General features: G+C 70.7%; 106 protein-coding genes (1 of these 106 only partly in view). 57 read left to right on the forward strand and 49 right to left on the reverse strand.

Going from position 1 to position 112,914, the window contains the following annotated elements:
- Positions 1 to 91: 91 nt before the first annotated feature.
- Both ACGFJ7_RS39755 and ACGFJ7_RS39760 read right to left on the reverse strand, forming a co-directional pair.
- Positions 92 to 307: a hypothetical protein gene (locus ACGFJ7_RS39755; protein ID WP_392647108.1), complete on the reverse strand. Its 216-nt coding sequence runs from the start codon at positions 305 to 307 to the stop codon at positions 92 to 94.
- A gap of 51 nt (positions 308 to 358) precedes the next feature.
- Positions 359 to 871: an O-acetyl-ADP-ribose deacetylase gene (locus tag ACGFJ7_RS39760; RefSeq protein ID WP_360254252.1), complete on the reverse strand. Its 513-nt coding sequence runs from the start codon at positions 869 to 871 to the stop codon at positions 359 to 361.
- A gap of 125 nt (positions 872 to 996) precedes the next feature.
- Here ACGFJ7_RS39760 and ACGFJ7_RS39765 point away from each other — a divergent pair, with 125 nt between their 5' ends.
- Positions 997 to 1,743 (forward strand): ATP-binding protein, encoded by a 747-nt coding sequence (locus tag ACGFJ7_RS39765; protein WP_360254254.1) that lies wholly within the window; start codon positions 997 to 999, stop codon positions 1,741 to 1,743.
- Here the strand turns inward: ACGFJ7_RS39765 and ACGFJ7_RS39770 are convergent.
- The gene (locus ACGFJ7_RS39770) at positions 1,740 to 2,096 is read right to left on the reverse strand and encodes a hypothetical protein (RefSeq protein ID WP_360254256.1); all 357 of its coding nucleotides are present in this window, start codon (positions 2,094 to 2,096) and stop codon (positions 1,740 to 1,742) included. The genes ACGFJ7_RS39765 and ACGFJ7_RS39770 overlap by 4 nt on opposite strands.
- 55 nt (positions 2,097 to 2,151) lie before the next feature.
- Between ACGFJ7_RS39770 and ACGFJ7_RS39775 the strand changes: the two genes are divergently transcribed.
- Positions 2,152 to 2,442: a hypothetical protein gene (locus tag ACGFJ7_RS39775; RefSeq protein WP_392647112.1), complete on the forward strand. Its 291-nt coding sequence runs from the start codon at positions 2,152 to 2,154 to the stop codon at positions 2,440 to 2,442.
- Here ACGFJ7_RS39775 and ACGFJ7_RS39780 read toward each other — a convergent pair.
- Genes ACGFJ7_RS39780 through ACGFJ7_RS39800 form a run of 5 tightly spaced genes read right to left on the reverse strand, consistent with a single transcriptional unit; the run spans position 2,432 to position 6,637 of the window.
- Positions 2,432 to 3,394, reverse strand: a complete 963-nt coding sequence (locus tag ACGFJ7_RS39780; protein ID WP_392647115.1) for an acetylxylan esterase — start codon at positions 3,392 to 3,394, stop codon at positions 2,432 to 2,434. The genes ACGFJ7_RS39775 and ACGFJ7_RS39780 overlap by 11 nt on opposite strands.
- A gap of 22 nt (positions 3,395 to 3,416) precedes the next feature.
- Complete coding sequence (locus ACGFJ7_RS39785; protein WP_392647118.1) at positions 3,417 to 4,208, reverse strand: helix-turn-helix domain-containing protein; 792 nt, start codon at positions 4,206 to 4,208, stop codon at positions 3,417 to 3,419.
- A 9-nt stretch (positions 4,209 to 4,217) separates the two neighbouring features.
- Positions 4,218 to 4,988: an alpha/beta fold hydrolase gene (locus ACGFJ7_RS39790; protein ID WP_392647119.1), complete on the reverse strand. Its 771-nt coding sequence runs from the start codon at positions 4,986 to 4,988 to the stop codon at positions 4,218 to 4,220.
- A gap of 51 nt (positions 4,989 to 5,039) precedes the next feature.
- Positions 5,040 to 5,504, reverse strand: coding sequence for an HAD domain-containing protein (locus ACGFJ7_RS39795; RefSeq protein WP_392647122.1), 465 nt, complete (start codon positions 5,502 to 5,504; stop codon positions 5,040 to 5,042).
- Positions 5,501 to 6,637 (reverse strand): FAD-dependent oxidoreductase, encoded by a 1,137-nt coding sequence (locus ACGFJ7_RS39800; RefSeq protein ID WP_392647124.1) that lies wholly within the window; start codon positions 6,635 to 6,637, stop codon positions 5,501 to 5,503. Before ACGFJ7_RS39800 ends, ACGFJ7_RS39795 begins: the two co-directional genes overlap by 4 nt.
- Positions 6,638 to 6,715: 78 nt before the next feature.
- Between ACGFJ7_RS39800 and ACGFJ7_RS39805 the strand changes: the two genes are divergently transcribed.
- Complete coding sequence (locus tag ACGFJ7_RS39805; protein ID WP_360254268.1) at positions 6,716 to 7,381, forward strand: TetR/AcrR family transcriptional regulator; 666 nt, start codon at positions 6,716 to 6,718, stop codon at positions 7,379 to 7,381.
- Positions 7,382 to 7,390: 9 nt separating this feature from the next.
- Here ACGFJ7_RS39805 and ACGFJ7_RS39810 read toward each other — a convergent pair whose 3' ends face one another.
- Both ACGFJ7_RS39810 and ACGFJ7_RS39815 read right to left on the reverse strand, forming a co-directional pair.
- On the reverse strand, positions 7,391 to 7,972 hold the full coding sequence (locus tag ACGFJ7_RS39810; protein ID WP_360254270.1) for a hypothetical protein: 582 nt from the start codon (positions 7,970 to 7,972) through the stop codon (positions 7,391 to 7,393).
- Between the two features lie 3 nt (positions 7,973 to 7,975).
- Positions 7,976 to 8,899: an AraC family transcriptional regulator gene (locus ACGFJ7_RS39815; RefSeq protein WP_360254272.1), complete on the reverse strand. Its 924-nt coding sequence runs from the start codon at positions 8,897 to 8,899 to the stop codon at positions 7,976 to 7,978.
- A 59-nt stretch (positions 8,900 to 8,958) separates the two neighbouring features.
- On the opposite strand from ACGFJ7_RS39815, the gene ACGFJ7_RS39820 reads away from it, so the two are divergent.
- The gene (locus ACGFJ7_RS39820; protein WP_360254274.1) at positions 8,959 to 9,876 is read left to right on the forward strand and encodes an SDR family NAD(P)-dependent oxidoreductase; all 918 of its coding nucleotides are present in this window, start codon (positions 8,959 to 8,961) and stop codon (positions 9,874 to 9,876) included.
- Here ACGFJ7_RS39820 and ACGFJ7_RS39825 read toward each other — a convergent pair.
- Complete coding sequence (locus ACGFJ7_RS39825) at positions 9,804 to 11,420, reverse strand: family 10 glycosylhydrolase (protein WP_360254276.1); 1,617 nt, start codon at positions 11,418 to 11,420, stop codon at positions 9,804 to 9,806. The two genes, ACGFJ7_RS39820 and ACGFJ7_RS39825, sit on opposite strands and share 73 nt — an antisense overlap.
- A 34-nt stretch (positions 11,421 to 11,454) precedes the next feature.
- Here ACGFJ7_RS39825 and ACGFJ7_RS39830 point away from each other — a divergent pair, with 34 nt between their 5' ends.
- Complete coding sequence (locus ACGFJ7_RS39830; RefSeq protein ID WP_360254278.1) at positions 11,455 to 12,327, forward strand: FAD-dependent oxidoreductase; 873 nt, start codon at positions 11,455 to 11,457, stop codon at positions 12,325 to 12,327.
- Here the strand turns inward: ACGFJ7_RS39830 and glgA are convergent.
- The gene (gene glgA / locus ACGFJ7_RS39835) at positions 12,302 to 13,492 is read right to left on the reverse strand and encodes a glycogen synthase (protein WP_392647129.1); all 1,191 of its coding nucleotides are present in this window, start codon (positions 13,490 to 13,492) and stop codon (positions 12,302 to 12,304) included. The two genes, ACGFJ7_RS39830 and glgA, sit on opposite strands and share 26 nt — an antisense overlap.
- Before the next feature lie 127 nt (positions 13,493 to 13,619).
- Here glgA and glgC point away from each other — a divergent pair, with 127 nt between their 5' ends.
- Positions 13,620 to 14,852 carry a glucose-1-phosphate adenylyltransferase gene (gene glgC, locus ACGFJ7_RS39840; protein ID WP_360254282.1) on the forward strand — a complete coding sequence of 411 codons (1,233 nt, stop codon included), beginning with the start codon at positions 13,620 to 13,622 and terminating at the stop codon, positions 14,850 to 14,852.
- Here glgC and ACGFJ7_RS39845 read toward each other — a convergent pair.
- The 4 genes from ACGFJ7_RS39845 to ACGFJ7_RS39860 all read right to left on the reverse strand — a co-directional run bounded on the left by ACGFJ7_RS39845 (position 14,849) and on the right by ACGFJ7_RS39860 (position 18,414).
- Entirely contained in the window at positions 14,849 to 15,832 is a 984-nt protein-coding gene (locus ACGFJ7_RS39845) for an AraC family transcriptional regulator (protein WP_360254284.1), read from the reverse strand. The genes glgC and ACGFJ7_RS39845 overlap by 4 nt on opposite strands.
- Before the next feature lie 35 nt (positions 15,833 to 15,867).
- The gene (locus ACGFJ7_RS39850; protein WP_360254286.1) at positions 15,868 to 16,155 is read right to left on the reverse strand and encodes a phospholipase; all 288 of its coding nucleotides are present in this window, start codon (positions 16,153 to 16,155) and stop codon (positions 15,868 to 15,870) included.
- A 23-nt stretch (positions 16,156 to 16,178) separates the two neighbouring features.
- Positions 16,179 to 17,408, reverse strand: a complete 1,230-nt coding sequence (locus ACGFJ7_RS39855; protein ID WP_392647134.1) for a DUF4331 domain-containing protein — start codon at positions 17,406 to 17,408, stop codon at positions 16,179 to 16,181.
- Positions 17,409 to 17,487: 79 nt separating this feature from the next.
- Positions 17,488 to 18,414, reverse strand: a complete 927-nt coding sequence (locus tag ACGFJ7_RS39860) for a lytic polysaccharide monooxygenase (protein WP_392647137.1) — start codon at positions 18,412 to 18,414, stop codon at positions 17,488 to 17,490.
- 105 nt (positions 18,415 to 18,519) lie between these two features.
- On the opposite strand from ACGFJ7_RS39860, the gene ACGFJ7_RS39865 reads away from it, so the two are divergent.
- Positions 18,520 to 18,888 (forward strand): FKBP-type peptidyl-prolyl cis-trans isomerase, encoded by a 369-nt coding sequence (locus tag ACGFJ7_RS39865; protein WP_360254292.1) that lies wholly within the window; start codon positions 18,520 to 18,522, stop codon positions 18,886 to 18,888.
- 105 nt (positions 18,889 to 18,993) lie between these two features.
- On the opposite strand, the gene ACGFJ7_RS39870 is transcribed toward ACGFJ7_RS39865, so the two are convergent.
- Positions 18,994 to 19,884: a hypothetical protein gene (locus tag ACGFJ7_RS39870; RefSeq protein WP_360254294.1), complete on the reverse strand. Its 891-nt coding sequence runs from the start codon at positions 19,882 to 19,884 to the stop codon at positions 18,994 to 18,996.
- A gap of 465 nt (positions 19,885 to 20,349) precedes the next feature.
- Positions 20,350 to 20,886: a hypothetical protein gene (locus tag ACGFJ7_RS39875; RefSeq protein WP_392647285.1), complete on the reverse strand. Its 537-nt coding sequence runs from the start codon at positions 20,884 to 20,886 to the stop codon at positions 20,350 to 20,352.
- On the opposite strand from ACGFJ7_RS39875, the gene ACGFJ7_RS39880 reads away from it, so the two are divergent.
- Genes ACGFJ7_RS39880 through ACGFJ7_RS39890 form a run of 3 tightly spaced genes read left to right on the forward strand, consistent with a single transcriptional unit; the run spans position 20,833 to position 24,192 of the window.
- The gene (locus ACGFJ7_RS39880; RefSeq protein WP_392647276.1) at positions 20,833 to 23,064 is read left to right on the forward strand and encodes a PEP/pyruvate-binding domain-containing protein; all 2,232 of its coding nucleotides are present in this window, start codon (positions 20,833 to 20,835) and stop codon (positions 23,062 to 23,064) included. The two genes, ACGFJ7_RS39875 and ACGFJ7_RS39880, sit on opposite strands and share 54 nt — an antisense overlap.
- Positions 23,061 to 23,621 carry a hypothetical protein gene (locus tag ACGFJ7_RS39885; RefSeq protein ID WP_392647140.1) on the forward strand — a complete coding sequence of 187 codons (561 nt, stop codon included), beginning with the start codon at positions 23,061 to 23,063 and terminating at the stop codon, positions 23,619 to 23,621. The genes ACGFJ7_RS39880 and ACGFJ7_RS39885 overlap by 4 nt, the downstream gene beginning before the upstream one ends.
- 13 nt (positions 23,622 to 23,634) lie before the next feature.
- Entirely contained in the window at positions 23,635 to 24,192 is a 558-nt protein-coding gene (locus ACGFJ7_RS39890; protein WP_392647141.1) for a TetR/AcrR family transcriptional regulator, read from the forward strand.
- On the opposite strand, the gene ACGFJ7_RS39895 is transcribed toward ACGFJ7_RS39890, so the two are convergent.
- A complete protein-coding gene (locus tag ACGFJ7_RS39895) occupies positions 24,182 to 25,078 on the reverse strand; it encodes an AraC family transcriptional regulator (protein WP_360254302.1) in 897 nt (298 codons plus the stop codon). The genes ACGFJ7_RS39890 and ACGFJ7_RS39895 overlap by 11 nt on opposite strands.
- A 182-nt stretch (positions 25,079 to 25,260) precedes the next feature.
- Here ACGFJ7_RS39895 and ACGFJ7_RS39900 point away from each other — a divergent pair, with 182 nt between their 5' ends.
- From ACGFJ7_RS39900 to ACGFJ7_RS39925, 6 genes are all read left to right on the forward strand, one after another.
- Positions 25,261 to 28,044, forward strand: a complete 2,784-nt coding sequence (locus tag ACGFJ7_RS39900; protein WP_392647142.1) for a family 78 glycoside hydrolase catalytic domain — start codon at positions 25,261 to 25,263, stop codon at positions 28,042 to 28,044.
- Positions 28,045 to 28,053: 9 nt separating this feature from the next.
- Entirely contained in the window at positions 28,054 to 29,367 is a 1,314-nt protein-coding gene (locus ACGFJ7_RS39905) for an ABC transporter substrate-binding protein (RefSeq protein WP_392647143.1), read from the forward strand.
- Positions 29,368 to 29,373: 6 nt separating this feature from the next.
- Positions 29,374 to 30,300: a sugar ABC transporter permease gene (locus ACGFJ7_RS39910; protein WP_360254308.1), complete on the forward strand. Its 927-nt coding sequence runs from the start codon at positions 29,374 to 29,376 to the stop codon at positions 30,298 to 30,300.
- The gene (locus ACGFJ7_RS39915) at positions 30,297 to 31,139 is read left to right on the forward strand and encodes a carbohydrate ABC transporter permease (RefSeq protein WP_360254310.1); all 843 of its coding nucleotides are present in this window, start codon (positions 30,297 to 30,299) and stop codon (positions 31,137 to 31,139) included. Before ACGFJ7_RS39910 ends, ACGFJ7_RS39915 begins: the two co-directional genes overlap by 4 nt.
- 49 nt (positions 31,140 to 31,188) lie before the next feature.
- The gene (locus ACGFJ7_RS39920; RefSeq protein WP_360254312.1) at positions 31,189 to 31,626 is read left to right on the forward strand and encodes an HNH endonuclease; all 438 of its coding nucleotides are present in this window, start codon (positions 31,189 to 31,191) and stop codon (positions 31,624 to 31,626) included.
- Between the two features lie 268 nt (positions 31,627 to 31,894).
- The gene (locus ACGFJ7_RS39925) at positions 31,895 to 32,266 is read left to right on the forward strand and encodes a hypothetical protein (RefSeq protein ID WP_360254314.1); all 372 of its coding nucleotides are present in this window, start codon (positions 31,895 to 31,897) and stop codon (positions 32,264 to 32,266) included.
- 51 nt (positions 32,267 to 32,317) lie between these two features.
- On the opposite strand, the gene ACGFJ7_RS39930 is transcribed toward ACGFJ7_RS39925, so the two are convergent.
- Both ACGFJ7_RS39930 and ACGFJ7_RS39935 read right to left on the reverse strand, forming a co-directional pair.
- Positions 32,318 to 32,620, reverse strand: a complete 303-nt coding sequence (locus tag ACGFJ7_RS39930; protein ID WP_360254316.1) for a DUF1905 domain-containing protein — start codon at positions 32,618 to 32,620, stop codon at positions 32,318 to 32,320.
- A gap of 32 nt (positions 32,621 to 32,652) precedes the next feature.
- Positions 32,653 to 32,997, reverse strand: a complete 345-nt coding sequence (locus ACGFJ7_RS39935) for a MerR family transcriptional regulator (protein WP_360254318.1) — start codon at positions 32,995 to 32,997, stop codon at positions 32,653 to 32,655.
- 52 nt (positions 32,998 to 33,049) lie between these two features.
- On the opposite strand from ACGFJ7_RS39935, the gene ACGFJ7_RS39940 reads away from it, so the two are divergent.
- The 3 genes from ACGFJ7_RS39940 to ACGFJ7_RS39950 are packed head-to-tail and all read left to right on the forward strand — an operon-like array spanning position 33,050 to position 40,258.
- Complete coding sequence (locus ACGFJ7_RS39940) at positions 33,050 to 34,093, forward strand: 12-oxophytodienoate reductase (protein ID WP_392647149.1); 1,044 nt, start codon at positions 33,050 to 33,052, stop codon at positions 34,091 to 34,093.
- 57 nt (positions 34,094 to 34,150) lie between these two features.
- Entirely contained in the window at positions 34,151 to 38,827 is a 4,677-nt protein-coding gene (locus ACGFJ7_RS39945) for a DUF4011 domain-containing protein (protein ID WP_392647151.1), read from the forward strand.
- Positions 38,828 to 38,875: 48 nt separating this feature from the next.
- Complete coding sequence (locus ACGFJ7_RS39950; protein WP_360254324.1) at positions 38,876 to 40,258, forward strand: WD40 repeat domain-containing protein; 1,383 nt, start codon at positions 38,876 to 38,878, stop codon at positions 40,256 to 40,258.
- Positions 40,259 to 40,480: 222 nt separating this feature from the next.
- On the opposite strand, the gene ACGFJ7_RS39955 is transcribed toward ACGFJ7_RS39950, so the two are convergent.
- The 9 genes from ACGFJ7_RS39955 to ACGFJ7_RS39995 form a co-directional block, all read right to left on the reverse strand.
- Positions 40,481 to 41,134 (reverse strand): TetR/AcrR family transcriptional regulator C-terminal domain-containing protein, encoded by a 654-nt coding sequence (locus ACGFJ7_RS39955; protein WP_392647153.1) that lies wholly within the window; start codon positions 41,132 to 41,134, stop codon positions 40,481 to 40,483.
- A gap of 28 nt (positions 41,135 to 41,162) precedes the next feature.
- Positions 41,163 to 41,936 carry an ABC transporter ATP-binding protein gene (locus ACGFJ7_RS39960; protein ID WP_360254328.1) on the reverse strand — a complete coding sequence of 258 codons (774 nt, stop codon included), beginning with the start codon at positions 41,934 to 41,936 and terminating at the stop codon, positions 41,163 to 41,165.
- A gap of 8 nt (positions 41,937 to 41,944) precedes the next feature.
- Positions 41,945 to 42,706, reverse strand: coding sequence for a cobalt ECF transporter T component CbiQ (gene cbiQ, locus ACGFJ7_RS39965; RefSeq protein WP_360254330.1), 762 nt, complete (start codon positions 42,704 to 42,706; stop codon positions 41,945 to 41,947).
- On the reverse strand, positions 42,706 to 43,074 hold the full coding sequence (locus tag ACGFJ7_RS39970; RefSeq protein WP_360254332.1) for a PDGLE domain-containing protein: 369 nt from the start codon (positions 43,072 to 43,074) through the stop codon (positions 42,706 to 42,708). Before ACGFJ7_RS39970 ends, cbiQ begins: the two co-directional genes overlap by 1 nt.
- Positions 43,071 to 43,769 (reverse strand): energy-coupling factor ABC transporter permease, encoded by a 699-nt coding sequence (locus tag ACGFJ7_RS39975; protein ID WP_360254334.1) that lies wholly within the window; start codon positions 43,767 to 43,769, stop codon positions 43,071 to 43,073. The genes ACGFJ7_RS39970 and ACGFJ7_RS39975 overlap by 4 nt, the downstream gene beginning before the upstream one ends.
- A 121-nt stretch (positions 43,770 to 43,890) precedes the next feature.
- On the reverse strand, positions 43,891 to 44,895 hold the full coding sequence (locus tag ACGFJ7_RS39980) for a 5'-3' exonuclease H3TH domain-containing protein (protein WP_392647158.1): 1,005 nt from the start codon (positions 44,893 to 44,895) through the stop codon (positions 43,891 to 43,893).
- Positions 44,896 to 44,963: 68 nt separating this feature from the next.
- Complete coding sequence (locus ACGFJ7_RS39985) at positions 44,964 to 45,953, reverse strand: LacI family DNA-binding transcriptional regulator (protein WP_392647278.1); 990 nt, start codon at positions 45,951 to 45,953, stop codon at positions 44,964 to 44,966.
- Positions 45,954 to 46,004: 51 nt separating this feature from the next.
- On the reverse strand, positions 46,005 to 46,451 hold the full coding sequence (locus ACGFJ7_RS39990) for a hypothetical protein (RefSeq protein WP_392647161.1): 447 nt from the start codon (positions 46,449 to 46,451) through the stop codon (positions 46,005 to 46,007).
- A complete protein-coding gene (locus ACGFJ7_RS39995; RefSeq protein ID WP_392647281.1) occupies positions 46,448 to 47,449 on the reverse strand; it encodes a LacI family DNA-binding transcriptional regulator in 1,002 nt (333 codons plus the stop codon). Before ACGFJ7_RS39995 ends, ACGFJ7_RS39990 begins: the two co-directional genes overlap by 4 nt.
- 277 nt (positions 47,450 to 47,726) lie before the next feature.
- Here ACGFJ7_RS39995 and ACGFJ7_RS40000 point away from each other — a divergent pair, with 277 nt between their 5' ends.
- The gene (locus tag ACGFJ7_RS40000) at positions 47,727 to 48,182 is read left to right on the forward strand and encodes a hypothetical protein (protein WP_392647163.1); all 456 of its coding nucleotides are present in this window, start codon (positions 47,727 to 47,729) and stop codon (positions 48,180 to 48,182) included.
- 18 nt (positions 48,183 to 48,200) lie between these two features.
- On the opposite strand, the gene ACGFJ7_RS40005 is transcribed toward ACGFJ7_RS40000, so the two are convergent.
- Both ACGFJ7_RS40005 and ACGFJ7_RS40010 read right to left on the reverse strand, forming a co-directional pair.
- Positions 48,201 to 48,776 (reverse strand): hypothetical protein, encoded by a 576-nt coding sequence (locus ACGFJ7_RS40005; protein WP_392647165.1) that lies wholly within the window; start codon positions 48,774 to 48,776, stop codon positions 48,201 to 48,203.
- A 119-nt stretch (positions 48,777 to 48,895) separates the two neighbouring features.
- Positions 48,896 to 49,759, reverse strand: a complete 864-nt coding sequence (locus ACGFJ7_RS40010) for an alpha/beta hydrolase (protein WP_360254346.1) — start codon at positions 49,757 to 49,759, stop codon at positions 48,896 to 48,898.
- 169 nt (positions 49,760 to 49,928) lie between these two features.
- On the opposite strand from ACGFJ7_RS40010, the gene ACGFJ7_RS40015 reads away from it, so the two are divergent.
- The gene (locus tag ACGFJ7_RS40015) at positions 49,929 to 52,886 is read left to right on the forward strand and encodes a LuxR C-terminal-related transcriptional regulator (protein ID WP_392647168.1); all 2,958 of its coding nucleotides are present in this window, start codon (positions 49,929 to 49,931) and stop codon (positions 52,884 to 52,886) included.
- A gap of 197 nt (positions 52,887 to 53,083) precedes the next feature.
- Here ACGFJ7_RS40015 and ACGFJ7_RS40020 read toward each other — a convergent pair whose 3' ends face one another.
- Entirely contained in the window at positions 53,084 to 55,414 is a 2,331-nt protein-coding gene (locus ACGFJ7_RS40020; protein ID WP_392647171.1) for a glycoside hydrolase family 3 N-terminal domain-containing protein, read from the reverse strand.
- A gap of 274 nt (positions 55,415 to 55,688) precedes the next feature.
- Here ACGFJ7_RS40020 and ACGFJ7_RS40025 point away from each other — a divergent pair, with 274 nt between their 5' ends.
- Genes ACGFJ7_RS40025 through ACGFJ7_RS40035 form a run of 3 tightly spaced genes read left to right on the forward strand, consistent with a single transcriptional unit; the run spans position 55,689 to position 58,841 of the window.
- On the forward strand, positions 55,689 to 57,020 hold the full coding sequence (locus tag ACGFJ7_RS40025) for an extracellular solute-binding protein (protein WP_360254352.1): 1,332 nt from the start codon (positions 55,689 to 55,691) through the stop codon (positions 57,018 to 57,020).
- Positions 57,017 to 57,946: a sugar ABC transporter permease gene (locus tag ACGFJ7_RS40030; RefSeq protein WP_360254354.1), complete on the forward strand. Its 930-nt coding sequence runs from the start codon at positions 57,017 to 57,019 to the stop codon at positions 57,944 to 57,946. The genes ACGFJ7_RS40025 and ACGFJ7_RS40030 overlap by 4 nt, the downstream gene beginning before the upstream one ends.
- A 1-nt stretch (position 57,947) precedes the next feature.
- Positions 57,948 to 58,841: a carbohydrate ABC transporter permease gene (locus tag ACGFJ7_RS40035; protein WP_360254356.1), complete on the forward strand. Its 894-nt coding sequence runs from the start codon at positions 57,948 to 57,950 to the stop codon at positions 58,839 to 58,841.
- Here the strand turns inward: ACGFJ7_RS40035 and ACGFJ7_RS40040 are convergent.
- A complete protein-coding gene (locus ACGFJ7_RS40040) occupies positions 58,818 to 59,846 on the reverse strand; it encodes a LacI family DNA-binding transcriptional regulator (protein ID WP_360254358.1) in 1,029 nt (342 codons plus the stop codon). The genes ACGFJ7_RS40035 and ACGFJ7_RS40040 overlap by 24 nt on opposite strands.
- Before the next feature lie 133 nt (positions 59,847 to 59,979).
- Here ACGFJ7_RS40040 and ACGFJ7_RS40045 point away from each other — a divergent pair, with 133 nt between their 5' ends.
- On the forward strand, positions 59,980 to 61,797 hold the full coding sequence (locus tag ACGFJ7_RS40045) for a protein kinase (protein WP_392647175.1): 1,818 nt from the start codon (positions 59,980 to 59,982) through the stop codon (positions 61,795 to 61,797).
- Positions 61,798 to 61,801: 4 nt separating this feature from the next.
- Here the strand turns inward: ACGFJ7_RS40045 and ACGFJ7_RS40050 are convergent, their stop codons facing one another.
- Both ACGFJ7_RS40050 and ACGFJ7_RS40055 read right to left on the reverse strand, forming a co-directional pair.
- Complete coding sequence (locus ACGFJ7_RS40050) at positions 61,802 to 62,338, reverse strand: Uma2 family endonuclease (protein WP_360254362.1); 537 nt, start codon at positions 62,336 to 62,338, stop codon at positions 61,802 to 61,804.
- Positions 62,339 to 62,344: 6 nt separating this feature from the next.
- Positions 62,345 to 62,821: a Uma2 family endonuclease gene (locus ACGFJ7_RS40055; protein ID WP_392647177.1), complete on the reverse strand. Its 477-nt coding sequence runs from the start codon at positions 62,819 to 62,821 to the stop codon at positions 62,345 to 62,347.
- A 142-nt stretch (positions 62,822 to 62,963) separates the two neighbouring features.
- Here ACGFJ7_RS40055 and ACGFJ7_RS40060 point away from each other — a divergent pair, with 142 nt between their 5' ends.
- The gene (locus ACGFJ7_RS40060) at positions 62,964 to 63,860 is read left to right on the forward strand and encodes an SDR family NAD(P)-dependent oxidoreductase (RefSeq protein WP_360254366.1); all 897 of its coding nucleotides are present in this window, start codon (positions 62,964 to 62,966) and stop codon (positions 63,858 to 63,860) included.
- On the opposite strand, the gene ACGFJ7_RS40065 is transcribed toward ACGFJ7_RS40060, so the two are convergent.
- The gene (locus ACGFJ7_RS40065) at positions 63,857 to 65,158 is read right to left on the reverse strand and encodes an aminotransferase class I/II-fold pyridoxal phosphate-dependent enzyme (protein ID WP_360254368.1); all 1,302 of its coding nucleotides are present in this window, start codon (positions 65,156 to 65,158) and stop codon (positions 63,857 to 63,859) included. The two genes, ACGFJ7_RS40060 and ACGFJ7_RS40065, sit on opposite strands and share 4 nt — an antisense overlap.
- 115 nt (positions 65,159 to 65,273) lie before the next feature.
- Here ACGFJ7_RS40065 and ACGFJ7_RS40070 point away from each other — a divergent pair, with 115 nt between their 5' ends.
- From ACGFJ7_RS40070 to ACGFJ7_RS40110, 9 genes are all read left to right on the forward strand, one after another.
- Complete coding sequence (locus ACGFJ7_RS40070; protein WP_360254370.1) at positions 65,274 to 66,761, forward strand: CoA-acylating methylmalonate-semialdehyde dehydrogenase; 1,488 nt, start codon at positions 65,274 to 65,276, stop codon at positions 66,759 to 66,761.
- On the forward strand, positions 66,758 to 68,095 hold the full coding sequence (locus tag ACGFJ7_RS40075) for an aspartate aminotransferase family protein (RefSeq protein WP_360254372.1): 1,338 nt from the start codon (positions 66,758 to 66,760) through the stop codon (positions 68,093 to 68,095). Before ACGFJ7_RS40070 ends, ACGFJ7_RS40075 begins: the two co-directional genes overlap by 4 nt.
- Before the next feature lie 161 nt (positions 68,096 to 68,256).
- A complete protein-coding gene (locus tag ACGFJ7_RS40080; protein ID WP_392647182.1) occupies positions 68,257 to 69,693 on the forward strand; it encodes an aminobutyraldehyde dehydrogenase in 1,437 nt (478 codons plus the stop codon).
- A gap of 46 nt (positions 69,694 to 69,739) precedes the next feature.
- Positions 69,740 to 70,897, forward strand: a complete 1,158-nt coding sequence (locus tag ACGFJ7_RS40085; protein WP_360254374.1) for an ABC transporter ATP-binding protein — start codon at positions 69,740 to 69,742, stop codon at positions 70,895 to 70,897.
- Position 70,898: 1 nt separating this feature from the next.
- A complete protein-coding gene (locus ACGFJ7_RS40090; RefSeq protein ID WP_360254376.1) occupies positions 70,899 to 72,146 on the forward strand; it encodes a spermidine/putrescine ABC transporter substrate-binding protein in 1,248 nt (415 codons plus the stop codon).
- Between the two features lies 1 nt (position 72,147).
- Positions 72,148 to 73,014 (forward strand): ABC transporter permease, encoded by an 867-nt coding sequence (locus ACGFJ7_RS40095; RefSeq protein ID WP_360254378.1) that lies wholly within the window; start codon positions 72,148 to 72,150, stop codon positions 73,012 to 73,014.
- Positions 73,011 to 73,859, forward strand: a complete 849-nt coding sequence (locus tag ACGFJ7_RS40100; RefSeq protein WP_360254380.1) for an ABC transporter permease — start codon at positions 73,011 to 73,013, stop codon at positions 73,857 to 73,859. Before ACGFJ7_RS40095 ends, ACGFJ7_RS40100 begins: the two co-directional genes overlap by 4 nt.
- Before the next feature lie 865 nt (positions 73,860 to 74,724).
- On the forward strand, positions 74,725 to 75,285 hold the full coding sequence (locus ACGFJ7_RS40105; RefSeq protein ID WP_360254382.1) for a helix-turn-helix domain-containing protein: 561 nt from the start codon (positions 74,725 to 74,727) through the stop codon (positions 75,283 to 75,285).
- Between the two features lie 390 nt (positions 75,286 to 75,675).
- Positions 75,676 to 75,882 carry a hypothetical protein gene (locus ACGFJ7_RS40110; protein WP_392647187.1) on the forward strand — a complete coding sequence of 69 codons (207 nt, stop codon included), beginning with the start codon at positions 75,676 to 75,678 and terminating at the stop codon, positions 75,880 to 75,882.
- Between the two features lie 796 nt (positions 75,883 to 76,678).
- Here ACGFJ7_RS40110 and ACGFJ7_RS40115 read toward each other — a convergent pair.
- Positions 76,679 to 78,076: an aldehyde dehydrogenase family protein gene (locus ACGFJ7_RS40115; protein WP_392647190.1), complete on the reverse strand. Its 1,398-nt coding sequence runs from the start codon at positions 78,074 to 78,076 to the stop codon at positions 76,679 to 76,681.
- Positions 78,077 to 78,182: 106 nt separating this feature from the next.
- On the opposite strand from ACGFJ7_RS40115, the gene gabT reads away from it, so the two are divergent.
- Both gabT and ACGFJ7_RS40125 read left to right on the forward strand, forming a co-directional pair.
- Positions 78,183 to 79,445: a 4-aminobutyrate--2-oxoglutarate transaminase gene (gene gabT, locus ACGFJ7_RS40120; protein WP_392647192.1), complete on the forward strand. Its 1,263-nt coding sequence runs from the start codon at positions 78,183 to 78,185 to the stop codon at positions 79,443 to 79,445.
- Between the two features lie 10 nt (positions 79,446 to 79,455).
- Positions 79,456 to 80,838 carry an aspartate aminotransferase family protein gene (locus tag ACGFJ7_RS40125; RefSeq protein ID WP_360254388.1) on the forward strand — a complete coding sequence of 461 codons (1,383 nt, stop codon included), beginning with the start codon at positions 79,456 to 79,458 and terminating at the stop codon, positions 80,836 to 80,838.
- A gap of 22 nt (positions 80,839 to 80,860) precedes the next feature.
- Here the strand turns inward: ACGFJ7_RS40125 and ACGFJ7_RS40130 are convergent, their stop codons facing one another.
- The 4 genes from ACGFJ7_RS40130 to ACGFJ7_RS40145 all read right to left on the reverse strand — a co-directional run bounded on the left by ACGFJ7_RS40130 (position 80,861) and on the right by ACGFJ7_RS40145 (position 85,679).
- Positions 80,861 to 81,217, reverse strand: coding sequence for a hypothetical protein (locus ACGFJ7_RS40130; RefSeq protein WP_392647194.1), 357 nt, complete (start codon positions 81,215 to 81,217; stop codon positions 80,861 to 80,863).
- A 63-nt stretch (positions 81,218 to 81,280) separates the two neighbouring features.
- Positions 81,281 to 82,465: a low temperature requirement protein A gene (locus tag ACGFJ7_RS40135; protein ID WP_360254392.1), complete on the reverse strand. Its 1,185-nt coding sequence runs from the start codon at positions 82,463 to 82,465 to the stop codon at positions 81,281 to 81,283.
- A gap of 51 nt (positions 82,466 to 82,516) precedes the next feature.
- Positions 82,517 to 83,950, reverse strand: coding sequence for a flippase-like domain-containing protein (locus ACGFJ7_RS40140; protein ID WP_392647196.1), 1,434 nt, complete (start codon positions 83,948 to 83,950; stop codon positions 82,517 to 82,519).
- A 250-nt stretch (positions 83,951 to 84,200) separates the two neighbouring features.
- Positions 84,201 to 85,679, reverse strand: coding sequence for a glutamate--cysteine ligase (locus ACGFJ7_RS40145; protein WP_360254396.1), 1,479 nt, complete (start codon positions 85,677 to 85,679; stop codon positions 84,201 to 84,203).
- 206 nt (positions 85,680 to 85,885) lie between these two features.
- Here ACGFJ7_RS40145 and ACGFJ7_RS40150 point away from each other — a divergent pair, with 206 nt between their 5' ends.
- Positions 85,886 to 87,187: a GDSL-type esterase/lipase family protein gene (locus ACGFJ7_RS40150; protein WP_360254782.1), complete on the forward strand. Its 1,302-nt coding sequence runs from the start codon at positions 85,886 to 85,888 to the stop codon at positions 87,185 to 87,187.
- A 7-nt stretch (positions 87,188 to 87,194) separates the two neighbouring features.
- Here ACGFJ7_RS40150 and ACGFJ7_RS40155 read toward each other — a convergent pair whose 3' ends face one another.
- On the reverse strand, positions 87,195 to 87,716 hold the full coding sequence (locus tag ACGFJ7_RS40155; RefSeq protein ID WP_360254398.1) for a hypothetical protein: 522 nt from the start codon (positions 87,714 to 87,716) through the stop codon (positions 87,195 to 87,197).
- Between the two features lie 2,570 nt (positions 87,717 to 90,286).
- Here ACGFJ7_RS40155 and ACGFJ7_RS40160 point away from each other — a divergent pair.
- Together ACGFJ7_RS40160 and ACGFJ7_RS40165 are read left to right on the forward strand one after the other, a co-directional pair.
- The gene (locus ACGFJ7_RS40160) at positions 90,287 to 90,646 is read left to right on the forward strand and encodes a hypothetical protein (protein WP_360254400.1); all 360 of its coding nucleotides are present in this window, start codon (positions 90,287 to 90,289) and stop codon (positions 90,644 to 90,646) included.
- A gap of 178 nt (positions 90,647 to 90,824) precedes the next feature.
- Positions 90,825 to 91,964, forward strand: a complete 1,140-nt coding sequence (locus ACGFJ7_RS40165) for a SigB/SigF/SigG family RNA polymerase sigma factor (protein ID WP_360254402.1) — start codon at positions 90,825 to 90,827, stop codon at positions 91,962 to 91,964.
- Between the two features lie 15 nt (positions 91,965 to 91,979).
- Here ACGFJ7_RS40165 and ACGFJ7_RS40170 read toward each other — a convergent pair whose 3' ends face one another.
- From ACGFJ7_RS40170 to ACGFJ7_RS40185, 4 genes are read right to left on the reverse strand one after another with little or no spacing between them, the layout of a single operon-like run.
- Entirely contained in the window at positions 91,980 to 92,705 is a 726-nt protein-coding gene (locus tag ACGFJ7_RS40170; protein WP_392647200.1) for an ATPase, read from the reverse strand.
- Positions 92,706 to 92,763: 58 nt separating this feature from the next.
- Positions 92,764 to 94,617 (reverse strand): CheR family methyltransferase, encoded by a 1,854-nt coding sequence (locus ACGFJ7_RS40175; protein ID WP_392647202.1) that lies wholly within the window; start codon positions 94,615 to 94,617, stop codon positions 92,764 to 92,766.
- 20 nt (positions 94,618 to 94,637) lie between these two features.
- A complete protein-coding gene (locus tag ACGFJ7_RS40180) occupies positions 94,638 to 95,630 on the reverse strand; it encodes a chemotaxis protein CheB (protein ID WP_392647205.1) in 993 nt (330 codons plus the stop codon).
- The gene (locus ACGFJ7_RS40185; protein WP_392647206.1) at positions 95,627 to 96,361 is read right to left on the reverse strand and encodes an ATP-binding protein; all 735 of its coding nucleotides are present in this window, start codon (positions 96,359 to 96,361) and stop codon (positions 95,627 to 95,629) included. Before ACGFJ7_RS40185 ends, ACGFJ7_RS40180 begins: the two co-directional genes overlap by 4 nt.
- 125 nt (positions 96,362 to 96,486) lie before the next feature.
- On the opposite strand from ACGFJ7_RS40185, the gene secA2 reads away from it, so the two are divergent.
- The 6 genes from secA2 (at position 96,487) to ACGFJ7_RS40215 (ending at position 102,285) form a co-directional block, all read left to right on the forward strand.
- A complete protein-coding gene (secA2, locus tag ACGFJ7_RS40190) occupies positions 96,487 to 98,781 on the forward strand; it encodes an accessory Sec system translocase SecA2 (RefSeq protein WP_360254412.1) in 2,295 nt (764 codons plus the stop codon).
- Positions 98,782 to 98,895: 114 nt separating this feature from the next.
- Positions 98,896 to 99,531, forward strand: coding sequence for a winged helix-turn-helix domain-containing protein (locus tag ACGFJ7_RS40195; RefSeq protein ID WP_360254414.1), 636 nt, complete (start codon positions 98,896 to 98,898; stop codon positions 99,529 to 99,531).
- Positions 99,532 to 99,542: 11 nt separating this feature from the next.
- On the forward strand, positions 99,543 to 100,175 hold the full coding sequence (locus tag ACGFJ7_RS40200; protein ID WP_360254416.1) for a uridine kinase: 633 nt from the start codon (positions 99,543 to 99,545) through the stop codon (positions 100,173 to 100,175).
- Between the two features lie 166 nt (positions 100,176 to 100,341).
- A complete protein-coding gene (locus tag ACGFJ7_RS40205; RefSeq protein WP_360254418.1) occupies positions 100,342 to 100,761 on the forward strand; it encodes a TraR/DksA C4-type zinc finger protein in 420 nt (139 codons plus the stop codon).
- 71 nt (positions 100,762 to 100,832) lie between these two features.
- Positions 100,833 to 101,705 carry a DUF72 domain-containing protein gene (locus ACGFJ7_RS40210; protein ID WP_392647210.1) on the forward strand — a complete coding sequence of 291 codons (873 nt, stop codon included), beginning with the start codon at positions 100,833 to 100,835 and terminating at the stop codon, positions 101,703 to 101,705.
- Positions 101,695 to 102,285, forward strand: a complete 591-nt coding sequence (locus ACGFJ7_RS40215; protein ID WP_360254422.1) for a sugar O-acetyltransferase — start codon at positions 101,695 to 101,697, stop codon at positions 102,283 to 102,285. Before ACGFJ7_RS40210 ends, ACGFJ7_RS40215 begins: the two co-directional genes overlap by 11 nt.
- Here ACGFJ7_RS40215 and ACGFJ7_RS40220 read toward each other — a convergent pair.
- Together ACGFJ7_RS40220 and ACGFJ7_RS40225 are read right to left on the reverse strand one after the other, a co-directional pair.
- Complete coding sequence (locus ACGFJ7_RS40220) at positions 102,282 to 103,070, reverse strand: aminotransferase class IV (protein WP_360254424.1); 789 nt, start codon at positions 103,068 to 103,070, stop codon at positions 102,282 to 102,284. The genes ACGFJ7_RS40215 and ACGFJ7_RS40220 overlap by 4 nt on opposite strands.
- 10 nt (positions 103,071 to 103,080) lie before the next feature.
- On the reverse strand, positions 103,081 to 103,833 hold the full coding sequence (locus tag ACGFJ7_RS40225; protein ID WP_360254784.1) for a DUF72 domain-containing protein: 753 nt from the start codon (positions 103,831 to 103,833) through the stop codon (positions 103,081 to 103,083).
- A gap of 96 nt (positions 103,834 to 103,929) precedes the next feature.
- Between ACGFJ7_RS40225 and ACGFJ7_RS40230 the strand changes: the two genes are divergently transcribed.
- The 11 genes from ACGFJ7_RS40230 to ACGFJ7_RS40280 all read left to right on the forward strand — a co-directional run.
- On the forward strand, positions 103,930 to 104,175 hold the full coding sequence (locus tag ACGFJ7_RS40230; RefSeq protein WP_360254426.1) for a hypothetical protein: 246 nt from the start codon (positions 103,930 to 103,932) through the stop codon (positions 104,173 to 104,175).
- Between the two features lie 14 nt (positions 104,176 to 104,189).
- The gene (locus ACGFJ7_RS40235; RefSeq protein ID WP_392647214.1) at positions 104,190 to 105,425 is read left to right on the forward strand and encodes a cupin domain-containing protein; all 1,236 of its coding nucleotides are present in this window, start codon (positions 104,190 to 104,192) and stop codon (positions 105,423 to 105,425) included.
- Positions 105,426 to 105,495: 70 nt separating this feature from the next.
- Entirely contained in the window at positions 105,496 to 105,906 is a 411-nt protein-coding gene (locus ACGFJ7_RS40240) for a response regulator (RefSeq protein WP_360254430.1), read from the forward strand.
- A 123-nt stretch (positions 105,907 to 106,029) separates the two neighbouring features.
- Entirely contained in the window at positions 106,030 to 106,209 is a 180-nt protein-coding gene (locus ACGFJ7_RS40245) for a Flp family type IVb pilin (RefSeq protein ID WP_360254432.1), read from the forward strand.
- Between the two features lie 68 nt (positions 106,210 to 106,277).
- Positions 106,278 to 106,649 carry a TadE/TadG family type IV pilus assembly protein gene (locus tag ACGFJ7_RS40250; protein ID WP_360254786.1) on the forward strand — a complete coding sequence of 124 codons (372 nt, stop codon included), beginning with the start codon at positions 106,278 to 106,280 and terminating at the stop codon, positions 106,647 to 106,649.
- On the forward strand, positions 106,637 to 107,857 hold the full coding sequence (locus tag ACGFJ7_RS40255) for a pilus assembly protein TadG-related protein (RefSeq protein WP_392647218.1): 1,221 nt from the start codon (positions 106,637 to 106,639) through the stop codon (positions 107,855 to 107,857). Before ACGFJ7_RS40250 ends, ACGFJ7_RS40255 begins: the two co-directional genes overlap by 13 nt.
- A gap of 23 nt (positions 107,858 to 107,880) precedes the next feature.
- Positions 107,881 to 108,660 carry an RcpC/CpaB family pilus assembly protein gene (locus tag ACGFJ7_RS40260; protein WP_360254436.1) on the forward strand — a complete coding sequence of 260 codons (780 nt, stop codon included), beginning with the start codon at positions 107,881 to 107,883 and terminating at the stop codon, positions 108,658 to 108,660.
- Positions 108,657 to 109,829, forward strand: a complete 1,173-nt coding sequence (locus tag ACGFJ7_RS40265) for a P-loop NTPase (RefSeq protein ID WP_360254438.1) — start codon at positions 108,657 to 108,659, stop codon at positions 109,827 to 109,829. Before ACGFJ7_RS40260 ends, ACGFJ7_RS40265 begins: the two co-directional genes overlap by 4 nt.
- Positions 109,826 to 111,196, forward strand: coding sequence for a CpaF family protein (locus tag ACGFJ7_RS40270; RefSeq protein ID WP_360254440.1), 1,371 nt, complete (start codon positions 109,826 to 109,828; stop codon positions 111,194 to 111,196). The genes ACGFJ7_RS40265 and ACGFJ7_RS40270 overlap by 4 nt, the downstream gene beginning before the upstream one ends.
- Entirely contained in the window at positions 111,193 to 112,158 is a 966-nt protein-coding gene (locus ACGFJ7_RS40275; protein WP_360254442.1) for a type II secretion system F family protein, read from the forward strand. The genes ACGFJ7_RS40270 and ACGFJ7_RS40275 overlap by 4 nt, the downstream gene beginning before the upstream one ends.
- Positions 112,159 to 112,161: 3 nt before the next feature.
- Positions 112,162 to 112,914, forward strand: the 5' portion of a protein-coding gene (locus ACGFJ7_RS40280; RefSeq protein ID WP_392647222.1) for a type II secretion system F family protein. It continues 165 nt past the right edge of the window; 753 of the gene's 918 nt are visible here — the first part of the coding sequence; its start codon is at positions 112,162 to 112,164; its stop codon lies off the right edge, out of view.

Raw genomic sequence — 112,914 nt, forward strand, 5'->3', positions numbered from 1 at the left:
GTTCGGGGTAGGACGTCGCAATCCACACCGAACCCGAAGGCCCTCACCTATTTCAAGATCTCCCCGTCACCAACGTCCGTGGTCAGAACAACTAGGTGTCCCCGACCATGACGAGTTCGCGGGCCTCCCGGGTCACCGGCTCTTTCTGCCAGCCGCCGAAGCGGTGGGTGACGGTGAACCCGGCCGCGTCGAGGGAGGTCTCCAGCGCAGTCTGGGCGCGGAAGGCGAGCACGTCGCGGGTCACCTCGCGTTCGCCGGTTCGCCGGTCGTGGGTGAACGTGTCGTAGGTGACCAGAGGCAACGCCACCTCGACGGTCTCCGGTAGTCGTGGTCGTCCGCGTTCAGCTCGTCGTAGGCCTCAGCGAAGTCCATGGACCTTCTCCGCGAGGCGCCGGGTCTCGTCGTCGAACAGGACGAGGCGGACCGAGTCGACGTCGGCGGTCGACGATTCGATGGCGGTCAGGGCCTGGGCGATCGCGTCCGGTCGGGGCCAGCGGTACACGCCCGACGAGATCAGCGGGAAAGCCACCGTACGCGCGCCCAGCCCGGCCGCGACGTCGAGCGAGTTGGTGTAGCAGGCGCGCAACAGCGGCGAGCGGTCCTCGTCCGTGCTGTGGACCGGTCCCACGGTGTGGATGACCCAGCGCGCCGGCAGGCGGCCGGCGGTGGTGGCCACGGCCTGGCCGGTCGCGAGGCCCCGGCCGTAGTGGGAAGCCCGCAGGGCCCGGCACTCCTCGAGGATGGCCGGGCCGCCCTTGCGGTGGATGGCGCCGTCGACACCGCCCCCGCCGAGCAGGGAGGAGTTGGCCGCGTTGACTATCGCGTCGGTGGCCGACGTGGTGATGTCGCCGGTGACCAGTTCGATGAACATGGTCGATTTATAGCGATCGGCGGCGAAGTGCGCACCTGCAATTTGCACTCTCAGTGTCACGACTGGTGACGGAATGGTCGCGGAGGGGATTGGCTCCGGTTGCGCCGGCGTGATATGCCCGGTCCGTGGGTCGACAAGGGGACGACAAGGCCGTCACGGCGGTCGTGGACCACGACACCGGCATCATCGAGCTGAGCGTGCGCGGGCGCTGGAACCGGCAGGTGTGGCTCGAGTCGTATCGGATGCTGAACAAGTGCCTGGCCGGCCATCCGGCCGGGCTGGTACTCGACCTGTCCGCGTTCGAGGATCCGCGGGCCGGCAGCACCTCGCTCTGGCTGACCGCGGCCGCCCAGGGCGAGCGGATGGAGCCGCCCGTGCCGGTGGTGACCTGCATGGCCGCCGCCAACCTGACTCCGGAGCTCGCCCGGATGCCGCATTTCGCGTCCATCCGATCGGCCCGCACCGCGATCACCAGTCATCGGACCACGACTTCCCAGGTACGGCTCCAGCTTCAGCCCCGCCCGTCCTCGTCGGCCAGTGCCCGCCAGCTGGTCACCGCCGCCTGCGAGGAGTGGGGCATGCCCCTGCTGCTGCCCCGGGCCCGGCTCGTCGCCACCGAACTGGTGAACAACGCCGTCCGGCACGCCCGTACCGACATCGACGTCGTCATCTCGCATCGCGGCCAGCTGCGCCGCCCGGTCTCGCGGCGCACCACCTACCTGCACCTGGCCGTCTACGACCGGGACCGCCGCCTGCCCGAGCCGGCCGGTGGCCGCGGTCTGCACATCGTCCGCATAGCCTCGCAGGGCTGGGGCGCCCTGCCCACCCGCGAGGGCAAGGTGGTCTGGGCGCTGCTGCGCGAGCAGGACTAGTCGGCGGCCTGCTTGGTCAGGGAGAACTGGAGGCGCCAGCCGGCCTCTTCCAGGGCCGACGTGTGGTGGGCCAGGACATCCTCGACGCTGCGGCTGTCGCGGCCCTCGACGGCCCGGCTCACCTCGACGTCCAGCTCGGCCAGGCCCTGATCCAGCGAGGCCATGTACGTGGACCACTCGCGCTCGGTGGCCAGCTCGCTCTTGTCGTGGGCGCGCTCCAGGCCGTCCCGCAGCTTGCCCAGCGAGGCCCGGATGGGCGCGGTGAAGGCCGGATGCCGTGCCGCGAAGGTGCGCTCGGCGCCGCTGACCCGTCGGACGACCTTGTCGACCCGCTCCTGCTTCACAGATGTCACCGCGCCACGTTACGACCCGCCGGCGCCGTCCCGGAAGATTCCGGGTGAACAGAGAGTGCTTTCCCACACACGTAAACGGGATCGCGCCGCGTCGGCCGTCCTGCCGGCGGCGGCCCGGATCGCCCGTGCCAACCAGGCCGCCGGCCTGCCCGCGCTGCGCCTGCTCTCCCGCCGGGCCGGGGCGTCGTTGTCCGCCTCGCACCCGCCGGCCGGTCTGCGGGCCGAGATGCTTGAGCGGCGGCCTCAGCGGCCGGCCGCGGTCACGCTCACCGCGGCCGAGTCGGCCCGGATCGGCGCCGAGCTGGCCCCGTACGCCGAGCGGGTGCGGCTCGCCCTCACCGAGTGACCGCCCCACCGGTCAGGAACCGCAGGGCGTTCTCCTCGTCGAGGATGGCGCCGCCCTCGTGACCGTTGTACTCCCAGATCTTCATCTCCTTGGCCCCGGCGTAGTTGTGGTAGGCGCCGTAGACGGTGGAGGACGGGCAGACGGCGTCGCGCAGCGCGACCGAGAAGAGCGCCGGCGCCGTCGCCCGGGCCGCGAAGTTGACGCCGTCGAAGTAGGCGAGCGTTCGGAACACCTGCTCCTCCTCGCCGCGGTGCACGGCCAGATAATTGATGATTTCCCGGTACGGAAAGGCATCAGTGACCCGTACCGCCCGCGGAAAATCGCACAGGAACGGGACGAAGGCCACCACCCCGGCCAGGTCCCGGCGCAGGCCGGCCACCGCGAGGGACATGCCACCGCCCTGACTGCCGCCGACCACGTGGACCCGGTCGCCGTCGACCACGTCCAGGCTTCGCGCCGCGTCGACGGCCCGGACCGCGTCGGTGAACAGCCGCCGGTAGTAGTAGCCGGCCGGGTCGAGGATGCCGCGGGTCAGAACGCCCGGCACCTGCGGCGGCGACGGCGCCTCGTCGGGCGTGACACCGAGGCTCCAGCCCGAGCCCTGCCCACGCGTGTCCATCTGCAGGTGGGCGAAGCCGGCCGAGGCCCAAAGCAGATTTTCCAGCTCGTGGCCGCGCCCACCGCCGTACCCCACGAATTGCACGACGGCCGGCAGCGGCCCCTCGACCCCGGCCGGCACACGCAGCCAGGCGTGCACCTCCTGGCCGCCGAAACCCCGGAACGTCAGGTCGTACGTCGTGATGGTCCGCAGATTCGTCGGAACCTCACGCGTCCGCACGTCGAGGTCGCCCTGGGCGGAGAGTGTTTCGGCCCAGAAGGCGTCGAAGTCGTCCGGCGCGGTGACCGAGCTGCGGTACGTCGCCAGCTGCTCGGGGGAGAGATCAGTGATCATGCCTTAGATGGTCCGCCACCGGTCAAGGCGCCCAGGCGACGTCGTCGATGCCCAGCCACGGCGCCGTCGCGACGGCGGCCGGGGTCAAGCCGGTGAACGCGACCACCTCGCGGTGCAGGTGCGACTGGTCGGCGTAGCCGCTGGCCCCCGCCACCCCGGCCGGGGCGTGCCCCGCGGCGAGCAGGTGCGCGGCCCGGTCGAAGCGCACGAGCTGGGCGGCCCGCTTGGGGGTGATGCCGAGCTGGGCACGGAACCGTGACCACAGGCGCTGGCGGCTCCAGCCGACCTCCGCGGCCAGCTCGTCGACCCGTACCCGGCCCCGGCTCACCCGCGTCCGCCGCCAGACGTGAGCAACTTCCGGATCGACCCGGCGGGTGCGTTCCCGCCGCTCGAGAAGCGCGGCCGCGACGGCGAACCGCTCACCCCACGACGCGGCGGCGCGCAGTCGCGCCTCCCACGCCGCCCCCAGCGGCGCGACCCGGCCGGTGAGCTCGGGTGACTCGCCGAGCACGGCCGCCGCCACGGCCGGATCGAGCCGGATCTGCAGGCACTCGACCCGGGCCCGCCCGGTCGCCCGGAGCCGGCCCGGCAGGAGCCCGATGACGGCGCTGCCGCGCAGCCCGGCGCCGTCGTAGTCGACTCCCTCGCCCTCGCTCAGGTCGATCAGCAGGGTGACTGACGGATGGGCCACCATGGTGATGTCCCACGGGGTGGCGGCACGCTGACGGAACCCGGCCATGCGAACCCCGGGCGGCAGGCTCGATCGGGGCGGCACGGCGACCTCCACGTCCGACCACGCCCAGTTCCGCGGCATGCGTCCACACTAGGCGCCCACGAAGTCCAGCAGCAGCTTGCTGGTGGCTTCGGGCGCTTCGAGGATCGGGAGGTGCCCGACGCCGGGCATCATCTCGACCCGGGGATAGCGGCGGGCCGCCGACGGATCCCACTTGGGGTCGGCGTCACCGCAGATGGCCAGCACCGGGACGGCGAGGACGGCGAGGCGTTCGGGCAGGGTGCGTTCTTCCAGGTACGCGGTGTTGGCGCGCAACACCTTCCGCATGCTCCGATAGGTGATCCCCCGAACGCCGGCGACCACGCTGTCCGGGACGTCGACCGGCCGGGCCGCGGTGGCGGCGATGCCCTTCCGGATCCAGGCGTCCGTCCGCACCCGCCAGATGAGCGCCCCGAACGGCGGCCCCAGCAGCAGGCGCAGCACGAGCGGCTGCGGGCGCAGGGCGTCCATGCTGGGCCCGGTGCCGATCAGCGTGAGCGACCCCACCAGCTCGGGACGCCTCTCGGCCAGCGCGGTGCCGACGTAGCCGCCGCTGGAGTGCCCGGCCACGGCCACGCCCCGCAGCCCCCGTTCGTCCAGCACCCGCGCCACCAGCGCCGCCTGCCCCGGCACGTCGTACTCCGCCGCCGGCGGCGACTGCCCGCAGCCCGACAGATCGACCCGGATGACATGACACACCGTGGCCAGCCACGGAACCATCAGATCCCACGACGACGCCGCCGCCCCCGATCCGTGAATGAGCAACAGCGCCGGCCCTTGCCGCGGCCCGTCCTGAACGACGTGCAACCCGTGTCCCGTCATACCGACGACGATGCGGCCCCGGGACAGCCCCCGTATTGAACAAATGTCGCGTCAGCGATGCCCGTCCACCCACGAGCGGACAGCAGCGAAGTCCCCCTCGGCCAGGCCGACGTGAGGATCGACGCGGTGAAGCAGAGCCGGCCCCGGATACGCGGTCTCGGTCCACCAGCGATCGTTCTCGCTGATCTCGTCGTCGAGCCACACGAACGGCCGCCCATCGGCCTGCGCGGTGATGTACGGGGTCTTCCAGTGCAGGCCGTTCAGGGGCGGGGGAGTGGTCTCGGCCGGCAGATCCAGGACCGGGAGCGGGGGCAGGCTCAGGCGCGGGGCGACCAGGTCGTTGGCGTCGGACATCCAGGTGGTGGCCCAGATCAGGTCACAGCCCAGGGCGAGCAGGCGGGGGCCGTCGGCCGGGTTCAGGCGCTGAAGCAGCGGATGCGCGGGATCGGGCGGGGAGGTCGACCGGTGGGTGAAGGGCAGCAGGGGGCCGTCGACGTCGAGGAAGAGAAGGGTCAACGGGCGTCCTGGCCGGTGCCGTTGAGCAGGGTGACGAGTCCGTGTGGCGCGCTGTCGCCGAAGATGAGGTCGATAGTCTCGTGCGCGGCCACCGCTTCGGCCTCGCCGCGGGCGAACATCACTTGCTCGTACGCGGCGAAGGCGGCTTCGACGTCGCCGGGGTGCGCGGCGATCGCTTCGCCGAGGTCGGCGCCGTCGAGCATGGCGATGTTCGCGCCTTCGCCGCCGGGGACGGTCACGTGTGCGGCGTCGCCGAGCAGTGTCACGCCCGGTGTGCGGGCCCATCGGTGGCGGTCGGGAAGCTGGTAGACGCGGCGCAGGACCGGCGCCGTGTCGGCGGCGGTGATCAGGGCGGTCAGTTCGGGCGCCCACCCTTCGAACTCGGCCGCGATCCGCGCCTTGGTGGCTTCGGCGTCGGCGAAGTCGATGTCGTCGAACCACTCGACCGGCCGGTCGAGCACGACGTACGCGTGGATGGTGTTGTTCGCTTCGCGGTGGGCGAGGAACCCCCGGCCGGGGGTGAGCGCGTACATGGCGCCGTCGCCGACGGCCTTGGCCGCGTCAGGGTGGCGGTCGTCGACGTCGTGCAGATAGGTATCGACGTAACTCATACCCGCGTACGCCGGCTTCTCGTCCGACAGCAGTGCTCTCACCCGCGACCAGGTCCCCTCGGCGCCGACGAGGATATCGGTGGTGACTGTCGAGCCGTCCGCGAAGCTGAGCTCGTGCCGCCCCAGGCCGAGGGGAGTGGCTGCCACGACCTTCTTGCCCCACTGCACGGTGCCGGCCGGCAGCGACTCGAGCAGGATGCGCCGGATGTCGCCGCGCTGCGCTTCCGGGCGGGCCAGGGAACCGTTGTCGGGTACCTCGGCGAGCACCGTGCCGTGCTGATCGAGGACCCGCTGCGCTCCACCACCGGCGTGGATGATCGCGCGGAACTCCGCGGTGAGCCCGGCGATCTCGAGGGCGCGCTGGCCGTTGTGTTCGTGCAGGTCGAGCTGACCGCCCTGGGTACGGGACCGGGCCGAGTCCTCGGCGTCGTAGACGGTGACCGGCACGTCGTGCCGGTGCAGGACGCGGGCGAGCGTGAGGCCGCCGAGGCCGGCGCCGACGATGGTGACAGGAGTAGTCATGTGAGTCCTCTTGACAAGTTTGGACCGTCGGTCCAAGTCAGGTTGGACCACTGGTCCAACTGTGTCAAGATGATGGACATGACCGACCCCAGGCCGCGAAACACCAGGCGCAGCGATGCGCTCTCCCGGGAGCGGATCGTCGAGGCGGCCGTCGAGGTGCTCGACGCGAACGGCGAGGCGGGTCTGACGGTCCGCGCGCTGACGGCCCACCTGTCGACCGGCCGCGGTGCGATCTATCACCACGTCGCCAACAAGGAAGGGCTGCTGGCCGCGGCCGCGGACGAGATCGTCGGGCGGGTGACGGCCGGAGCCGGCGACGACGAGGACCCCGAGCGGGCCATCCGTGCTCTCGCGCTCGGGATCTTCGACGCGATCGACGCGCACCCGTGGGTCGGGACCCAACTCTCCCGCGAACCATGGCAACCCGCCGTGTTCCGGATCTGGAAGAGTCTCGGATCGCACCTGCGGCGCCTCGGCGTGCCCGGACCGGCCCGGGCGGACGCCGGATCGGCGTTGGTCAACTACGTCCTCGGCGCGGCCGCGCAGTACGCCGCGGGGGCCCGGCGAGCGGCCGGCGACGCGGACCGCAAGGCCTACCTGGAGACCGTGGCGGCACAATGGGCGTACCACGACCCGGACCCGATGGTGCGGGAGGCGGCCTCGCAACTGCCGGACCACGACGACCGTGAGCAGTTCCTGGCGGGCGTGGACATCTTCCTGACCGGCGTCATCGCCCGCCGGTGACACCGCGCGTCACTCCGGGCGGGGCTGTTCCGTCTCGAAGTCGATCTCTCGCTGGTCGGCGGCGCGGTCGCGGGCGTCAGCGCGGGTGTCGCGGGCGTCGGCGGCGTGGTCGCGGGTCTCGGCGGCGTGGTCGCGGGTCTCGGCGGCGTGGTCGCGGGTCTCGGCGGCGTGGTCGCGCTCGGCTCGGCGGTCGCTGCGGAACGCCTCGCGCCGGTCCAGGAAGCTTTCGCGGTCGCGCAGCTTCTGTTCGCGATCACGGAGGCTCTTCTCCCGGCTGTCCCACTGTTCCTCTCCGCCGACGATCCGCTGGTCGGCGAGCTGCCGCATCTCCTCCGGACCGGGGCGGGCGGCGCGGACGGCCTGCCGTACGTCCTCGGGCGGCAGACGGTGGGCGCGGTACGCCTCGGCGGCCCGGCGTTCCGCGGCGGCGAAAAGGCGGTCACGGGCGGCGTGCTCGGCGGCGGAGGGCAGCGTGCCGGCCATCTGCTCGTGGAGGCGGGCGCTCGCCTCGGCCGTCGTGGCCATGTCGTCGGCGATCTGTGCGAGGCGGTCGAAGTGGGCGTCGAGGGAGGACGGGCGCTCGCTGCTCATGGCTCATCTTCCCGCAGTTACGAGATGAGCGCTCCGGTAGTCGCGGGGGGATACGCCGGTCACCCGTTTGAACGCCGTGCTCAGGGCGCTCTCCGACGCGTAGCCGACCTGGTGGGCGATGGCCGCCATGGTGCCGTCGGAGCGGCGCAGGCGGGCCGAGGCCAGCTCGATGCGCCAGCGGGTGAGGTAGTCGAGCGGACCCTGGCCCACGGTCTGTTTGAAGCGGGCGGCCAGCGTGGAGCGGGAGACGGCGGCGACCGCGGCCAGTTCGGCGACCGTCCACGGGTGGGCCGGGCGGGCGTGCATGGCTCGCAGGGCGGGCGCGACCACCGGGTCGGACAGGCCGGACAGCCAGCCGGCCGGCGGGTGGGCCCGCAGGTGCAGCCGCAGCAGGTGGATGAGCATGACCTGGGCCAGGTGGTCGGTGACCAGTCCGGCCCCGGGCGGGTGGTCCCGCAGTTCGGCGTCGATCTGGTCGAGCGCCCAGCGCACGGTCGCGGCGGCGGGCGAGGACCCGGGCACGTGGATCACCGCCGGCAGGGCGTCGAGCAGAAGTTCCTCGGCGCGCTCGCCGAAGCCGAACCGGCCGCCGAGGATGAAGACGCCGGACCCGGTGCCGGCGTGGGCCACGCCGCCGGTGGCGGCCGCGAAGATCGGGCCGGCCGGGACCGCGGGCACGTCGAGCGAACTGGCCAGCGTGAACGCCCGGGGGCGGGTCAGCAGGAAGCAGTCGCCGGCCGACAGGGGATAGGTGACGCCGTCGACCTGCAGGAGGCAGCTTCCCCGGCGTACGGCATTGAATTTGACCGCCGGAGGCGGCTCGAAGGCCACCGCCCAGTCGCCGCCGGCCGCGAACCCCACCGACAGCCGGCTGGTCGTACCGACAAGGGCGAGGACGTCATGCAGAGGATCGGATTGGACGCTCACGAAACAATACTGGACCCTGAGCCATTCACCGTCCAGCCTGAGCGCGCCACACTCGAACCATGACGACGATCAACATTCCCTTCACCGCCACCAGCACGGCCGCCGAGGTGCTGGCCGGTGTCGATCTGACCGGCAAGCGCTTCCTGATCACCGGCGGCGGCTCGGGGCTCGGTCAGGCGGCGGCGAAAGCCCTCCGGGACGCCGGTGCCGAGGTCATCACCCCGACCCGTCGGGAACTTGACCTGAGCGACCTGGAAAAGACCCGAGATTTCACGAAGAAGTGGACAAAGCCGCTCGACGCGGTGATAGCCAACGCTGGAATCATGGCGGTGCCTGAGCGCCGAACCGCGCAGAACGGTTGGGAGCTCCAGCTCGCGACGAACTTCCTCGGCCACTATGCCCTGATCACCGGCCTGCGGCAGCACCTCACCGACGACGCCCGGATCGTCCTGGTCAGCTCCGGCGCCCAACTGCGGGCCGGCGTCGACTTCGACGACCCGCACTTCGAGCGCCGCCCCTACGACCCGTGGGTGGCCTACAGCCAGTCCAAGGCGGCCGAGGTGTTGTTGGCCGTGGCGCTGAGCCGCCGCGGCCTCGCCGCCAACGCGATGGCCCCCGGCCGCGTCCACACCAACCTCCAGCGCCACATCGACCCGGCGGCCATGCGGGCCATGGGTGCCATGGACGACGACGGCAACCTGATCCACGCCGACGGCTTCAAGACCCCCGAGCAGGGCGCGGCCGGCGAGGTGCTGCTCGCCGCGTCGCCGCTGCTCGCGGGCGTCTCCGGCGCCTACCTCGACGAGGACAACCAGATCGCCGAGGTCGTCCCGGGCGGCCCCGAGCCGATGTTCGGGGTGGCCGAGTGGTCGGTCGACCCGGTGGCCGCCGACCGGCTCTGGGACTACGCGGCGACGGCGATCGGCGCGCTGACCCCGCCCTCGTTGCCCGACCTGTCCAGCCCGGCCAGGCAGTAGGTGGCCGGTCCGGCGGGCGGCGCCGGGTCGACGACCTCGGTGCCGCCGCGACCGGTGGCCACCAGGTCGGCCGTCTTGCCGTTCACCCGGTACAGGGCCCAGCTCGCCCCCGCGCTCGTACCCCGCAAGTGCACGGCTCCGTCGTCGCCGCGGGCCGCCCCGGTCAGCGTGGGCGCCGGCGGCGGCGCGGCCGGCAACTGCTTCATCACCGGTACGAGGGCGGGCGCCGCGTAGTGCTTGTCCCGGTACCGGGTCACCGCGCCCAGCTTGTCGCCCTGGACCTGCTTGGCGCTGAAGTGCACCTGGCCCTGTACGCCGTACTCGTCGTTCATGGACAGTTGCCGGTCGAGCTGGGTCGGGTCGCTCCAGGCGCCTTCCTCGCCGACCCGGTAGTCGGCCTGGCCGATCCAGAGCTGCACCTTGGTGTCCTTGACCAGCGCCGCCCACCACGGCAGCAGCTTGGCGTAGTCCGCCTTGTCGAACCCGATGGTCCAGTAGAGCTGCGGCACGATGTAGTCGAGCCACCCCTGCTGGACCCACTTGCGGGTGTCGGCGTAGATGGCGTCGTACGCCTCCAGGCCCTTGGAGTCGGATCCCGTCGGGTCGGTGGTCTTGTTGCGCCAGATGCCGAACGGGCTGATCCCGAACTTGACCCAGGGCTTGAGCTCCTTGATCCGCGTGTTCATCTCGCGGACCAGCGTGTTGACGTTGTCGCGCCGCCAGTCGGCCTTCGACTTGCCGGCGCCGTACCGGGCGTAGCTGGCGTTGTCGGGGAAGTCCTGACCGGCGACCGGGTATGGGTAGAAGAAGTCGTCGAAGTGCACACCGTCCACGTCGTACTTCTGGACCGCCTCGAGCATCGAGTCCTCGACGAACTTGCGCGCCTCGGGGATGCCCGGGTCGAAGTAGAGCCGCGCGGTCTCGCCCTTCGGGAAGGCGATCGCCCACTGGCTGTGCTTGATCAGCGGATGGTTCGGCGCGAGCTTGCGGAAGTCGGCGCCCGGACCGACCGGGCCGGGCTGGGTGCCGCGGTAGGGGTTGAACCAGGCGTGGAACTCGAGGTTGCGCTTGTGGGCCTCGTCGACCATGTACGCCATCGGGTCCCACCCGGGGGACTTGCCGTCCCGCTTGCCGGTGAGCCACTCCGACCACGGCGCGTAGGCCGAGGGCCAGAAGGCGTCGCCCGAGGGCCGCACGTGCACGAAGATCGCGTTGTGCCGCTGGGCCACGGCCAGGTCGAGCCAGCGCTGGTACTCGGCCTTGACCTGCGCCGGGGACAGGCCGCGCTTGCTCGGGAAGTCGATGTTGGTGACCGTGGTCAGCCACATGCCGCGCAGCTCGCGGGTGGCCTTGGTCGGATAGGCGCCACAGGAGGCGGTGGCGGTGAACGGGGCCGACGCCACCGGCGGCACCGGGGCGGAGTAGGCGGCGGGCGCGGAGTACGTCGCCGCTCGCAGCAGCCCGAGGCCCAGCACGGCGGTCGCGAACAGGACCGCGGCGAGGGTCAAGGTCAGTCGTACGGGTGGGCGGCGGACGCGGAGCATGGGGACCAGTGTGCCGCACGTAGAGTTCCCGGGTGTGACTGTCGTGGTGGTGGGTGCGGGGATTTCGGGGCTGGCGTGCGCTCGTGAGCTGGTCGGAGCGGGTGTGCCCACACGGGTGCTCGAACGTGCCAACGTGGTCGGGGGCCGCCTGGCGAGTGTCACCCGGGCGGGTCGGCCGGTCGACGTCGGCGCCGCGTACGTCACCGCCGACGACCCGTCCTTCCAGGGCCGGCTCCAGTCGTGGCGCGTGGCCGGGCTGGCTCACCCGTGGACCGACACGTTCCGGGGTCAGCACGGCGCGGGACCGATGCGCTGGTCGGCGCCGGGTGGTCTGCGCAGCCTGGCCAAGGATCTCGCGGACGGGCTCGACGTCACGCTCGGGGCCGAGGTGACCGAGCTGCCGGCGGCCGACGCCGTGGTGCTGGCGATGCCGGGGCCGCAGGCGCTGCGGCTGGCCGACCTGCCCGAGGCCCGGGAACAGTCCTGGTCGCCCGTGTTGACGGCCGTGTTGACGTACCCGGAAAGAACCTGGCCCGATTTTGCCGGCGCCTTCGTGAACGATCATCCGGTGCTGGCCACGCTCTGCGACGACGGCGACCGTCGCGGCGATCGCGCTCCGGTGCTCGTCGCTCATTCGACGGCGAGCTACTTCAAAGAATTCGAGTACGGGGGTGAGGCCGCGCTCGCTCGCGCGGCCGGCGACCTGCTCGGCATCGAGGACGAGCCCACGGTCGAGCTGTTCCGCTGGCCCCTCGCCCAGCCCCGGACGGGCCGTGAGGGCTTCGCCCGCCGGGGGAACGTCTATCTCTGCGGCGACGCCTTCGGCCGCCCCCGCGTGCAGACCGCCTGGCTCAGTGGCCGGGCGGCCGCACGTCAGATCGTCAGAGAACTGACCGGTAGACCTTGAGAGTCTCCTCGGCGATGTGCGACCAGCTGAAATGCTCGATCGCGCGCCGCCGCCCGGCCAGGCCCATCTGCGCGGCCCGGGCCGGGTCCTCGATCAGCTGAGTCATCGCCGTCGCGAGGTCGGCGATGAACTGCTCGGGGTCGGTCGGCGTTCCGGTGCCGTCGTCGGCCTGCTCGATCGGCACGAGGATGCCGGTCTCGCCGTCGCTGACCACCTCGGGGATGCCGCCGGTGGCCGTGGCCACGACCGCCGTCTCGCAGGCCATGGCCTCGAGGTTGACGATGCCCATCGGCTCGTAGATGGACGGGCACACGAAGATCGTGGCGTGCGTGAGCACCTGGACGACCTCGTGCTTGGGCAGCATCTCCTGAACCCAGATGACACCCTTCTCGTCCCGTGCGGCTCGCAGCTCGCTCGCCAGGCCCTCGACCTCGGCCGCGATCTCCTTGGTGTCGGGCGCGCCGGCCAGCAGCACGATCTGCGTCTCGGCGGGCAGGGACCGGCAGGCCCGCAGCAGATAGGGCAGGCCCTTCTGCCGGGTGATGCGGCCGACGAAGACCACGCTGGGCCGGCTCAGGTCGATGCCCAGGCGCTCGATCACGTCGGTGCCGCGGTGGGGCTGGTAGATCTCGGTGTCGATGCCGTTGTAGACGACCCGCACCTTGTCCGGGTCGACCGACGGGTACGCGGTGAGGACGTCGCGCCGCATGCCGCCGGAGACCGCGATGATCGCGTCGGCGTTCTCGATGCCGACCCGCTCGCAGAACGACGACAGCGCGTAGCCGCCGCCGAGCTGCTCGGCCTTCCACGGGCGCAGCGGCTCGAGGCTGTGCGTGGTGACCACATGCGGGACGCCGTGCAGCAGCTTGCTGGTGTGGCCGGCGAAGTTCGCGTACCAGGTGTGGCTGTGCACGATGTCGGTGCCCTCGGTGCCGGCGGCGATCTCGAGGTCGACCCCCATCGTCCGCAGCGCCGCGTTGGCCCCGGCCAGCTCGGCCGGCTCCGGATAGGCGGTGACGCCGGGCTCGGTGCGCGGGGCCCCGAAGCAGTGCACCCGCACGTCGGCCAGGGCCCGCAGATCGCGGGTCAGATATTCGAGGTGTACGCCGGCGCCGCCGTACACCTCCGGCGGATATTCGCGTGTGATCAGGTCGACTCGAAGCACTCACGCAGCCTAGTACTCCCTCCCCATGAACGCTCAAGATCAGGTATCCTGGCCGTCCGCCGGGACGATCACGGCGAGTTGCCCTCTTCGGCTGGCGCTTGTGCTGGCGGAAAGTTAGCGTCCTTCCATGGCTGTCAAGGTCCTTGCAATCGTTCTGGCCGGTGGTGAGGGCAAGCGCCTGATGCCCCTGACGGCGGACCGGGCCAAGCCCGGCGTCCCGTTCGGCGGGATCTACCGCATGATCGACTTCGTGCTGTCGAACCTCGCCAACGGCGGCTACCTCAAAATCGTGGTGCTGACCCAGTACAAGTCGCACTCGCTCGACCGGCACATCTCCAAGACGTGGCGCATGTCGACGCTGCTCGGCAACTACGTCACGCCGGTGCCGGCCCAGCAGCGCCTCGGCCCCCGCTGGTTCGCCGGCTCGGCCGACGCCATCTACCAGAGCCTCAACCTGATCAACGACGAGTCGCCCGACTACGTCATCGTCTTCGGCGCCGACCACATCTACCGCATGGACCCGAAGCAGATGGTCCAGGACCACATCGCCTCGGGCGCCGCGGTCACGGTGGCCGGCATCCGCCAGCCCAAGTCGCTGTCCGACCAGTTCGGTGTGATCGACGTGGCCGAGGACGGCAAGCGCATCCGCGCCTTCCGCGAGAAGCCCAAAGAGGTCGACGGGCTGCCCGACGCGCCGGACGAGATCTACGCGTCGATGGGCAACTACGTCTTCACCACCAGGGCGCTCTGCGAGGCGGTGACCAAGGACGCGAAGGACCCCGACAGCAAGCACGACATGGGCGGCAACATCATCCCCATGCTCGTCGAGCGCGGCGAGGCCAACGTCTACGACTTCCGCGAGAACGAAGTGCCCGGCAGCACCGACCGCGACCGCGGATACTGGCGCGACGTGGGAACGCTCGACTCGTTCTACGACGCCCACATGGACCTGATCGCCACGCTGCCGATCTTCAACCTGTACAACCACGAGTGGCCGATCTTCACGAACTACGGCTCGTGGCCGCCCGCGAAGTTCGTGCACGGCTACGACGACCGCCAGGGCCGGGCCATCGAGTCGATGATCTCGCCCGGGGTGGTCGTGTCGGGCTCGCTCGTGGAACGGTCGGTGATCTCGCCCAACGTGCGGGTCAACTCGTGGGCCCACGTCGAGGGCGCGGTGCTCATGGAGGGCGTGTCGGTCGGCCGCCGGGCGATCATCCGCAACGCGATCATCGACAAGAACGTGGTGATCCCCGAGGGCGCCCAGATCGGCGTCGACCTCGACCGCGACCGCAAGCTCTACACGGTCTCCGACAACGGCGTGGTCGTCATCGGCAAGGGCCAGAAAGTCGAGCTCTAACGGCGTTCCCGCAGGGTCTGTGACGGTGGTACGCCGTACCGGGCCTTGTAGGCGCCGGCGAACCGTCCGAGGTGGGTGAAACCCCAGCGGTAGGCCACCTCGGACACGTTCACCTGCCACGGGTCGGACCGGGACAACTCGGCGTGCACCCCGTCGAGCCGCAGCCGGCGCAGGTACGTCAGCGGCGACATGCCGACGTGCTGCCGGAACGCCTCCTGGAGCACCCGGACCCCGACCCCGGCGATCGCCGCCAGATCGTTCGCCGTGTACGGCCGCCAGGGCTCGGCGTGCATCGCGTCCAGCGCCCGCTTCACCGTGCGCGGCCGGTTCGGCCCCTGCATGCCGGCCGGCTCCTCGCCGTACGGATGCTCGACCGTCATGGCCAGGCCGCTGACCAGCAGGTCGCGCCAGCGGGCGGCCATCCGCGGCTGAGCGGCCAGCCCGTCCGCGTGCCGCAACTCGGCCAGCAGGAGCCGGACCAGAGACGCCCACGTACGCCCCGGGCCGTCGATCAGATCGAAGCTCGCCCCGAGCAGCAGCGGCGAGACGATCTGCTGGTCGAGGGCCGCGTCGAGCTCTCGCTCCAGCGCCGCCCGCTCCACCTTGACGCTCAGCAGCCGGCAGCTGCCCGGCCACTCCAGGTCGATGTCGCCGACCGGCCGGTAGACCGCGGCCCGCGTCGGATCGGCCATCACCACCGTGCCCCGATGACGCGAGCGCAGCGTGCCGGTCACCGGCGCCAGCACGTGGTAGGCCGTCTCCAGGTCGGAGATGGCCACGTGGATGTCGGCGCCGTAGCTGATCTCGCCGAGCGTGATCGGGCCGAGCAGCACCACGTCGCCGCTGAACGCGAACCGCGAGACGTCACCGGTCGGGTGGACCTGCAACGGCCCGTAGAACAGCTTGCGGCAGAACGACCGCGCCTCCTCCACGTCGGTGGTCGACAGGGAGACGTGCACGGGCTTGTCCACGCGCGTCATGGCGTCCACCCTAGACCGGATGCCGCCACGGTGGGTCACGCCGCGAGTGCGGTCACCGGCCAGGTGAACTCGACGACCCGGTCGCCCCGGACATCGATCTCCGCCAGTGGCGTCACCGGGTCGCGCCAGATGGTGTAGCGGCCGGGGCGCAGACAGTCGACGACCACTGTGTAGTTGACGCCGCCGCGCCCGTAGCGGGCCCGGACCGTGGCCTGGGTGCGCAGCGCGGGGTCCTCCACCGGGCTGATCTCGATGTCATGACCATGCATGCAGCGCGGCGTTCGGATGACGAGCGCGCCGATACCGGTACCGATGTTGAGCACGACCACTCCGTGCCCGGAGCGCCTCACGGCAAAACCTCCGGGGCCGCGAGGTAGGGGAAGGTCACGTCGTGCGTACGGGGGTGGGCCTCGGCGCCGGCCTGGGCGGCGGCGTCGTCGGGCTCGTACGTCTCGTCGACCATGGGGAAGGTCGCGCCGGCGATGGCCCGCAGCATGACCGAGGTGACGTCGTCGCCGATCCGCCGGCCGTTCGGGAAGCCGGCGAAGTCGCCGCCGAGCAGGCCGAACGGGTTCTCCTCGGCCGACGGCGGCACCGTCGTGTCCAGCCGCAGCATGTCGGCCTGCACGTCGCCGGTGAAGGTGCGCAGGCCGTCGACCAGGCCATCCGGCAGGCCGGTGAGCAGCATCGCCACCAGGTCGGCCCGGCGCGCGGTCAGCCCTTCCAGGCGCGGGAAGTGACCGGGGTGGTCGACCGGCAGGAGCACGGCCAGGTCGGGGTGCTCGACCAGGTCGGCGAAGCGCTTGTCGTCCGAGGGCGGCATGCCGTTCCAGCGGGCCCGGTCGGCGGCCGGCACGAACAGTTCGGCGAACAGCGGGTTGGCCCGCCGCGCGACCTGGACCATCGGGCCCACCAGGACGTCGTCGCCGGTGGTGAGCAGTTCGCGGCGGCTGGCGGTGGTCCACACGCCGATCATCCGGCCGGGGTGCGGCAGCTGGACGGCGATGCTGTTGACGGTCGCGGGTCCGGTGGCCACGGCCCGGGTGTTCTCGCCGATCTCGAAGACGGCGGCCGGGTCGACGAAGAACGCGTCGGCCCGCTGACCGGCGAAGACGCGCTCGCCGGAAGGCAGGTCGGCGATCGCGGCGGCGGCCAGCGCGTCGTAGCCGGGGGTGGCGGCCGGGCCCAGGTTGCGCGGCGGGCACGGCAGGTGGGTGGCCAGGACGGTGCTCTTGCCGTACGCGTCGACCCTGGTCACCGAGAAGAACTGGCGCCGGTTCCAGTTCTCGCTGTCCAGGGACTCGATGGGGCCGGTGTTGTAGAGGAACGTGTCGCGGTGGCGCAGCTCGGTGCGGAACCGGAACTGATACGTCAGGTCGGGCCGGGCGTCACCGTTGTAGTCGACGTGGATCTCGTAGAGGACGTCGTCGCCGAACTCGAGGTTGAGGAACCCGTAGTTGGCGATGATGGTCACGGTCTCCGGGGCCTCCGGGCTGACGAAGGCGTACAGATCGGAGCACTCCGCATCCGGATCCGCGGCTCCGAACGACGCCTCTCCGTAGCCAACTCGACTCATGCTCGGCCTTTCGTCTGTCCCCGGGGGGCGCGGGACCTGCTGTCGACGACCATCAGTACGAAGCGGCTCTCGGTGGGGTTCAACGGTTTTCGCGGCGTCTGCGGAGAACGCCGGTGACCACGGCGTACGCCACGGCGCCGAAGCCGAGCACTAGCGCACCGATGATGATGTGATGACCGAGCGTCACCTTGCTGGTGTCCGCCACCGGCGTCACGGCCGGCGCCGCTTCCGGCGTCGCCTCCTCGGTTACCGCTGCCGCCGTCGTCGTCCGATTTGTCACGACAGGGGCTTTCGTGGCGGCGGGTGGCGCGGCTGCGGGCTTCGCCTTCGTGGGAGCCTTCGTCGCCTTGGGTGTCGCGGGTGCCTGAGGAGTCACGGTGTCGGCGGCCGCCGCCGGGAACACCAGGTCAGAGCACGAGTAATAGGTGTCCGGGGTGCTCGAGGTCTCCCAGACGACGTACAAAATGTGCCGTCCGGTCCTTTGTGGCAGTTTGAGTTTCATGGCGTAGGCGCCGTCGGTCAGCGGGGGATCGGTGACCGTGAGGAGCGGCTTGCTGCCGAGGTCGTCCCAGGCCAGGGGCTTCGACGGGTCGTACGCCGACTTGGTCAGAAAAATGCGGAACTGTCCGGCGTGGGGGATCGTCGCCCGGTACCTGACGCTCAGCGAACCGCCGGCGGTGACCTTCGTCGACGGGTAGTCGTCCCGCGGCAGGTCGAGGCCCCTGAAGGCGTCGAGCCCGCCACTGCACAGCTCGCCGTCCGGCACCACCTCGCGGTCCCGCCCGCCCACGCCCGCGATGCGCAGGTTGTCGAACGAGCCGAAACCGCCGCCGTTGGCTTTCCGGGCGGCCTTGCAGGCGGCGCCGTCCGTGTCCTCGCCGCCCCTCGCGCACGCGGCCGTGCGGCTGATCGGCGTGGTCGGCGAGCCGTGCGCGGAGGCCGGCGCGGCCGGCCAGACGAGTGCCGCGGCGAGAGCGCACGCCGCGAGACGGTAGATCCTCACCACGAGCTATACGGAGAATCGGCGTGAGTCGTTCAGCACGTCACTGTCGGTGCGTCCGGGGCGCTGTGATTGAGTGGTCGGGTTCGACGAAACAATGAAGGAGAACTCATGGACAAGCCCGACGTCGGCCCGATCGAGGGCGAGCCGCCCGCCGAGCTCGTGATCGAGGACATCACCGTTGGTGACGGCCCCGAGGCCAAGCCCGGCCAGTACGTGAGCGTCCACTACGTGGGCGTGGCGCACTCGACCGGCCGGGAGTTCGACGCGTCGTACAACCGCGGTGAGGCGTTCGAGTTCCCGCTCGGCGGCGGCCAGGTCATCGGCGGCTGGGACCAGGGCGTGGCCGGCATGAAGGTCGGCGGCCGCCGCAAGCTCACCATCCCGCCGCACCTGGGCTACGGCTCGCGCGGCGCGGGCGGCGTGATCAAGCCGAACGAGACCCTCATCTTCGTCGTGGATCTCCTCGGCGTTCAGTGAGCGCGGGCCGGCATGCCGGCCGGGCCGGGACGGGCGTCGCCTGTCCCGGCCCTCTTTCGTCCCGCTCGTCGTCCGGGCCCGGCTCGACCGGATCACCGATCGGTGTCATCGCCGGCCCTTGGTGACGGTGAAGGTGGAGCACCCCGACTCGTCGGGCAGCAGCGGACGGAAGGTGATCAGGTACCGGGCACCGCCCGACGTCCACGGCGTCATGGCGTTGGCCTTCCCGGCCGCGGTCAGCACCTTGTCGAGCTCGGCGCCGGTCACCGTCACACAGCCGATCTTGAAGGCGGCGTTCAGGTACGGGCCGGGCAGCGCCGGACCGGGCCAGGCGACCTCGGGACTCTTCGGATCGGAGCCACCCGGTTCCGTGTACGGCCGGGCCAGCACCGCCATCTCCTCAGGCTCGTACGTGGTGCTCTTGGCGTCGCCGGCCAGCCCGGTCAGCGTGCCGACGAAGTCGGACAGCTTCTTGCGGGCGTCCCGCTGCGGCTGGGTGAGCATCGGATCGTTGGCCTGGCTCTCCCGCAGCGCCTCGACGGCCACGGACTGGGTGCCCTGCCCGGTGCGCACGGTGACCCGGGTGGTCGGCGCGTCGGCCACGTTGGGGCGCCCGAAATCGGTGCCGTCCTGCACGCCGGCCGCGGCGCCCTGACGGGTGAGCTCCTGAACCTGCTCCGGGCTGATCTGGCTGACCTGCACGTTGGGCAGCGCCGGCCCCGGATAGATCATCGGAACGGGCCCCTCGGTGATGACCCGCCCGTCGGCGTAGACGCTGACGGCCGGAAGCGCCCCGACGGTCCGGTCGGGCGGAACGAAGCCGCCGTACGACTCGGTGCGCGCGACCAGATAGTTCGCCCCCTCCCCGGACGTGGGGGCACCGGCCTGCTCGCTGGACTGACTGGGAGCCGCGCCCGCCCCGTCCGGCTGCGCACAGGCACAGAGCAGCGCCAGCGGAGCGGCGGCGGCGATGAGGGTGTTGCGGAGACGAGTCATGCCGGATCAGACGATCCGGACGGGGGTGAGGTTCCGCTTTCCCCGCAAAATGCTCCAACCGGGTTGCCGCGCCGACTCCACCGTCGGCCGCTCCACCGATGACTGTCTACCGATTGCGCTCCACCGGTGCGGCTCACCGTTCACCCCTTCGGCGGCGCTGCTTGGGGTGGCGCTGCTTGGGGTGGCGCTGCTTGGGGTGGCGCTGCTTGGGGTGGCGCTGCTTGGGGTGGCGGTGCTTGGGGCGGCGCTGCCTTCACCGGAGGCGGCTTCACCGGAGGCGGCTTCACCGGTGGTGGCGGAAGCGAAGGAATCCGCCACCACCGGAGCGCGCGTCGATGGCGTGGCCGGGACCACAACCAGCGAGGCACACAACGTACAAATGCATCCTGCACGGAGTCAATGTTTCCGCGCGGTGAACCGCGTGTTGACGCCAAGCTTTGACATTGCAGTTGTATTGCATCCGCGCTACGGTGGATGCAATGCAACTGCATTGCCAACCGTGGAGGTGCGCCCGTGCAGATCATCGGCCTCGAGAAGTGTTCGGCCTCCCTGCGCCCCTTGGTGGGAGGCAAAGCCGCCACCCTCGGCGACCTGATCCAGCAAGGCGAGCCGGTCCCACCCGGCTTCTGCCTCACCACTGACGCGGGCGACCTGCCGCGCGCTGAGGCCGGCGGCCCGACGGGTGTCGAGTCCGGTGGGCGGCCGCGCGCTGAGGATGGTGGGCGGCCGCGGGCTGAGGATGGTGGGCGGCCGCGCGCTGAGGATGGTGGGCGGCCGCGCGCTGAGGATGGTGGGCGGCCGCCCGCTGAGAACGGTGAGTGGGCGCGAGTCGGGGTCGGAGAGCGGGCGCGCGCTGAGGACGGTGAGTGGGTGCGAGTCGGGGCCGGAGGGCTTCCGCGCGCTGAGATAGCGCGGGCCTACGCCGCCCTTGGTGGGGGCCGCGTCGCGGTGCGGTCGAGTGCTCCCGGTGAGGACGGTGATGAGGCGAGCTTCGCCGGTCAATACGAGACGCTGCTTGATGTCGAGGGTCTGGAACCCTTGCTCGCTGCCATCGAGGTCTGCCGCGGGTCGGCCGCCGGGGAACGCGTGACGTCCTATCGGGGTGGCGGCGCTTCCGGTGATGTCGCGGTTGTCGTGCAGCGGATGATCGAAGCCGAGGTGGCCGGGGTGCTCTTCACGGCCAATCCCGTGACCGGCTGCCGCACCGAGATGGCGGTCGACGCGGCCGCCGGTGCCGGACCGGCCGTCGTGGACGGGGAGGGTTCCGTCGACCACTATCTCCGCGGGGGAGGGCCGGCTGAGGGTGGCTGCCTGACCAGCGAAGCGCTCGCCACCCTGTGGGCCGCCGGCGAGAGGCTTCAGGCGCGCTTCGGGGTGCCGCAGGATGTCGAGTGGGCCTTCGACAAGGCCGGCGAGCTGTGGCTCCTGCAATCGCGGCCGATCACGACACTCTTCCCGTTGCCGCCGCCGACCGGGGACCTGCGGGTCTATCTGGAGTTCGGGCACGTGCAGGGGATGCTCCAGCCGGCCACGCCGATGGGCATGTCCACCTTGAAGGCTCTCGTGACCGCCATGCTCAAGCCGCTCGGCCTGCACGTCGAGATCACCGACATCGGCGGCCGCCTCTATGGCGACATGACCGACCTGGTACGCGACCCGAAGGCCCGCAAGCGGCTCGTCAAGCTCCTCGCGGTCGACTTCGGCCCGCGAGCGCAGGCGGCCATCCGGCATGTCATGGCGGACCCGCGCTTCGCGCCTGTTCCAGGCAGCGCCCCGCGCCGCACCACCCCGTCGCCACGTACCGCCTTCCGCGCGGCGACGGGCATCGCCCGCGCGCTGGCCCGTCCGGCCGCGGCCCGGGTCCGCCTCACCGCCGCCGTCGAGCGGATGCGCCAGGCGTCCGCCGATACGGATCCAGCTGTCGGCCTTCCGGCGGCAGAGCCGGCCCCGCAGCACCGGAGCCCTGAGACGGCGGCTACGAGTGCTGAGCGGGAGCCGAGGGGGCGGGAGCCGAGGGGGCAGGAGCCGAGGGGGCACGAGCCGAGGGGGCAGGAGGCGCACGCCGAACGGGTGCGTTTTGTCCGGGAATGGGACACAGGTGAGTCGCCGGACGATCTGGTTTGGCCCATTGCGGCCGGCATGCTCGCCGCGACGGTGCCGGGATATCTGCTGAAGAACGACGGCGACGTTCACACCGCGCTCGGTGGAATGCCGCACAACGTGACCATCGAGATGGATCTCGCGCTGTGGCGGCTCTCGCAGCAGGTGGGGGAGCACCGCGATCTTCTGCTCGGCACCCCGCCGGGTGAGCTCTCCGAGCGATGGCTGGCGGGGGCGTTGCCGGAGTTCGGCCTGGGTGCCTTTCTCCGGGCGTACGGGCATCGCGGCGCGGCCGAGGTCGACGTCGGGGTGCCGCGGTGGAGTGAGGATCCGGCGCCCGTCTTCGCCGCCATTCAGAACTGCCTGCGCGTGACCGACCCGGAGCAGGCGCCCGATCGTCGGTTTGCGCGGGCCGCGGACCGGGCCGAGCGGGCGCTGCGCGACCTGCGCCGCAAGAATCGCCTCGCCGGGTTTCTGCTGGGGCGGGCCCGGGAGCTGGCCGGGCTGCGGGAGGCCGGCAAGTTCGCCGGGCTCTACCGGCTTCAGCAGGTACGCCGCCAGTTGCTGCTGATCGGGGCCGAGCTGTTCGACGACCCGGACGACGTCATGTTCCTGACCGTCGAGGAGCTGGACGCCGTGCCGGCGCGGGCCGTGATCGACGCTCGCAAGGCCGTGTACCGGCGCGAGATGCGGCGCCGGGCCGTGCCGGTGGCGCTGCTGTCCGACGGCACCGATGTCGAGGCGACGCTGCCGGGCGACGACGGGGCCGATCTGCGTGGGGTGGCGGCCTCGGCCGGGCGGGTGACCGGGCAGGCGCGGATCGTGCTGGACCCGGCCGGCGCGTACGTGGAACCGGGTGAGGTTCTGGTGACCGCGACGACCGATCCGGGGTGGACGCCGCTGTTCCTGACGGCGGCGGCGCTGGTCACCGAGACCGGCGCGGTCATGGCGCACGGGCCGACGGTGGCGCGGGAGTACGGGATCCCGGCTGTCATCTGCGTGCCCGGGGCCACCACGCGGATCCGGACGGGTGAGGTCGTGACGGTGGACGGGCGAGCGGGAACGGTGACGAGGGCATGAGGAAGCTTCTGGCCGTCGAGGCGGCGATGTGGCGCAACCTGTTCGCGTGGATGCTGCGCCGGTCCGTACCTCTGAAGGAGGGCGAGATGGCGTACACCTATCACGGGGTCGTCAAACCGATCCTGGGGGTGTTCATCGGGCTGTCGGCCGTCGAGATCCCGATCTTCGATCTGATCGTCCGCGAGGTGGTGCCGTGGGGGCCGGCGCGGTGGATCGTGCTCGCGCTCGGGGTGTGGGGGCTGCTCTGGATGATCGGTTTCGCGGCGGGGCTGCGGCGGCATCCGCATCTGGTCGGCGACGACGGGATCCGGGTGCGGCTGGGCAACGGCGTCGACTTCACGATTCCGTGGGCGGACGTGGTCTCGGTCAGCAAGCGGTACCGCTCGCTGCCGTCGAACAAGTCCGTTCAGGTCGTCGACGGGGTCAAGCACATCGTCATGGCCGGGCAGACCAGCGTGGACATCGAAAGGGCGGACGCCGGGGACGTCCGGATCTACGTGGACGACCCGGACGGGTTCGTCGCGGCGGCCCGGGCGAGGCAGCCGGAACCGGCGTGAAAGCATCGCTGGCATGCCGAAGAAGGTCGACCACGCCGAGCGCCGCCGGCTCATCGCCGACGCCCTGATGCGGGTGGCGGCGGAGCAGGGGCTCGAGGCGGTCAGCCTGCGGCATGTGGCGGCCGCGGCCGACGTGAGCGCGGGCATGGTGCAGCACTACTTCCGCACCAAGGACGAGATGATGACCTTCGCGCTGTCGGTGGTGCAGGAGCGCAGCCGGGACCGGGCGGAAAAGGCGATCGCCCGGCTCGGCGAGGACCCGCCGCCGCGCGAGCTGCTGCGCGCGCTGGTGACCGCGCTGCTGCCGCTCGACGAGCCGAGCCGGGAGAACGGGCGGGTGGCGCTGGCCTTCCTGGCATACACGGCTGTCCACCCGCAACCGGCCCTGCGGGCCGAGACCGAGCAGATGGTCGGTTTCATCGCGAGCCTTCTCGGCGGGCGGGCCGATGACGCGGCCGGGCTGCTGGCGCTGATGGAGGGCCTAGGCCTGTACGTTCTCGGCGGCCAGTACACCCCCGAGCAGGCGCTGGCCGCCCTGGACTCCCAGTTGGAAAGGCTTTTCAGCGCTTGACGGTACGGGTGAAGCGCGACCGGTACGTGGACGCGCTCAGCCCGTAGTGCGACTTGAAGCGGCGCGCGAAGTAGTTCTGGTCGGGCCACCCCACCGACTCGCCGATCTTGTTGATGGGCTGGTCGGTGTGCAGCAGGCGGGCCGCGGCCAGTTCGACACGATGACGTGACAGGTATGCCATCGGCGGCAGGCCGGTCGCCGACTTGAACAGCCGGACCAGGTAGCCGGGTGCGAGGTGCAGCTCGGCCGCCAGCTCGGTCAGCGTCCACTGGTACTCGGGGCGGGCCTCCATCATCCGCATGGCGTCGAGGACCGCCGGGTGGATGCCGGCCGCGTCGCCGGCCAGGTCGTCCGACTCGGCCACCACGCGGGCCAGCGTGCTGAGGAAGAGCACCAGCCGGCCGACCATGTCGCCCCGGTAGCGGGCCGGCGGCTGGGAGCGCAGTTTCTGCAGGCCGTCGAGGTGTTCGAGGGATCCGGCGAGCTGGTCCGGCTCGAGGTGGGCGTAGAGGATGCCGCGGCGCTGACCCGAGTACGGGCCGGTCCACAGCAGATGGCCGAGTTGCGGGTCCTGCCGGGTCCAGGCCAGCTCGCGCCGCATCAGCTCGGTCGAGAAGCAGCAGTTGTACAGGTCGAGGCCCACGCACTGCTCGTAGCCGTGCCACACGCCCGGCCGCAGCAGCACCACGTCGCCCACGCTCAGCTCGTGCCGCCCGGCCAGGCTGTGGTGGGTGCCCTGCCCGCCGGTCATCACCGCGATCTCGACGAAGCTGTGCGTGTGCACCGGATGGGCGTCCTCGTGCAGGTAGTGCCCGGCCCACACGGCCGATCCCTCGATGAAGTGCAGCAGCGTGCCGGTGGTCTCGACGGGGGGCTCGTCGGTCATGCCTCACCGTAGGCCCCAGGTGAATTTCGTGCTACCTCCGGTTCATCTCGGGCTATGCCGTGGCCTGCGCCACAACGCACGATCGGTGCCAGGCGAAACGGTTTCGCCATCAGTCCGAAACATCGATCACCGGATCGTCCCGGCCGCCTTTGAATCGTTTCACGCACTAGCTCTGGAGAGAAATGCCGGACATCGCCGCACCCACCGACCTCCGCTTCGATCATCATCTGAGTCCCGTGACCGGCATCGGCTCGGCCACCCCGCGCCTCTCCTGGCAGGTTCCGGCCGCCCCCGACGGCTACACGCAGACCCGCTACGAGATCGAGATCGAGCGCGACGGCTCGGCCGAGACCTTCGCGGTCGCCTCCGGCGACCAGATCCTGGTGCCCTGGCCGGGTGCGCCCCTCGCGGCTCGCGACCGGGCGAAGGTACGGGTCCGCGCCGGCGACGACGCTTCGTGGAGCGAGTGGAGTGCGCCGAGCACGGTCGAGGCCGGGCTCCTGAGCCCGGGCGACTGGACCGCCCGGTTCGTCAGCCCGCGCGAGATCGGCGCCTGGGGCGCGCCGGCTCCGCTGCTGACCGGCGTCGTCGACATCCCGGACGGCGTGGTCCGGGCCCGCCTCTACGTCACCGCGCACGGCCTCTACATCGCGAACCTCAACGGCCACCGGGTCGGCGACGAGCAGCTGGCGCCGGGCTGGACCGCCTATCAACACCGCCTGCGCTACCAGACCCACGACGTCACCGACCTGATCACGACCGGGACCAACCGCCTCGAGGTGCTCCTGGGCAACGGATGGTTCCGCGGCCGCCTCGGATTCCAGGGCAAACACGGTGTGTACGGGGACCGGCTCGCGCTGCTGGCGCAACTGGAGGTCGTCACCACCGACGGCGCGGTGCACGCGCTCGCCACCGACGGCTCCTGGACCGCCCGGGAAAGCCCGGTGACCGCCGACGACCTGTACGACGGCCAGAGCGTCGACCTGCGCCGGCCGCCCGGCCCCGAGACCCCGGTCGACGTGGTCGAGGCCGACCTCTCCCTGCTGGTCGCGCCGGACGGCCCGCCCGTGCGGATCACCCAGGTCGTCCCGGCCGTCGCCGTCAGCACGTCGCCCGCCGGCCGGACCCTGGTCGACTTCGGGCAGAACCTGGTCGGCTGGGTCCGGCTGAAGGTGCGCGGCGGGGCCGGCGGGGAGGTCGTCGTCCGGCACGCCGAGGTGCTCCAGGACGGTGAGCTCGCGGTGCGCCCGCTGCGCACGGCCCGCGCCACCGACTCGTACATCTGGGAAGGCTCTGAAGAAGTCGTCCTGGAACCGAATCTGACCTTCCACGGGTTCCGCTACGCCGAGGTGACCGGCGTCGACGGACTGCGCGCGGAGGACGTCGAAGCCGTGGTGGTCGGCTCCGACCTGCGGCGCACGGGCTGGTTCTCGTCGTCGCACGAACTGCTCGACCGCTTCCACGAGAACGTGGTCTGGGGCATGCGCGGCAACTTCGTCGACGTGCCGACCGACTGCCCGCAGCGCGACGAGCGGCTGGGCTGGACCGGCGACATCCAGGTGTTCTCGCCGACCGCGACGTTCCTGTTCGACACCGCCGGCTTCCTCGGCAGCTGGCTGGCCGACCTCGCGGCCGAGCAGCAGAAGGACGGCTCGGTCCCGCACGTGGTGCCCGACGTGATCCGCCAGCCCGGACCGGCCGCGGCGGCCTGGGGCGACGCCGCGACAGTCGTGCCGTGGGTGCTCTACCAGCGCACCGGCGACGTGGGCCTGCTCGAGCGGCAGCTGCCGAGCATGCGGGCCTGGGTCGACCGGATCTCCGGCCTCGCCGGGGCCGACCTGCTGTGGAGCGGCGGCTTCCAGTTCGGCGACTGGCTCGACCCGGCCGCGCCGCCGGCCGACCCGTTCCGGGCCAAGGCCGACCCCGACGTGGTGGCCACGGCCCACCTGGCCTACTCGGCCTCGCTGGTGGCCAAGGCGGCGCTCGCGATCGGCGACGGCGAGGTGGCCCGGGAGTACGGCGAACTCGCGGAGCGGGTGCGGGAAGCGTTCGCCCGGGAGTACGTGACAGCGGGCGGCCGGGTACTCAGCGACGCGCCGACCGTGTACGCGCTGGCCCTGCAGTGGGCGCTGCTGCCCACCCCGGAGCAGCGCGAACACGCGGCCGAGCGGCTGGCCGATCTCGTCCGTACGGCCGGATTCCGGATCAGCACCGGTTTCGTCGGCACGCCGTTGATGACCGACGCGCTGGCCGACGCGGGCGAGGCGGATCTCGCCTACCGCCTGCTCCTGCAGACCGGATGCCCGTCCTGGCTCTACCCGGTGACCATGGGCGCGACCACGGTGTGGGAGCGCTGGGACAGCATGCTCCCGGACGGCTCGATCAACCCGGGCGAGATGACCTCGTTCAACCACTACGCGCTCGGTGCGGTCGCCGACTGGCTGCACCGCCGGGTGGCCGGCCTCGCCCCGGCGCAGCCCGGCTACCGCCGCGTCGAGGTGCGCCCGCTGCTGAGCCGGCACCTCACACGTGCTTCGGCCAAGCATCTGACGCCGTACGGGGAAGCCTCGGTCTCCTGGGAGCGCGCCGACGGGTCGGTCCGCCTCGACGTCGTGATCCCGGTCGGCGCCCGGGCCGTCGTGACCGTTCCCGGTGTGGGCCACTCGATCGAAGTGGGGCACGGGAAGCACTCGTGGACGGCTGACGACCCGTACACGCAAGAAGCAAGCGCAAGCACCGCCGACCTGACACTCCGGCAGCTGATGGACCACGAACCCAGCTGGGACAAGGCTTTGGCCGCCGCGCGCGAAGCGGGTGTGGCCGACGACGAGGCTGTCCTGGCCGACCGGCTGGCGCCGTTCCTCGACGCCCCCGCGAGCGAGTTCGTCGACGCCGCCACCGCACACGGCTTCATCCCCGGCGGGAACGAGCTCGCCGCCCGCCTGCACACCCTCCTCTCCCTTTAAGGAGCATCGATGAAACGCAGCAGAATAGCGCTGTCAGTTCTCGCGTCGGCGACATTGGCGCTCGGCGCCTGCAGCGCCGGCAGCCTCGGCAGCAGTGACGACGAGGGCGGCGGCGGCAAGGTCACCCTGTCGTTCCTGACCGACAACCAGCCGGAGACGGTCAAGATCGCGGAGGGGCTGGCCAAGGACTTCACCGCCAAGAACCCCGACATCACGGTCAAGGTGGAGACCCGCCCGCAGGGCACCGAGGGCGACAACATCGTCAAGACCCGGCTCTCCACCGGCGACATGACCGACGTCTTCCAGTACAACTCGGGCTCGCTGTTCCAGGCGCTCGCGCCGTCGAAGAACCTGACCGCTGTCGACGGCTTCACCGACCGCCTCGACGAGAACTTCGCCAAGACGGTGACCTTCGAGGACAAGGTGTACGGCGCCCCGTTCGGTAACTTCATGGCGGGCGCGATCCTCTACAACAAGGACGTCTACGCGAAGCTCGGCCTCCAGGTCCCCAAGACGTGGGACGAGTTCATGGCCAACAACGCCAAGATCAAGGCCTCCGGCGTCGACCCGGTCATCCAGACGTACGGCGAGACCTGGACCTCCCAGCTGTTCATCCTGGGCGACTACCACAACGTCGAGGCGGCCGAGCCCGGCTGGGCCGACAAATACACCAAGAACCAGGCCAAGTACGCGACGTCGCCGCCCGCCCGGGCCGGCTTCGAGCACCTGCAGCAGGTCCACGACGCCGGCTACATCAACAAGGACTTCGCCTCGGCCAAACTGACCGACGGCCTGACCAAACTGGCCACGGGACAGGGCGCCCAGTACCCGATCCTGTCGGCCATGCTCAGCCAGCTCATCGCCGACAACCCGGGCACCGAGAACAAGATCGGCCTGTTCGCGATCCCCGGAAGTGACACGGCCAAGAACGGCCTGACCGTGTGGAGCCCGTCCGCCGTCTACCTCCCGTCGAGCACCACCGGGGACAAGGCCGAGGCGGCCAAGAAGTTCCTCGACTTCGTCGCCGGCCCCGACGGCTGCGCCTCGCAGGCGGCGGCGTCCCAGCCGACCGGGCCGTTCGCGGTCAAGGGCTGCAAGGTCCCGGACACCGTGCCGCAGGCGGTCAAGGACATGCAGGCGTACATCGACCAGCCGGGCGCGTCCAGCCTGGCCCTGGAATTCCTCTCCCCGGTCAAGGGCCCGGCCCTCGAGCAGATCTGCGTCGAGGTCGGCTCCGGCATCCGCAAGGCCGACGCCGGCGCCAAGCTCTACGACGAGGACGTCAAGAAGCAGGCGCAACAGCTCGGTCTGTCGGGCTGGTAGGTCACCTTGACTGCCATCGTCGAGAAGTCGTCCGCCCGGTCGCGCTCGCGCGCGGCCGGGCCGGCCGGCGGCAAGCGGGCCAAGAGCCCGTACCCGAACTGGTTCTATCTGCCGGCGGCGCTCGTCTACGCCGTGCTGTTCATCGTGCCGACCGTGACGTCGTTCTACTTCAGCATGACCCGCTGGACGCTGTTCGACTCGAAGTTCATCGGCTTCGACAACTACGTGACGTTCTTCAAGGAGCCGGCGCTGGTCTCCGGCCTCACCCACACGATCGTCTACGCGGTCGTGACGTCCGGCCTGAAGGTCGTGCTCGGCCTGGGGCTAGCGGTCCTGCTGACCTCGCAGATCATCGGGCGCGGCTACCTGCGCTCGGTGGTGTTCTTCCCGGTGCTGGTCAGCACGATCGGGGTCGGCCTGACCTTCACGATCCTGATGGACCCGGAGCAGGGGCTGATCAACCAGTCGCTGGCGGTGATCGGCATCGACGGCCCGGGCTGGCTGACCGACCCGTCGTACGCGCTGCTGTCGGTGGCCCTGGTCGACGTCTGGAAGGGTGTGGGGCTGGCGACGCTGATCTACATCGCCGGCATCGTGTCGATCCCGCAGGAGTACTTCGAGGCGGCCCGCGTCGACGGCGCCTCGGCCTGGCAGAACTTCCGCCGGATCGTGCTGCCGCTGGCCCGGCCGGCCACGTTCACGGTGATCCTGCTGTCGCTGATCGGCGGCCTGAGGTCGTTCGACCTGATCTGGGCGATGACCCGCGGCGGCCCCGGCTTCACCTCGGACGTGATCGCGTCGGTGATCTACAAGCAGTACCAGGCCGGGTTCTACGGGCTCTCGACCGCGGGCAACGTGGTGCTGTTCCTGCTGGTCACGGCGATCGTGTTTCCGCTGTCGCGCTACCTCAACAAGAAAGAGGTGGACTTGTGACCGTTGTTGCCTCTTCTCGTCGCCCGCGCGTTCTTCTCAGCCTCGTCGCGATCCTGCTCTCCGTCGTGGTGTTCCTGGTGCCGTTCGCGTTCATCCTGCTGACCGCGGTGAAGTCACGGCAGGAGGCGTCGCAGTTGGACTTCTCGTGGCCCACACAGTTCCAGTTCGTGCAGAACTTCGCCGACGTCGTGCAGGCCCGCGACTACATGCTGATCATCGCCTTCATCAACAGCACGATCCTGACCGTGGCGAGCGTGTCGATCCTGGTGGTGCTGGCGGCGATGGTGGCCTTCGTGTTGCAGCGCCGCCGGACCCGCTGGAGCGGCCTGATCAACTTCCTGGTCCTGTCCGGGCTGATCATTCCGCCGGCCGTGGTGCCGACGATCTGGGTGCTGCAGAAACTGGGCCTGTTCCGGACGATGCCCGGGCTGATCCTGATCGAGGTGGCGTTCGGCCTGTCCTTCTGCATCCTGCTGTTCCGGGCGTTCATCTCGACGATTCCGCGGGAGCTGGACGAGGCGGCCGTCATCGACGGGGCCGGTCCGCTGAGGTTGTTCTTCCGGGTGATTCTGCCGCTGTTGCGCTCGGTCATCATCACGGTGGTGGTCGTGCAATCGGTGACCATCTTCAACGACTTCACGAATCCGCTGTACTTCCTCCCGGGCGATCAGAACGCGACAGTGCAGTTGACTTTGTACAACTTCTCGTCGGCGTACTCAACGCAATACAACCTTCTGTTCATGGACATCCTGCTGATCACGATCCCGCCGTTGCTGATGTTCCTGTTCTTCAACAAGCGCATCGTGGCCGGCATGACCGCGGGCGCGGTGAAGGGGTGAGGCGATTATTCGATTGATCAACGCGCGCTGATCTCCTTAGTTTGTGAACGTGAGCGACGTACTTGTCATAAATGCGGATCTGGGCCCGCTGCACCGGGTCAGCCTGCGGCACGCCGTCCGCATGCTGGTGCGGCGGGTGGCCGAGGTTCACGAGTCCCAGCCGGACGCGGTGATCGGCGTCTGGCCCGTGCCGAAGGTGGTGCGCCTCGTCTCGTACGTGGTGACCCGCTGGCGCCACAGCCGCGGCCCGTCGTGGTCCCGCGCCGGGGTGCTGACCCGCGACGGCCGGCGCTGCGCCTACTGCGGCCGGGCGGCGTCGACCATCGACCACGTCCTGCCCCGCTCGCGCGGCGGCCTGAACACCTGGACCAACACGGTGGCCGCGTGCGGCGGCTGCAACCAGCGCAAGGGCGACCGCACCCCGGCCGAGGCGCGCATGCCCCTGCGGGCGACGCCCACGGCCCCGGCCTGGACGACCTTCGTCTGATGGTGCTCCCGCGCTCGGACCCGGCGGCTCAGGGAATGTCGTCCCGTTCGATCGGCGCGCGGCTACGGCTACCAGTTCTGGGTGGCGGAGAACGGCTTCTACGCGGACGGCGCCTTCGGCCAGCAGGCCGTGCACCTGCGGAACCCCCTGATGACCCGGCCCGGCGTGGCGTAGGCGCCGATCTCAGGAAACCGCCAGCCAGGTCACAGTTGGTACTCGACTGGACCACGTACCGTTGATGGTCACCCAGGCAGGGAGGCTGGCACCAATGAGCGGTGGATTCAAGAGGTTCGTGCTCTCGATGGTCGCGTCGAAACTCCAGAAGCGCAGCCACGGAGGCGGCCACAACGCGGTTGTCGACGGCATGCTGCGCGAGGTGAACCACCGAATCGCCCGCAGCCAGGGCCACCATGGCCACCCCGGCGCGTACGGGCAGCACCCCGGCGCCTACGGCCACCCGGGCGCTTACGGCCACCCCGGCGCGTACGGGCATCCGGGCGCCTACGGCCACCCGGGCGCCTACCCCGGCGGCTACGGCCACCACGGTCACTACCGTCAGGCCCCCGGCTACCACGGCCACTACCGTCATCACGGCCATTACCGGCACCACGGCCACTACCGCCGTCGCCGCTGGTTCTGAGCCGCTTCACCCGTCCCGGCGCGCCCGCGTGGTACGCCGGGACCGGCCGTCTCAGACGTCGAGCAGTTTGACGGTGACCGCGGCCGTGTCGCCGGGTTCCAGGCGCTGGGCCTCGCGGATGGCGCGCTTGATCGGCAGAACGAATGCTCCCTTCTGGCTCCCCGGGAAGATCGAGGTCTGCCACGTGCTGCTGCCCACCGAGGCGCGCACGCGCAGCGACCCGAACCCCCGCCGTATGCCCTCGGTCAGATGACGGATGTCCTCGGACTCCTCCGCCGGCAGCGTCACAAAGGTCCAGCTCTCACCCTTACGCGCGTCCCAGATCCACAGTTCGCTTTCGAAGTCGACCTCCACGCCCCGAAGCATGGCACGGGGGTACGACAACTTCACTCGACGCGGTACTGCTTCACCAGCCCGGCCAGGACGGTGCGGGTCCGGTGCAGGTCCTCGATCTGCGACTCGACCCGTTGGAGCTCGGAGGTGAGGCGGGCGGCCAGCCACGGCGTACGGATGGCCTCGTTGTTGATGCAGGGCAGGACGTCCTGGATCGTGGCGCTGTTCAGGCCGGCCGAGAGCAGCGACTGGATCAGGCGCACCCGCTCGACGGCCGCCTCCGCGTAGTGCCGCTGTCCGCCCGAACTCCGCGAACTCGTCAGCAGGCCCTGATCTTCGTAGTACCGCAGGGAACGAGGGCTGGCGCCGGTCGCGGCGGAGAGGTCGCCGATACGCATCACAGAAACTCCTCTTGACCCTTACACGGATGTCAAGTTTTACCGTGACTCCATGATGACCACAAGCGCCCTGAGTGAGCCGGTCACGCTGGCCGGAATGTCGTTGAGCAGTCAATTCGTGATGGCGCCGATGACGCGCTCGCAGTCGCCGGGAGGTACGCCCACCTCGCGCACGGCCGGCTACTACCGCCGGCGCGCCGAGAACGGCGTCGGGCTGATCATCACCGAGGGCGTGCTGATCGACCACCCGTCGGCCGGTCACGAGACGGACGTCCCCCGGATGCGCGAGGCGGGCTGGCGCCTGGTCACCGACGAGGTGCACGCCGCCGGCGGCCGGATCGCCGCCCAGCTCTGGCATCTCGGCAGCCAGCGGGAGCCCGTCGACGGGGTGCAGGCCTGGACTCCCTCGGCCGTGCCCGAGGCCGGTCGCCCGGACACCCATGCCATGGCGGGCCGGGATTTCCCGGTGCTGCTCGACGCGTACGCCCGGGCGGCCCGGACCGCGGTGCGAGCCGGTTTCGACGCGGTCGAGATCCACGCCGCGCACGGCTACCTGCTCGACGAGTTCCTGTGGCCCCGCACCAACCGCCGGTCCGACCGCTTCGGCGCCGACCGGGCCGCCTTCCCGGCCGAGGTGATCCGCGCCGTCCGCCGCGAGATCCCGGCGTCGATGCCGCTGATCGTCCGGTTCTCCCAGTTCAAGGAGCGCGACTACGCGGCGCGGATCGCCGACACCCCGGACGAGCTCGGAACGATCCTCGGCTCGTTCGCGGCCGCGGGTGCCGACGTGCTGCACGCCTCGCAGCGGCGCTTCTGGGAGCCCGCCTTCGACGGCAGCCCGCTCAACCTGGCCGGCTGGGCCAAGCGGCTCACCGGCCTGCCGTCGATCACCGTCGGCTCGGTCGGCCTGGCCCGGGACTTCATCGGCTCGTCGCGGATGACCGAACTGCTCGACCGCCGCCGTCAAGGTGAGTACGACCTGATCGCCCTCGGCCGGGTGCTGCTGGGTAACCCGGCGTGGGTCCGCCTGGCCGGCGAGGGCCGTCTCGACGAGATCAACGACTACCGCAAGGCGGACGAGGACCACTATTGGTGAAGAGCTGGATTGGTGATTCTCCAGCGAACGTGAGCGCCAGTTGATGAAATGTGTTGCATGTCCGAGTTGTCTGCGGAGCGTGCGGCCTTGAGTGCCTGGCGTGACGGTCTGGTCAATCTTGACGCCGGTAACCGGCTGCTGAATTTCAAGCGGTCGGAGACCGGCACCATCGACGTCCAAGGCCCACCGGCCGACGACATCGTCCGCGCGATCCGCGACGGCCGTGACTACGGCTTCCTCGCCTTCGGCGCCAAGCCTCAGGCCGGTGGCCTGTTCAAGACGGAGCTCACCGCCTCGGCGCTCGGCGGCCACCTGCGCCGCCTGCTGCGCAAGTCGCGTCAGGACTTCCTCGACCGCGGCGTGCCGGTGCTGCATCTCGCCGCCGGCATGCTGCGCTGGCGCGACGAGGAGGACGTCGCCTTCACCAGCCCGATCCTCCTGCTCCCGGTCGAGCTGACCGCGCTCGGGCCGGGCGATGTGCCCAAGCTGCGGTCCACCGGCGACGACCCCGTGGTCAACCCCGCGCTTGCCGTACGCCTGCGCCGGCTCGGCGTCGACCTGCCCGCCACCGGAAGCCTGGCCGAACTGAACGTGCCCGACTACCTCGCCCAGGTTCGGCAGGCCATCGGCACCCGCGACTGGCACGCCGACGAGACGGTCCTGCTCTCCACGTTCTCCTTCCACAAGGAGGCGATGTACCGCGACCTGCTCGACAACGAGGAGCGCATCGCCGCCCACCCGCTGATCCGCGCGCTGGCCGGCGGCGAACCGGGCGCCGGATTCGACCCGATCCCGATCGCCGACATCGACCGGCTGGCCCCGCCCGAGGACATGCCGCTCGTGCTCGACGCGGACGCCTCGCAGCGGGCTTGCGTGGCCGCCGCGGTCGAGGGCCACAGCTTCGTGCTCGACGGCCCGCCCGGCACCGGAAAGTCGCAGACGATCGCCAACATGATCGGCTGCCTGCTGCACGCCGGCAAGCGTGTCCTTTTCGTCTCGGAGAAGGCGGCCGCGCTCGAGGTCGTGCACAACCGGCTCGCGGGCGCCGGCCTGGACGGGTACCTGCTCGAACTGCACAGCCACAAGGCGACGCGGAAGGAGGTGGCCCGCGAGCTCGCCGCGGCACTCGACGACCAGCCGGTACCGGACGCCGGCCGCCCAGTAGACCGCGAGCAGCTCCGCGAGCGGCGCGAACGCCTCAGCGACTACGCCGTCGCGATGAACGAGGTGCGCCAGCCGCTCGGACGCAGCCTTTACGACGTGCTGGGCGTGCTGGGCCCGGCCGAGGTCCCGCTGCCCGACGTCTCGGTCAACTCGCTGACGCCCGAGTCGCTGGAACGCCTGGGCGAGGCCGCCGACGAGCTCGCCCGCTGCTGGCGGCCCATCGCCGGCGACTTCCTCTGGCGTGACGTGATCGAGCGGGAACCGCTCGACGACCGCCTCCGCCGTGCCCGGGCCGCGCTGCGCTCGCTGGCCGAGGTCGCCGGCCGCAACCAGGCCGCGGCCGAGGCGTTCGGCGTCACCCGGCCCTCCCAGGCCGGCAAGCTCGCCACCCTGGTCACGCACGCCGCGCGGCGCCCGGACGGCGTACCCGGCGAATGGCTCACGGCGACGAGCCTGGAGCCCGTCGGCCGCTCGGCCGAGCGCCGCAGCCGCGACCTCACCGCGGTCCGGCAGGCACGGGCAGCGGTCCGCTCCGCCGCCGGCGTCGAATGGCACGAGCTGCCCGACGTCGCCCCACCGGCTCTGGAACCGCGCACGCTCACCGCGGACGCCGCCGAGGAGGCCGCCCACCGGCACGCCGAGGACGCCGACGTGCTCGACGAGGTGCTGCACGACTTGGGCCCGATCGCTTCGCGGCTCGGCCTGCCGCCCGTCGTCACCTTCGCCGACCTGTCCCGGCTGGCCGCGATCGCCGACCTGGCGTCGCGGCCGAACCGCCCCGAGCCGTTCTGGTTCGGCGCCGGGGTGCTCGCCACCGTGTCGGCCGCGGCCACCGCACTGCGCCGCTCGGCCGAGGCGGTGGCCGCGGCCGAGGCGCAGGCCCGCCGCTACTTTCACGAGTCGATCGTCGAGCAGCCGGTGGAGCAGCTCGCCGACCGGCTCACCAACGTGCACCGCGGCCTGCGGAAACTGTTCCGGGCGTACCGCCGGGACTGGGAAGCGGTGGCCGCCTTCGCCCAGCCGGCGATGGCTCCGGCCGAGGCGGTCGCGCATCTGGGCACAGCGGTGGCCTGGAAGGTGGCACTGCGCGAGCAGGCCGCGGCCGAGCGGCAGTACGCGCCCCTGCTGGGCCGTTACTGGCGGCGCCAGGCCACGGACTTCAACGCCATCCACGAGGCGGTGCAGGTGGCTGGTGAGGTGCTGCGGCTCTCGCCGCCCGAGGCCGTGCAGCAGGTCGCCGAACAGGTGGGCAAGCCGCTGCCGGGGCTCGCGCGGATCGCCGCTCAGGCGCGCCGGGTCCGCGAGCCGGAAGCCGAGACGATCCGCGAGGAGATCGCGGGGCTGCGGGCCCGGGTGGAGCCGCTGAAGGCCGCGGCGACGGTGCTGCGCGCCTACAGCCGAGCCTGCGAGCGGGACGTCGACCTGGCCGAGGCGCTGCGCCTGGCCCGGCTGCGCAAGGCCGTCGTGGAGGCGGAGCAGGAGCTCGCGTCGCGGACAGACGAGGACGGGACCCTGGCCGGCCTGGGCGAGGGCCTGGACGAGGCGATTGGCTGGGCGTCGGCCGCCCGGCGACTCGCCACGGGCACGGACCGGCCGCTGACCGACCAGCAGGCGGCGGCTCTGGACGGTTGCGTGGCGGCGGGCGCCCTCGCCGAGCGGGCCGGCGCCTGGGAGCAGGCCCGGAACGGTGTCGTCGCCGCGTTCGCGACCACCCGGCACGAGGAGATCGGTGCGGCTCTCGACGCGTACACCAGCCGCTTCCTCGATGACCTGATCGAGGACCGCACGGGTCAGCAGGAGTGGTTCGGCCACCTCGCCGCCCGGCGGGCGCTCGCCGCGCACGGGCTGGACGCGGCCGTCGACTCTTGTGCCGAGCAGCGGGTGCCGCCCGAGCGGATTCGGGAGGTGCTCGACCGGGCGTTGCTGGCCGCCTGGGCCGACGCGGTGATCCGCTCGGACCGGCGACTGCACCCGGGTGGCTCGGCCGAGCGGGACCGGCTGGTCGAGGAGTTCCGGCGGATGGACGCGGCGCTCGCCGGCAGCGCGCCCGCGGCGATCGCGACGGTCCTCAGCGAACGCAAGGCGGCCGCGCGCAAGCCGGAGGATCTTGCCCTGCTGCGCCGGGAAGGTATGAAGGAGACCCGGCACCTGGCCGTGCGGGAGCTGATCGGGCGGGCGCGTGACACCGTGCTCGCGGTGAAGCCCTGCTTCCTCATGTCGCCGCTCGCGGTCAGTCAGTTCCTGCCGGCCGACCTCACCTTCGACGTGGTCATCTTCGACGAGGCCTCGCAGATCACGCCCGGCGACGCGGTCAACTGCGTCTACCGCGCCTCCGCCATGATCGTGGCCGGCGACGACAAGCAGCTGCCGCCGACGTCCTTCTTCGCGGTGTCGTCCACCGTCGAGCCCTCGGCGGACGCCGACCCCCAGGACGAGGATGAGCCGGCGGAGGACGCGGCGACGGACGTCAACGACTTCCAGTCCGTGCTGGAGCTGGCCAAGGCGTGCGGCGCTTTCCGTACGCTGGCGCTGGCCTGGCATTACCGCAGCCGGCACGAGGCGCTGATCGCCTTCGCCAACCACGCCTTCTACCAGGCCCGGCTGATCACCTTCCCGTGCGCGAACGCGTCCGATCCGGAGTCCGGTGTGGAGCTGATCCTCGCCGGCGGCGTCTACCGCCGGGGCACGACCAGGGACAACCCGGTCGAGGCGGAGCGGGTCGCCGAGCGGATCGTGCACAGCCTCACGACGCGGCCCGACGAGTCGCTCGGCGTGGTCACGTTCTCGGTCGCGCAGGCCGAGGCGATCGAGGCGGCCCTGGGGCGAGCGGTCGCCAAGCATCCCGGCCTGGAGCGCTTTCTCGACGGCGACCGGCTCAACGGCTTGTTCGTCAAGAGCCTGGAGTCGGTGCAGGGCGACGAGCGCGATGTCATGATCTTCTCGATCGGGTACGCGCACGACGAGGACGGGAAGATCAGCACGAACTTCGGCGCCCTCAACCAGCGCAACGGCGTTCGCCGGCTGAACGTGGCGATCACCCGGGCCCGGCGGCGTGTGGAGATCGTCTCGTCGATCCGGTCGAGGGACATCCCGGCGTCGGCCAACGCGGGCGTACGGCATCTGGCCGCCTATCTGGAGTACGCGGAGCGCGGCCTGGCGCCGGCGCCGTTCCCGTCCGCGGTCGACCCGATGGCCGAGGAGATCACCGCGCTTGTGCAGTCCTGGGGCTACCGGGTGCGGACGGCGGTCGGCACCGACGGCTTCCGCGTCGAGGTGGGGGTGCGGCACCCGGCGCACGACGGCGAGGTGTACGCGCTCGGCGTCCAGTGTGACGGGCCGCGCTACGCCTCGATCGCGGCGGCGCGTGACCGCGACCGGATCAGCGCGGAGATCCTGGCCGGGCTCGGCTGGCGGTTGCACCGCATCTGGGGAACCGCGTGGCACCGTGACCGGCCGGGGGAGGAGGCGCGGCTGCGGGCCGCGATCGAGGAGGCCGTCGGCGCACTTCCGGGCGCGTCCGGCCAGTCGTACCGAAGGGTGGACCTTGTGCGGCTTCAACCCGTCTCCTGACCGATTGTCGTATTGACTCGTTGCTGGTTCGTGTCCAGCATGGTTCGGGTGACATCAGGGAGCGCCGCGGCCGGTGCCGCGCCGGTCAGCTGTGTCGCGTTCCGTGCCGACGGTCGACGGCTCGCCAGCGGCTCGCACGGTGGCGGGGTCCTCGTGCAGGACACCAGCGACCCGGCCCGACCGACCAGGCTGACCGAATTAGCCCATCGGTCGGCCGTCCTCGGGGCTGCCTTCAACCCGGCCGCCGCCGACCTGCTCGCCACCGGCTCGGCCGACGGCACCGCCGCCGTCTGGCGCGTCGTCGACGACCGGCCGCCGGCCCTCATGAAGGTCCTGAGCGGCCACCCGGCGCCCGTCACCGCCGTGCACTGGATGCCCGACGGACAGCACCTGCTCTGCCAGCTCGGCGACGGCCGGGCCGCCGTCTGGCACGCCTTCGGCGAGAAGTACCTCGGGGAGGTCGGCGACTGTCTGAGCCTGGACGTCAGCGCCGGCGGGCTGGTCGTCTCGGTCGGCGGCAGCGGCATGGTCTCGGTCCGGGACCTCGCCGGCGACCCCAATCCTCTTGCCGCTCGGCAGGCGCCCGCCGCGGAGGCCTGCGCATGGTCGCCCGACGCGGCGACGCTGGCTCTTGGCCGCCGTGACGGAGCGATCGAGCTGCGCACGCGCCAGCTCGACCCGATCCGCACGCTTCGACCGGGTGCGGCGCCGCTTCGGGCCGTCACCTGGTCGCCCGACGGTCGCTACGTCATCGCCGGCGGATACGACGGGACCGTGTTCGCCGTCGACGCCAACGACCGGCTGCTCTGGCGGCACACCGACGCGGCCATCCGGCCGCGCTCGCTCGCCATCGGCGGCCGGGCGATCGCGGTCGCGTCGTTCGGCGACCGCCCCTATCTGCTCGACGTCTTCTCGGGTGGCTACTCCCGCCAAGAGGCCGGCGAGCCGTCGTCCCCGTCGGTAGCCTTCCGCGACGGCATGATTGTGGCCGACGACCGCACGGTCACCGCCGGCCCGCTCGGCGACCGCACGGTCATCGTCGAGCACGAGCTGCCGGTCCGGGCTGTCGACGCGCTCGCCGACCGGATCGTGGTCACCGCCGCCCACCAGGCGATCCGCCTGATCCGGCTCGATCCGCGGGCCTACGAGGTCGAGCTCGGCGTCACGCTGCGCGCCCCCGAGCCGGTACGCACCGTCGCTCTGCTCGGCTCGGCCGAGGCCACCGTGGTCGTCGCCGCCTCGTACGACTTCCGGCTGTTCGCCTGGACCGTCGACTGGACCGGCCCGCCGGTCGGCCCGCGCCTGGCCGGCGAGTTCGGCAGCGGGATCGCCACGCTCCAGCGCCTCGACGACCAGCGGCTCACCGCGATCGACCACCGGGGTGAACTCGTCATCCTCGCGCTGGGCTCGGACGGGGCTCTCTCCGCTTAGGACCTCTCGGATCATGGCTGCGGCTCCTCTCGCTCGATTGCCCGAGAAGTTAGCCCTCGGCGCGATCGCCCGGTGTGCCAATCGCGCCGCCTGTGGATAACTTTTCCACTGTGGATAACTGAGGATCTTGGCTGGCGGTGGCCTAAGGTCGGGACCGCACGTGTCGGTGGGTGAGGCTTCGCAGAGCGCTCGGCCACCGGATTGACTCGACAAGAGAGAGCGTCACGAGGGCGACAGACCGTCCAGCAGCCGGCGCAGCCCCCAGCAGAACTGCTCCGTGCCCACCCACGTGGCCATGACACCCGCGACCGCGGCGGTGCGGGGATAGGCGCCGACCGGCACGGCGCTGAGAGCGGCCCGGCGCGCGTCGACGCGCTCGGCCTCTGGTGGCAGGGCGCCCGCCCCCGGCACATCGGCCACCTCTAGGGCGATCGAGCCCAGGACGAAGACCATGACGGCGTACGAGCCACGCGCGGCCGCCACCGCGCCGAGGCCGCCCTCGGCGAGTAGGGCGAGCAGGCGTTCGCCCAGGCGCCACGGGCCGGCGCCCTCCATCGGGCCGCCGAGCAGCAGGGGGACGGCGCCGGGGTGAGCCACCAGCCGGCGCCTCAGCTCCAAAGCGAGCTGTTCCACTTCGGAGCGCCAGTCATCAGCGCCGGTGATCTTGTCGGGCAACTCCAGCATGCGTTCGATCAGGGCATGGTGCAGGGCGGCCTTGTCAGCGAAGTACGTGTAGACCGCGTTGGCGGCCACCCCGATGGCGGCCGCGGTGCCGCGGATGGTGACAGCGGCCGGGCCGCCCGCGTCGAGCAGGGCCAGGGCGGCGTCGAGTATCTCGGCCTCGGAGGGTATGTGGCGGCGTTTCCCTGGTTCCATCACGCGAGGTCGGGCGAGGCGGGCGAGGTCAGGCGCGCAGGCGGGCCGCGGCGGACACCGGGTCGAAGCCGAACGGAAGCTCAAGGCGGTGGGCGCGCAGAAGGTCCTCGTCGGCGAGCAGCTCGGGGGTGGGCGCGTCGGCGACGATGCGGCCGGCGTCGAGGATCACCGAGCGGGGGCAGAGCTGGAGGGCGTACGGGAGGTCGTGGGTGACCATCAGGACCGTGACGGGCAGCGGTTCCAGGATCTCGGCCAGTTCCCGGCGGCTGGCGGGATCGAGGTTCGAGGAGGGCTCGTCGAGGACGAGGATCTCGGGGCGCATGGCCAGCACCGTGGCCACGGCGACGCGGCGGCGCTGGCCGAAGGAAAGATGGTGGGGGACCTGGTCGCGGTGCTCGGACATGCCGACGGCGGCGAGGGCCTCGTCGACACGGGCGGTGAGCTCGTCACCGCGTACTCCCAAATTCTGCGGGCCGAAGGCCACGTCCTCGGCGACCGTGGGCATGAAGAGCTGGTCGTCGGGGTCCTGGAAGACGATGCCGACGCGGCGGCGGATCTCGGCCAGGCCGGCCCGGTCGGCCGGGTCGACACGGGCGCCGGCGACCTCGATGGTGCCGGTGCCGCCGTGCAGAATGCCGTTGAGGTGCAGGACGAGGGTGGTCTTGCCGGCCCCGTTGGGGCCGAGGAGCGCTACGCGCTCACCGGCCGGGATGGTGAGGTCGACGCCGCGCAGGGCGACGTGGCCGTCCGGGTAGGCGAAGTGCACGCCGGCGACCCGCAGCGCCGTTTCTGTCTCGCTCATCCCGGACATCATCCCAGGGTCGCGGCCAGGGCGATCCCGGCGGTGGCCACAGGCAGGGCCGCGGCGGCCAGCCACTGGCCCGTGGGGGCACGGTCGTCGGCCGGGCGGGGGAGACGGCCCTGGTAGCCGCGGGCGACCATGGCGAGGTAGACGCGTTCGCCACGTTCGTAGGCGCGCAGGAACAGTGAGCCGACGCTGACGGCGAAGGCCTTGACCTGCCAGAGGAAGCGCGGGTCGTAGCCGCGGGCCAGGCGGGCGATGCGCATACGGCGGGCGTCGTCGGCGAGAACGTCGAGGTAGCGCAGCATGAAGGTGGCGATCTGGGTGAAGACCGCAGGGCAGCGCAGGCGGTCCAGGCCGAGGATCAGGTCGCGCATGGTGGTGGTCGCGGCCAGCAGGAGGGAGGCCAGGACGCCGAGGGTGCCCTTGGCGAAGATGTTCCAGGCGCCGTGCAGTCCGTCGACCGACAGCGACATGCCCAGCCAGGTGATCCGCTCGCCCTGGCCGAAGAAGGGCAGGGCGACGGCGAGCAGGACGAAGGGGAGCTCGATGGTGGCCCGCTTGGCCAGCCACAGCGCGGGCACGCGCGCCGCCGCCGCCACCGCCGTGAGAAGCACGAAGTAGCCGCCGAAGGCCCAGAACTCCGTCCGCGGGGTGATCACCACGATGATGGTGAAGAGCAGCACCGCGGCGATCTTGACCTCGGGTGCGAGCCGGTGGACCGGGCTCTCGCGCAGCAGGTGGAGAGGGTGAGCGTGCCCGGCGCCCATCAGTGGCCTTGTTCGGTGGTGCCGGCGGTGCTCTGGCCGCGGCGGCGGGCCAGCCAGAAGACGCCGCCGCCGATGCCGAAGGTGATCAGGACGCCGAGGACGCCCGAGAGGCCGGTGGACAGGAACTCGTTGTCGATGCCCTTGATGCCGTAATCGGCCAGCGGGCTGTCGGAGAGCTGGTGGTCGCCCTCCTGCTGGGCCATGCAGGTGCCGCCGGTGATCTCGCCGTCGGCGTTGAAGGTGCAGCCCTCGCGGGCGGTGTAGTCGAGACCGTCGGGGCTGCCGGAGGCGAAGTTGCTGGCCACGCCGGCCAGCAGCAGGGCGACGAGCAGGCCGCCGGCCAGGAACCATCCGAGTCGCTTGCTCATGCCGGGGCTCCCACTTCGACGGTGAGCGGCTTGCGGAAGCGCCGCAGGGCGTAGACGAGATCGGGCCGGACACGGGCCACGGTGGCAACGGTGGTGGCGGCGATGACGCCCTCACCGATGCCGATCAGGAGGTGGACGCCGGCCATGGTGCCGGAGATCCACGGAAGCGACAGCTCAGTGGTGCCGCCGAGCGCGTATTCGAGAACGAAGCCCTGTGAGGCGATCACCACGGAGATGATCGAGGCGATCAGGGCGGTGGCGGCCAGGCCGGCCGGGCTCTTCGGCAGGAAGCGCAGCAGCACGACGACCAGCAGGTAGCCGGCGGCGGTGCCGAGCAGCGCCATGTTGGTGATGTTGAGGCCGATCGCGGTGAGGCCGCCGTCGGCGAACAGCAGACACTGCACGATCAGGACGGTCGAGACGCAGAGGGCGCCGACCCACGGGCCGACCAGGATCACCGCGAGGGTGCCGCCCAGCAGGTGGCCGGAGACGCCCGGCAGCACCTGGAAGTTCAGCATCTGCACGGCGAAGATGAACGCCGCGACCAGGCCGGCCATCGGCGCCAGCCGGTCGTCCAGGTCAGCGCGGGCCTTGCGGACGCAGAAGGCCAGAGCCACGACCGCGAAGACGGCGAAGATCGCTGACACCGGTCCGTTCACGATGCCGTTGGCTATGTGCATCGCCGTCGTGTCCATGACAGGCCTCCTCTCAGAATGTTCCCAGCGACCGCAGCATATTGGCGCGGAGATGCTGTTGCAAAGAGTTGGCAACTAGACGTCGGTCTGAAGATCAAGTTAAGCGGAGACGGCGGAAACCCTAGAAGAGGGAGAGCTGACCCGGTGTGGGATCGCGGCGTGCGGTCAGGCCACCGCGGAAGACCCAGGGCCTGACCTCGGGAATCGGGTCGGCGCCGTCCTCCACGACCGGGGGCGAGCCGCCGGTGAGGGCCCACAGTGAGGGACCGAGGTTGATGCCGCGCGTCCGCAATGCCTTTCTCATCACACTCATGCTCAGAGGCAGTCGGGCCGAGGCCAGCGGTGGGATCGGCAGGTCGAGACGCATCCTCATCAGCTCGCGGTTGCGCTCGACGATCTCGCGGGCGGCCGGGTCGGTGAAATGCTTCGCGGCGTGAGCGCCCACGGCGTCGCGGACAAGGGCGGCGCCGGCCTCCCACGCGGCCTCGACGCTGCCGAACGTGGCGAGCAGCTTGGCCGCGGTGGCCGCGCCGAACCGGCGTACACCATGAAGGTTGTCGGACGGGTCGCCGCGCAGCGCGGCGAAGTCGCGGTACTGCCAGGGGTGCACGCCGTAGAGCTCGGGCAGGCCCGCGGCCTCGACGAGCACAGCCTCGTCGAAGCCGCCGTTGCGGACCCGCAGCACCGACGTGTGCTCGTCGAGCAGGGCGAACGCGTCACGATCGCTGGTCATCAGGACCGATCGCCACCCGTCCCGGCGGGCCGACGCGGCGGCACTGGCCAGCACGTCGTCGGCCTCCCAGGACTCGTGAACCACCGTGCAGACGCCGGCGTCGCGCAGCAGGGACGGCGCTTCCAGCAGCTGGGCCGTCAAGTCGGGCGCTTTGTCGGGGCGATGGGCCTTGTACGCCGGATAGGTGAGCCGCCGGGCCGAGGAGGAGGGGCAGTCGAAGCCGACAATGAGGGCGTCGGGGCGCAGATGTGCGGCGGCCCGGGCGAGATAGCCGAAAAGGCCGCGCAAGGCCCAGATCGGCCGGCCGTCCGCGTCGACCCACCCGTCACCGGCGCCCGCGTGGTAGGCCCGGTGCAGGAGACTGTTCCCGTCGAGGACCAATAGCAGCGGCACCTCAAAGAGGGTACGCGGGCCCGCCGGAACCATCACTCCCCTGATGGTCCCGGCGGGGGAACTGGGCGTCAGGCCGGCGGAGGAGCCACGCTCTCCCGGACGACCAGGGACGGCGCGATGGTGCGCCGCGCGGCGTCGGCGGTGCCTTCCTGCTCGATCTGGGCGAGCAGCAGTTCCAGGGTGGCCGTGGCCGCGGCGTCGAAGTCGGGCCGGACGGTGGTCAGCGGCGGCGTGAAGTACTCGGCCTCGGGAACGTCGTCGAAGCCGACGATGCTCACGTCCTCGGGCACCCGGCGCCCGTGCTCGTTGAGGGCGCGCAGCAGGCCGAGCGCGATGTGGTCGTTCGCCGTGAAGATGGCGGTCGCCTCGGGCAGGCGGGCGAGCAGCTGGCCGTTGCGGTATCCGGAGGCCGCGTTCCAGTCGCCGGTCAGCAGCGGTGGGATCTCCCGGCCGGCGTCGCGCAGCGCCGACTCCCAGCCGCGTACGCGGCCGGCCGCGTCGAACCAGTCGGACGGGCCGGAGATGTGCCAGACGGTCTCGTGGCCGGCCGCGAGCAGGTGCTCGGTGGCGGCCCGGGCGCCGGCCACCTGATCGACCGTGACCAGCGTGCTGGTGCGCTCCGGGTCACCGTCGATGGTCACCAGCGGCACGTGCTCGGGCAGCTGGGCCAGGGCCGGGCCGGCGCTCGCCACGGGGGCGATCACCACGAGCCCGGCGACCCGCTGGTCGAGATGGCGCTCGACGGCGTCGGCGATGGAGCGCTCGTCGAGGTTGCGGACGCTACCCACGTTGACCGCGAATCCGGTCGCCAGGGCGGCCTCCTCGAACGCGGTGAGCATCATGGCCGGCCCGTACAGCGCCGTGTTCTGGGTGACCACGCCGATCACCTTGGAGGTGCCGGTGACCAGGGCGCGAGCCGCCCGGTCGGGCCGATAGCCGAGCTCGGCGATCGCGGCCTGTACCTTGAGACGGGTCTGCTCGCTCACGTTCGGGTGCTCGTTCAGCACCCGTGAGACTGTCTGATGGGAGACCCCCGCCAGCCGGGCCACGTCCATCATGCCCGGCGGTCGTCCGCGCTTCACGCTCACCCGGGGCAGGATATCGCCTCATCACAGCCCTCCCGCGAGCAGCTGATACGGCGTGCGCGTCGCATCGACAACCGGCGATATCGCCGATCGCTTCCGGTGGGCCGGCAGTGTGGTCGCGGTGGTCCACGGCCGAGGCAGGCCGGCCGGCGCCCGCAGGCGCAGAAGCGGCTTGCGCAGCGTCTGGAGGCCGCTGATCCACATCTTGGCGGGGGAGAAGGCGTGGATCCAGGCGATCACGCCCGCGCAGCGGTCGTCGGTGTTCGCGGCGACCATGGTGGCCGTGATCGCGGCGGCGTCGGTGAGCACCGGGCGCCAGACGATCGGCAGTGGGACGTCGCCGGAGCCGTCGAGCTCGGCGACCACCTGCTGCGACTGGGCGGCCACCCGGGCCAGAGTGTCCTCGCCGTGCCGGTCCTGGCTGCCGGTGAGAAACCAGATCTCGCGAGCGGGTTGCGGCTCGACCGTCATGAGCCACCCCGCACCGGCGGGCCGGCCACCGTGTCCCGGTCGACCATCGCGGGCTCGACGAGCGTGGAGGTCGCCGTCCGGGCGCCGGTGACCAGCTGGTCGAGCAACAGCCGGAGGGCCTGGCGGCCCACGTCGGCGAACTCCTGCCGGATCGTGGTCAGGGCGGGATGGAAGTACGCGGCCTCGGGCACGTCGTCGAAGCCGATCAGGCTCACGTCCTCCGGTACCCGGCGGCCCTGCTCGGCCAGCGCCCGCATCACGCCGAGGGCCACGTGGTCGTTCGCCGCGAAGACGGCAGTGCAGTCGGGGATGCGGGCCAGCATGCGGCCGCACTGATAGCCCGACGCCGCCGACCAGCCGGCTCGCAACATCGGCGGTGCCTGGGCGCCGGCCTCGGCCAGGGCGGCGCGCCAGCCGGACTCCCGGGCCCGGCTGCCATGCCATTGCTCCGGGCCGGCGACGTGCCAGACCGTGCGGTGGCCGTGTTTGAGAAGGTGTTGCGTGGCGAGCCGGCCGCCGGCGTACTGGTCGACCGAGACGTTCGCGACGTCCCACTCGGGCAGGCCGTCCACCGTCACGATGGGGATGCCGGGCGGGACGAGGCGCATCGCCTCGGCGGCCGCGTCGACCGGAGCGATGAAGACGAGGCCGGCCGCGCCCTGCTGCACGAGCCGCTCGACGATCCGCCGGGACGCCGCGGTGGCGTCGTAGCCGGCCACGTGGCCCACGGTGAGGGACAGGTCGGCGCCGAGCGCGGCCTCCCCTATCGCCTGCACCATGCTGGACGGGCCGTACAGCGTCGTGTTCTGGGCGACCACACCGACCACGTTGGACCGGCCGGTGGCCAGCACCCGGGCCGACAGGTTCCGGCGGTAGCCGAGTTCGGCGATGGCGGCCAGCACCCGGGTGCGGGTCGTGGGTGAGACGTGCGGGTGTCCGTTGAGCACACGCGACACCGTCTGATGGGACACGCCCGCCCGGGCGGCCACATCGGACATGACGGGGCGGCGGCTCATATGAAGTCGTCCTTTACCGGCGGGTAGCGGAAATGTGAACGCAAACATGCGGGGTGGGTGTACGCGCTGTCAAGGGCCCATTACACCGCCGTTACCTGTTCGTGACATTGGCGGTCGTGCGCGGCAACGAGGTCGAACTGGGATCTTGACATCCCTCGGGGCGGTACCGGATCGTGTCCGTCGTGTATCGACCGCGTTTCGCCGAGTCCGCTGCGGTTCGCGGTCCATGTGAACGCTCTCAGGGCGCGAAGACGGCACGGTGAGCGACGAGTTGGTGGGCCTCTGGGACAGTGCGCCCTATGAGTACGGTTCCATGGAGGCCAGCAGTATCGCCCTGCACGCGGACGGGTCGGGCTGGTCGGTCTGGGAGAACGCCGGTGGTGCCGCGCTGACCATGCTCCGGTGGACCCGCGTCGGCCCCTCGACCGTGAAGATCGTCGAGAGCGGGACCTTCTTCGGTACGTGGGATCCCTCGGCGCCCGTCGGCAGTCGCCTGATTCTCGACGATCCGGACGACGACCCCGAGGAGCCGGCAGGCGCCGGTGGTGACGTCGTCGAGCTCGGGTACGAGCTCGGCGAGGACGTTCCGCCGCTGGCCGAGAGCCCGATGGTGGTGCTCAGGCTCGCGGAGTCGTATCAGGGAATGGCGACCTACGCCCTCAGCCGGCGCGACCTCGGGCCGGCTGACGTCCCCACGGTCGCCGAACCGGCCTGACCGACGCCCGCGATCGCATCAGCGGCGCGGTGACGAGGCGCGAGACGGCTGTGCCGGCAGCTCGGATGTGTGGGCGGGCCGGGCCAGCGGGACGAAGGCGATCAGGATCGCCGTGGCCGCGAACGGCAGGAGGTCCAGGTCGACGGGGATCGCCAGGAAGCCGGCCAGGAACAGGGCGGGGCTCCACCAAGGGAGGCGGCGCGCCGCGGCCAGCTGGGCCATCAGGACGACGATGCCGAGGCCGAACAGGGCCGGGCCGGTCGTCTCCAGCGCGTCCGGCAGTGGGGCCCGCTCGCTGAAGGTGTCGAACAAGTCGCCGGTGATCACCCACAGGAAGCAGCCCACCCCGAAGACCGCCGCGGCGGCGGCCACGGACGCGACGACCGTACTGGTCCGGCTTCGGGGATTCCGCGCCGCGATGAGCTGACGCATCTGAACGGCCAGGATGGCGAAAAGGACCATGGCGGCGAAGAAGGCGGCGTGGCCGATGTCCCACGCCGGGCCGTTGCCGCGGTCGCCGTCCCAACCGTCCACCCACCGCAGCAGGCCGTAGCAGAGCATCAGCAGGGGAGCGACGACCGCCATCAATCTCATGCACGGAGCGTAGGAATCAGCCGGCGCCGGCCGGAATCGGTGGCATCCCGGCCTTGCCCCCTAGGGGCACGGACGGCCGGCGGGGTTGCCGCCGGCCGTCCGCGTTGTGGGAGTTGGGATCAGGAGAGCGGGCAGGTGCTGCGGTATTCCTGGATCGACAGGCCGGTCGGGCCGGGGCAGATGAACTGGTCGTAGCGGGTGTCGTTGTCGACGAAGCGCTTCAGCCAGGCCACCGCGAGCCGGGCGGTCGGGGTGTTCACCGACTGCGGGAAGAAGTGACTGGCGTTGTTGAGTTCCAGGTACGCCTTCTCGGAGCCGGAGTTGAGGCTGCTGTAGAACAGCTCCGAGTGCGTGGCGACCGGGGCGACCGTGTCGGACTCGCCGCCGACGATCAGGGTCGGTACGCGGTTGCTCGACCACGACTTCGTCAGGTTCCACGGAGCGAGCGGGACGGCCGCCTGCAACGACGGCCGGTCACGGGCGGCCTCGAGGCTTCCGCCGCCGCCCATGGAGTGGCCGGCGACGGCGAGCCGGGACGAGTCGATGCGGTTGCGCACCGAGCTCGACCGGGTGAGGTAGTCCAGGGCCGCCAGCAGTTGGTCGCCGCGCTGGGCGGGCTGGTCGAGCAGGGTGTTGGTCTCGATGCCGATCACCACGAAGCCGTGCGAGGCGATGCGCGGGCCGAGCCAGGCCAGGCTGGACCAGGTGGCGGTGAAGCCGGGCGAGATCGCGACGGCGCCGAAGGTGCCCTCGCTGGTGGTGGTCGGGTAGTAGATGACGCCGCCGCCGAAGCCGGAGACGAGCGACGAGACATTTTCGGTGGCGACCGAGTACGGGCCACGGCTGGCGTCGAGCGCCGCGAGCGTCGGGTTCGGGCCACGCTCGTACGGGTTGTCGGCCGCCTGAGCCGGCGCGACGCCGACCGTGACCGACAGCGCCACGGCGGTGGCCGCGGCGGCGAGAACCTTGCGAAGGTGATGCATCGGACGCGCTCCTCGGGGGTAGGAGATTGATGGCGGTCAGTTTTTGCCGCTTCGGGCCGGTCGCGCATCGGCGAAATCACCGGCGTTGGCAACCGCCCGTTAACGAGCGCGAAATTTCATCAACCGAAAAGGGCTTCCCCGGCGCCGCCCGGATCGACAGACTCGCCGCATGCTTAATGCACCGGTAGTGCATGAAGTTGCCCTGGTCGGCCGTGACGCCGACCTGTCCGCGATTGGCGGCCTGCTCCAAGGAGCGGCCGAGGGCCGGGGCGCGGCATTGGTGCTCGCCGCGGGCCCGGGCGAGGGCCGCACTGCGCTTCTCAGCGCAGCCGCCGCCGGCTGGGCCGACGGTGCCGGCAGAGCGGTCGGCGCTGGCAGAGCTTCGGGGTGGCTCGTGATTTCGGTTCCGGGGCACGCGGACGAGTCCGAGGTCGCCTACGGCGGGCTCGAACGGCTGCTGGGGCCGCTCGCCGGGTTCTTGCCGGAGTTGCCGGCGCAGTGGCGGGAGCCGCTGCTGTCGGTGGCGGGCGGGCGTGATCCGGAAGCCGGGCCGTTGCCGCTGTGCCTGGCGGTCGTGGCTCTGCTGCGCCGGGCGGCCGTGGAGCGGCCCGTGCTGTGCCTGTTCGACGACGCCGACCTGCTGGATCGGCCGAGCTGGCAGGTGATCCGGCTGGCCGCGCGGCGCGTCGGCGGTACGGCCGTGGCGCTGCTCGCCTCGGTCACGGCGAGTGCCGCCGGGCACGCGGCCGCGGCGGGGCTGCCGATGCGGCGGCTGCGGCCGCTCGACGAGGACGCGTGCCGGGAACTGCTGCGGCGACTGGCCCCGGACATCACCGACGACGTGGTCGCCGGGTTGCTCGACCTCGCCTGTGCGAACCCGGCGGCGTTGACCGACCTGGCGGCCGGGCTGACTCCGGAGCAGCGCCGCGGTTATGCCGCCCTGCCCGCCGGGCTTCCTCCGGGCAGCGGGCTTCGCCGGCGCCTCCACTCCGGCTTGTCGGCTTTGCCGCGGCCCACGCGCACCCTGCTCCTGCTGGCCGCGACCGACCCGGAGGCCCGCCCGGTCGACCTACTGGCCGCAGCGGCCCGAATGGATACGGCACGCGGGAGTGCGGCGGGCCGGGAAGCCGAGCGGAACGGGGAAGTCGCCGCTCAGACGGATGCGGCGCGAGAGCGCCCGCGAGCGGCTCGCAGGGGTGGCAATCAGCAGGGCGGGCAGCAGGGCGGGGTGGAGGCTCTGTTGTCCGATTTGGATCTCGCCGAGCGGGCCGGGCTCGTCGTGGTCGGGGAGGACGGGGTCAGGTTCACGCCGGGGGTTGCGCGGTCGGTGGTCTGTGAGGAGGAGCCGCTGGGGCGGCGGCGTGCGGCGCATCTGGCTCTGGCCGGGGTTCTCGGGGCGGGCGGGCGCCGGCTTTCCGCACTTCTGCATCTGGCGGCGGTGGCCACCGGGCCCGATGACGAGCTCGCGCGGGAACTGATGGTGGCGGCGGAGGAAGCGCCGCCCGTCGCCGCCGCCGGGGCGCAGCGGCGGGCGGCTGAGCTCAGCGGGTCGGCCGGTGAGGCGGCTACGGCTCTGCTCGCCGCCGCGCGGTCGTTGATGGCCGCTGGGCGTACCCATGAAGCTGGTCTTCTCGTGCGGCGGGCCGGGAATTTGCGGGGGAGTGCGATCGTCCGGGCGCGGGCGCGCGGCGTACTCGCCGAAATCAATCTGCGTCAGGCGCCGGCCGCCGCTCAGGAGGTGCTGCTCGAGGTCGCGGATGAGCTGATGAAGCCGGATCCGGGCGGGGCACTGGAGGCTCTTCTCCTGGCGGGGGAGGCGTGCAGCCGTACGGGCGAACCTGGGCGTTATCCGGAATTGGCTCGGCAGGTCGCCGAGTGTCTCGGCGACGGGCGGACTGCGGTGGCCGAATCGGGAGGCGGTGTCGCCCGGGCGGGCCGGGGAACGGTCGAGCCTCAGGCGATGACGCCCGACGAGGCGATGGCGCTGCATCAGGTCGTGGGGGTGGCCGACCTGATGACGGGTGCGGAGGACGCCGCCTTCGGGCATCTGCGGGAAGTGCTCCGGCTGGCCGAGGGGACCGCCGATCCGGCCGGGTTGATTCGGGCCGCCAACACGGGACTTCTGCTGGGGCAGGACAAGCGTGCGGCGCGGCTCGCCGGGCGGGCCGCCGGTCTCGCCCGGGAGTCCGGCACCCACGCTCTGGTGCCGGCGGCGCTGGAGGTTGCCGCCTTCGCCGATCTGGCCGCCGGGCGGTACGACCTGGCGACCGCCTCGGCGCTGGACGGGGCGGCGATCGCGCGCGGGGCGGGGCGGCCCGATCTGGCCGACACCCACCTGGCCTTGCTCGGGCTGTTGGCCGCCTTTGTCGGGGACCGGGAGTCCGCTGTCGAACGCCTGGCGGCCGCCCGGCGCGCGGACGCGGAGGTTCGTGGTCTGAGTGACTGGGCGGAAGCCCTGCTCGATCTTGTCGCGGGGCAGCCGGCGTCGGCGTCGGAGAGGCTGGCCGGCATCTTCTCCAGTGGCTCCCTGATTCTGCGGGTGGCCGTCACGCCGCATCTGCTGGAGGCGTCGGCGCACCTCGGTGTCGAGGGGGTCACGGGATCCGCCGTCTTCGACGAGTGGGCGGGGCGGACCCGGCAGAGCGGCTGGCTCGCCCTGCGGTCGCGGTGCCGGGCGCTGACCACCGGCGACTACGACGCCGCCGAGGACCACTTCCGGGAGGCGCTCGGGTGGCACGAGCGCGACGACAGTCCGGGCTTCGCCCGGGCCCACACCGAGTTGCTGTACGGGCGTCACCTGCGCCGCCGGCGCCGGCCGGCCGAGGCCCGCGACCACCTGCGCCGGGCCGTCGACACCTTCCACCGGCTGGACGCGCGGCCCTGGTCCGAGCAGGCGATGCGGGAGCTGCGGGCGGCGGGGGCCAAGGTCGACCCCATCGGCCGTACGCCGTTGACGGCCCAGCAGGAGCGGATCGCCGGCCTGGTCGCCGAGGGCGCGACCAACCGTGAGGTCGCCCGGCAACTGCATCTGAGCCCGCGCACCATCGACCATCACCTGCGCAACGTGTTCGCCCGCCTCGGCGTACGGTCCCGAACCGAACTCGCCCGCCTGCTGGCCGCCGGCTGAAAAGGCCGCCGGCCGAAACGTGCGCCGGCTGAAAGCGGGCGGATGACGAGACGTCAAAACGGGAAGATCGCAAATGGGCCGAAGGGCAGACCTGGCGGGCCCGATCGGCCGGAAGGTAACGGGACAGCGACGATAGTTTTCGACGCCGACCCGCCCGAATTTTCGGAACGGGAGGATCGACGTCGATCTCAACAGGGTCAGGCCTTGCGGACCTCGACCGGCGTCACGAGGCGGCGGTCGCGGCCGACCTCACGCACCGGGCCGGTCAGTGTCACCCTGCCGCGGCAGGGCAGGTTCCCCGCCGACGTGCCGACCATGACCTCGATGTCGCCGGGCTCGACGATGGTCGTCAGGTCGCGGCCGGTGTACGCCGTCCGGTCGGTGTGCACCGTGAACTCGACGTCCTTGGCCTCGCCGGCCTCCAGCGGCACCCGGGCGAAGCCGGTCAGCTGCTTCACCGGCCGCGTGACCTGCCCGATCGGGTCGTGCAGGTAGAGCTGGACGACCTCGTCGCCGGCCCGTTCGCCGGTGTTGCGTACCCGGGCCGTCACCGTGAACTCGCCGTCGGTCGCCACCGACTCCGCGCTGATCCGCAGGTCGTCGACCTCGAACGTGGTGTACGAGCGGCCGTGCCCGAACGGGAACAGCGGCGTCGGGTCGAGGTTGCTGACCCCCGTGTTCTCCGCCCCCAGCGCCGGCTGCAGGTACGTGCCGGGCTGCCCGCCCGGGTGGCGCGGGATCTGCACCGGCAGCTTGGCGCCCGGCTGGACCCGGCCCGAGAGCACGCCGGCGACCGCCGAGGCGCCCTCCTCGCCCGGCATGAACGCCTGCACCAGGCCGGCCGTGCGGCCGGCGATGCCGCCCAGCGCGTACGGCCGCCCGCTGACCACCACGACCACCACCGGCGTGCCGGTGGCCAGCAGCGCCTCGATCAGGTCGCCCTGGACGCCGGGCAGGCGCAGGTCCTCGGCGTCGCAGCCCTCGCCCGAGGTGCCGTGCCCGAACAGACCGGCCAGGTCACCGACCATCGCCACCACCACGTCCGCCGAGCCGGCCGCGGCCACCGCCTCGTCGAAGCCGGAGCGGTCCTCGCTGTTGACGTCGCAGCCCCGGGCGTACGACACCTCGGCGAACTCGGACCGAAGCGCTTCGACGGCCGTGGGAACGTCGACGCCGAGCCCGATGCCGGGGTAGCGGGGCAGCACGTGGTTGGGGAACGCGTAGCAGCCCATGAACGTGCGGGCGTCGTCCGCCGCCGGCCCGACCACGGCGATCCGGCTCGAGGCGGGCAGCGGCAACGCCGTACCCGGGTCGAGCAGGATGACCGATTTCTCGGCCATCTCCCGCGCGAGTGCCCTATTTGAAGACGAGTCAAGCTGGACATCTCCGGCGGTGGCGACAGACGACGCGGGCGTCCAGTCCGGATCCAGCAGGCCGAGGGCGATCTTCTGGGTGAGCAGCCGCCGGGCCGCCTGGTCGATCACCGACTCGGGCACCCGGGAGATCAGGTCGGCCGAGAAGCCCAGCGTGTCCGGCAGTTCGACGTCGATGCCGGCGGTCAGCGCCAGTGCGCCGGCCTCGGCCTCGTCGGCCGCGATGTGGTGGGTCGAGGCCAGGAACGGCACGGCCCAGTAGTCCGAGACCACCGTGCCGGTGAAGCCCCACTTCTCCCGCAGCACCGTGGTGAGCAGCCACGGGTCGGCGCCGGCGGGAACGCCGTCGACGTCGGAGTAACTGTTCATCACCGACCGGGCGCCGCCCTCGCGGATCGCCGTCTCGAAGGTCGGCAGGATGACGTCGAGCAGCTCGCGCCGGCCCATCGACACCGGGCCGTGGTTGCGGGCGCCGCGCGAGGCCGAGTAGCCCGCGAAGTGCTTGAGGGTGGCGATCACCCCGGCGCTCTCGAGGCCCCGCACGTAGCCCGCGCCGAGCAGCGCGACCAGGTACGGGTCCTCGCCGATGGTCTCCTCGACCCGGCCCCAGCGGTAGTCGCGCACGACGTCGAGCACCGGGGACAGGCCCTGGTGCACGCCGAGGGCGGCCATGTCGCGGCCGATCGCGGCGGCCATCCGCTCGACCAGCGAGGGGTCGAAGGTGGCGCCCCAGGCGATGGCGGCGGGATAGACCGTTGCGCCGAAGGCGGTGAAGCCGGTCAGGCATTCCTCGTGGACCAGGGCGGGGATGCCGAGGCGGGAGTTGGCGAGGACGATCTGCTGTTGACGGACCAGCTCGGCGGCGCCCTCGGCCGGCGTGAGCGGCTTGCTGCCGTACACGCGGGTGAGATGTCCCAGGCCCTGCCGGCTGGCCTCCTCGAGGGAGATGGTGCCGGATGCGGCGAAGACGTCCTGCATGGGAGCGACGTTGAGGGTCTCCTCCGGGTCGGTCTCCTGCTCGTCCTGCATGTCGTTGCCGAGCCAGCGGCTGCCCAGCTGGCCGACCTTCTCTTCGATGGTCATGGCGGCCAGCAGGGCCTCGACACGGTCAGCGACGGGGAGCGCCGGATCCTGCCATCGATGTTCTACGGTCACGGCGCGACTCCTCAGAGGTTCCGAAACTTTCAGTATTTTTACAGCGCGAACTTTCGGTGCTGGGTGATCTTAGGTTGCCCCCTGATGGCAGGGTGAGACGGCGTCCACTTTTGCCGTGGGAGCGCGACCACGGCAAGACCCTTGACATGATCACCCTGAAACCCTACGTTAACGAAACCTCACGTTAACTTGCGGTCGTCGTACGAAAGTTGCAGTCTCTGTGACGCGCACGACCACCCCATCCGAGCGGCAATAAACAAATACGGAGATCAGCGTGATCAATAGGCGTAACTTCCTCGGCCTGGCCGCGGGTGCAGCTGGTGCCGCGGCTCTGGCGGCTTGTGGCAGCGACGGCCCGCAGGACAAGAGCGGCGGTTCGAGCAGCGGCGGTGGTGGCGGCGCGGCCTCCTACTGGTCGCTGAGCGGCGAGCCCGGTGAGCCGATCCGCACGGCGGCGATCGAGCGGTTCAACAAGGCCAACCCGGACACCAAGATCACCCCCACGTTCTTCCAGAACGACGCCTACAAGCAGAAGATCAAGACGGCGCTCGGCGCCAACCAGGGCCCGACGATGATCTGGGGCTGGGGTGGCGGTGGCCTCAAGGAATACGTGTCCTCCAACCAGGTCGAGGACCTGACCGACTGGCTCGGCCAGAACGCCGCCGTCAAGGACAAGATCCTCCCGTCCTCGTTCGGCGCGGCCACGGTCAACGGCAAGATCTACGCGCTGCCGGTCGAGACCGTGCAGCCGATCGTCCTGTTCTACAACAAGAAGGTCTTCGAGCGCGTCGGCGTCCAGCCCCCGAAGACGTGGGGCGAGATCATGGCGCTGGTCCCGAAGTTCAACGAGAAGAAGATCGCCCCGTTCTCGCTCGGCGGCCAGTCCCGCTGGACGAACATGATGTGGCTCGAGTTCCTGCTCGACCGTACGGCCGGCTCCGAGGTCTTCGACCGGGTCTTCGCCGGCGAGAAGGGCGCCTGGTCCGACCCGGCCGTGCTGGACATGCTCACCAAGATCCAGGATCTGGTGAAGGCCAACGGCTTCCAGAAGGGCTTCTCGTCGACCACGGCCGACTCGAACGCCGACCAGGCCCTGCTCTACACCGGCAAGGCCGCGATGATGCTGCACGGCTCCTGGTCCTACGGCATCCAGAAGGCCGACGGCGGCAACTTCGTCAAGGACGGCGGCCTGGGCTGGATGAACTTCCCGACGGTCGAGGGCGGCAAGGGCGACCCGAGCAACACGGTCGGCAACCCGGGTCAGTACCTCTCGATCTCCTCCAAGGCCACGCCCGAGGCCAAGGAGATCGCCAAGAAGTTCTTCTCGACCACGCTGGTCGACGACGACGAGAAGGCCGGCTGGGTCAAGTCCGGCGGCGTGCCGGTTCTGAAGAACAGCGACAGCCTGTTCACGGGCGACGACGCGGCGTTCCTCAAGGACATGTCGGCGATCGCCGGAGGTGCGAAGGTCTTCGCCCAGTCCTGGGACCAGGCCCTGAGCCCGACCGCTGCCGAGACCCTGCTGGACAACATCGCGAAGCTGTTCCAGCTCCAGGTCACCCCGCAGCAGTGGGTCGACGCCATGAACGGAGTCATCGGCAAGTGACCACCATCGCTCCGCCCGTCGTACGGACGAAAGGCAGTTCCTCCTCCAGCGGCGGGCGGAGCGGCTCCGGCTCCGTCACCTGGATGGCACTGCCGGCGTTCGTCTGGTTCGTACTTTTCGGCATCATCCCGCTGTTCGGCGTGCTGTTCCTGAGCTTCACCACCTGGAACGGCATCGGCGACATCGAGGTCACCGGCCTGACCAGCTGGAAGGCCGCGCTCCAGGACCCGGGTCTGCCGCACGCCCTCTGGGTCACCTTCGTGATCATGGCGTTGTCGTGGCTCGTGCAGACTCCGATGTCGATTCTGCTCGGCACGTTCCTGGCCACCAGCAAGCGGTATCGCGAGCTGCTCGCGGTGCTGTTCTTCATCCCGCTGCTGCTGAGCTCGGCCGCCATCGCCATCACCTTCAAGGCGCTGCTCGACCCGAACTTCGGTCTCGGCGCCGGCCTCGGCATCGACGCGCTCAACCAGGACTGGCTGGGCAACTCGACACTCGCCGTGGCCACCCTGATCTTCATCGTGTCGTGGCAGTTCATCCCGTTCCACACGCTGATCTACCAAGGCGCGGTACGGCAGATCCCGACCAGCATGTACGAGGCGTCCCAGATCGACGGCGCCGGCCGGATGCGGCAGTTCTTCTCGATCACGCTGCCCCAGCTGAAGTACACGCTCATCACCTCGTCGACGCTGATGGTGGTCGGCTCGCTGCTCTTCTTCGACCTGATCTACCTGCTCACCGGCGGCGGCCCCGGCGACTCGACCCGGACCCTCGCGCTGGAGATGTACCAGACGGGCTTCCAGGCCAACCTGATGGGCCCGGCCAGCGCCATCGCCGTCATCCTGGTCTTCGTCGGACTCGTCCTGTCGTTGCTGTTCCGGCGACTCGGCGGCCGTGCCGACGAGAGCCAGCTGGAAGGAGTCTGAGTTGTCGACCATCACCGAGCGGACTCCGGCCACGACCGTCACCGGCACGCCCGGCCCTCGCGCCAGGAAGAGCCGGTTCCGCGGCTACAACTGGTTCGGCGGCTCGCTGAGCTGGCTCTGGCTCTTCGTCGTGATGCTGCCGATCTACTGGATCGTCATCACCAGCTTCAAGACCCAGGACACGTACTTCATCACCAACCCGCTGGCTCCGCCGACCGACCTGACGTTCGAGAACTACAAAGCGGTCATCGAGGCTGACTTCGTCCGGTACTTCTTCAACAGCGTGGTCATCACGGTCGGCGCGGTCGTCCCGGCCGTCGCGGTCAGCTTCATGGCCGGCTATGCGATCGTGCGGGGCGCCGGCAACCGCACGCTCAAGGCGATGAACTGGGTCTTCCTGACCGGTCTGGCCATCCCGCTCCAGGCGGTGATCATCCCGGTCTACCTGATCATCATCAGGCTCAAGCTGTACGACACCCTGCTCGCGATCATCCTGCCGTCGATCGCGTTCGCCATCCCGCTGTCCGTGATCGTGCTGTCGAACTTCATCCGGGACGTCCCGAAGGAGCTCTTCGAGTCGATGCGGATGGACGGCGCCTCCGAGTGGGGCACCATGTGGCGGCTCGCGCTCCCGCTGACCCGGCCCGCCCTGGTCACGGTGACGATCTACAGCGCGCTGAACATCTGGAACGGCTTCCTGCTTCCGCTGGTGCTCACCCAGAGCCCCGATCAGCGCGCGATCCCGCTGGCGCTGGCCAACTTCCAGGGCCAGTTCGGCATCAACGTGCCCGCCATCGCCGCCTCGGTCACGCTGACCACCGTCCCGATCGTGATTCTGTACGCGATCGGCCGGCGCCAGCTGCTCAGCGGTCTAACGGCCGGCTTCGGCAAGTAGGGGAGCGGTACTCTCCCGGACCACCATCTCGGTGGCCAGCTCCACCCGGGGAGTCTCGATGGGCTCGCCGCGCGACAACCGCAGGACGGTACGCGCGGCGAGCCCGCCCATGTCCGCCAGGGGCTGCCGCACGGTCGTCAGCGGCGGCGACGACCAGCGCGCCTCCGGCAGGTCGTCGAAACCGACGATGCTCAGATCGTCCGGCACCCGCAGCCCGCGCAGGCGCGCCGCCTCATAGACGCCCAGCGCCATCTGATCGCTCGACGCGAAGATCGCGGTCGGCCGGTCCTCTTTGCTCAGCAGCCGCTCGGCCGCCGCGAAGCCCGACTCGTGGTTGAAGTCGCCCGGCTCGATGATCTTGCGGTCGACCCGCAGCCCGGCCGACTCCAGCGCGGCCCGGTAGCCGTCCATCCGCGCGCGGCTGCACAGCAGGTTGCGCGGACCCTCGATCAGGCCGATCCGCTTGTGTCCCAAAGAGATCAGATGCTCGGTGGCGCTGCGGCCGCCGGCCCAGTTCGTGGCGCCGATCGTCGGCACGTCGGCGGCCGCGCCGCCGGCCGGGTCGATGATGACCATCGGCACGTTCAGCCGGTGCAGCTCCGTGCTCACCGGGCCGGCCCCGTCGGAGATCACCAGGATCACGCCGTCGGACTGCCGGGACCGCAGGTTCTGCAACCACTGCCGGGTCGACGCGGTCCGCCGGTGCACGGCCGAGATGACAGTGCCGACGCCGGCGGCGTGCGTGACCTCCTCGACGCCGCGGATCAGCTCGACCGCCCACGGACTGTCCAGATCGTGGAACACCAGGTCGATCAGCCCGGCCCGCAGCGGCTGCCGAGAGTTACGAGGCCGGTAGTCGTGCTCCCGGAGAAGGTGTTCGATCCGGTCGCGCGTCTCCGGCGACACGTCGGTGCGCCCGTTGAGCACGCGCGACACCGTAGGAACGGAGACCCCCGCGGCCTCCGCGATGGTCGCGATCGTCACCCGTCGCCCGCCCACGGCCATCCGTCTCTCCTCTTATGCTCGAACCCGGCTTCGAAACTTTCGACTCCGAGTGCCGGAAGTATTGCACATTCCGAAGCCGTTGGAAGCATCCGCGCAGGTCTGAGCGCGCACACAGTGGGGTATATCGACCCGCATGCCCCTCATTACCGGTCGCTACCGGCTGGACGAGTCCCTCGGACAGGGCGGCATGGGCCGTGTCTGGCGTGCCCGCGACGAGGTCCTCCAGCGCGACGTCGCCATCAAGGAACTCCTCCAGGAAGGCGACGCGGAGCATCGCCGGCTGCTGCGCGAGGCGCGGGCCGCGGCCCGGCTGGGACACCCGAACGTGGTCCAGGTCTTCGACGTCCTCGAGGTCGACGGCCACGCCTGGATCGTCATGGAGTACGTGCCGTCGCGCTCCCTGCAGGAGGCGATGCGCGACGAGGGCCCGCTGGATCCGCGGCGGGTCGCCCGGATCGGCCTGGAACTGCTGTCCGCGCTGCGGGCCGCGCACAAGGCGGGCGTCGCCCACCGCGACGTCAAGCCGGCGAACGTCCTGCTGGCCGACGACGGCCGCGTCCTGCTGACCGATTTCGGCATCGCCACCATCGAGGGCGACGCCGCGGTGAGCACGTCCGACGTGCTGATCGGCTCGCCCGAGTACATGTCACCCGAACGGGCCAGGACGGGCGTGGCTGGTCTCGCCTCGGACCTGTGGTCGCTCGGCGCGACCCTCTACGCGGCGGTCGAGGGCCAGTCGCCGTTCCACCGCACGTCGGCCATCGCCACCCTGACCGCGCTCGCCGCCGACGAGCCCGATCCGCCGCGCCGCGCGGGTCCACTCGAGCCGCTGCTGACCGGCCTGCTGCGCAAGGATCCGGCGGAGAGAATCGGCGCGACCGAGGCGGAACACCTGCTGCGTGCGGCGGCTTCCGGTTCCTACGGTCATGCTTCGGTTGTACGCAGGGACGACTCACCCGACGGCACCATCCCCGCGACCGGCTCGCCGGCGGAGAGCGACGCCCCGGCCTCACCGCCGAAGCTCCCGCTTCCCGCCCCCTCCACCCCAGCTGAGCGTCTTTCGAACGCTGAGCCCGCACCCTCCACCCCCACGTCTCCCGCCCCGGACGACGAGCCGCCGGACGACGAGCCGCCGGGTGACGTGCGGCCGGGTGACTCGCCGCTGGGTGCGGAGGTATTGGAGCGTGGGCCGGGGGCGGCTCGTGGGTCGCGGCGGACGCGGATCGGGCTGGCCGCCGCCGTCGCTGTTCTGCTGCTGGCGGGTGTCGTCTGGATGGTCGTCCGGGCCGGAGCCGATTCCACCGGGGACGGGACGACCGCGGAGGCGCCGCCGGTCGCCGCCACCACTCCCGCGACGGGCGGCCCCGCGTCGGCCGGCCCGACCGGGTCCGCCTCGGCCCCGGCGTCGCCCACCGCGGCCTCGCCGAGCGCGGTCGCCTCCCGTACCTCTGCCGCGCCGCCCACCAGCGCGCCCGCCGCCCCCGGATCGGGGTCCGGCCTGCCGGCGCTCCCGGACGGCTGGCGGGATTACCGGGACCCGACCGGTTTCGCCGTCTACGTGCCCGAGGGCTGGACCCGTTCCCAGGAGAAGACGATGGTCTACTTCCGGGACAGCTCCACCGGCCGCGTCCTCGGCATCGACCAGACCCGCAAGCCCGAACCCGACCCGGTGGCCGACTGGCGGGGCAAGGCCGACTACCGGGTCTCAGCCGGCGACTTCCCCTCCTACCGTGAGATCCACATCAGGGAGGTCGACTACTTCCGCAAGGCAGCCGACTGGGAGTTCACCTTCACCCGCAAGGGTGTCCGCCAGCACGTCAACAACCGCGGCGTCATCACCGCCACCACCCAGGCCTACGGGTTCTACTGGCAGACCCGGGACGCCGACTGGCAGCGCTACCGCGGCGACCTCCAACTGGTCTTCGACAGTTTCCGCCCCGCCCGCCGCTGAGGCTTCACCGGCCGGCCAGGAAGTCCTCCGGCCGCAGGGACATGGCGAACGGTTTCGCCGCCGACAGCACGTCGCCGGAGATCGCCGTGGCCTGCCGCGAGTAGTGCCCGTGACTGAGCCGGAACAGCTGGATCCGAATCACGTCGGGTGTGGGCCGGTGCGGTTCCACCAGCAGGTACCAGGGGATGTAGGCGGCCGCGTACCGGATCTGCAGCCCACGGTCGGTCAGCGCGTTCTCGGGCGCGATCTCCGCGATGAGCACGACGTCGGTGCTGTCGATGACCAGCCCCGGCTGCGGATCCCGCGTCACCACGATGTCCGGGACGACGATGCGGTCGATGTCGAGCCGTACGTTGACGGACGCGGCGACCCGGAATCCGGCCGCCGCCACCGCCGTCCGCAGCGCTCCCACGAGAAGCCATGACATCTCCTGGTGGGGCCAGCTCGGCGCCGGGCTGGGCCGCAATCGCCCATCCATCAACTCGATCCGGCGCGCGGGCTCGTAGATGGCCAGGTACTCGGCCTCGGTCAGGGGCATCATGGCCGCTCAGAAGTCGAGCAGAGCGGTCGTGTCCACCTCGATGGGGAACGGCCGTTCGGAGCGGAGGGTATCGCCGTGCTCGGCGACGGAGGTCTCGTCGTACTCGCCGCCCCGGCGATGGAGCAGTCGTAGTACGACGCCGGTGACGCAGCTAGGCGAAACGATCTCCACGACCATCTCGATCTTCGACGCCTCCACGGTGATGCCCTGCCGATCTATGGCTCCGACCACGACGTCAGGGATCAAAATCCTGCCCGTGGCCAGCCGAACATTGTTCGCCGAGACGACGTTCAAGTTCGCGGCCAGTGCCGCCGGGTGCAAAAGGCGGACGAGGATGTCCGATATGCGTTGGTGTGCGATGTTCCCGGCCGGGCTCACCCAGAGCCCCCCGTCGACTAGCTCGATGCGACTAGATGTCTCGCCGAGCGCGAGGTACTCCGCCTCCGTCCAGGGCTCAGGGTGATCGAAAGTGGCCTCGGTCATGGGCAAAGTGTCGCATGTGCTCATGGTCGAAATAGTCACACGACCAGTAGTGATGAAGCAACTGGTCCCATGACGCCCGTTCGAGTGATGCGTCGCCGGTCACAGCGGTGAATTCCGGGCGATTGCCCGCGTAGTGGGGGGCATGACTGAGCCGTTTGTTACGCCGTTCGACGGCAGCACCACCGCGGACGAGGTGCTGAAGGGTGTCTACCTCGCGGGGCGCCGGTACATCGTGACCGGTGGGGCCTCCGGCATCGGGATGGCGACCGCCCAGGCGCTGACCCGAGCCGGGGCCGAGGTCATCGTGGCGACGCGGCGGCCCGCCGGGCGTGAGCGGGAGCTCGACCTGAGCGATCTCGACTCGGTGCGAGCTTTCGTCCACGGCTGGGACGGACCGCTGAACGGGATCGTCGCCGGCGGCGGGGTGATGGCGTTGCCCACCCGCGAGACCGCGAAGAACGGGTGGGAGATGCAGCTCGCCACCAACTTCCTCGGGCACTTCGCCTTGGTGACCGGCCTGCACGAGAACCTGCGCGCGGCGGGGGAGTCCCGCGTCGTCGTGGTGAGCTCGGGCATCCAGGCCAAGGGCGGGTTCGACTTCGACGACCCGCAATTCGAGCGGCAGCCGTACGACCCGTGGAAGGCCTACCGGAACTCGAAGGTGGCCGGGAGTCTGTTCGCGGTGGCGCTCGCCCGGCGCTGGGCGGCCGACGGGGTGCTCGCCAACACGGCCGACCCGGGGTACGTGGCCACGAACCTGCAACGCCACCTCGACGAGGACACGTTGCGCGCGTTCGGGATGGCCGGTGACAACCCCCGGCTGCCGGACTACTTCTCCACCCCGGATCAGGCGGCGGCGACCAACGTCCTGCTGGCCGCCTACCCGCTGCCGAAGGAGGTCAGCGGGCGGTACTTCATCTACTGTCAGGAGGCCGAGCGGGTCCCGGGCGGGCCGGAGGCCAGCGGCGGCGTGGCCCCGTGGTCGCTCGACCCGGCCGCGGCCGACCGCCTGTGGGAGCTCGCGGAGAACGCCCTCTAACGCGGGACGGCCTGGGCCGGGGCGCGGGCGGCCTCGGCCAGGCGGGCCGCGACCGCGGCGTGGTCGCCGGTGATCAGGCCGACGGTCACGCGCAGGTGGGGTGTGGCGGGGCCGGCCGTGAAGGCGGCGCCGGCCGCCGCGGCGATGCCGGCGCTGGCCAGGGAGATCAGGGCGGCCTGTTCGTCGGCGACCGGCAGCCAGAGGTTCAGGCCGTCGCCCGGTGGCAGGCCCAGGTGGTCCTCGACCGGGCGGCGCCGGGCCGCGTACTCCGAGCGGGCCTGGGCGACCGCGGCGATCGAGGCCGGGTCGGTGAGCAGGGTCAGCAGCAGGTGCTGCAGCAGGCGGCTCGTCCAGCCCTGTCCGAGCAGGCGGCGTTCCAGGATCGGGTCGAGGACGGCGGCGGGGGCGCCGACCGCGGCCAGGCGCAGGTCGGGGCCGTGCGACTTCGAGAAGCTGCGGACGTGGACCGTCTGCCGGGGCAGGTGTGAGCCGAGCGAGAACAGCTCCGCCGAGGACACGTCTCCGGCGGAGTCGTCCTCCACGGCGTACACCCCGGGGGTCTCCGCAAGCACCGCGGCGAGGGACGCGGCCCGCGAGCCGGACCACGACGCACCCGTGGGGTTGTGGGCGCGAGGTTGCAGGAAGACGGCGGCGGGCCGCTGAGCGAGGGCCGCGGCCAGCTCCTCCGGGCGCATGCCGGCGGCGTCGGTGCCGGCGCCGATGACCTGCACCCCGAGGGCGTCGAGCAGGTCGAGCAGGGGCGGGAAGCACGGGTTCTCGACGACGGCGCGGTCGCCGAGGCGCAGCAGGGACGAGGCGATGTGGTCGATCGCGTCCATGGCGCCGTCGAAGATGGCCAGCCGTTCGGGCGGATAGGGCCAGCTCGCGCGCAACAGCGCGGCCAGCGCGGGCAGGACCGGCTCGTCGAGATAGCTGGTCGGCGCGGGGGACAGGCCCGCCAAAGGCGGCAACACCGGCAGAAGCGACGGATCGGGTACGCCGGTGGAGAGGTCCAGCGGAAATCCGGAGCTCCCGCGCAGCGCGGCCCGGTAGCGACCCGGTCCACTGAGCCGATCCTCGGCGACGATGGTGCCGCGACGTCCGTCGGTCCGGATGGTTCCCGACCGGCGCAGGAGCTGCCAGGCTGCGCTGACCGTGGTCGGCGACATCTGCAGGGCCGCGGCCACCTTGCGTACCGGGGGAAGCCGGGCTCCTGGAGTTAAGGCCCCGTCACCCACGGCGCGGCCGATCGCCTCGGCCAGCCCTCGCGCGGAGACAGCGACCAAGCGATGTTTCACCTCATCGAACAATGCTCTAGTCCGTTCAAGGGTGGTGGGCGGGGCGGTTGGATGGACTTTGTGACAGTACGATTTGGCCATTGTTCGGTCCAGAGGTGTTACGTAATCTCCGCTCATGATTCGTATCGCGCACTGGATCGGAGGCGCCGAGCGCGCCGGCACGTCCGGCCGGGTCGGCCCGGTCTTCAACCCCGCCACCGGCGAGCAGACGGCCGAGGTCGACCTCGCCTCGGCCGCCGAGGTCGCCGAGGCCGTCGCCGCCGCGAAGGACGCCGCCAAGGACTGGCGTACGGCCTCGCTCTCGAAGCGCTCGGCCGTCCTGTTCACGTTCCGCGAACTGCTCGCCGCGCACTCGGGCGACCTCGCCGCGATCATCACCAGCGAGCACGGCAAGGTCCTGTCCGACGCCGCCGGTGAGGTGGCCCGCGGCCTGGAGAACGCCGAGTTCGCCACCGGCATCCCGCACCTGATGAAGGGCTCCTTCTCGGAGCAGGCGGCCACCGGCGTCGACGTCTACTCGATCCGCCAGCCGCTCGGTGTCGTCGCCGGCATCACCCCGTTCAACTTCCCGGCCATGGTGCCGCTGTGGATGTGCACCACGGCCATCGCCGCCGGCAACGCCTTCGTGCTCAAGCCGAGCGAGAAGGACCCGTCGGCCGCGCTGTTCCTGGCCAAGCTGTGGAAACAGGCAGGGCTGCCGGACGGCGTCTTCACCGTCGTCAACGGTGACGCGGAGGCGGTCAACGCCCTGCTCACGCACCCGGACATCGCCGCGGTGAGCTTCGTCGGCTCGACGCCCATCGCCAAGTACATCTACGAGACCGGCACCAGCCAGGGCAAGCGCGTGCAGGCCCTGGGCGGCGCCAAGAACCACATGATCGTGCTGCCGGATGCCGAGATCGACGCGGCCGCCGACGCCGCGGTGAACGCCGCCTACGGCTCGGCCGGCGAGCGCTGCATGGCCGTCTCGGTGGTGGTGGCGGTCGGCGACGCGGCCGACCCGCTGGTCGACGCGATCGCGGCCCGGCTGCCCAAGCTCAAGATCGGCGCCGGTACCGACCCCGAGTCGCAGATGGGCCCGCTGATCAGCGCCCAGCACCGGGACAAGGTGGCGGGCTACGTGACCCGGGGCGTCGAGGCGGGCGCGACGGTGATCGCCGACGGCCGCGAGGCGGACGTGCCGGGCGACGGCTACTTCCTCGGTGTCACGCTGCTCGACAACGTCACGCCGGACATGGAGGTCTACACCGACGAGATCTTCGGGCCGGTGCTCTGTGTGGTCCGCGCGAAGACGTACACCGAAGCTGTTGAATTGATCAACAATAATGAGTACGGCAACGGCACCGCCATCTTCACGCGGGACGGCGGCGCGGCCCGGCAGTTCCAGTTCGACGTGAACGCGGGCATGGTCGGCGTCAACGTGCCGATCCCGGTGCCGGTCGCCTACTACTCGTTCGGCGGGTGGAAGGCGTCGCTCTTCGGCGACACCCACATGTACGGGCCGGACGGCATCCACTTCTTCACCCGTTCCAAGGTGGTGACGTCCCGGTGGCCCGACCCGGGAACGTCCTCCATCGACCTCGGCTTCCCCACGAACCGATGACCGCCGAGCTTGTCCGCGCGGACGACCGCGCCCACGTCTTCCACTCCTGGTCCGCGCAGGGGCTCATCAACCCCATGCCGGTCGCGGGCGCTTCCGGCTCCTACTTCTGGGACTACGAGAACACGAGATATCTGGACTTCTCGTCGCAGCTGGTCAATGTCAACATCGGACACCAGCACCCCCGGCTGGTGGCGGCGATCCAGGAGCAGGCGGCCACACTCTGCACGATCCAGCCCGCCTTCGCCAACGACAAGCGCGGCGAGGCGGCCCGGCTGATCAGCGAGCTCGCCCCCGGCCCGCTCAACAAGGTGTTCTTCACCAACGGCGGCGCCGAGGCCAACGAGAACGCCGTGCGCCTGGCCCGCGGCCACACCGGCCGGCACAAGGTGCTGTCGATGTACCGCAGCTACCACGGCTCGACCTCCACCGCGATCACCGCGACCGGCGACCCGCGGCGCTGGGCCAACGAGCCCACCGCGATCGGCGTCGTGCACTTCTGGGGCCCGTACCCGTACCGCTCGCCCTTCTACTCCTCGACACCCGAGGAGGAGACGTCCCGGGCCCTCGCGCACCTGCGGGACACGATCGTCTTCGAGGGCGCGTCGACCGTCGCCGCCGTCCTCGTCGAAACCGTGGTCGGCACCAACGGCATCCTCGTGCCGCCGCCCGGCTACCTGGCCGGCGTACGGGCGCTCTGCGACGAGTTCGGGATCGTCTTCATCGCCGACGAGGTGATGGCCGGTTTCGGCCGGTGCGGCGAGTGGTTCGCGGTCGACCGCTGGGGCGTCACACCCGACCTGATCACCTTCGCCAAGGGGGTCAACTCGGGCTATCTGCCGCTCGGTGGCGTGGTCATCTCGGACGAGATCGCCGAGACGTTCCGCGAGCGCCCGTTCCCGGGCGGCCTGACCTACTCGGGGCACCCGCTCGCCTGCGCCTCCGCGGTCGCCTCGATCGAGATCTTCAAGGAGGAGGGGATCGTCGAGCATGCCCGCGCCATCGGCGACGACGTGATCGCGCCCGGGCTGGCCGCGCTGGCCGCCAAGCACCCGAGCATCGGCGAGGTCCGTGGCCTGGGCGTCTTCTGGGCGATCGAGCTCGTCCGGGATCGGGAGACCCGGGAGCCGCTGGTGCCGTTCAACGCGACCGGCGCGGCGGCCGCCCCGATGAACGAGCTTGCCGCGGCCTGCAAGGAGCGAGGTCTCTGGCCGTTCACCCACTTCAACCGGGTGCACGTCGCGCCGCCGTGCACGGTGAGCGTGGCGGAGGTTGAAGAGGGTCTTTCGATCCTCGACGAGGCGCTCTCGGTGGCCGACAGGTATTGCCGAGGCTAACCCCGGATTACGTAGCTTTATCGGCCGCGGAACCACGATTTCCGTTTCAGGCTTGGAAATTACTTCGGATTCCCTTGTCTTCAGTCCGCCGCATGTGTCAAGGTCCCTCACGTCGATTCGTGTGGGAGCTGTCACAGCGCCTTTCCCGGAGGTCTTATTCAGTGAGCGCCGCTCTGCCCGTTCTGCGCAACTTCGTCGGTGGGACCCACACCGGCAACGTTGACGGGGTCACCTCCCAGGTGATCGACCCCAGCACCGGGGAGGCATACGCGCTCGCGCCGGTCTCCTCGGCCCAGGACGTCGACGCGGCCATGGCCGCCGCCGGCAAGGGATTCGAGATCTGGCGGGACGCCACCCCGGCCGAACGGCAGCGGGCCCTGCTGAAGATCGCCGACGCCGTGGAGGCGCGGGCCGATGAACTGATCGCCGCCGAGTGCCGCAACACCGGCAAGCCGGTCGAGGCCACCCGGCAGGAGGAGATCGGCCCGATGGTCGACGAGCTGCGCTTCTTCGCGGGCGCGGCGCGCAACCTGGAAGGCAAGTCCGCGGGGGAGTATCTGCGCGACCACACGTCGTACGTGCGGCGCGAGCCGATCGGCGTGTGCGCGCAGATCACCCCGTGGAACTATCCGATGGTCATGGCCGTGTGGAAGTTCGCGCCGGCCGTCGCGGCCGGCAACGCGGTCGTCCTCAAGCCCTCCGACACCACCCCGGTCAGCACCCTGCTGCTGGCCGAGATCGCCGCCGAGTTCCTGCCGCCGGGCGTGCTCAACGTGGTCTGCGGCGACCGGGACACCGGCCGGGCCGTGGTCGCCCACCCCACCCCGCAGCTGGTCTCGATCACCGGCTCGACCCGGGCCGGCATGGAGGTCGCGGTCTCGGCCGCGGCCGACCTCAAGCGGGCCCACCTCGAGCTGGGCGGCAAGGCCCCGGTCATCGTCTTCGACGACGCCGACATCGAGGCCACCGCGGCCGCCATCGCCGGCGCCGGCTACTTCAACGCCGGACAGGACTGCACGGCGGCCACCCGCGTGCTGGTGCAGGGACGGATCGCGAGCGACTTCACCGCCGCGCTGGCCCAGGCCGCGCGCGACACCAAGGTCGGCGCCCCGTCCGACCCCGGCGCGTTCTTCGGCCCGGTCAACAACGCCGGCCAGCTGGCCCGGGTCCAGGGCTTCCTCGACCGTACGCCCGAGCACGCCTCGATCGTGGCCGGCGGCAAGCGCGTCGGCGACCGCGGGTACTTCCTCGAGCCGACTGTCGTGTCTGGACTGAAGCAGCGTGATGAGATGATCCAGGACGAGGTTTTCGGCCCGGTCATCACCGTTCAGGAGTTCGACGACGAGGACAACGCCGTCCGCTGGGCGAACGACGTGCGATTCGGCCTGAGCGCCAGCGTCTGGACGCAGAACCACGGCCGTGCCATGCGCGTCTCGCGGCGTCTCGACTTCGGCGCCGTCTGGATCAACACCCACCTGCCCTTCGTCTCGGAGATGCCGCACGGCGGCTTCGGGCACTCGGGCTACGGCAAGGACCTATCCATGTACGGGTTCGAGGAGTACACCCGAATCAAGCACGTCATGAGCTATCTGGGCTGACTTTCTCCACCGCACCAAACGCCACCCCACCGCGAAGAGGAACGCCATGACCACCCCCCAGCACAGCGTGGCCCGTCCCCGGGCGACAGCGCCCGCGGCCGGCACGCCGGCGATCGAGTTCGCCGGCGTGCTCAAGAACTATCTGTCGCACGGCGAGACCGTTCCCGCGGTCAAGCGGACCGACCTGGCGATCGCCCAGGGTGAGTTCTTCTCGCTGCTGGGCCCGTCCGGGTGCGGCAAGACCACGACGATGCGCATGATCGCCGGCTTCGAGGAGCCGACCGCCGGCACGGTGTTCCTCGACGGCAAGGACGTCACCCGGGTCTCGGCCAACAAGCGCGACGTCAACATGGTGTTCCAGTCGTACGCGCTCTTCCCGCACCTGAACACGTACCAGAACGTGGCTTTCGGCCTGGAACGGAAGAAGACCGGCAAGGACGAGATCAAGCGCCGGGTCGGCGAGATCCTCGAGATCGTGTCGCTGACCGGCATGGAGAAGCGCTCGCCGCGGGAGATGTCCGGCGGCCAGCAGCAGCGCGTGGCGCTGGCCCGGGCCCTGGTCAACCGCCCGCGGGCGCTGCTGCTGGACGAGCCGCTGGGCGCGCTCGACCTCAAGCTGCGCCAGCAGATGCAGATCGAGCTCAAGCGCATCCAGCGCGAGGTCGGCATCACCTTCGTCTACGTCACCCACGACCAGGGCGAGGCACTGACCATGTCGGACCGCATCGCGGTCATGCACGCGGGCGTCATCGAGCAGCTGGGCTCGCCGCGGGAGATCTACGAGAAGCCCGCCACCCGGTTCGTGGCCGGCTTCATCGGCACCTCGAACATCGTCGACGGCCGCGTGGATCGTGTCGAGAATGGACTGGGGCTGCTCTCGTACACGGCTCAGGACCGGGTCGTCGTGCCGGTGGAGGGTCAGGTGGGCCCGGGGGACCAGGTCGAGGTATCGGTCCGGCCCGAGAAGATCGACCTACACCGTGGCGTCCCGCCGGTGACGGCGACCGGCGGCAGTGTGCTCTCCGGCACAGTCACCGAAGTCGTTTATCACGGAACCTCAACGAATTACACCGTAGCCACAGCGGCCGGTGCGGACTTTACTGTCTTCGATCAAAATGCCTCCAACGCCGACGATCTTGCCGATCGCGGCGACCGCGTCTATCTGACCTGGGCCCCCCAGCATTCATACATGATCGGAGTCTGATATGTCCGCGCCGAACTTTTCCGACCCCTCCCTGCTCCGCGGTCTCACCAGCCGGCGGCTCGGGCGTCGTGACGCGCTGAAGCTCTCCGGTCTGGCCGCCTCCGGCGCCGCCCTGGCCGCCTGCGGGGTGCAGGGCAAGGGCACGTCGAACTCGGCGAGCGCCGCCCCCGACGCCGTGGCGCAGTTCTGGAACGGCAAGGTCAAGAACAACAAGCTCCGCTTCGCGGGCTGGCCGCTCTACATGGACCCGAAGCAGCCCGAGCTCAAGGCGTTCACCGCCAAGACCGGCATCACGGTCAAGTACGACGAGGTCATCCAGGAGATGGGCCCCTGGTTCGCCAAGGTGCAGCCGCAGCTCTCGGCCGGTCAGTCCATCGACTACGACCTGATGGTCATCACCAACAGCTTCCAGTTCACGCAGTTCCGCGACTCGGGCTTCCTGGCCCCCCTCGACTTGGCGAAGCTGCCGAACTTCACCAAGAACGCCGGCGAGGCGTACAAGAAGGAGGCGTTCGACCCGGGCAACCAGTACAGCATCCCGTGGGCCTCCGGCATGACCGGCATCGCCTACGACCGGTCGAAGACCAAGCGGGACATCACCAAGCTCTCCGACCTGTGGGACCCGGCCTTCAAAGGCAAGATCGGGATGTTCTCCGACATTCAGGAGCTCGGCAACTTCGGCCTGCTGGCGATCGGGGCCGACCCGGCCAAGTCCACGGCCGAGGACTGGCAGAAGGCGGCGGCCAAGCTGAAGGAGCAGAAGCCCCTCGTCCGCAAGTACTACGACCAGAGCTACGTCGAGGCCCTCGGCAACGGCGATGTCTGGATCACTCAGGCCTGGTCGGGCGACATCTTCCAGAAGAATCTCTCCGACGGCAGCGACTTCCGGTTCGTGATCCCCGAGGAGGGCGGCACGATCTGGACCGACAACATGACCATCCCGGTCACGGCCGAGAACCCGGTCGACGCCCTCATGCTGATGGACTACTTCTACGAGGTTCCGACCGCGGCGTCGCTGGCCAACTACATCAACTACGTGTGCCCGGTACCGGGCGCCCAGGCCCAGATGCGTGCCGACGCCGGCAAGCTGACCGGCGAGGACAAGGACGCGGCGCTGGCCGTCGCCAACAGCAAGCTCGTGTTCCCGACCGCCGCCGAGTACGCCAAGCTGCACTACTACGTGGCGTTCGAGTCGGTCGCCGAGCAGCAGAAGTTCCAGAAGACCTTCGAACCTATCGTGCTGGGATGACATGAAAAACCGCGTAAAACGGCAGCTCGCGCCCTATCTGCTGGTTCTTCCCGGCGGAATCTGGCTGTTGATTTTCTTCGCGGTGCCGATGGTCACGATGTTGTCGCTCTCCCTCCAGGAGGGCGACATCGTGAACGGTTACCGCTTCACCGGCCACTGGCAGACCTATGTGGACGCGATCACGTCGTACCAGACGCAGATCTTCCGTTCGCTGATCTACGGCGCCGTCGCGACCATCATCCTGATCGCGCTGGCCTTCCCGGTGGCGTACTGGATCGCCTTCCACGGCGGCAAGCGCAAGTCGACGTACCTCTTCCTGCTGCTCCTGCCGTTCTTCGTGTCGTTCGTGCTGCGGACGATCTCGTGGGGGCAGATCCTGGCCGACGAGGGCCCGGTGGTCAGCCCGCTTCGTTCGGTGGGCCTGGTCGGCGACTCGTTCCACATCCTGGGTACGTCGTACGCGGTGATCGGCGGCCTGGTCTACAACTTCCTGCCGTTCATGGTGCTGCCGATCTACGTGGCGCTCGAGCGCATCGACCCGCGCGTGGTCGAGGCGGCCCGCGACCTGTACGCCGACCCGGCCACCACGTTCCGCAAGGTGATCTTCCCACTGGCCCTGCCCGGCGTCTTCGCCGGCGTGCTCATGACATTCGTCCCGGCCAGCTCCGACTACGTCAACTCGGCCGTGCTGGGCAGCGCCGGCACCACCATGATCGGCCAGGTCATCCAGGCCCAGTACCTGGTCAACTCCGACTATCCGACGGCCTCGGCGCTCTCGTTCGTGCTGATGGCGGTGCTGCTGATCGGCGTTTTCCTGTACGCCCGGATGCTCGGCACCGAGGACGTCATGAAGGTGGCCGCGCGATGACAACGCTCCTTTCCCGCGAGGCGCCCGCTTCGGCCGCGCCCGCCGTGAAACCGCGGCGGCGCATCACCGGCACCGGCTTCATGCACGCGTACGTCTGGGTGATCATCGCCTGGCTCGTGCTCCCCATCGCGGTCATGATCGCGTTCGGCTTCAACGACACCCCCGGCCGCTACAACCAGGAGTGGGTCGGCTTCACGTTCAAGTGGTACGGCCGCCTGTTCGAACTCTCGAACCTCACCCAGGCCCTGATCAACTCGATCCTCATCGCGATCGTGAGCAGCCTGCTGGCCGCCGCCCTGGGCACCGGCATCGGCTACGCCCTGGGCCGCTACCGCTTCCGAGGCTCCGGCTCCCTCAACCTGATCATGTTCGCCACCATCTCGTCCCCCGAACTGATCATGGGCGCCTCCCTGCTGACCCTGTTCGCCTCCCTCCAGGTGGGCCTGGGCGCGGTCACCATCACCATCGCCCACGTGATGTTCTCCATCTCGTTCGTGGCCACGGTGGTCCGAGCCCGCGTGATGACCCTGGACCGCTCGGTCGAGGAGGCCGCGGCCGACCTGGGAGCAACCCCCTGGGTGACGTTCTGGAAGGTCACCTTCCCGATCATCCTCCCCGCCGTCTTCTCGGGCGTGCTGCTGGCGTTCGCCCTGTCCATCGACGACTTCATCGTCACCAACTTCACGGCCGGCACCACCCAAACGTTCCCGCTGTTCATCTGGGGCGCCACCCGTGTCGGAATCCCACCCCAGGTCAACGTCATGGGCACCCTGATCTTCGCCGTGGGCGTCCTCTTCGCGGTCGTCACGAACATCCGAGCCCGCCGAAACACCAACAAGAACTGACCCACCGTGGGCGGGGGCCCAGCCCTCGCCCACGACCAGCCCCGCCGCCCCTTCCGGATCACCGCCCCGGACCGTTTCGGCCGCGCGGTGTCCTGGCTGCCTTTCGGCCGCCTGGCCTTGCTGCCTTTCGGCCCTTTGGTCCTGCTGCCTTTCGGCCCTTTGGTCCTGCTGCCTTTCGGCCCCTGGTCCTGGCTGCCTTTCTGTCCTCGCGGTCCTGGCTGTCTTTTGGCCCCTACCGGTCCTGGGCACCTTTCGGCCTGCCGGACCTGGGCGCCGCGCCGGCCAGCTGCGAGGCATCCGTCCTTACCTGCCGGATCTGGGAGGGCGCCGCGCGGGCCAGCTGCGCGGGCCTCCATCCTTGGCCCGCCGGAGCGACGTTCCGCCTTACCAACGTTGCGTTCCGCTTGGCCCGCCTGACCTTGGCGCCGCCGTGGCTCTTTCCGCTACAGCCTTGCTGAACCGCCCTTCACGGCATCGCCCTCCCCGCGCCGTTCTTTTGCTGCGCGTTGCCGCCGTAGAAGTCTGTCCGCGCGAGCCCCGTTGCGCGTTGCTGCCGTCGGGTTCTGTTTGCGCGCGGACCTTGTTGCGCGCTGCGGCCGTCGGGTTTTCTCCGTGCGCGGACCTCGATGCGCTGCGGCCGTCGGGTTTCTCCGCGCGCGTACCCGCTGCGCGCTGCTGCCGTGCGGGGATGGCCGCGTCGCCGAACCCCTGCTCGTTGCCGCCGCCGGGCTTGCTGCGTGCTGGCCAGTCCAGCAGGGTCTTCGGTGTGGGTGTATCCGTGTGGTGGCCTCCTCCAGCCGTACTCACGCTCGCATTTCCGATTTTTCGCCTATAGCCGGGCAGGCGTCGCCGTTAAGCTCCCGTTGTGGGGGAGCTTCGGGCGGACGCGCGGCGCAATCGAGAGCGGATCATCGACGTGGCCCGCGTGGTGGTGCGCGAGCAGGGCACCCAGGCGTCGCTGCGCGACGTCGCACGGCGCGCCGAGGTGGGCCTCGGAACCCTCTACCGCCATTTCCCCACCCGCGACGCGCTGCTCGATCAGCTGATGCGCCGCCGCTTCGACCACCTGACTCTGCGCGCCGCCGCCCTGGCCGAACAGCACGAGCCCGGCAAGGCTCTCGAAACCTGGCTGATCGAGTTCGCCTACGGAGCCGGCGCCTACCAGGGCCTCCCCGCCTCGATCATGGCCACCCTGGCCGACGCGGATTCCCCCCTCCACTCCTCATGCGACGCGATGCGCAACGCCGCGGGAGCACTGCTGGCCAGCGCTCAGAAGTCCGGGAAAATCCGCCCAGACTTGACGGCGCGCGAGCTCTTCGCCTTGGTCAACGCCGTGGCCTGGACTTCCGAGGCGGCCCCCGAGCTCGAGGAGCGCGAGCGCCTCCTCCAATTGATCGTCGAAGGTTTAAGAGTCCGCGCCAATTGAGAAGCCGCGATGGGCGCATATTTCGGGCGGCCCGAGTTCCCCTTCGGATTTGGCACATAAGAACAGATCGGGTATGCTCGACAAAAATGCAGGGATCGCCGCCATGGTTTTGATGCGCCGGCCTGTGAAAATTCTGGATGGGCGGTCGCCCTGTCGAGCGTTGCGGTCGTGGCGGCCTTTGCGTTCCCGGGCGTAGCCCTTTCTTTACTGCGGTGCGCGGCTCCGTTTCTATCGCGGAGTGGGACTCTATTTTAATGGCGCGGCGCGGTCCTGCCTTCGCTGCGCGGAACGGCTTGGCCTGAATCGCTACTCGCGGCCGTGCCTGGACTGAATTCGGTGGAACTGTCTGGGCTGAAGTCGGTGTAAGTGCCTGGGCTGGAGTTGGTGGCTGTGTTTGAGCTGGAGTCGGTGGCTGTGTTTCAGGTGGAGCCGGTGGAAGTGTCTGAGCTGGAGTTGGTCGAAGTATCTGAGCCGTTGTTCGTGGCTGCGGCCGAGTGGTGGAAAGCTGAGGTTGGGCGGGCCGCCGAGGGTGTGCTTGGGACTGCGGCGGCGGTGGCGTTCGAGGTCGCGGCGCCAACTCTGGTGCTTCGGGCTTAGGCATCGGCGGTTGGGCTCTGGGCTTAGGCGTCGACGGTGGGGCGTCGGGCTGGAGCGCCGAGGGTGGCGTTTCGAGCTGCGGGGGCGAGGGTGGTGCTGGCGGCTGCCGGTGGGTGTCGGCTTTCTCGCGGGCCAAGCGGTCGCGCTCCTCGAGGCGTAGGCGGAGCAGCTTGAAGCCGTGGCGCTGTGCCAGGCCCCACTGGCGCCGGCGGTCGAGTTCGCGGCGGTCCGCATCCTTTTCGGGTAACCACTTGCGCGAAAGGGTGCGGTCGGTCATGGCGGACATCTGCTTGCGGGAGAATAAGCCGATCTGTTGGTACCGCATGACCAATTATCCCGCCGAGGGCGCGGTAAATCTATCCGCGACTATTTGTCGATCATGCCAAATTCAGATGCCCATGCCGCAGCGACTGCTGTCGCCGGTCTTCGAGCGATACGGTTTCAATGGGGGCGGTGTGAAATGCCCGAGCGGGAGCCGGGCAACCAAGCGCAAGGCCGCACGAGTGGGCCGTGGCGTTCGAAGCGGAACCACCCGGCCGCCGTGAGTGGGGAGTCGAGGCGAAGCGAAGCGGCGCATGGTGGGCTGGACGAGGTGGAACCACCCGGCCGCGTGAGCCGGAAATAATGCGCGGATAAACCGGCCGGCGTGTGCCGGAAATAGGCGCGGCTAACCAGCCGGCGTGAGCCGGAAATAAGCGCGGCTAACCAGCCGGCGTGAGCCGGAAATAAGCGCGGCTAAACCGGCTGGCGGAGCGGGCCGGGCGGCGAAGTTCAGCCACCCGGCCATGGGGAGCGGTCAGAGATCCACCCCAGTGAGCACCATGACTCGCGGTTCCGTGTAGTCCTCCATCGCGCTGGCCACCCCCTCGCGGCCCGAGCCGCTGCCCTTCACGCCGCCGTAGGGCATCTGGTCGGCCCGGAAGCTGGGGACGTCGCCGATGATGACGCCGCCCACCTGGAGGCGGCGGTGGGCGGTGAAGGCCAGGTCCAGACGGCGGGTGAAGACGCCGGCCTGCAAGCCGTACGCCGAGGCGTTGATGGCCGCCAGGCCCTCCTCGTCCGAGTCGACCGCTGTTACCACCAGGACCGGGCCGAAGACCTCCTCGGCGTTCACCTTGGCGTCCGCCGGCACGTCGGTCAGGACCGTCGGGGTGACTGTTGTTCCCTCGCGGGTGCCGCCGGTCAGGATTCGGGCGCCCTTCGTGACCGCTTCCTCGATCCACTGCTCGATGCGGTCCGCTGCCCGGTTGTCGATCACCGGGCCTACCTCGGCCGCCACGTCCAGGGCTTCCACCGCCGCCACCAGTTTCGCCGTGAACGCCTCCCGGTGCCGGGCGTGGACGAAGACCCGCTGGACCGCTATGCAGCTCTGGCCGGCCTGGTAGTTGCCGAACGTCGCGATGCGCTGGGCCGCGTGGTCCAGATCGTCCCAGTCGGCCGCCACCAGGGCCGCCGCGTTGCCGCCCAGTTCCAAGGTGACGTGCTTCGCCGGCACCGCGGCCCGGATCTGGGCGCCTACCGGGCCGCTGCCGGTGAAGGACACCACCGGCAGGCGCGGGTCGGCGACCAGTGACGGCATGCGGTCGTTCGGCACCGGCAGGACCGAGAACATGCCCGGCGGTAGGTCCAGGCCCGCCATGATCTCGCCCAGCAGCAGGGCCGTCAGGGGAGTGGCGGGGGCCGGCTTCACGATGATCGGGGTGCCGACCGCCAGCGCGGGGGCGACCTTGTGGGCGACCAGGTTCAGCGGGAAGTTGAACGGCGCGATGCCCAGGACCGGGCCGCGCGGCACGCGGCGTACGAGCGCGATCCGCCCGGCCGCGGCCGGATCGGTGTCCAGGCGCTGCAGGTCGCCGGAGAAGCGCCGGGCCTCCTCGGCCGCCCAGCGGAACGTCGACACCGCCCGGTTCACCTCGCCCGAGGCCCACTTGGCCGGTTTGCCGTTCTCGGCGGTGATCAGGGCGGCGATTTCCGCCGCGCGGGCGGAAAGCTGGCGGCTGATCTCGTCGAGGGCGGCGGCGCGGTCGGCCGCGGTCAGATCGAGCGGCACCCGGGAGGCGGCCGCGACCGCCTCCTCGACCTGTGACTCAGAGGCGTAGGAGGTAGAGCCGACGACGCTGCCGGACGAGGGATTGCGGACCGTCAGGACTTCATTGCCGGTGGCCGGGCGACCGGCGACGTAGAAGGGGAGCACCGGCGCAGCGTACCCAGAGATGTAACACGGAAATAGTTGTCGGGGCTTCCGTTCACCACGGAATCAGTGAAATGATCCAGGCTCTAAGCCTGAAGGAGTTGAAAGCATGCCAAGCTCGGCCGATCTGCACCGGCGCCGTTCCGCGGTCGTCGCGCGCGGGGTCAGCAGCATGATCCCGTCGTACGTCGACACCGCCGCGGGCGGCACCCTGACCGACGTCGAGGGCCGCGAGTGGATCGACTTCGCCGCCGGCATCGCCGTCACCAATGTGGGCAACTCCGCGCCCAAGGTGGTCGAGGCGGTCAAGCGCCAGGTCGAGCGCTTCACCCACACGTGCTTCATGATCGCGCCGTACGAGCAGTACGTGGCGGTCTGCGAGGAGCTGGCCGCGCTCACCCCGGGCGACTTCGAGAAGCGGTCGGCGCTGTTCAACTCCGGCGCCGAGGCGGTGGAGAACGCGGTGAAGATCGCCCGCCACGCCACCGGGCGGCAGGCGGTCGTCGTGTTCGACCACGCCTACCACGGGCGGACGAACCTCACGATGGCCCTCACGGCGAAGGTCATGCCGTACAAGCAAGGGTTTGGTCCTTTCGCCGGTGAGATCTACCGGGTCCAGATGTCGTATCCGTTCCGCGACGGCCGTGACGGCGCCGAGGCCGCCGCGTACGCCATCGGGCAGATCGAGAAGACCGTGGGCGCGGTGAACGTCGCCGCCGTGCTGATCGAGCCCATTCAGGGTGAGGGCGGCTTCGTCGTACCGGCCGAGGGGTTTCTGCCGGCGCTGGCCGACTGGAGCAAGCAGGCCGGCGCCGTGTTCATCGCCGATGAGATCCAGACCGGGTTCTGCCGTACGGGCTCGTGGTTCGCCAGCGAGCACGAGGGCGTCGTCCCCGATCTGATCACCACGGCCAAGGGCATCGCGGGCGGGCTTCCGCTGGCCGCGGTCACCGGCCGGGCCGAGATCATGGACGCCGTGCACCCCGGGGGCCTCGGCGGCACGTACGGCGGAAATCCGATCGCCTGTGCCGCCGCCCTCGCCTCGATCGAGACCATGCGGGAGCTCGACCTGGCCGCCGCCGCCCGGCACGTCGAGGCCGTGGCCCGGCCCCGCCTCGGGGCGCTGGCCGCCAAGCACCCGGTGATCGGCGAGATCCGCGGCCGGGGCGCGATGCTCGCGCTCGAGCTGGTCGGCGAGAGCGGGAACCCCGACCCGGTCACCACCGCGGCGGTGCAGCGCAAGGCCCACGAGCTCGGGCTTCTGCTGCTCACCTGCGGCACGTACGGCAACGTCATCCGGCTTCTGCCGCCCCTGATCATTTCCGACGACGAGCTCGACCGCGGCCTCACCCTGCTCGAGCAGAGCTTTTAAGGAGCACCCCTTGACCGACCTCCAGTCACCCGACTACGAGAAGCTGGCCGGCGACGCCAAAGACCACCTGTGGATGCACTTCACCCGGCTGTCGAGCTACCAGAAGGCCGACATCCCGATGATCGTGCGCGGCGACGGCTGCTACGTCTGGGACTCCACCGGCCGCAAGTACCTCGACGGACTGTCCGCCCTGTTCGTCGTGCAGACCGGCCACGGACGGCAGGAGCTGGCCGAGGCCGCCGCCAAGCAGGCCGGCGAGCTCGCCTATTTCCCGATCTGGTCGTACGCGCACCCCAAGGCCGTCGAGCTGGCCGACCGCATCGCCGACCTCACCCCGGGCGACCTCGACCGGGTCTTCTTCACCACCGGCGGCTCCGAGGCCGTCGAGTCGGCGTGGAAGCTCGCCCGCTCGTACTTCAAGCGGACCGGCAAGCCCACCAAGACCAAGGTGATCTCGCGGTCGATCGCCTATCACGGCACTTCGATGGGCGCCCTGTCGATCACCGGCATCCCGGCCCTCAAGGCGGACTTCGAGCCGCTCGTGCCGTCGACGATGCGCGTGCCGAACACCAACTACTACCGCCGCCCCGACGAGAACATGACGCCGGAGCAGTTCGGTGTCTGGGCCGCCGACCGGATCGCCGAGGCGATCGAGTTCGAAGGCCCCGAAACGGTCGCCGCGGTCTTCCTCGAGCCGGTGCAGAACGCCGGCGGCTGCTTCCCGCCGCCGCCCGGATACTTCCAGCGGGTCCGCGAGATCTGCGACCGGTACGACGTCCTGCTCGTCTCCGACGACGTGATCTGCGGCTTCGGCCGGCTCGGCGAGTACTTCGGCGGCCACAAGTACGGCTACACGCCCGACATCATCACCGTCGCCAAGGGGCTGACCAGCGGGTACGTGCCGCTCGGGGCGATGATCGCGTCGGAGCGCCTGGCCGAGCCGTTCCTCGAGGGCACCAACTGGTTCGCGCACGGCATCACCTACGGCGGCCACCCGGTCGGCTCGGCGGTGGCGCTGGCCAACCTCGACATCATGGAGCGGGAGGACCTCAACGGTCACGTCCGGCGCAACAGTGATCTGTTCCGGTCGTACCTCGAGCGCCTGACCGATCTCCCGATCGTCGGTGACGTCCGCGGCGACGGCTACTTCTTCGGCCTCGAGCTGGTCAAGGACAAGGCCACCAAAGAGACCTTCAACGAACAGGAGTCGGAGCGACTGCTGCGCGGCTTCCTCTCGCACGCGCTGTTCGACGCGGGCCTGTACTGCCGCGCCGACGACCGGGGCGACCCGGTGATCCAGCTCGCCCCGCCGCTGATCGCCGGCGAGGCACAGTTCCAGGAGATCGAGCAGATTCTGCGCTCGGTGCTGACCGAGGCGTCGAACCAGCTCTGAGCTCCGGCGGACGGCCACCCCTCTATGGGGCAGGGGTGGCCGTCTCTCCGCCGGTGTCCTCCGAGATCTCCGGGGTCGGCGTCGGCACCGCCGATTCCGCCGGCTGCGCCGTCGTCTCCGACGGCGCCGGGACGATCTGGGGTTGTTCGCTTGCGGTTTCCCTGGGTACGGCGGTCCGCGCGGGCCGGTGTCTCACGACGCCCAGCCTCGGCTGCGGATCGGGCTCGACCTGACGGTGCTCGTCCCGGTCCGGTTGCTTGCCGAAATCGGCGTGCACGCCACGGCCGTCCTCGTACGTGACCTCGTAGTAGTCGCGTCCCAGGGCCAGCACCGCGACGAACAGTGTGACGACAGCGATGAACGAACCGAAACCGCGCAATCCGCCCGCCTCGAGTTGTGGGGAGACCCGTGTGCGCTGATAACGCGCGGCGGCGGTTCCCGGTTACGTCTCGGTCGTGCGCAGGGCGCCCCGGCGCTGCTCGTAAATGCCGGCGAGAACGGTCGCGACCAGGACGAGCGTCACTGCCCCGACCGCCAGCACGGGCTGGAGCGACTCGAGGAAGCCGAGCCCCACGATCACCGGGATGACGGCGGCCGGCCACGGCCAGGCCGAGCGCAGGCGGCCCGATGTTCCCATCATCACCACGGTGACGCCGATCAGGTAGAGGGCCACGCCGCCGTGCAGCGCCCACCGGCCGGCCATGTCGAGCTCGCCGGCCGGGTGCACCACGAACTGCTCGATGCCCACCGCCGCGATCGCCAGCCCGACGATCAACGGCAGATGACCATAGATGTACGCGTCGACGACCCCGCTCTCCTCGTCCTCGTCCGAATCCTCGATCAACTGCCGCTTGCCGGCGGCGCCGCCGAGGTCGAAGTAGACCCACCAGAGGGCGGCCACGGCGGTGAAGGCGACGGCGGCGGCCAGCACCGACGAGCCGGACCAGTGCGCGTCGTGCACGCCGGTGGCGAGGGAGGCGATCGACTCGCCGAGCACCAGGATCACGAAGAGGCCGAAACGCTCCGGCATGTGGTCGAGATGAAGGGGCACGTCGTCGCCGAGCCGGGTGGCGATCAGGGGCGCGACGGCCTCGACGAGGATGCCGGCGCCCCACAGGACGTACCGGGCCGTGCCCTCGACCGGGATGGACACCGCCCACAGGACGGCGGCGATGCCGGCGGCGCTCAGATAGATGGCGATCGTCCGCCGGGCGTCGGGCACGTGGCGGTACGCCCGTACGTACAGCAGAAGAAGGATGATCCGGGTCGCGAGGTAGCAGGCCGCGAACCGGGCGCCGTCGCCGCCGGTGGCGCCCTGCGCGGAGGCGGCCATGCCGACGACGGCGCCGGTCATGGCGAGCTTGGCGAGCCGGTAGATGACGTCGTTGGTGTCGAACCGGTTGGCGTAGAGCGTGGTGGTCACCCAGGACCACCAGGTCACCACGAGCAACCCGGCGAAGGTGGCGGCGCCGGCCACACTCAGGTTGCCGGCGAACGAATGCGCGAGCTGGGCCACGACGAGCACATAGGCGAGGTCGAAGAACAGCTCGAGCCGGGTGGCGTGCCGCTCTTCCTCGGTGCGCAGCCGGGGCGGCTCGATCAGGGGGGCTTGGCGGTCGTTACTCATCGACCGCTGCATTTCCCTGTGCGCCGGCGTTCTACGCGTGCTCGGCGAACCTTAAGGACAGGGAGCGCCCGCGACCTCCGCGCCGGTGGCCCGGCGCTGACGGGGAGCGTCGGCTCGGGCGGCGTTCTGCTCCGGCCGGAGCGACGCGGTGGCTTTGGCGGCGTTCCCCTCCGGCGCGAAGGAGGTGGTGGCTTTGGCGGAGTTCGTCTTCGGCGAGCGGGCGAGGCGCCGGCCGGAAGCGCGCAGCCGGTGGGCGGCCGGGTTCTCGGCTTTCCTGGGGCTTCGCGCGTTCGGGACGAGAGCCGTGCTGGCCGCGGTCGGGAAGAGCGCGACGGCGCTGGCCTCCGTCGCGGCGCCGAGGGCGAAGGCGGGGATGGCGGGGATGGCGGGTGCGGTGAGAGCCGGGACGGTCGGCGGCGCGGTGAGGGGGAGCGGGGCCTGATGGGTGGTACGGCGGATGTGGAGCCAGGAGAGCCAGCCGAGGCCGATGATGAAGCCGAAGCTGATGATGCGGTACAGCACGACGGTGGCCACCGCGGCGGGGGTGGTGACCCCGCCCGCCATCAGGCCCAGGATCAGGGCGCTGTCGATGATGCCCAGACCGCCCGGGACGATGGTGATGGTGCCGGCGGCCATGGCGGCGCAGAAGGCCAAAAGCACCGCTGTCAGGCCGGCCGGTTGTTCGCCGACCGCGCGGAAGCAGAGCCAGAGGCAGACGGCGTCCAGGAACCAGTTGGCCACGGCCAGGATCGCGGCGGCGGCGCCGTGGGTGGGGCGCAGGCGGGCGGCCCGCAACTGCTGCAGGAAGTCGCGGATGCCGTCCTGGCCGTGGGTGGCGGGGCGGCGGCGCAGCCGGTTGACGGCGGCCAGCGGCGTGCGGATGAGGGTCTCGGCCGACTCGGGGTGCTTCGCCACGCGGCGGGCGCCCAGGATCAGCAGGATCGTCGCGACCAGCAGGGCAGCCAGGTGGGACCAGTCGGCGCCGCCGCCGGCCGCGAGGGCGCTGCCGACGGTCACCGCGGCCAGAGCACAGGCCGAGAGGATGCCGCTGAGGGCGATGGTCCACGAGGCGATGGCCGGGCTGGCGCCGAAGCGGCGCATCTGCTGATAGTTCAGCCGCGTCGAGAAGGCGGCGCCGCCGGGCAGCGTCTCGTTGAGCGAGTGGGCCGCGTACGTCAGCTTGACGTTGTCGAGGTGCGACGCCCGTACGCCGGCCGATCGGAGAAGCCGGCCCTGCATCCGGGCGTAGGCGCCCATCGCCGCCACCTCGGCCAGCGTGGCCAGGGCGAGCCAGCCGACGTGGGGCGCCCGCAGCTGCCGCAGCGCGCCGGCCAGCGACGACCAGCCCACCACCAGCTCGACGGCGAACAGGACCAGCATCGCGACGATCCCGGCCAGGCGCAGTCGCCGGCCCCAGCGGCTGCGCGCGACCGGCGGATCGTCCTCCGCCGCGGTCTCGGCGGACCGCTCCACTGCTTGTGTCACCGCTGGCTCCTGGCGTGCCTGTTCCATTGCTTGCCCTCGACAAGGATCCTCAAAGATTGCTTGTCGCGCAAGTTTTCTCATTGAGAAGCCAATCACGGGCCCTGCGGTGGGAGTCAACGCGGATGATCGACTTTGCATGCCCGGGGGTGAGCAGCGTCGCACCGGCCGCGGGGGCCGGTGCGACGAAAGGTGCAGCAAATGTCAGGTTGTCGGCCGAACGTGAGACATATCCGACTTCTGGCGCTGAGAATCAGGACGGATAGGGCCACTCGTGGACGGGGAGGTTCTCGTGCATCAGCGGAAGGTAGCGCCGAAGCATCTCGTGCAGCGCCTCCTGGCGGTCGTTGCCGTCGGCCTCCAGCGCGTGCAGGGTCTGCACCTGCCACGCGGCCCCGTTGCGGTGGGTCAGGCAGCGCTGCTCGATGATGCCGAGCAGGCGGTCGCGCTCGCTGGCCGAGACGCCCCACTTCTCGAGGCCCTGATGGGCCATCGGCAGCAGCCGGCGCAGCACCAGTTCGGTGACCTGGATGTAGCCGAGGCCGGGCCAGAACACGCTGGCGTCGATGCCGTGCCGGGCGCAGGTGTGGAAGTTCTCCTCGGCCGCGCTGAAGCTCATCTGCGTCCACAGTGGGCGCTCGGCCTCGGCCAGGGTGCGGATCAGGCCGTAATAGAAGGCCGCGTTGGCCATCGTGTCGACCACGGTGGGGCCGGCCGGAAGCACGCGGTTCTCCACCCGCAGATGCGGGCGGCCCTTCACCACGGCGTAGATGGGCCGGTTCCAGCGGTAGATGGTGCCGTTGTGCAGCCGCAACTCGGACAGCTCGGGGATCTCGCCGCGCTCGAGGATCTCGGACGGGTCGGCCTCGTCGCAGATCGGCAGCAGGGCCGGGAAGTAGCGCACGTTCTCCTCGAACAGGTCGAACACGCTGGTGATCCATCGCTCGCCGAACCACACCCGCGGGCGTACCCCCTGTGCCCTTATCTCCTCGGACCGGGTGTCGGTGGCCTGCTCGAACAGCGGGATGCGCGTCTCGCGCCACAGCTCCCGGCCGAACAGCAGCGGGGCGTTGGCGCCCAGGGCGACCTGCACGCCGGCGATGACCTGGGCCGCGTTCCAGTACGCGGCGAACTGCGCCGGGCTCACCTGCAGGTGGAACTGGGTGCTGGTGCAGGCCGACTCGGGCGCGATGGTGTCGGTGGTGACCGCGAGCCGGTCGACGCCGTCGATGCGGATGTCGAGGTCCTCGCCGCGGGCCGCGAAGATCTGCTCGTTGAGCACCTTGTACCGCGGGTTGGCCGACAGCGCCTCCAGCGTCATGTGCTCGCGCCGCAACGTCGGCAGGATGCCGATCATCACGGTGTGCGCGCCGACCTTGCGGGCGTGGGTTTCGGCGTTGTTCAGACTGGCCCGCAGGCTGCGCTCGAGATCGACGTTCTCGTCGCCGGCCAGCCGCCGCGGCGGGACGTTTATCTCGATGTTGAACTGGCCCAGCTCGGTCTGGAAGTCCGGATCCGCGATGGCGCCGAGCACCTCGGAGTTGCGCATCGCCGGGTCGGCCCGCTCGTCGATGAGGTTGAGCTCGATCTCCATGCCGGTGAGCGGCCGCTCGAACTCGAAACGCGACTCGCGCAGCATCGCCGCGAACACGTCCAGACTCCGTCGGATCTTGTGCCTGTACTTGGCGCGGTCCTCACGGGTGAAGTTGGTCTTCTCGACTTCCTCGCCCATGGCACACCACCTTTCTCCGACGAGCTTCAAAGTCCCACACGCTCAGCGTGTCGCGCCAGACGACACCAAAGCATGAGATCGCACAGGGTGTCCCTTCCATCCTCGTCGATGTGATGAAGGTTGACGCCGGGGAACGACACACCAGCGGTACCCGGCTGTGCCGGTTTTCATCCGGACGAGACCCTGGGGAGGGTTGCAGCGTGAGAATGCGGCGCTTGCTCATCGGCGTCGTGGCGGTCTCCGTCCTGTCCACGATTCTCACCGTCACCTATGTGGCCCTCGGACCGCTGCGCGCGGCCCCGCCCGCGCCTCAGGCCACGGCGGCCGTGCTGTCGGGTCCGGAGTGGTCCACGGCCTGGGCCGCCGCGCCCTCGTCCGGATTCCGCAATGGACCGCCCGGCCACACCGTCCGCAACGTGGTGCACACGACGGTGGGCGGCCCGAAGGTCCGCGTCCGGCTCACCAACCGCTTCGGTGCCGGCCCCCTCCTCCTCGGGCACGTCACCGTCGCCGTCTCGGCGCACGCGGGCGGCCGTCGCGACGGCTCGGTCGACGCGAGCGACGGCGGCGCCGCGCCCGGCACGCTGCGCGACGTCCTGTTCAACGGCATCAAACGGGTCTCGGTTCCGGCCGGCGCCGATGTTCTCAGCGATCCGGTCGCGCTCGACGTTCCGGCCGACACCGACCTGCTGGTCACCGTCTGGACGCCGGTCCGGCCCCCGCTGTCGACCTGGCACGTCAACGGCCGGCAGGTGTCGTTCGTCAGCCCGGCCGCGATGGACGTCGCGGCCGACCCCACGAGCGAGCCGTTCACCGCGCGGACCACGGCCTGGTTCTATGTCGCCGGGGTCGACGTGGCCGGTGCGGCCGGCACGGTCGTGGCGTTCGGCGACTCGATCACCGACGGCTCGGCCACCGTCCGGGGCGGCAACCACCGCTGGCCCGACCTGCTCGCCGCCCGCCTGGCGGCCGGCCCCGAGCCGGACTACGGCGTGGCCAACGTGGGCATCGGCGGCAATCGTCTCCTGCTGGACGCCGGACATCCGTACACCAGAATCGCCTCCAGGGCCGGGCGCTCCGGTCAGTCCCGGTTCGCCGGGGACGTCCTCGAGCAGTCCGGCGCCCGCGCGGTGATCATCCTGTTCGGGATCAACGACATCATGCAGCAGCCGCGGCAGGGCGACCCGGCGCGGATCCGGGCCGGCCTGGCCCACCTGGCGGCCCGCGCCCGCGCCCACGGCCTGCGGGTCGTCGTCGGCACGCTGACGCCGTTCCACGGCTGGCGAGCCTGGTCGCCCGCGCTCGACCGGGTGCGCGTGCGGGTCAACGACTGGATCCGGGCCGGCGGTGGCGGCGCCTTCGACGGGATGGCCGACTTCGACCGGGCCGTACGCGATCCGGGCGAGCCGCGCCGGCTCCGCGCCGACTTCGACGGCGGCGACCACCTGCACCCGAACGACGCCGGCATGCAGGCGATGGCCAACGCGGTCCCGCTCGACAAGCTCTGAGGCGGTTCTAGGCCAGAGCCAGGGCCAGCAGGGCGGCGACCACGGCGACGCCGAGGATCGCCTGAAGGAGCAGCGCCGGTCCGAGGTGCGACCACATGGTGGGGATGCGCGGCGTCAGGGGTTGCATCGTCGTGAGGTTGATGACCCGCACCAGGCGTACGGGAAGGGTGTGGTCCTTCTGCGGCGCCGTGGTGGCCTGCACGAGATCACCGCGGTGCAGCGCCGACTGGGGCAGTTGCCCGTGCATCTCGACCTCGTAGGTCTGGCCGAGATCGTCGCGGATCCGCACCGGGGTGACCAGGAACTCGGGACCCTTCTTGAGCTCCTTGAAGCTGCGCCGGGGACCGCGCATCCGCAGGAGCGAGCCGATCATCTGGGTGATGCCGGCCGCCACGAAGATCGCCATCAGGGCGGATTGCCCGATCTTGACCTGCCGGGTGTACGAGGCCTGGAAGCCGGCGAACCGGCCGGTGATGACGGGGCTGACGTGCCGGAGGATCTGCTCGCGGTGCAGCTCGACGTCGTCCATGGGGGATCACCTCCTGAGAAGTATTCACATCGTACGGAGCGCAACTAGATCCACACCGTGAGTGAATTTGTTCGCCCCGCATCGATCTTGAGGGCTTCTCATCGCGCCCACCTGCGCTATCGCCCGGAAATTTCGGCTCGTTCGCCCCGCCCGTCCCCGATCTACGGAAAATCGCGCGAATCGCCCTCCTCCGGCGGTGAACTGTTCTCAGGTTCGCCGAGGCGCGATGGGGGCGGGAAACAGTGGCACCGACGAAGGCGTTCGTGAACCCGGACAGCGTCCTCGCGCGCACCGCCCGGGAAATGCTCGAAGCCCACGCGGGCGCCCGCGGCGAGACGGCGTGCCCCTCCTGCGGCGAACCGTTGCCGTGCGCCGCCGGCCGCGCCGCCGCCGAGGTCCTGGAGGCGGCCGGCTTGGCCGAGGCCTCGGGCCTGGTGTCGGCGTCCCGGCAGGGACGGGGATCTCCGGAGCCGGCCGGGCCGGCATCCTCGGCGTACTTCGGGTATTCGCCGCCCTACTACGCCACACACGCCTCACCGGGCGACTACGCGCCGGCACCACCGAAGCCACCGACTTACGACACCCAGCTGTACGGTCCGGCCGCGGTTCATCCCGAGCCGCCCGCCCTCGATTCTGAGCCGCCCTCCTTCGATCTTGAGCCGCCCGCTTTCGGCGCGCCGCACCGCGCCCGGCCCGACGAAGGCGCCCACCGCCTGGCCTCTCCCGCAGCACCGAGCGCGGCTGTTTGGGAGCCCACCGCGCCCGCGCCTTGGGAATCCCCGGCGTCTCCTTCCGCGGCATGGGAGCCCTCCGCTTCCGGCCCCGCCCTCGGGGATGCTTCCGCGTCCGGCCTTACCGCCGGAGAGGTTTCCGGGTCAGGCCTCAGCGTTCGGGATGCTTCAGCGCCGGAACTGGCCGCTCGGGAGGTTTCCGGGTTGGGCCTCGCTCGGGATGCCTCCGCGTCCAGCCCTATGACTCGGGAAGTCCCTGGATCGGGTCTGGGGGTTCGCGATGGCTTCGGGCGGGAAGCCCCGGCGGCCGCTGAGCCGGTGGTGCCCGGGCTGAGCGCCGAGCTTCCGCGATGGGGGGAGGACCGGGGCGGCGGCCTTCGCGGGGCGCCCGAAGACAGCCCGGCGGGCTCCGATCCTGCGGTTGGTTCCGGCTTCGTGAGCGGACCATCGAAGACGGTTGCCCTCTCATTCGAAACGCCTCCTCCGGCACCGGCGGCCGACGATCACGTCGCCGAGTCGCCGAATCTCCGGGCGGACGACATTCGCTTGGAGCGCCCATGGCCGGCCGAGGCCACGCTTTCGGCGGGCGAGCCCTCCCCGTCACTGCGGCGGGTGGCTGCGACGGAACCGAACGAGCCGCCGGTCGAGGGAGACGTTCGGCAGCCGGCCGGGCCGGTAGGTTCGGCTCCTCCGGTGACGCCGCCCGGTATGCCGGTTCCTTCGCTGCCGCCGGACTGGCGCCAGAATCGGCCGTTGGATGCCCCGCGCTTCACGCCGTCGGCGCGCAACGGCTACCCGGCCGCCGTCGGCAAGCCGGTGTCGCCCCCCGCGCGCCCGATGCCGGAGCCGGCTCCGTCCGCCGAGGACCGCCCGCCGCAGCCGCTGACCCCGCCGCCGTCCGAGCCTCCGGTGTCCGCCCAGCGTTTCGAGCCACCGGCCGCCCCGGCGGCCTTCAACCCATCGGCTTCTCCGGTCGCGTCCGGTCCGTCGGCCGCGTCAGGCCTGTCGGCTGCTCCGGCCGCGTCCGGTCCGTCGGCCGCGTCAGGCCTGTCGGCTTCTCCGGCTGCGTCCGGTCCGTCGGCCGCGTCAGGCCTGACGGCCGCCCCGGCCGGGTTCGAGCCGCCGATTGCTCCGGCCACGTTCGAACCTCCGGCTGCGTCTGGTCTGTCCTCGGCGCCGGCCACGTCTGACCCCTCGGCTGCCGCAGCTGCGTCTGGCCCGTCGGCCGCCCCGGCCCCGTTCGAGGCGAGCGCTGCTCCAGCCACGTTCAACCCATCGGCTGCGTTCGGGCAGCCCAGTGTTTCGGCCGCCGCGGGGGCTCCCGCGGCTCCGGGACCATTTGGGTCTCCTGATGTTCCGTCCGGGCTGTCGGGGGCGCCAGTTCGATTCGGCACTCCGGCGGAGGCCGCCGAACCGTCTGCCGCGCCGGTTCCGCAGGGGATGGCTGGTGCTCCCGCGCCGTTCGCGCCGCCGGTGTCGGGTCAGCAAGGAGTGGCGGGTCAGCAAGGAGTGGCGGGCCAGCAAGGAGTGGCGAGCCAGCAAGGAGTGGCGAGCCAGCAAGGAGTGGCCGGCCAGCCGGCCGGGCGGCAGGCGGGGGGAGCGCCGGCCCCTTCCGGGCTGCTTGGAGCGGGGCGCCCGCCAGAGCCCGCTGCGGGCGGATTCGGGCCGGCGGCGGAGCCCAGCGGGTTGCCTCGAGCCGGTACCTCCGGGCCGGGAGCCGGCCGAAGTGGGGCGGACGCGCCGTTTGTTCTTCCGGGTACGAATGACAGCGCCCCCAGTGGCCTTCCCGGCCGGAGTCCGGCGCCGAGCGCCCCCGCCGGGGGCGGCGAGGGGAATGCCGTGCGATTCGGTGGCGGGATCGATGACGCGCCCAGTGGGCTGGGGATCCGCGCCGCCGGCCCGAACCCGGCACCGTCCGAGGGCGCGGGGCAGTTCGGCCGGGCAGAAAACGCGGGGCAGTTCAACCGGGCGGAAAACGCGGGGCAGCTGAACCGGGCGGAAAACGCCGGGCAGTTGAACCGGGCGCCGGGCGAAGGATCCGGGCTGCTCAACCGGGCGCCCGAGGCGGGGCACGTGCCCGCTGGGGGTGCGGGGCGTCCCAACCGGCCGCGGCTCGAGGCGCCGAACATGGGGCAGGTCAACCGGCCGCTCGGCGGTGACGATGGGCAGCCTGACGGGGCGGACGGGCCGTCCGCCTGACGGGGGAAAATTCATTGCACTCTTACAAGTGTTTGTGGTCTCGGCGCATCGGGCAGTAACGTCGCCGAGAGGGCGGTCGGGTCGATGACCTCGGCTGCCCGACAGACGTGCGGCCGGGGGGTCGTGTCCCGGCGTGGCCGGGGCCGGGCGGCTCGGTCGTCGAGGGGAGAGCCGCGACGTGAAGGCTCGGCAGCAGGACCTACCGGGGCACAAGGTGGGCGACGGGCTCGACGACCTGGACGCCGCCGCCCTGGCGTACGCCGAAAGAGCGCAGGACTCGCCGGAAAGTGAGCGGGCCGCGCTGCGCGAGCAGCTCACCCGGCTCTGTCTGCCCTTCGCCGGGCGGATGGCCCGGCGCTACCGGGGGCGCGGCGAGACCTTCGAGGACATCGAGCAGGTGGCCCGGCTGGGACTGGTGAAGGCCGTCGACCGGTACGACCCCGAGCGGGGGTCGTTCACCGCGTACGCCGTCATCACCATCTCGGGGGAGATCAAGCGGCACTTCCGGGACAAGACCTGGGGCGTGCACGTTCCGCGGCGGCTTCAGGATCTCAGTCTCGAGGTCGGGCACGCGACGATGGTGCTGACCAGCATGCTGTCGCGGACGCCGACGGCCGTCGAGATCGCCGAGCGGCTTCATGTCGAGGTCGGCGCCGTCCTGGAGGCGATGGAGTCGTCGGCCGGGTACGCGCCCTCGTCGCTCAACGCGCCCATGGGTGGTGAGGGGGCGGCCGAGTTCGGCGACCTGATCGGTGGCGTCGACAGCGACCTGGAACTGGTCGACGACAAGGTGACAGTGGCCGACCTGCTGTTGCGGCTGCCCGCGCGGGAGCGGCGGATGCTGGCGCTGCGGTTCTACGGCAACCGGACCCAGGCCGAGATCGCGGCCGAGCTGGGCATCTCTCAGATGCACGTGTCGCGGCTGCTCACCCGGGCGCTGACCTGGCTGCGTGAGGCGATGCTGAGTGACGTCCCGCCGCGGTGGGAGGGTGCCGAGTCGCGGCCTGAGCGCAGCCCCATGGAGGTTCTGACCACCCGCGAGGGCGGCGTGGTGCTGGCCCGGGTCCGGGGCGAAGTCGACCGGGACACCGCCGAGCGGCTGCGCCTCAGTCTGCGGCATGCGATCGGCATGGCCGGTGACGAGCCCGTCGTGATCGACCTGTCGGGGGTGCCGCTGCTCGACGCGGCCGGCATCGCCGTGCTGGTGGACGCCGCGTCGGCCGCGTCCGTGGCCGAGGTCGAGTTGCGGCTGAGCGCCGCCCAGCCGTACGTCTCGGGAATCCTGGCCGTGACCGGCCTGGCCGGTCTGCTCACCTGAGGCCAGTCCCGCCGGTCAGTCGCGGGGGCGGGCCAAGGAGGCCCAGACCACCTTGCCGTCGGCCGACGGCATCCAGCCCCAGGCGTGGGCCGACGCGTCGACCAGCAGCAGGCCGCGCCCGCGGTTGAGGCCGGCGACGGCCGGGCCGGGCCGCAGGGGTTCGGCCGGCGAACCGTCCCGTACGGCGATGTTGAGGTAGCGCGGCCGCAGCGACACGCGCAGCGTCATCATCGTGTGCGCGTGGTCGACCACGTTGCTGACCAGCTCGTTCGCGATCAGGCTGGCCGGTGCGACCAGGCCGGGCAGGTCCCAGCGCAGGCAGGCCTCGGTGGCGACGTCGCGGGCGTGCCGGGGCGCCCCGGTCACCGGCAGCAGCTCCTCGGAGAGCGCCGGGAGCGTGGCACCGACCGCGGCCCGGGCGGCTTCCACACCGGCGAAGACGGGCAGCCGGTGATAGGCGGGACCGGTCAGAAGGGCGTGGACCGGCGGCTGGGCGCCGTAGACCAGCACCGGGATGCCGGGCCAGCGGGCGGCCTGGCGGCTGGCGGCGGTGAAGACGGCGAGCGACAGCGGCTGGTCGACGGTGAGCGCCGAGACGTCCACCAGCAACGCCTCGGGCTGCTCGGCCAGCGCTTTGAGCAGATAAGTGTGCACGTCCGACACGTCGGTCAGGTGTAGCGCGCCGCTCAACCGGACGGTCAGCTCGGACGTGGTGCCCGTGACCTCGTACTCGATGGCCATGTCCCCACCTCCACTCCGACCGACCGCCGGATACCCCGGGGGCTGGAGGCCAAACGGTTCATGAAGACTCTGTGGCCGCTGTCTCCATGACAATGATCGCACCCTCGGGACGGGCGCCACCCTCCCGGCGCCGCAGGGGCGTGCAGGCCACCCGTACGGAAATCGCCTTGCCCCTCCGGTTGACCGCGGCGACCTGCATCTCGGCGTTCTCCCCGTCGGCGCCGAGAGCACCGCGCAGCAGCGGGCGGAGCTGATCGATCGGCAGGCCGATGTCGAGGTTGAGGAAGTGCTGGCCGATCACCTCGCTGGAGCGCAGACCCCACAGGTCCTCGGCCCGGCTGTTCCACATGCGGATCCGCAGGTCGGGGTCGACCACCGCGACGCCCGCCTGCATGCTGGTCAGCACCGTCTCGAGGAAGTCGTTGGCCTCGTCGAGCTGGGTGCTGCTGATCCGCAGCTGGTCGTTGATGCTCTGCAGCTCGTCGTTGGTGGACTGCAGCTCCTCGTTCATCGTCTCCAGTTCCTCGTTGGTGGACTGGAGCTCTTCGTTGGTGGTCTCCAGCTCTTCGACCGTGGACTGGAGCTCTTCGTTGGTGGTCTCCAGCTCCTCGTTGGTCGACTGAAGCTCCTCGTACGCCGCCTCGAGCTGCTGGTTGGCGTGTTCGAGCTCGTCCTTGAGGCGCCGGGAGGCGGTGACGTCGTGGAAGATGATGTTGACGCCGAGCAGGCTGCCGTCGGCGCCGGCCAGCGGGCTGACCTGGACCTCGAGGTTGAGCTGCTCGGAGCCGCGCTGAAACTCGACGTCCGGGATGCGCAGCGTGCGGCGCTCGAGCTGGGCCTGCTCGATGAAGCGGCGCAGCTCGACCGGGCGGTAGGAGAGCTCGAGGTCACGGAACGGCCGGCCGATGTCGCGGGAGGAGACCCCGAAGATCGTCTCGAGTTGACGGTTGGAGAGCGCGATCATGCCGTCGGAGGTGAGCGAGAGCTGGGCCAGCGGGCTGGCCGCGAAGACCTCGTTGCGCAGCTCGTCGAGGCCGGTCACGGGCAGGCCGCTCGCCTGCGCGGGCTCGGAGAACGCCACGCCGGGGGTCGCGTAGAGCCGGGGCACGCGGCGGAAGACCCGGCGCTTGAGGTCGATCGGCGAGAAGAGGCTGGTGTGGCTGAGCAGCATCTCGGCCTTGCCGAGGAAGAGCACGCCGACGTCGCGCAGCGCGAAGTGGAACCGGCCGAGGATCTTGGCCTGGGTCTCGGCGTTGAAGTACATCAGCGTGTTACGGCAGGTGAGCAGGTCGATCCGGGAGATCGGGGCGTCCTGCACCAGGTCGTTGCGGCCGAAGATGACCGAACGCCGCAGATCCTTGCGGAACGCGAAGCGGCCGCCGCTCACCGGTTCGAAGTAGCGTTCGATCAACTCCGGTGGCACGCCCTGCATCTGGCGTTCGCCGTAGGTGGCCTGACGGGCCTCGTTGAGCTGCTCCTCGTCGACGTCGGTGGCGTAGATCTTGACCCGGTCCTTGAACCCGTCGACGCCGAGCACTTCGGCCAGGACGATGGCCAGGGTGTACGCCTCCTCGCCGGAGGCGCAGCCGGCGCACCACACCCGGATCGGCGCGTTGTCGGCCTTGGCCTCGATGATCGGGGTGAGCACCTCTTTGCTCAGGAAGTCCCAGGCGTCGCCGTCGCGGAAGAAGGCGGTGACGTTGATCAGGACCGTGTTGAAGAGCGCGGTGAACTCTTCCGGGTGCACCTGAAGGAAGTCGAGGTATTCCAGGTAGTCGCCGACGTTCACCTGGCTCATCCGGCGGTTGACCCGCCGCATGAGGCTCGACCTCTTGTACCCGGTGAAGTCGAAACCGCGCGACTCTTTCAGGTAGACCAGAAGCGCCTCGAAGTGGGGATCGGCCGGCTGCACGGCAGAGACGCTACCGGATGTCACGCCGGAGCCTGGTGTTCGCCGAGCCGGTCGATCAGCTTACGGATGGTGGCGGCCGCGGCTTCGGCGTCGTCGGCCAGGCTCTCCAGGCGGACGCCGGTGCCCGAATGCCGGCCGCCGGCCATCCGCCGGCTCAGGGCGGACTTCTCCTCGAGCGCGCGCAGCGCGATCCACAGGGCGCTCTCGAGGGCGAGCGCCTGCTCGTCGAGCAGGCTCTCCGGTGACCAGGCGTGCCCGACCCGGCAGCGGAAGCGGGGCATCGGGTCCGACTCGATCTGAAAGAGGCTGCCGCCGCAGGACGGACATCCGTATCCGGCCGGCTCGGCGATCGTGTCAGTGGTCAGCGTGCTCCTGGGGTCGGTGATGGCGACCTCGAACTCGAGCATGCGGTCGTTGGGCGGGTGTGACTGTGGAAGGTCCATGTCGGCCATCCCGGAAAGCAGCGCCCCCATCTTGGCGGCGGGAAGGACGTGGTCGGGAGTCACCCGGGTCAACGCGGCGCGGGGCATCCAGGGGCAGAGGGCGTCCTCCGGGTCCTGGACGATCGTCGCGCCGCCCTGGGCGGCGATCGTCGCCAGCCCGGAGGCGCCGTCGTCCCGCCAGCCGGAGAGCACCACACCGGCCGCGCGCGGCCCGGCGGCCCGGGCCACCGAACGGAACAGCGGATCGATGGCGGGCCGGTGACCGTTCTCGGCCGGGCCACGGGTGAGCCGCAGCCGGCCGTCCAGCAGCAGCAGGTGATGGTCGCTGGACGCGACATAGATGTGGCCGGGCCGCAGGGCCTCGCCGTCGGCCGCGGCGCCGGCCGGCAGCGGGCCGCTGCGGTCGAGGATCGCCGGCAGGGCGCTGGGCGCGGATCGCGCGACGTGCAGAACGATCAGCAGGACGCCCGGGTAATCCGGGGGAAGACCGGCGACCAGAGAGCGCAAAGCTTCCACGCCTCCGGCGGAGGCGCCTACGGCGACCACATCGCGATGCAGGTTCACAGTCATCCGGCGTTGAGCTGAGTCCAGACCACCTTACCGTCGTTCACCGGCAGCACACCCCACGCCTCGGTCAGATCTCGGACCAGGCGCAGCCCGCGCCCGCCGGCGTCGGTCACCGCGGCCTCGGCCGGCTTCGGCATGCGGCGGCTGTGGTCGCGCACGCTCATGCACAACCGCCCGTCGCGCAGCGCGGTCACGGTGAACTCCATGGTGGTGTGCGCGTGCCGGACGACGTTGGCCACCAGCTCGGTGGCGATCAGCGCGGCGACCGCGGCCAGCTCGCCGCGCTGCCACTTCGCGCAGGCCTGGGTGACCAGGGCCCGCACCTGGCGGCAGGCGTCGGGCACGGGCCGGAGCCGGACGTGGATGCTCGGCGGCTCGGGCTCGGCGGCGCCCTCGGCGATCGCCTCGTCGCAGTCGTCGGCGAACTCCAGGTCCTCGCAGTCGGGGGCCTCGACGACGGTCTGCCGGGTACGGGGGTCGGCGCCGCACACCACGATGGGCACATTCGGCCATTCCGCCGTCTCGCAGACCGCGGCGCTGAGCGCGGTCAGCCCGAGCGGATCGCCCACGCGCATCTCGGTCACGTCGAGGAGCAACCGGCTCGGCCCGGTGGCCAGGCGCAGGCGGATCGCCTGCTGCAGGGCGTCGCCGGTGAGCTGGTCGAGCGTCCCGTTGATCCGCAGCACGGCGACCGGGCCCGCCTGTTCGGGCCGGCACACCAGCTGATTCGGCAAGGTGCGTTCCCCCTCGGGCTGTGGTCCGTCGGACGATGGTGCCCGGCCGGCGGGTGGGGCAAACGTCGGCGAAGGCGGCAGTGTCGTGACCTAGCGCTCAGGTAAATCGAGTACCGTTGCGCGCCATGGGTGTGTCTCAGCGGCTGAAGGGCCGTTTCCGCAAGTTTCTGCAGCGTCCGGGCACCACGGTCGACCTCGGGCCGCTCCGCAAGAGGTTGCCGGCGATCGAAGCTCACGCGGAGGCCCTCAGCGAGCTGGACGACGAGGCGCTGACCGCCGCTGCCAACGAGGCGAGCGACTACGCCGAGATCTGCTCGGTCGGCCGCGAGGCCGCCTGGCGTGCTCTCGAGCAGAGGCCGTACGACGTGCAGCTGCTGGGCGCGATGGCGCTGCTCGACGGCCGGGTCGCCGAGATGGCCACCGGTGAGGGCAAGACGCTGACCGCCGTCATCGCCGCCTTCGGTCACGTACGGCTGGGCCGTGGCCCGGTGCACGTCCTCACCGTCAACGACTATCTGGCCCGCCGCGACGCGGAGTGGATGGCGCCGGTCTACAAGCTGCTCGGCCTGACCGTCGGCTGGGTCACCGAGACCTCGACCCACGACGAGCGCGTCGAGGCGTACCAGGCCGACGTCACGTACGTGTCGGTCAGCGAGGCCGGCTTCGACTACCTGCGCGACCAGCTGGTCACCGACGTGGCCGACCGGGTGCAGCGCGAGCTGGCCACCGCGATCGTCGACGAGGCCGACTCGATCCTGATCGACGAGGCCCGCGTGCCGATGGTGCTGGCCGGCAGCCTGTCGTCCGAGAGCGACCCGGTGCACGAGGCGGCCGACCTGGTCCGTGACCTGGTCAACGGCAAGGACTACGAGGTGGCCGAGGACGGCCGCAGCGTGGCCTTCACCGAGGCCGGCCTCAAGAAGATCGAGGAGAAGCTCGGTGGCATCGACCTGTACGCCGACGACCAGGTCCTGCAGCTGTCGGCGGTGAACGTCGCGCTGCACGCCGAGACCCTGCTGCGCCGCGACGTCGACTACATCGTGCGCAACGGCTCGGTCGAGCTGATCGACGAGATGCGCGGCCGGGTCGCCCAGCGCCGGCGCTGGCCCGACGGCCTCCAGGCGGCCGTCGAGGCCAAGGAGGGCCTGAGCGAGACCGCCGAGGGCGAGGTGCTCGACACGATCACCGTGCAGGCCTACATCGCCCTCTACAAGACGGTCTGCGGCATGACCGCGACCGCCGTGCACGTCGGCGAGCAGCTGCGCGAGTACTTCAAACTCGAGGTCGCGGTCATCCCGCCGAACACCGAGAACATCCGCGAGGACGAGCCCGACCGCATCTACTCGGCGCACGACACCCGTGACGAGGCGCTGGTCGAGGAAATCAAGATCGCGCACGAGAAGGGCCGCCCGGTGCTGGTCGGCACGCTCGACGTCAAGGCGTCTGAGCTGCTGGCCAAGCAGCTGGCCGCGGCCGGCGTGCCGAGCACCGTGCTCAACGCCAAGAACGACGCCGAGGAGGCGGCCATCATCGCCGAGGCGGGCGCGCTGGGCGCGGTCACCGTCTCGACCCAGATGGCCGGCCGTGGTGTCGACATCCGGCTCGGCGGCAGCGACGAGGCCGACCGCGACCGGGTGGTCGAGCTCGGTGGCCTCTACGTGATCGGCGCCGGCCGGCACGACAGCCGCCGCGTCGACGACCAGCTGCGCGGCCGCGCCGGCCGGCAGGGCGACCCGGGTGGCTCGGTCTTCTTCGTCAGCCTCGAGGACGAGCTGATCACCCGGCACGCGGGCGACATCCTGCCCGCCTCGCCGCGGATGGACATGGACGGCGTCGTGCACGACGACCAAGTCAACTACGCGGTCGAGCACGCCCAGCGGGTGGCCGAGGGCGTCAACCACGAGATCCACCGCAACACCTGGCGCTACAGCGTGGTGATCGAGCAGCAGCGGGTGGCCCTGGCCGAGCGCCGCGAGCGGCTGCTCACCTCCGAGGTGGCGGCGATCATGCTGCTCGAGCGCTCGCCCGAGAAGGCCAAGGAGACCGACGAGGACGTGCTCTCCGAGGCGGCCCGGGCCATCGCGCTCTTCCAGCTCGACCGGCTCTGGGTCGACCACCTGGCCTACCTGTCCGAGGTGCGCGAGGGTGTGCACCTGCGGGCGCTGGGCAAGCTGGACCCGCTCGACGAGTTCCACCGGTCCGCCGTGCCGGCGTTCCAGACGCTGCTGCTCGACGTCGAGAAGCGCACCATCGAGACGTTCGAGGAGACCGACCTCAGCGACGGCTGGGAGCCCGACCGCGCCAAGATCGTGCGGCCGAGCGCGACGTGGACCTATCTGGTGCACGACAACCCGTTCGGCTCCGAGCTCGACCGGCTCATCGCGGCGGTGGGCCGCCGGCTCATTTCGAGCGGCGACTGAACAACGTTCCTCAGGAAAGCGCCGGGCGAACCAGCCCGGCGCTTTTTTGTGGCCGAAGTCTCAAAAACGCCTGTTCGGCGACCCTTAATCAGGTCGACAGAATCCGTTCGGAAAATGCATTTCCGGTCCGGCAAGCTGGTTCTGGAACGGATTTCCCACACTGTGGTTGCCGGGTTGACCCAGCGCCTTCGAAACCGGAAATATCGTTCGCGGTTTACGGAGTGTGATCAGTCGTATTCGCTTTTCCAGGGGGCTGAAACAGAAATGCCGGTCAATGCGATCGAAAGACCGCCCGCGCTCACGCTGACCTTGGCGATCCCGCTCACCGGCGACACGCTCAGCCCGCAGGCCCGCCGATTGATCGAGGCCGTGCGCGAGCTGGTCCAGGACAATCAGGGCACCATCGCGGTCGAAACGCCGCTGGCGGCGGACCAGGCGGGAGCCGGACCCGAGATTCGCCTGCTGACCGGCAGCCGTCAGGTGATGCTCGACGGCGAGATGCTTCCGCTGACCCGGCTCGAGTTCGATCTCCTGCTCTTTCTGGCCGAGCGGCCACGCCGCGTCTTCACCCGCGGCCAGCTGCTGTCCGGCGTCTGGGGCTACGACCACACCGGCGAGCGCACGGTCGACGTCCACGTGCGCCGGCTGCGACTCAAGCTGGGCGGTTCGGTTCCGGTCATCACCACGGTGTACGGGGTGGGCTACCGGCTCGCCGACGACGCGCGGGTGATCGTCCAGCCCCACGGGTAGTCTTTCCCGGCGTGCGTGTGCGACCCGTCTCGACCGGCAACCTCGTGAATGAATTGGCCGATTTCCTGATGAGTCGGGAACCCGACAGTTACCTCCGGGTTGCGGTCGACGGCCCGGCCGCGGCCGACCCCGGAAAACTCGCGGATTCCCTGGTGGATCCGCTTCGGGAGCGGGGCCGTCCGGTGGTGAGGATCGACACGTCGGACTTCCTCCGGCCGGCCTCGGTGCGGCTGGAGTTCGGACGAGACAATCCGGACACTTTCTACGCCGGCTGGTTCGACGAGGCCGGGCTCGCCCGCGAAGTCCTCGACCCCACGGGGCCCGGCGGCTCGGGCCGGGTGGTGACCAAACTGTGGAACGCGTCGACCGACCGGGCGGCCCGGTCCCCGTACGTCTCGCTCGAGAACACCACGGTTGTGCTGGTCAGCGGCCCGTTGCTGCTCGGCGGGGGCCTGGCCTTCGACGTGACGGTGCACCTGGAGATGTCCGAGGGTGCGTTGCTGCGGCGTACGCCCGAAGCGGAACGCTGGACGGTGCCGGCCTTCCGCCGGTACGCCGAGGAGGTCGCGCCCGCCTCCTTCGCCGACGTCGTCGTCCGGGTGGACGATCTGCGCCGTCCGGCGCTCGTCGAAGAACGTTGGTGAAGCGAGTCTGTAGCGCGACCGACCACTGACAGTTATGCTCCGGTTACTTTTTCAGCGGAGGCCCCGTTTGGGATCTTCGGCGGTGGGTATCAGGCGGCACCACGGTGCGATGGGGTCGTCCCCGGGGGAACCCACCGGTAGGGGCAGAGAAGGGCAGGGGGAGCGCATGCTCGTCAATGGAGCGGTTATCACGGGTAAGGGTGCCGCCAAGGTGGGGCGTACGCCGGAGGAGATCGAACAGATCCGGGCCATCCTGCGCGGCCGGTTCGACGACATCAACGCCGAGTACGAGGAAGCGGTGGCCGAGAACCAGAAGCTGCGCCTGGTCGAGATCGGCGACGCCGCCGGCGACGACCAGGCCGACAGCGGGTCCAAGACGGCCGAGCGCGACGCTGCCACGTCCCTGCTGCGGACCCTTCTGGACCGGCGGACCCAGGCCGAGCACGCCATGGCGCGCCTGGACGACGGCACGTACGGCAACTGCGAAGGCTGCTCGAACCCGATCCCCTGGGAGCGGCTCGAGGTCTTCCCGTCGGCCACCACGTGCGTGCACTGCAAGCAGAACCGCGAGCGCCGCGCGGGCTGAGCACACCAGCGTCCCGGGTCCGCCGCTCGTCGAGCGGCGGACCCGGCCCATCCGGACTAGTTTGAAGACCCATGGGCACGATCGAGGTCGGTACGGCGTCCTGGACGGACAAGACACTGCTCGCCTCGGGCTGGTATCCCGCCTCGGCGGACACGCCCGAGAAACGGCTGGCGTACTACGCGAAGCAGTTCGCGGTGGTCGAGGTCGACTCGACCTACTACGGGCCGCCGGCCGAGCAGACGACCCGGCTGTGGGCCGAGCGCACACCGGACGGCTTCACGTTCAACATCAAGGCGTTCAGCATGCTGACCGGCCACCCGACGAAAGTGTCGGCGATCTACAAGGATCTGCGGCCGGAGACGGACAAGAAGAACGTCTACCCCGGTGACCTTCCCGCGCAGGCGTACGAGGAGATCTGGAGCCGGTTCCTCTCGGCTCTGGATCCGCTGGTCGAGGCGGGCAAGCTCGGCGCGGTGCTCTTCCAGTTTCCGCCGTGGTTCGGTATCCGCAAGTCCAACAAGGAATACCTGCTCGAGGTGGCGTCGCGCTGCAAGCCGCTGCGCCCGGTCTTCGAGTTCCGCAACGCGTCGTGGTTCTCCGGCGCCAACCAGAACGAGACCCTGGACTTCCTGCGCGCCCACAAGCTGCCGTTCGTCGGCGTCGACATGCCACAGGGCCACAAGTCCTCGATCCCTGCGATCATGGCCGCCACGGCCGACCTGGCGGTGGTCCGCTTCCACGGCCACAGCGACAAGTGGACCAGCAAAGACATCCACGAGAAGTTCGGCTACAACTACTCGGAGAAGGAACTCGAGTCCTGGGCGCCCCGCCTCCGGGAACTGGCCGCCGACGCCGACCGGACCCAGGTCTTCATGAACAACTGCTACTCGGACTACGCGCAGCGCAACGCGACGACTTTGATAGAACTACTCGGTGACGCTTGAGGCACAGCGGGAGCGGATGCTCTCCGGGCTGATGTACAACGACCTGACCGTGGAGCTCGTCGAGGCTCGGCAGCGGACCGTGCTGCTGACCGACGAGTACAACGCGAGCTTCGGGCGGCCGCAGCAGGAGCGTGAGGCGATCCTGCGGCGGCTGCTGGCGAAGGTGGGGCGCGACGCTCACTTCGAGCCGGCTTTCCGGTGCGAGTTCGGGTTCAACATCAGCGTCGGCGACCACTTCTACGCCAACTTCGACTGCGTGATGCTCGACGGCGGCGGCATCACCATCGGCGATCACGTGCTCTTCGGCCCGCGGGTCGGCATCTACACCTCCAACCACGCCATCGACGCGGGGGAGCGGGTGGCCGGCGGCTGCTACGCCAAACCGGTCACCATCGGGAACCGGGTCTGGGTCGGCGGTGGCGTCACCATCAACCAGGGCGTGACCATCGGCGACGACGCCATCGTGGGCTCGGGCAGCGTGGTCACCCACTCGGTCCCGGCCGGCGTGATCGCGGTCGGCGTGCCGGCCCGCGTGCTGCGCGAGATCACCGAGGCCGACAAGACCGGCTTCGTGCCCTAGAGCTCGTCGTACGGGACCGACTTCCAGGTGTCGGTCAGCAGCGTCGTGAGGTGGTCGCCGGCCGGGTAGGCCTGGTTGTCGATCCAGGCGATCGGCTGGGCCGGGCAGGTCGCGTTGACGGCGACGGCGCCGGTGAAGCCGGGCAGGTCGGCCTGGGGGACCGGGCGCAGCGACCACGGGACGCCGTTCATGGTCATCGCGATCTGCAGCAGGACCATGGTCGTGCCGCGCAGCATCGGCGCCTGCGGCCAGATCACCTCCCGGCCGTCGTGGAAGGCGACGTTCCAGGTCGTGCCCTCGCTGACCAGGCCGGTGTCGCCGACGAACAGGGCGTCGTCGTATCCGTCCTGGACCGCCTGCCGGCGCGCGACGAACAGGCCCATGGTGGCCGAGTGCTTCTGCTCGGGCCAGTCGCGGCGGTGGCTGTCGGTGCGTACCCGCAACGGTTTGACCGGATCCGACGACCGTGGATCGCCGACCGCCACCACGACGTCGGGCGGGCTGTCCGCCTCGGGGCCGGGGATGAAGGAGACCCGGACCGAGGCGTCGCGCTGATCGCCGAGGGCGTGCCGGATGAGCGCGATCACGCGGGCCTCGTCCTCGACGCCCATCTTCCAGCCGAAGAACTCCTCGCTGCCGTCGGCCAGACGGGCCATGTGCAGCGCCAGGCCCTTCACCCCGAGCGACCGGACCTGCATCGACGTGAAGTGGCCGTAGTTGACGGTGGCCAGTCGATGGATCTCGCCGAGGTCGGGGACGTGGCCGTTCAGCTCGAGATTGCGCACCTCGACAAGCCTACGGGCGGGGCTTGATCTCGGGGGTGCGGGTGCGGTGAAGGCCACGCCGGCCGGCCTCGGCGGCCAGCGCGGCGGCGTCGATCACCGCCGCTCCGCCGGGATCGTTGTTGAAGAAGACATAGCTTTCCGGTACGTCCGTGAGCCGCTCCACCCACGCCCGCAGGGCTCCCTTGCCGTATCGGGGCCACGGCTTGGCCCGCCCCTCGTGCAGCCGCAGGTACACGAAGTCGGTGGTGATCCACAGGGGAGTGATGGGCCGGCTGCCCCGATCGGCCCAGCACAGCGCGGCCCGCCTTTGCCGCAACAGACCACACAGATCTGGCGTGAACCAGGTGTCGTGCCGAGGCTCGACGACAACTCGGACATCATCCGGGAACAGCCGCAACGTCGCGTCCAAAGACGGCAAGTCCGCCTTGAGGGTCGGCGGCAGCTGGATCAGCACCGGCCCGAGTTTGCCGCCCAGCCCTTCCGCCCTGGACAAAAAGCGGGCAACGGGCTCGGCCGGCTCCTTGAGCCGCTTGATGTGGGTGAGATAGCGGCTCATCTTCACCGCGACACAGAAGTCGTCAGGTGTCCGCGTCCGCCACTGCTCGAAGGTCTCCCGCTCGGGCAGGCGGTAGAAGGCGTTGTTGACTTCCACGGTCTGGAACCGGGCCGCGTAGTGCTCCAGCCAGAGCCGCTGCGGCAGCCCAGTGGGGTAGAGACCGCCCCGCCAGTCCTTGTACTGCCACCCCGACGTCCCGATGTGCATCACGTGACCTGCGATACCCCGATCTCAGCCGGGTTAGACGGGATGATCACGGGGTATGGCGGGGTCCCACGCACCACGGACCACCAAGGAGCTCTCATGTCTCTCAGCGACGACGACATCACCACCACCACGGGCTCGAACGCCGGCGAGGGCCCGGCCGACGGCGGCGCCAACCCGGGCGGCCACGACGGCGGCGCGGACGGCTCGGCCGAGGGCCCCGCGGACGGCGGCGCCAACCCGGGCGGCCACGACGGCGGCGCGGACGGCTCGGCCGAGGGCCCGGCCGACGGCGGCGCCAACCCGGACGGCCACGACGGTGGCGCCGACGGCTCCGCCGCCTGATCGGGCACCACGGGATGACGATCGACGCGCCGGGCGAAAGCCCGGCGCTCTCCCGCGCCGTGGCGGTGGAACCGGGCAAGTTCGCCGCCGCCTACTGGGGCCGCGCCCCACTGCTCTCCCGGGCCGCCGAACTGGCCGGCCCGGACGGCTTCGCCGACCTGCTCTCCCCGGCCGCGGTCGACGAGCTGCTCTCGCGCCGCGGGCTGCGGACCCCCTTCCTGCGGGTCGCCCAGCGCGGCACCGTGCTGCCGGCCGGCCGGTTCACCGGCGGGGGCGGCGCCGGAGCCGAGATCGGTGACCAGGTCATCGACGACCAGGTCATGCGGTTGTACGCCGAGGGCGCCACCCTGGTCCTGCAGGGCCTGCACCGGCTCTGGCCGCCGCTGATCGAGTACAGCCGCCGGCTCGGCGCCGAACTGCGGCGCCCGCTGCAGGTCAACGCCTACCTGACCCCGCCGCAGAGCCAGGGCTTCAGCACCCACTACGACACCCACGACGTGTTCGTCCTGCAGGTCGACGGCACCAAGCGCTGGCGGCTGCACGAGCCGGTGCTGGCCGACCCGCTGGAGAGGCAGGCCTGGGGCGGCCGGGCCGACGAGGTCGGCGCCACCGCCGAGGGCGAGCCCGCCTTCGACATCCTGCTCGAGCCGGGCGACGCGCTCTACCTGCCCCGCGGCTGGCTGCACTCGGCCGAGGCGCAGGGGGCCCGCTCGCTGCACCTGACCATCGGCGTCCGGGCGATGACCCGCTACGCCATGGTCGAGGAACTGCTCGGCCTCGCCCTGGACGACGCCCGCCTGCGAGCCACCCTGCCGTACGGCCTGGACGTCTCCGATCCCGAGGCGATCGAGCCCGAGCTCACCGAGACGGTCGAGGCCCTGCGTGACTGGCTGAGCACCGTCGAGCCGGCCGAGGTGGCCGAGCGCCTGCGCGCGCGGGACTGGCCGTCGGCCCGCCCCGAGCCGGTCAGCCCGCTGGCCCAGCTCGACTTCGCGGCCGGTCTCGGACCGGACGACGAGATCCGCGCCCGCGAGGGCCTGCGGTGGCGGCTGGCCGACGACGCCGACCACGTGGTGCTGCGGCTGGTGGGGCGCACGATGCGGTTCCCCGCCTACTGCGCGCCGGCGCTGCGCATGGCGCTGGCGGGAGAGCCCGTCCGGGTACGTGACCTGCCGTTGGAGGAGGAGGCGGATCGGCTCGTGCTGGCCCGGCGCCTGCTCAACGAGGCGCTGGCCGTACCGAACGTCTGAGTGATCGACGGCCGGGTTCTTCGCCGAACCCGGCCCGGGACCCCGGTGGTCCTCGCTAGCGTGGATCTCGATGTGGAACCGTACGGAACGTGCCGGCCCCGTCGTCCTGCTGGTCGAGGACGACGAGGATCTGCGTGAGATGACCGTGCAGATGCTCGAGATGCGCGGGTTCGACGTGCTCTCCGCCAAGGACCCGGTGAGCGCGATGATGACCTGCCGCGTGCACAGCGGCAAGATCGACGTGCTGCTGACCGACCTGGGCCTGCCGGGCGTCTCGGGCGGGGAGCTGTCCCGGTCCGCCTCGGCCGTCCGGCCCGAGATGAAGATCGTCTACATCTCCGGCATCCCGGAGGACATCGCCGTCAAGAAGGGCATGATCCGCGCGGGGTCGCCCTTCCTGGCCAAACCGTTCTCGGCGGACCTGCTGGCCGGCACGCTGCGCGCGGTCCTGGCGCAGGGCTCGACGCCGTCGTCACGCTGATCCGGACCGCAACCGACGGCCACCGCCCCGCACCCATGAGCGATCTCAAGCAGACCTTTGCCCGCCCGATGTGTATGGCATCTGGCCGCCGGAACCGGCTGCCGCTGACCTCGGGGGGAACCTGTGGAATTCTTCAAGATGCTGATCGGGTACGTCCGGGCCGCGCACCAGTCGGAGGAGGGCGCGACCGCCGTCGAGTACTCGATCCTGGCCGCCCTGATCGCCGGTGGTCTCGTCGCGACCCTGGGCCTGCTCCGCGACGACATCATCGCGCTGTTCAAGACCCTGATGAACGCCATCTGACCGCTCGCGGAAGCTTCCGCCGCGGGCCGGGCCGGGGGCCCGCCCGCGGCGATCGCGGTGTCGCGGCGATCGAGTTCGCGATCGTCCTGCCGCTGCTCCTGCTGATCCTGTTCGGGATTATCGACATGGGGCGCTACCTCCAGCAGTACATCCAGCTCACCGAGGCCGCTCGCGAGGGCGCCCGGCTGGGGGCGCTCAACGGCTCGGTCACCGAGGTCAAGGCCAAGGTGCAGGGCATCGTGGGCGCCGGCGTCGCGCTGACCTATCCCACCGGCCCGGCCGTCTGCGGCACCGGCACCGTCGACTCGTCGGTCACCGTGCAGCGGACCTTCGCCCCGGTCACCCCGCTGTTCAAGCTGATGGTGATGTTCGGCGGCGCGAGCCAGAACCCGGGCACCCCGGTCATCAAGGCCATCGGGGTCATGTCGTGCATGGGCTGACCTCGCTCATCCCGCGCGCCTCGCGCGACGGCGAGCCCGGCGACCAGGGCGCCATCGCGGTCGTCGTGGCCCTGTTCCTCAGCATGGGCATCCTGCTGGGCATGGGCGCGATCGTCATCGACATCGGCCTGCTCTACGCCGAGCGCGAGCAGTTGCAGAGCGGCGCCGACGCCGCCTCGTGGAAGGTCGCGCAGGCCTGCGTGCTGAAGAAGGACGACTGCACGGTCACGGCGCAGACCGTCAACGCCGGGGCGTACGCCGTCAAGAACGCCAAGGACGGGTACGCGGACGCGCAGATCTGCCTCGACAACACCAACTGCCCGGCCACCTGGAACACCACCACGACCTGCCGCCCGCAGCCGGTCACGACGGGGGTCCACCACCAGGTGGAGGTGCGAACCTCGACCCGCAACCCGAACAGCTCCACGCTGGTGCCGCCCCGGCTCGCGCAGACGCTGGTGGGCGGCTCCTACACCGGTAAGAAGGTGGGCGCCTGCGCCCGGGTGGCCTGGGGCGTGCCCGCCTCGGCGAACGTGCTGGCGCTGACCATCTCCAAATGCGACTGGGAACGGATCACCCAGAACGGCGCGAAGTTCTTCCAGCTGCCGGTCCTCGACCCGCTGCTCGGCGGGACCGGGCTGTTCCCGCTGCTGGGCCTGGAGGCGCCGCGCAACAACGCGGTCCCGATCAACAACGGCATCCTGTCGGTCTGCAAGAACACCCTGGCCGACACGCTGGCCGGCAACCCGAGCGGCTACGCCTGGCTGACGCCGTCGGCCGACGCGAACTGCCGCACCACCATCGCCCCCAGCGCGGCGACCGACCTGTGGATGTACACCGGGCTGCTCGACCTGGCCGGCGCGACCAAGTGCACCACCACGATGAAGACTCTCGTGCAGAGCGGCCAGGCCGTCCTTGTGCCGATCTTCGACCGGATGATCGGCGCCCTCAACCTGCTGCCGGCCGCCTTCCACATCGTCGGCTTCGCGCCGTTCGTGATCACCGGGTTCAAGGGCCTGATCGGCGGCCTGGCCGGCACCCTGTCGTCGCTCGTCGACACCGGACTGAACTCGCTGGAGTCGCTGATCTGCGGCACCTCGCTGTGCATCTACGGCTACTTCACCAAGTCAGTGATCACGCAGAGCTTTCCGACCAGCTTCGGCACCTCACCGGACTATGGAGTCCAGGTGATTGGCCGTACGGGCTGACCTTTACCTGAGATCGTTAGGACATGCGACGGCGTGTCCTGATCCTGCTCGCGGCGCTGCTGCTGGCCGGTATCAGTGGGGTGGCGGTCCTGGCCTACGCCCACTCCGCCGACCGCCGGGCGCTCAACGGCGTGAAGGGGGTGTGGGTGCTGGTGGCCAAGCAGCGCATCCCGGCCGGGACCAGGGGAGCCGACATCCGCGCCAAGGGCCTGGCCGAGCGGGTCCTGATGCCCGCGCGGACCGTGCCCGAGGGGACCCTGACCAGCTGGACCAGCGACCTCGACCGGCTGACCCTGTCGGCCACCGCCGAACGCATGCAGCTGCTGATGCGCCCGCTCTTCCAGGCGGCCGGCCCCTCCGCCTCCGCGCCCAGCCGGGGCTTCGCGGTGCCCACGGGCATGCTCGCGGTCACCGTTCAGCTCAGCGTGCCCACCCAGGTCGCCGGCAACCTGGTCGCGGGGGACCGGGTCGCCGTCTACGGCACCTTCCCGGCCACCGCCCAGAACGCCGAGGAGCAGACCACCCGGCTGCTGCTGCCGCGGGCCGTGGTCATCTCGATCGGTGAGGCCCAGGCCCCCGACGTCACCCCCAAGCCGACGCCGTCGCCCTCCGCCTCGGCGACCACCTCCGGTACCACCCCGTCCAGCTACGTGCGGTACGTGGTCACGCTGGCCGTCGACTCGCCGGACGCCCAGCGGCTGGTGCACGCCGCCCGTACCGGCCTGCTCTACCTGGCCATGCTGGGACCGGAGGCGACCGCCGTGCCCGGCCCCGGCGTCGACATCTCCGGGTTGTTCCCGTGAGCCTCTACGTCTACGTCGAACCCGACGACGCGCGGCGCTCGCAGATCGGACCGGCCTTCCGCGAGGTCGGCTGCACCATGCTCGACGGCATGGACGAGCTCGAGGCGCACCTGCGGCGCTACCCCGAGACCATCCTGATCATCCTGGGCGCCACCGTCGAGCTCGAGGAGTCGCTGATGGTCGCCGCCTACCAGCGGCTCCAGCGCCCGCTCATCGGCGTCGTGCTGATCCGCAAGGTGGTGGAGCCGGGCGTGGTGCTGCGGTGCCTCCAGTCCGGCGTGCGCGAGATCGTGGCCGAGGACGACGAGCAGGGGCTGCGCGACGCCACGATCCGGTCGATCGACCTGTCGAAGGCGCTGAGCACTACGCTGCGCACGTCGGCCGACGTGGCCCCGTACGCCCGGGTCGTCACGCTCTTCTCCGGCAAGGGCGGCAACGGGCGCAGCATGCTGGCCACCAACCTGGCCGTGGCCCTGGCCGGCGGCGGCCGCCGGGTCCTGCTGATCGACCTCGACCTGCAGTTCGGCGACATCGCCATCATGCTGAAGCTGTCGCCGGAGCGGAACATAGCCGGCGGGGTGACCATGGCGGGCCGGCTCGACGAGCCGGGCCTGCGCTCGATCGTCACACCGTACCGGCCCGGCCTGGACACCCTGCTCGCCCCGCCCAGCCCGGCCGAGGGGGAGAAGGTGAGCCGCGAGTTCGTCGTCGAGATGCTGGACGCGGCCCGGCCCGTCTACGACTTCATCGTGGTCGACACCCCGGCCGTGGTCACCGACCAGGTGCTGGCCGCGCTCGACATGACCGACTGGTACGTGCCGATCGTGACGCCCGACCTGCCCACCCTGAAATCGGTACGGCTCACCGTCGAGATGTTCGATCTGCTGGACTACGCCCAGGACAAGCGGCTTCTGGTCTTCAACCGGGCCAACACCCAGGTCGGCCTGAGCCCGGCCGAGGTCGAGCTGGCGGTCGGCATGCCGTTCACCGTGCAGGTGCCGTCGAGCCGTGACGTGACCGTCTCGGTGAACGCGGGCGAGCCGCTGTGCCAGACCGACCCGATGCATCCGGTGAGCCGCGCGATCCGCTCCCTGGCCGACCGTTGCGCCGGGGTCGAGGCCGCCCCCGTGCGCCGCCGCCGGTTCCTGTCCCGCCGGGGCCGGGCATGAGCCTGTCGTCCCGCATCGGCGGCAACACGCCGGCCGACAAGTCACCCACCCCGGCCGCCGAGGAACGGCACCGCCCGGGCCGCCCGGTCAACGACCAGGTGTACGAGGTACGGCAGCGCATCCAGCGCAAACTCGCCGACGAGCTGGGCCCGTCGCTGTACGCGGCCGGCCGGGGCGACAGTACCGAGGAGCTTGACGGCCGGGTCCGCGAGGCGCTCAACGACCTGCTGGCCCGCGAGGAGACCCCGCTGTCCGGTGCCGACCGGGCGCGGATCGTCAACGAGGTCGTCGACGAGGTGCTGGGTCACGGGCCGATCGAGTCGTTGCTGCGCGACCAGTCGATCACCGAGGTGATGGTGAACGGCCCCCAGTCGGTCTACGTGGAGCGTTTCGGCCGCATCGAACGGGTCGGCGCCGAGTTCGACGACGAGGCCCACCTGCGCCGCGTCATCGACCGGATCTGCTCGCGGGTCGGCCGCCGGGTCGACGAGGCGAGCCCCATGGTCGACGCCCGCCTGCCCGACGGCAGCCGGGTCAACGCGATCGTCCCGCCGATCGCCATCGACGGCTCCTCGCTGACCATCCGGAAGTTCTCGGCGGTTCCGCTGACCGTGGGCGACCTGCTGTCGTACGGCACCCTGACCCGGCCCGCCGCCGAATTCCTCGACGTCTGCGTCCGCGGCCGCCGCAACATCCTGGTCAGCGGCGGCACCGGCTCCGGCAAGACGACCATCCTCAACATCCTGTCCGGGTTCATCCCGGCCGACGAGCGGGTGGTGACCATCGAGGACGCCGCCGAGCTGCAGCTCGACCAGGAACACGTGGTACGCCTCGAGACCCGCCCGCCCAATTCCGAGGGCCGGGGCGTGGTCACCACCCGCGACCTGGTCCGCAACGCGCTGCGGATGCGCCCCGACCGGATCGTCGTCGGCGAGGTCCGCGACGCCGCCGCCCTCGACATGCTCCAGGCGATGAACACCGGCCACGACGGCTCCCTGACCACGCTGCACGCCAACACCCCGCGCGACGCCCTGTCCCGGCTCGAGACGATGGTGCTGATGGCCGGCCTCGACCTGCCCAGCCGGGCCATCCGCGACCAGATCGTCTCCGCCGTCGACCTGATCCTGCAGGTCGGCCGCTTCAAGGACGGCACCCGCAAGATCAGCCACATCACCGAGGTGGTCGGCATGGAGTCCGAGGTCATCACCCTTCAGGACCTCTTCCTGTACGACCCCACGGCCGGCGCCGACACACCGGGCGCCGCCGGCGGGCTCCGCTCGACCGGCATCCGCCCCCAGTTCGCCGAGGTGATCTCCCGGTACGGGGTGACGCTGCCCCCGGCCATGTTCTCGGGCCGCCCGCGGTGATCCCGGCCTTCGTCATCGCGGTGGGCGCCGCCTCGGCGGCCACCTTCCTGCTGGCGTATGCCGTGCTGGCCGCGACCTTCGGCCGGACCCCCATCCAGCGCCGCCTCGCCTCCCTGCAGCACTTCACCGTGCGGCGCGAGGTGGAGAAAGAGGTGTGGTGGCGGCGGTTGGTGCACGCCTCCGGCCGGAAGGTGGACCGGTCCGAACTGCTCAGCGACCTGGCCGAACGCAGCGCCCCCCTGCTCGACCGGCTCGGCGCGACGACGCGCCCCACCGAATGGCTGGCCGTCCGCCTGTACGCCTGCCTGGCCACCGTCGTACTGCTGAAGCTGATCCTGCCCTTCTCCGCGGCCCTGCCGCTCGGCCTGCTGATCGGATTCTTCGGCACGAACATGCTGCTCCGCACGAGGATCCGGCGCCGCGAGCAGGCGTTCGCCGACGAACTGCCCGGCGCCCTGCAACTGATGATCAGCTCGCTGCGCTCGGGTTTCACCATGCATCAGTCGGTCGAGGCGGCGGTCCGCGACGACGAGGGCCCGGTGGCGGCCGAGTTGCGCCGCGCCCTGTCCGAGACCCGGATCAGCGGCAGCTTCGAGGACGCCCTGGAACGCATCGGCGAACGCACCCGCAGCGACGAGATGCTGTGGCTGGTCATGGCGTTGCGCCTGCAACGGGAGGTCGGCGGCAGCCTGGTCGACGTCATGCAGACCACCGCCGACACCATGCGCGAACGTTCCTACCTGCGCCGGCACGTACGGGCCCTGTCCGGCGAGGGCCGCATGTCGGCCTACGTGCTGACGGCCATGCCGATCGCCACCGGCCTGATCCTCTACCTGACCAACCCGGCCTACCTGGAGCCCCTGTTCACCGAGCCGCTCGGCTGGGCGATGCTGGCCGTCGGCGTGGTCGCGCTGACGATCGGCGCGATCTGGCTGCGCATCGTGGTCCAGGTGAAGGCGTAAGCCGTGGCCAACATCGTGCTGGGCGCGGCTGTGGCGGGCGTCGTGCTCGCGTTCGTGCTGGCCGCGGTGGCGGTCCTGCTGCCGCCACCCCGCTTCGAACGGATCCTTCGGGCGCTGGCGGCCTTCGGCACCGGCCCGGAGATGCGCCGGGACACCGGCAGCGCCGTCCAGCGGCGCCTGCGTTCCCTGGTCATCGCGGGCCTGGACCGGGTGGCGGAACTACTCACCCCGGCCGCCGGCCGCGACCGGCTGAGCCGCCTGCTCGACTACGCGGGAAACCCGCCGGCCTGGCCCTTGGCGAGGGTGATGCGGGCCCGCCCGTTCGGCGCGGTGGTCGGCGCGGGTGTGGGCGCCTTCTTCGCGTACGGCTGGACCAAGGACACCGACGCGGTGCTGCTCGGCATCCCGGCCGGCCTGGTAGCGGGTTTCCTGATGCCGCAACTGCTGGTCTACAACGCCGGCGTCAAACGCCAGGAGAAGATCCTCTACTCCCTGCCGGACGTGATGGACGCGATGGTCATCGGCGTCGAGGCCGGCCTGGGCCTGGACTCGGCGATGGACCAGGTGGCCGGCGCGACGAAGGGCCCGATGTCCGACGAGCTGAACCGCGTCCTGCAGGAGATGCGCCTGGGCGTCGCGAGAACGGAGGCCTTGCGCTCCCTGGCCTCCCGAACCACGGTCCGAGACCTCAAGCGCTTGATGACCGCCTTGATCCAGGCCGGCGAACTAGGCATCTCGGTAGCCGGCATCCTCCGC

Source organism: Actinoplanes sp. NPDC048988 (assembly GCF_043197815.1).
Taxonomy (GTDB): domain Bacteria; phylum Actinomycetota; class Actinomycetes; order Mycobacteriales; family Micromonosporaceae; genus Actinoplanes.

Coding starts and splice junctions, on each gene's coding strand:
- ACGFJ7_RS39760 (WP_360254252.1), bottom strand. CDS start 871: ATGTTCATCGAACTGGTCACCGGCGACATCACCACGTCGGCCACCGAC.
- ACGFJ7_RS39780 (WP_392647115.1), bottom strand. CDS start 3,394: ATGATCACTGATCTCTCCCCCGAGCAGCTGGCGACGTACCGCAGCTCG.
- ACGFJ7_RS39785 (WP_392647118.1), bottom strand. CDS start 4,208: ATGCCGCGGAACTGGGCGTGGTCGGACGTGGAGGTCGCCGTGCCGCCC.
- ACGFJ7_RS39790 (WP_392647119.1), bottom strand. CDS start 4,988: ATGACGGGACACGGGTTGCACGTCGTTCAGGACGGGCCGCGGCAAGGG.
- ACGFJ7_RS39800 (WP_392647124.1), bottom strand. CDS start 6,637: ATGACTACTCCTGTCACCATCGTCGGCGCCGGCCTCGGCGGCCTCACG.
- ACGFJ7_RS39805 (WP_360254268.1), top strand. CDS start 6,716: ATGACCGACCCCAGGCCGCGAAACACCAGGCGCAGCGATGCGCTCTCC.
- ACGFJ7_RS39810 (WP_360254270.1), bottom strand. CDS start 7,972: ATGAGCAGCGAGCGCCCGTCCTCCCTCGACGCCCACTTCGACCGCCTC.
- ACGFJ7_RS39820 (WP_360254274.1), top strand. CDS start 8,959: ATGACGACGATCAACATTCCCTTCACCGCCACCAGCACGGCCGCCGAG.
- ACGFJ7_RS39825 (WP_360254276.1), bottom strand. CDS start 11,420: ATGCTCCGCGTCCGCCGCCCACCCGTACGACTGACCTTGACCCTCGCC.
- glgC (WP_360254282.1), top strand. CDS start 13,620: ATGGCTGTCAAGGTCCTTGCAATCGTTCTGGCCGGTGGTGAGGGCAAG.
- ACGFJ7_RS39845 (WP_360254284.1), bottom strand. CDS start 15,832: ATGACGCGCGTGGACAAGCCCGTGCACGTCTCCCTGTCGACCACCGAC.
- ACGFJ7_RS39855 (WP_392647134.1), bottom strand. CDS start 17,408: ATGAGTCGAGTTGGCTACGGAGAGGCGTCGTTCGGAGCCGCGGATCCG.
- ACGFJ7_RS39865 (WP_360254292.1), top strand. CDS start 18,520: ATGGACAAGCCCGACGTCGGCCCGATCGAGGGCGAGCCGCCCGCCGAG.
- ACGFJ7_RS39870 (WP_360254294.1), bottom strand. CDS start 19,884: ATGACTCGTCTCCGCAACACCCTCATCGCCGCCGCCGCTCCGCTGGCG.
- ACGFJ7_RS39885 (WP_392647140.1), top strand. CDS start 23,061: ATGAGGAAGCTTCTGGCCGTCGAGGCGGCGATGTGGCGCAACCTGTTC.
- ACGFJ7_RS39890 (WP_392647141.1), top strand. CDS start 23,635: ATGCCGAAGAAGGTCGACCACGCCGAGCGCCGCCGGCTCATCGCCGAC.
- ACGFJ7_RS39895 (WP_360254302.1), bottom strand. CDS start 25,078: ATGACCGACGAGCCCCCCGTCGAGACCACCGGCACGCTGCTGCACTTC.
- ACGFJ7_RS39900 (WP_392647142.1), top strand. CDS start 25,261: ATGCCGGACATCGCCGCACCCACCGACCTCCGCTTCGATCATCATCTG.
- ACGFJ7_RS39905 (WP_392647143.1), top strand. CDS start 28,054: ATGAAACGCAGCAGAATAGCGCTGTCAGTTCTCGCGTCGGCGACATTG.
- ACGFJ7_RS39925 (WP_360254314.1), top strand. CDS start 31,895: ATGAGCGGTGGATTCAAGAGGTTCGTGCTCTCGATGGTCGCGTCGAAA.
- ACGFJ7_RS39935 (WP_360254318.1), bottom strand. CDS start 32,997: ATGCGTATCGGCGACCTCTCCGCCGCGACCGGCGCCAGCCCTCGTTCC.
- ACGFJ7_RS39940 (WP_392647149.1), top strand. CDS start 33,050: ATGATGACCACAAGCGCCCTGAGTGAGCCGGTCACGCTGGCCGGAATG.
- ACGFJ7_RS39945 (WP_392647151.1), top strand. CDS start 34,151: ATGTCCGAGTTGTCTGCGGAGCGTGCGGCCTTGAGTGCCTGGCGTGAC.
- ACGFJ7_RS39955 (WP_392647153.1), bottom strand. CDS start 41,134: ATGGAACCAGGGAAACGCCGCCACATACCCTCCGAGGCCGAGATACTC.
- ACGFJ7_RS39960 (WP_360254328.1), bottom strand. CDS start 41,936: ATGAGCGAGACAGAAACGGCGCTGCGGGTCGCCGGCGTGCACTTCGCC.
- cbiQ (WP_360254330.1), bottom strand. CDS start 42,706: ATGGGCGCCGGGCACGCTCACCCTCTCCACCTGCTGCGCGAGAGCCCG.
- ACGFJ7_RS39970 (WP_360254332.1), bottom strand. CDS start 43,074: ATGAGCAAGCGACTCGGATGGTTCCTGGCCGGCGGCCTGCTCGTCGCC.
- ACGFJ7_RS39975 (WP_360254334.1), bottom strand. CDS start 43,769: ATGGACACGACGGCGATGCACATAGCCAACGGCATCGTGAACGGACCG.
- ACGFJ7_RS39985 (WP_392647278.1), bottom strand. CDS start 45,953: ATGATGGACGTGGCCCGGCTGGCGGGGGTCTCCCATCAGACAGTCTCA.
- ACGFJ7_RS39990 (WP_392647161.1), bottom strand. CDS start 46,451: ATGACGGTCGAGCCGCAACCCGCTCGCGAGATCTGGTTTCTCACCGGC.
- ACGFJ7_RS39995 (WP_392647281.1), bottom strand. CDS start 47,449: ATGTCCGATGTGGCCGCCCGGGCGGGCGTGTCCCATCAGACGGTGTCG.
- ACGFJ7_RS40005 (WP_392647165.1), bottom strand. CDS start 48,776: ATGAGATTGATGGCGGTCGTCGCTCCCCTGCTGATGCTCTGCTACGGC.
- ACGFJ7_RS40010 (WP_360254346.1), bottom strand. CDS start 49,759: ATGCATCACCTTCGCAAGGTTCTCGCCGCCGCGGCCACCGCCGTGGCG.
- ACGFJ7_RS40015 (WP_392647168.1), top strand. CDS start 49,929: ATGCTTAATGCACCGGTAGTGCATGAAGTTGCCCTGGTCGGCCGTGAC.
- ACGFJ7_RS40040 (WP_360254358.1), bottom strand. CDS start 59,846: ATGGCCGTGGGCGGGCGACGGGTGACGATCGCGACCATCGCGGAGGCC.
- ACGFJ7_RS40045 (WP_392647175.1), top strand. CDS start 59,980: ATGCCCCTCATTACCGGTCGCTACCGGCTGGACGAGTCCCTCGGACAG.
- ACGFJ7_RS40050 (WP_360254362.1), bottom strand. CDS start 62,338: ATGATGCCCCTGACCGAGGCCGAGTACCTGGCCATCTACGAGCCCGCG.
- ACGFJ7_RS40055 (WP_392647177.1), bottom strand. CDS start 62,821: ATGACCGAGGCCACTTTCGATCACCCTGAGCCCTGGACGGAGGCGGAG.
- ACGFJ7_RS40060 (WP_360254366.1), top strand. CDS start 62,964: ATGACTGAGCCGTTTGTTACGCCGTTCGACGGCAGCACCACCGCGGAC.
- ACGFJ7_RS40070 (WP_360254370.1), top strand. CDS start 65,274: ATGATTCGTATCGCGCACTGGATCGGAGGCGCCGAGCGCGCCGGCACG.
- ACGFJ7_RS40075 (WP_360254372.1), top strand. CDS start 66,758: ATGACCGCCGAGCTTGTCCGCGCGGACGACCGCGCCCACGTCTTCCAC.
- ACGFJ7_RS40085 (WP_360254374.1), top strand. CDS start 69,740: ATGACCACCCCCCAGCACAGCGTGGCCCGTCCCCGGGCGACAGCGCCC.
- ACGFJ7_RS40090 (WP_360254376.1), top strand. CDS start 70,899: ATGTCCGCGCCGAACTTTTCCGACCCCTCCCTGCTCCGCGGTCTCACC.
- ACGFJ7_RS40095 (WP_360254378.1), top strand. CDS start 72,148: ATGAAAAACCGCGTAAAACGGCAGCTCGCGCCCTATCTGCTGGTTCTT.
- ACGFJ7_RS40100 (WP_360254380.1), top strand. CDS start 73,011: ATGACAACGCTCCTTTCCCGCGAGGCGCCCGCTTCGGCCGCGCCCGCC.
- gabT (WP_392647192.1), top strand. CDS start 78,183: ATGCCAAGCTCGGCCGATCTGCACCGGCGCCGTTCCGCGGTCGTCGCG.
- ACGFJ7_RS40135 (WP_360254392.1), bottom strand. CDS start 82,465: ATGAGTAACGACCGCCAAGCCCCCCTGATCGAGCCGCCCCGGCTGCGC.
- ACGFJ7_RS40145 (WP_360254396.1), bottom strand. CDS start 85,679: ATGGGCGAGGAAGTCGAGAAGACCAACTTCACCCGTGAGGACCGCGCC.
- ACGFJ7_RS40150 (WP_360254782.1), top strand. CDS start 85,886: ATGCGGCGCTTGCTCATCGGCGTCGTGGCGGTCTCCGTCCTGTCCACG.
- ACGFJ7_RS40155 (WP_360254398.1), bottom strand. CDS start 87,716: ATGGACGACGTCGAGCTGCACCGCGAGCAGATCCTCCGGCACGTCAGC.
- ACGFJ7_RS40170 (WP_392647200.1), bottom strand. CDS start 92,705: ATGGCCATCGAGTACGAGGTCACGGGCACCACGTCCGAGCTGACCGTC.
- ACGFJ7_RS40180 (WP_392647205.1), bottom strand. CDS start 95,630: ATGACTGTGAACCTGCATCGCGATGTGGTCGCCGTAGGCGCCTCCGCC.
- secA2 (WP_360254412.1), top strand. CDS start 96,487: ATGGGTGTGTCTCAGCGGCTGAAGGGCCGTTTCCGCAAGTTTCTGCAG.
- ACGFJ7_RS40195 (WP_360254414.1), top strand. CDS start 98,896: ATGCATTTCCGGTCCGGCAAGCTGGTTCTGGAACGGATTTCCCACACT.
- ACGFJ7_RS40205 (WP_360254418.1), top strand. CDS start 100,342: ATGCTCGTCAATGGAGCGGTTATCACGGGTAAGGGTGCCGCCAAGGTG.
- ACGFJ7_RS40210 (WP_392647210.1), top strand. CDS start 100,833: ATGGGCACGATCGAGGTCGGTACGGCGTCCTGGACGGACAAGACACTG.
- ACGFJ7_RS40225 (WP_360254784.1), bottom strand. CDS start 103,833: ATGCACATCGGGACGTCGGGGTGGCAGTACAAGGACTGGCGGGGCGGT.
- ACGFJ7_RS40230 (WP_360254426.1), top strand. CDS start 103,930: ATGTCTCTCAGCGACGACGACATCACCACCACCACGGGCTCGAACGCC.
- ACGFJ7_RS40235 (WP_392647214.1), top strand. CDS start 104,190: ATGACGATCGACGCGCCGGGCGAAAGCCCGGCGCTCTCCCGCGCCGTG.
- ACGFJ7_RS40240 (WP_360254430.1), top strand. CDS start 105,496: ATGTGGAACCGTACGGAACGTGCCGGCCCCGTCGTCCTGCTGGTCGAG.
- ACGFJ7_RS40260 (WP_360254436.1), top strand. CDS start 107,881: ATGCGACGGCGTGTCCTGATCCTGCTCGCGGCGCTGCTGCTGGCCGGT.
- ACGFJ7_RS40270 (WP_360254440.1), top strand. CDS start 109,826: ATGAGCCTGTCGTCCCGCATCGGCGGCAACACGCCGGCCGACAAGTCA.